Here is a 115,343-nt window from a genome sequence, read left to right as displayed (position 1 = left end):
AGTTCTTTGCTGCCAGATTCTTTAAAGGCAACACTTGAAGAATTTGCAGCGTTACCTGTTAGGCAATCTCAATTTGGCTACAGTCAAACAGTGGAAACTGTGCAAAGCACCTATGATATTTTTTGCACAAGATTCTATAACGATGCCGGCACTAGTTTAGGTAGTATCAGTATTATTCGTGATGTCTCTGAACAGTACCTTGTGCAGTCTGCCCTTAAACAAGCAAAAGAGCAGGCCGAATTTGCTAATGATGCTAAGAGTCAGTTTTTGGCTAATATGAGTCATGAAATCAGGACGCCCATTAACGCTATTAAAGGTATGATGACATTAATGGAGAAGACGAAACTATCTGCATTTCAATATCAATACCTTAGAAATGCGCAAGGCGCATCAGGAGCATTGCTTCATTTAATAGATGAACTCCTTGACTTATCACGCATTGAAGCAGGCAAATTAGAACTTAATATTCAAACAACAGAACTAGACTCTATCTTGGATAAAGTGTTGCAGCTTAATGCGGTCAATGCACATAGAAAAGGACTTTCGTTGAGCGTGGATATTGAAAGCGATGTGCCTTATCGCATTGACACAGATGAGATGCGTTTGGTTCAAGTGCTAGCCAATTTGCTCAATAATGCGGTTAAATTTACTCATGATGGCTCCATTACTATTAATATTATGGCCACCGCTCATGATAAAAATAATGCGCTTATTCGATTTAACGTTAAAGACACAGGTATCGGCATTGCAAAAGACAAACAAGATAAGCTCTTCGATGCCTTTAGCCAAGCCGATGACTCGATGACACGTGAGTACGGTGGATCAGGCTTAGGGCTCTCTATTTGCCAACAAATTGTAAGCGCATTAGGTGGGGAAATTAGTGTAAAGAGCGACTTGGGCCAAGGTAGTGAATTTAGCTTTGTATTGCCAGTTAAAGTGCACAATAATCAAGTGTTGTTAAAGCCACTTAATGTTGTGACTTTGTCATGTCCGTTTAATAGAACGCTCGCAGAATCGGTAGAAAAAATGGGCTGGTGTTATCAACCAATCGAACAGATTGAGCAATTATCGAAGCAAGTTGTTAACAAGGAAACAGTGCTGCTCATAGATGGTCAATATTTAGCTGACAACAAGCATATCTCATTGCTTAATATTGAAAAACAGTTTCCGAACATCAAGTTAATGGGGATATGCCAACCGTTGATGGCGAATGTCTGTGAGCATATTTTCAGTCAATTACCTGAATTAACGGCGCCTTACTTATTATTTGAAAAGCCCCTTTATCGATTCAGTTTAAGCCGCATAATACAACACATGGAACAGAGCCATGTCAGTCTTTTGAATATTGATGTTAATGCTAAACAAGCGATGGCAAATAATAAGGATTATGCTGAACATTCAAATGTTGAAGGACGTCTTAACAATGTCAATATTTTGTTGGTCGAAGATAATCTAGTTAACCAAATGGTGGCACAAGAGCTGCTTTTCTCAATGGGAGCTAAAGTCGAAATTGCAGAAAACGGTCAAGTGGCGCTAGACAAATTGCAAGCTAATACCTTTGATGTAGTGCTAATGGACATTCAAATGCCAGTGATGGATGGGTTGACAGCGACACGAAAAATTAAAAGGTCAAAAGCACACAGTCAAATACCTATCATAGCCATGACAGCTCATGCTCGTGTTGAAGATAAAGAGGCGAGTTTAGCCGCCGGTATGGAATTACATATTGCTAAACCCGTCAGCGCAATTCACTTGTGTGAGAGTATTTTACAAGTACTAGCAAAAGAAACAATTGATCACTAAGATTGCTTCTATTTAATCAGCCTACTGAACTAATTCCCAACTTTTTCGAAGATTTCTGTTGTGTATAAATTTCCATTGATGGCCTGTTCAGTGTCAAAACCAACGTCACCTAAATTCATCAATCGTGGTCCGGTTGGATCGGCCAGTACATATACGTTACCGTTGACACTGATGTATTTGTCGTTATTTTTAGGTTCAATACCAACCCCTAAAATTGCGTGTCCGTCTAAATAGATAAAAACTAAATCAATGCGCGGCATCACCGCGCGCATCATTGAAGCAGTAAGTGCCATCTTACTGTCGCAGTCCCCTTGATTCTCCCATAGTACTTTTGTGGGAACGCTAAACCCAGCGCCAGAGGAATCTACCCGTGATTCAAGGGTGGAATAGGGAATCGATTGAATAAACCCCAAGATGAAATTAGTTACCTTTCGAACATCTTTGATAGAAACTAATTCAATAATAGAGTTCTTAAATGGTTTGAAGATGTCGACTGAAGATAAGGCTATCCTTACATGATCGGGTTTAATTCCTGAAAAATATTCGTGTGTCAAAAATTTTTTGTAGTAATTTCGATGCAGATACTCCTCAAAATACTCATCTTCCCATAGCGTGATAGTTTGTTGGGCTTCGCTTAGCCTATCTGGGTCTGCGCTGGTTAATTTTACTTGTTGACCATTACGAGCAAATTGTGCCTGTACTCCTTCAATAGGCTCCGCTTTAATTTTTTTCCTAATATTGCGCTGAATAGCAACTTGCGCTATTTCAGGCTTAAATGCACGAAAACTTCTAAATCGCGAAAAAAGTGATTGATTGTCTATAAAGAAACTAAAAGAAAGTGGTTGCTCATTTATATCCAGCCATTGATAGCTGAAGGTATAGCCTCCTTGATTGGCTGATTTATCGAATTGAAGCTGCTTGGCTTGGGCAGGTAAAGGCAATGTGCAAAGCCAAATGATCATAAGCGGCATTACCAATTTTGATACATTCAATGTCATTAACTTGCTCTATCTGCATGATTTTTCTATTTCAAACACTTTACGCTACCTTAAAGTATGACCAATGGACAAGTTATTGCACGGATTTTTCTTTACTTTTTATCTATAATCTATATATTAAAACAACTGTTTTAATTGAGTGTTTTAATTTCTGGAGTGTCACATGGCCGATTACCAAGCGCCTTTAAAAGATATGAATTTCCTTTTGTTTGATGTCTTTCAAGCCGACAAACTATGGCAAAACCTGCCAAATATTGCTGAACATGTAGACAAAGAGACTTCTGAAGCTATTTTGCAAGAATGTGCAAAAATAGCAGAGCAGGAAGTAGCGCCATTAAATCGTATTGGTGATGAAACCGGAGTTAAATTTGAAGACGGTGTAGTGACAACCGTTCCTGGGTATAAGGAAGCATTCAATACCTATGTTGAAGGTGGTTGGGCAGGTTTAGGCGGTGATGTGGAATATGGCGGCATGGGGATGCCTAAAATGATAACTGCATTGCATGAGGAAATGCTCTGCTCTGCAGACATTTCGTTTAATCTCTACGCGAGTTTAACTGCTGGAGCAGGTTTATCACTTGCCAAACATGCAAGTGAAGAATTAAAAGAGACATATTTAACTCGAATGTACTCTGGTGAGTGGGCTGCGACGATGTGTCTTACAGAATCTCATGCCGGCTCTGATCTAGGTATTATTCGCACTAAAGCTATTCCACAAGATGACGGCAGTTACCGGGTTACCGGTAACAAAATATTCATTACTGCTGGCGAACATGATTTAACAGACAATATTATTCACCTGGTATTGGCTAAATTGCCGGACGCACCTAAAGGCCCCCGCGGTATTTCACTTTTCTTAGTGCCGAAATTTATGGTAAATGAAGACGGAAGCTTAGGTGAGCGTAATGGTGTTGCTTGTGGATCTATTGAACATAAAATGGGTATTCATGCCTCTGCTACTTGTGTGATGAACTTCGATGACGCCGAAGGTTATCTCGTTGGTGAATTGAATAAAGGCTTAGCCTGTATGTTCACGATGATGAATTTCGAACGGATTGGTGTTGGTATTCAAGGAACTGGTGCCGCAGTACGCTCATATCAAAATGCATTAGAATACGCTAAAGACCGTATTCAAGGCCGTTCGCCAACTGGAGTGAAACAAGCAGATAAGGAAGCAGATTCAATTATGGTCCACGGTGACGTACGACGTATGTTGTTGAATATGAAGGCTATGAATGAAGGTGCGCGTGCATTGACTTCTTATATTTCAATGCAGTTAGATAAAGCAACCTATGGCGAAGGGGAATTACAGGCTCATGGTGACGCGTTAACTTCACTGCTCACGCCTGTAGCAAAAGCATTTTTTACCGATCTTGGTTTTGAAGCGACAGTGGCAGGTCAGCAAGTTTTCGGTGGGCATGGATTTATTCGTGAGTGGGGTCAAGAGCAGTTGGTGCGTGATACCCGTATCACACAGATATATGAAGGCACCAATGGCATCCAAGCAATGGACTTACTGGCACGTAAAGTGGTTCCGTCAAAAGGTCAGTTAATGGATATTTTATTAGCTGAAATTAATGGTTATATTGATGAAACTACAGATGAAGCGATGCAAGAATTTATTCTGCCATTGGCTGAAGCAAGCCAGGACTTGAAGTTCTTAACCGATGACATTTTATCAAAGGCGAATGAAGACATTAATATGGTTGGCACATCAGCTAATGATTATCTTCACGTTGTTGGGTATACCGCAATGGCTTACGTTTGGGCTAAAATGGCGCAAGTGGCGATGACCAAGGTCGACACAAACGATGAGTTTTATGTAAGTAAAATCAAAACAGCAAGATATTTCTTCCAACGATTATTACCAAGAAGACTGTCATTGATTGCGACAGCGCGCCAATCAAGTGATGCCTTGTTTGATATTGAAGATGAGTTGTTTTAATCAATAACTAAAGGTTACAAAAAAGCTACATTTAGTAGCTTTTTTTATGTCTACAATAGTCGGTAAGTACAATGTTGCCTAAATGAGCCGATTTTATCGGAACAAAGGCGCTATCATATTCTTGTAAAATTCATCGACTACTAGTACGCAATTAATAAGTATCGACAACTTCGCAATTTATTAATTACCAATTACACTTCATCAGCAATGTTTACAACTAGTAGCAATTGATAACAAATCGTTTAACAAAGTTGTTTCATTTATTACAAAGAAATACAGAAACTTAGGAAGACCTTCTCTATAATCCCAGCTTTAATATCAGTAGCATAATATGGGTGGTTTGCTAATGCAGCATACGCATGAGAATAACTCTCTAATAGAGCAAGGTAGTACGGTTCTAATCATTGAAGATGATCGTATGGTGTCTACATTGCTTAAATCTTATTTTGAGAAAGCAAATTTCATCGTACATCAAATATATCAAGGTGAACTTGCTGAAATCTCCGTTCATAAGTTTCAGCCAGATCTGATCATTCTAGACATTGGCCTTCCTGATATCGATGGATTTCAAGTGTGCGGTATTTTACGTGAATCTTATCTTGGTCCAATCATGATGTTAACTTCACATCAGGAAGAGCAAGAGCAGATCAACGGCTTTTATTCCGGCGCAGATGATTATGTTATTAAACCTGTATCTCCTTCATTGTTAAAAGTACGCGCTGAAGCACTGATCAGAAGGTACAAAGAGAAAAATCATCTCCTTTATAATCGTAAGAAAGAAGTGGGCAATTTACGTTTAGATCCTAACGCTCATAAATGTTACGTGGGTGGACAGGATTTAAAACTAAGCACATTTGAATTCAAGCTCCTTAACTTACTGGTTGATAATACGGGTAAAGTGATGAGTCGTGATCGCATTTATAATGTGCTTTTACGTCGAGAATATAACGGTACAGAACGAACAGTTGATGTTCGTATGGCCAAGCTGCGTGAAAAATTAGACGAAATCGGATTGAAGCACGCTCACATAGAAACCGTTTGGGGTGAAGGCTATGTGCTTAATGAAGTTTCATCTTTGAATATAGCTTAATCTATTAAGTTGATTCCCATAAAGCTAAAGGTTGACTGATAGACCTTTAGCTTTTTTGTTTAAATATTTTCCCCTTATTAATTAATCTGATCATCAATCGCATAATTTGCAGCAAACCTCACTTATTTTTCTTGTTTTTTTAATGTAAATAATATTAATCCTACGTCCTAGCTTTTCGAGATCGAAATTTTATTACCAATAATAACGAATGATTTCTATGCCTTGCTTACATATTGATACACGCTAATTTCAGATCGTTACATAAAAGTCATGTTAAGATAAGATTGTAAAAAAATGTTTGCTGGCGCGAGTTGTTTATTGGCGCTGCACTAGCGGACGAAAGTTATGACTCAAAAATGAAACAACACTGTAAATATTTGCTTTTTAAAGTGAAATCATTGGTATTAAAGGGGATTTTAAGTGCGTAATTGTATTATTTTGATTGCCATCTTGTTACAGGCATGTAGCGCTACTGAGCAGGAAATTCAAACCGTAAAATCACCAACATGTGATCTTACATATACTCGTTACCAAGCAACCGTAACAGGGTTGTGCCAAGAGCCGAAAGCTGAGTTGCTGGCAAACGTTCCCATCGAAGAACGAAAAATAGAAATTAGACCTATTGAAGAAATACCGGAAATTTTTTGGTATTCGCAAAAAATGAGTTACACGCTGGTAAAACAACAAGGTGAAGCTCCGTTAGCCTTTGTTATAGCCGGCACAGGTGCAGCCCATAACAGTGCGAAGAACATTATTCTACAGAAAACACTTTTTGCGCAGGGATACCATGTGATTGGTCTATCTTCACCAACCTTCGCTAACTATATTATTAATTCAAATAATGATCAGATGATCGGTGATTTAACTAAAGATGCGGTTAGTCTTTACAAAACAATGCAGATTATCTTAAAAGATGTACAGAAAAATGAAGATATTAAAGCAAGTTCATTTGTTCTAACGGGGTACAGTTTGGGGGGAGCTCATGCGGCTTTCGTGGCCAAATTAGATGAATCTGAACAACAGTTCAATTTCGAAAAGGTGTTAATGATAAATCCTCCGGTCAGTTTATTGAACTCTGTTCGAATATTAGACAGTTATATCGATATTAAAAATAACCGTCCGGCAATCAGTGCCATGTTTGACCGTATTTTCGAACGCTTTGCTGATGTTTACGCCGATCAAGAATCTTCAAAATTTACGGAAGAATCTATTTATGAGCTATTCGAAGGTGCTGACATGGGTGATGAGGAGTTGAAACTACTGATTGGCTCATCGTTTAGGTTATCCTCGTCCGATATGCTCTACGCTATAGATTCTATTTATAATGTTGGTGCGATTAAGTACAAAAACCATCAAGTCAGTAAATTTGAAAGCTTGACTGACTCAATGCACAGAGCGAATACATTGACTTTTGAAAATTACTTCGACAAAGGCATGCTGCCATGGACACAAAACATAGAACCCGGCGTTAACCGTGATGAATTAATTGCGCGATTAAGCTTACGTTCCATTGAAGAGTACCTAGTTAATGCGAAAAAAATTAGTGTTGTACATAATGCCGATGACATTATTTTGGCTGATGGAGAAATTGAGTATCTTCAACAAGTATTTGGTGAGCGAGCAAAAGTCTTTGAGCGCGGTGGTCACATGGGCAATATCGACAGAGTAGATTTTATTAACTATATCTCAGGTCAATTTGCAGGAGCAGCATTATAATGAAAAAATTTCAGCCCACTTGCCAGTTACTATTAGTGACTGTATTTGCCTTACTTGTTTCTGCATGTTCGTCTAAACCAGAATTAGGTGATGACGCCATACCGCCAACAGTCGCTCTACCAAAAGACACGAATGAAGAAAACTTGAACAATGATATTTTAGATCCGTTTGAAGGTTTTAATCGCCGTATGTACTATTTCAATGCGAAAGCAGATGAGCATGTTATTTTGCCTGTAGTTAAGGGTTATCAAGCTGTAACACCTGATTTTGTCGAAAAAGGTGTAAGCAACTTTTTCAACAACCTAGGGGAGGTCCCCACTTTTATCAACTCTGTTCTACAATTAAAGATAGGTATTGCGGCAGAAACATTCGGTCGTTTTGCTGTGAATACAACGATTGGCCTTGCCGGTCTATTCGATGTAGCAACGCCTATTGGTCTTGAGGAGCAGCAAGAAGACTTTGGTCAGACATTAGGGTATTGGGGAGTAAGCTCCGGGCCGTATTTGGTATTACCGCTGATGGGGCCTTCGTCCTTGCGCGATGCCGTTGGTGCTAGTATTGATATGGTAGCATTCAGTGCCGCTGTCGATGAGTTAGGAATGAAAAGTGAAGAAGAGGCATTTTTAAGCCTACTAAGGGGAATAGATACTAGAGCCAGTATCCCTTTTAGATATTATGCATCCGGCTCTGCATTTGAATATGAGAAATTAAGACTTTTGTACTTAAAATACCGAGAGTTGCAGGTCGCTCGTTAACTGTAGATTCTTTTATTTTAGGTATCGCTGATGAGTTGCTTGGTAGACAAACAGGCAACTCCATTTTAAATATAAATGATGGAAAAAATAATGATTAAACGTCTAACTTTGGCAATAGGGCTTATAAGTACTTCAGTTTTTGCCACTTCAACTATTGGTGAATTATCGGAAATCCCTGACAGCGGAGCCAGCAAAAATAAAGGTTTTCACGGTCAAGTTGGGATCGCGGCGGCTAGTTTAGCTAAGTACGTGGGTTCAGGTGATAATGAAACTAGAGCGCTACCGCTAATAAATGTTAACTACAATGATATTATATACTTTAAATACAATCGCTTAGGTGCCTGGCTATTTAAATCTGAGAGTAATTTTCGTGTTGGCGCATTAATTAGTCCACACCGCGGTATTGATGAAGACGATCTCCCTAATCAATTAGAGGGTTATGGCGACAGAGATCCTTCAATTATGGCTGGTTTTAACATGGGCTTTAATCAAGGCAGGTTTAGAGCTGAAGTTGCTGCACTTAAGGATGTCTCAGATAATTCGGAAGGGACGAAACTGCAAGCACAAGTTGGTTATACTTTTCTTGCTAATAAGCATTATACCTTGTCTGCCAGCGCAAAAATAGAAAGCCTTGATGACGATATGGTTGGATATTATTATGAGAGTTATGACTCGGCCACTAACTACTCGGTGAGTCTAGTAGGAACTTACCGGTTATCCCCAAAGTGGACCCTGATGGGAGCTGTAACAACGACTTCACTTGATGATGAAATTAGTAACAGTGCCATAGTTGATGATGATACGCCTACAACAGCGTTGATTGGCGCAACCTACTCATTTTAAGATGTAAATGAATTAAGAAGCCAGCTATGCTGGCTTTTTTTATGCGCAGAGGCTAAGTAGCTAGGGGCAAAGAATTGAATCAGTAGGTATATTTATAGGGAAATTGTCTGTTTCATTGTATACTTGCGCGTCCTAAAATTAGAGGAATTCCTTTTGTTAGCTGTAATTAGAATTACCATCCTGACGTTAGCGTTGGGTTTAATATCAATTTATACCTGCTTATATAGCCTGCTAAGACCGTTTCATCCAAACAATGTTCGTCACGCTGCTGCCTTACTAGGGAAGTTATCAAAAGTTATAGGCTTAGAGGTAGAGGTGCGTTTGCCTCCAGAACTAAAGGGCGTAGGGCCCGTGGTATACATCTGTAACCACCAAAATTCTTATGATATTTTTACCATTAGCGGTGCAGTGCAAGCAATGACTGTCAGCATTGGTAAAAAGAGTTTAAAGTGGATCCCTTTCTTCGGCCAAATGTACTGGTTAACAGGTAATATATTGATTGATCGTGCCAATACCTCAAAAGCGTTAGGCACTATTGATTTAGCCGCAAAAAAAATTAAAGAGAAGGGCATTTCTGTTTGGCTATTTCCAGAAGGAACAAGAAGTTACGGCCGAGGTTTATTACCTTTTAAAACTGGTGCATTTAGAACGGCTATACAGGCGGAGGTACCTATCGTGCCAGTATGTGCCAGTAATACCCACAATGTCATTGATTTAAATCGGTGGAATAATGGTAAGATGATAATAGAGTTTCTACCACCGGTTAGGCTATCAGCAACGGATAAATCTGGTATCAGAGAATCAACAAATCAAGTGCGAGAAACGATGCTGGAAAAAATCATTGAGTTAAGTCATGAAGCGGGTACAGAGTTACCTCAAAACGTAAAAAAGGTAAAATAATGCAAGATGATCAATTACAAGAGTGGGTTGAATATTCCGAGTCATTAATTGAGGAATTGCTTGAAGATGGTACCAACGAAGAAGCGGTACATACGATCGAGCACCACTTTTCTAGTCCTGATTTCGAGGTGCTTGAAAAAGCTGCTATTGCAGCATTTAAAATGGGACTTGAAGTTGAAGAGCCTGAAGAAGCTGAATTAGAAACAGGTGAAAAGGTATTTGCCTTTGACATTATTTGTGAACACTATCTAGACGATGAAGTAATAATTGATGAAATCAAAATAATGTTACAACTAGCACAACAGAATAAAGTAGATTATGATGGCTGGGGAACCTACTTCGAAGAGTAGCTAAATAAAATTTAAATTAGGGATGATCCAATGGATTGGTTAGGTCAAATATTTCAGCCAGAAGTATTATCGTTGTTAATACCCATTATCGCGATAGTTGGCGCCTTTGCCGTAGCTGCTTTAAGCGCTCATCATAAGCATCAAGAGCGAATTGAAAAAATAAAGCAAGGCTTTAACCCGGACGAGTAAGAAAAAAGCGAGTTTAACTCGCTTTTTTTATGCCTTCAATATCCTATCGGCAACTATGGTTTGAGCGGTGCAGAAGCAGGCGCTCCCGTTATTTCGAATACTTTATGCTGACTAAATAGACTGAATACTGCGGGTACAAAGTAAAATGATAATAGTGTCGTCAACACAGTGCCGCCAGCAATTGCAATAGCAAACGGTGGCCAGAAGCCCCCTCCTGCCAAAATTAAGGGTAAGAAACCGCCAACGGTTGTGATTGTGGTTGACGCAATATGGCGCGTACAATTTTGTATACCTTTGACGATGGCATTAGCGTCACCTGCAATCGCTTGCTGATCCGCTTTTAACTCTGCAATGATGACAATGGCAGCATTGATAGCCAAACCCATTAACCCCATTAAGCCAACAATAACAACAAAGCCGAAAGGATAACCAAACGCATAAACACTGAGTAAGCCTAAGCCAATTGATTGAAAGGCAGATAGGAAAATAATAATACTGATGCGAAATGAGTTGAAAGAAAGTACGACCACGGTAATCAATAAAGTTAATATGATACCAACGCTTGCCAATAATTGACTAACGGCACTATTACGCTCTGCCGACTCTCCCCCTATTTCAATATGATAACCAGCAGGAAGCTGATAATTTTGCTGTTCCAAACGTGCTTGAATGTTTGCTAAAACAATGGAAGGTAAAATATCTGCACGGATGTAGGCTTCTATAACATTTACTCTAACCCCATCTCGATGAGGAATTGCACCTCGACTAGGTTTTAGCTTTAAGTCGGCGATTGCGGTCAATGGGATGACGCCATTAGCTTGATCAGGTTGTGTCGTTAACAAATTAATATTCGCTAAATCTGCAACTTCATTTCGGCTTTCATTTGCTAGGCGGACACGGACAGGTATTGACTCTGTTGCTTCTATTATAGAACCATTGACCTGACCGGATAGTGTGGTGTTCAGTTGAGTCGCTATTTCTACTAAAGTTAAACCCGAAAGTGCCGTTGCTTCTTCATCCGTATCTACCCATACTTTTGGAGTGCCAGGCTGCAGTGTGGCTCTAGTATGAGTCACATGTTCAATGTTGCTCATTACAAGTCGTATATCATCTCCTATGCTTTTCAAACGGTCTAAATTAGGCCCGAATATTCTAAATTCCACAGGAGCATTAAATGGAGGTCCTTGTTCTAGTTTACGAACTATTATTTGAGCTTCAGGGTAGTTGTCATCCAACTCAGTCTGCAGAGTTTTTATGAGTCGATTAGCCTGTTTAAAGTCGGTTGCTGTTACCATGCCCTGAGCATAGTTTTGTAAGCCATCTTGGTTTGGCACCAGATTGTAATAAAATGAAGGTGAGTTTGTACCGATAAACCATCTCACTTGTTCAATTCCCGTTTGAGCATCAAGATATTGACCTATGCTGTCAGTCACACGTTTAGTGTTTTCGATGCTTGATTGGGCGGGCATGAAAACTTCGATATGAAACATGTCTCTATCTGATGTAGGAAAAAACTGCTCCTTTAACTGTCCGGCTAAAATGAATCCAGCCAAAGGCAATAGCATAATAAACGCTATCGCAACTTTACGATGTTTTAATGTCCAATATAAGCTGCGTTCAAACGCTTGAGATAGCTTAGGTAAATCAATCCCGGACACATACCAACGTCGTTGGCTATTCGGCTGACCTTTGGCAATAAAGCGCCCAGCCAATCCGGCAACTATGGTGTGTGATATGAGATATGAGCCGATCAAGGCAAAAATAACACTGAGTGAAATCCCACCAATAAATTCGCCCGCTGGTCCAGGCATCAACACGATAGGCATAAACGCCAAGACAGTTGTAATGGTTGAACCGAGCAGTGGCATCCATAAGTGCTGTACGGCATATCCTACAGAGTCGAGCCTGCGCATACCTTCTTGGCGTTTTGTTTGAATGGTGTCTGTCATCACAATGGCATTATCCACCATGATCCCCAAGGCCACTACTAGGCCGGTCACTGACATTTGATGGATAGGTAACCCGTAAAAGCTCATGGCAGTGAGAGTAAATAATACGGTTAAAGGCAGTGAGATTGAGACAATAAGTGCTGAGCGCCAGCCTAAGGTAATGAAAAGCACGGTAGTGATTAAAGCAAACCCTACTGCAATATTGCTGAGCAAGTCACCTAGACGAGTTTCAGTATAGACATTTTGATCGAATAGTACTTCAAGTGTGATTGCCTGTGGTAACTGTTGAGAAAATCCCGCTAGTTTTTGTTGTACATCGATGCTCCATTGATCGATACGCAAATCAGGTAACATGCGTGTTGCAACGACAACTGCTGGTTTACCGTTTACTATGGCCATTTCACTCGCGGGCCAAGAGAGTGTTTTAGTCACAGTAGCAATGTCACCAAGCTTTAAAATACTGCCATTACTGTTACGTTTTATCGGTATGTTGTTGATACGTTCTGTACTACTTAATTCCCCTGTAAGCTCTACTTGCATTTGATTTTGCGGGTTAACTAATAGGCCAGCAGAGACTTTGGCATCAGACATGAGAATTTTTTGTGATAGCTGTTCGCTAGTTAACTGTAATTGACTGGTTTTATTTTTATCAATGGCGACACGAATTTCCTCTTGGCCATTGCCAAATATTGATACTAAATCAGTGCCAGGTACTTGTTTGAGTTGATTCTGCAGCTCATTGGCAAAGCGACCCAAACTGGCAATGTTAGGCTCACCATTGCCAGTCCAATTCAATGCTATCAATTGCGTAAACGCATAACCACGATCGTCGATCAAGTTGGGCGTAATGGTATTAGGCGGGAGCTCTGGCGTTACTTCACTGATTAAATCACGGACCCTTGACCAAATAGGTCGAGTGTTGGTGATTTCATCTTTCAATTTAATTTTAACAACAGAAATTCCAGGTCTAGATGTTGATGTGATTTCTAGGATCTCTGACAACTTTCTCAGTTTTTGTTCAATTTTTTCGGTGATAAGTACTTCAATGCGTTCGGCGCTTGCCCCTGGTAATTTGGTCAATACGCTGGCGACACGGTTCATGATGCGGGGATCTTCGGTGCGTGGTAACGTCGTGATAGCCGCTAAGCCTGAAACAATTAACAGGGCGATGACCAATGACATCAAACGGCCATTGCGAACAAATGAGCGGATCATTATCTCGTCCCTTCACTAACAGAGGCTGTTTCAGCTTTACGAACTACTTGCCCCGGTACATATCGATGTAACCCTGAGCCAATAATCTCCATTGATTCACTGTGGGCAGTGTCAACAAATGCATGCTCTTGCGTGGAATACAAAACGTCAACGATGACAGCCGAAACTTGATAATTACCTTCTGGAGTAAGGCTGGTCTGATACATGTTCCATTGTCCGCGTATACCATCAGTTAACGCGCTGATAGGCACCCAATAACCGGACTTAGATTGTTCGTCATCAATAAAAACTCGTGCTAGTTGCCCATTGTAACGCGCATCTATTATTTCAAGGGCCAGTCGTACTTGTACAGTACGATTGATGGTGTTAATTTCTTGTCCAATAGAAAGCACTTTTGCTGTTAATCGCAACTGATTAATTTCGACAGTTAAAGCACCGCCTTGATTAATATTTTTGGCTACTTGAAAAGGAATACCCACAGAGATTTCTTGATGGCTTTGTTTGATTAATTTAAACGCTGGAACGCCACTGGAAACAATGTCCCCTTCTGCAATAAAGCGCTCGCTCAAGACGCCATCATAAGGTGCGGTGAGTTTTCCTCTTGATATTTGATAATTCAATGAGGCCAGATTGGCCAACAAGCCTTCCCTGCTCGCTGCAAGTACACCTTGTTCGGCATGAAGTTCGTCGATGTTTTGTTCGGACGCGTAACCATCTTTAATTAATGCGTTGATACGCTTTAAATTAGCTTTATTTAATCTAATTTGTGCTTCTACTTGTTTGACTTGGGCTCTTAACTCATCAGCTTTTATAGATAACAATTCGGTGTCTTGTTCAGCCAAAACTTGGTCTTTAGTGACGTGCTCACCGCTATCAACTAACACAGTCTTAAGGCGACCTGCGTATTCAAAGCTTAAGTTTGTTTGTTGTTTGGAGACAACACGACCCACATATTCACGTTCAATAGAGAAATGCTGTTGTTTATCAATCTTGATAATTTCTGCTGCTTGATAATAGGGTATTGCATTTGTTTCAGAACTTACCTTTGAACAAGATGATAATGTGAAAGCACTAGTTAGCACGATCAAAAGCAACATGGCTTTTTTAGTGCGCTGATGAATGTAGGGATGAGATAAATTCATAATATTCCTTTGTGCGAAATTCACAATTAAACTAAAATGGACTGGGTAGTCTATTTTAGTTTAAAGTAACCAAAGTGGACTGTCTAGTCCATTTTAGATAAAGTAGTTACAAATATGGGGCGTTGTATTGGTATATGATTAAAAATCGTAGTAAAAATGAAGTAAAACGTCAGCAGATACTTAAATCTGCGACACAATTGTTTACAGAAAATGGTTACGCCTCTACCAGTATGGCATTGATTGCTAAATCTGCCGACGTATCAAAACAAACGGTTTATAGCCATTTTGGCAATAAAGAAGAGTTGTTCTCTGCATCCATTGCACAGTTTTGTCAGAATCAAGTATTGTTTGATTACAGTACGTTTGATTTCTCGAACCCCTATGCAACTTTACTTGAAATTGCTCAGCGGTTTTTTACCATGGTGACCTCAAAAGAAGCTTTAGCTGTGCATAAAATTTGTGCTTTTGAGTCGAAAACCTATCCACAGTTATCAGAATTATTTTTTCGGGCTGGCCCTGAGCGATTAGCTGATGAAATGACTAAAATCATGGAAACTTTTCATCGAGAAGAATTCTTGACCATTACTCATCCTCGACATGCAGCGATACAGTTTTTACACATGATGAAAGGTGAAGCGTGGATGCGGGTTGAATTTAATACTTCTTGTCAGTTATCACAGCAAGAAATTTATGATTACCTTGTTGATAGCGTCAACTTTTTTATTCGTGGTTATGCTAAGCGCTAGCATCCGTTGAATCACGAACAACCAGTTGTGGTGTATATTGCTGTATAAATGACGAGGTATTGAGTTTACGCGTATGGGCAATCAGTAAATTGGCGGCGTTTTCAGCAATCGATTTATTTGGTTGATCTGCGGTTGTCAGCTTAGGCCAGGTTTGGCGCGAAAACGGGCTGTTCTCAAATCCTGCAATCGACAGCTGTCCCGGAATATCAATATTCATTAATCGAGCGGCGAAAAGCGCTCCAGCAGCTATTTCATCATTACAAGAAAAAATCGCAGATGGCTTGTCGGTTTCATTCATTAAGTATTTGGCACCTTGAACGCCAGACTCAAATGAATACTCCCCTTCGACAATGTATTCTTTATTCACTGATATTTGATTATCAACCAGTGCTTGTTTATAACCATTTAGACGTTCAATACTTGATCTATGTTCTTTGCCGCCGGCGATAAAACCGATTTGCTGGTGACCTAAATCAATCAAGTGTTGCGTGATGGTATAAGCTGCTTGATGGTCATTGATCATGACACAAGGTGTAATATCATCTGGTGCGACGTCACCAGACATGATCCTAACCACGCTGACATCGAGCTGTTTAATTTTTTCAACAAATTCAGGCATCTCAGAAAAGGGTGGTGTTAGCACCAAGCCCGCAATTCGTGAGGTTTTGACCATATTGGTAATTTCGTCGATGGTATTTTCTTTGGTTGAATCACAGGGGTGAATTACCAATTCAAAACCTTGCTTTTTGCAAGCAGACAAAATCCCGTTTTGCATGTCAATGACATAGTAGGCATTAGGGTTGTCGTAAACAAAGCCAATGCTATATGCCTTTGAGCCGGCTAAATTACGTGCTGCCAGATTAGGTTGGTAATCGAGTGCTTCAACAGCTGCCATGACTTTTTCACGTGTTAGAGCGCGAACAGAAGGTTCATTGTTCATTACACGAGAGACCGTTTTTATTGAGACTCCAGCCTGCTTGGCAACGTCATTGATGGTAGCTTTCATTTAAATGTTTAACTCGTTTTTTGATTATTCAGATATTCATCGGCGCGGCATTAGAGTATTTGTTATTACTGACACTGGCAATAACAAAATGAGGATTCCTTATTATTGATCACAGAGTGAGTCGTTGTTTCATTCACACCAATCGAAATTGACAGCGCTGTCATTTGCGGTTAATGTGTCATCAAATTCGTTATTAATCTCGTTCTAGGAAAGTATAATGGCTTCAAGAAATACGCTAGCAAGTTGGCAAAAACTCAATGAATTGGCGCAACGTATGAAACATACGCATATGAATGACTTATTTTCTCATGACAATAATCGTTTTGATAAGTTCTCACTTGAACTGCCGTCACTACTGCTTGATTACTCAAAAAACATTATCGATCAAGAAACGTTAGATACCCTCATCTTGCTTGCAAAAGAGACGGGGGTCTCAACTTGGCGAGAAAAAATGTTCTCAGGCGAAAGAATTAATAAAACGGAAAACAGAGCTGTTCTGCATACCGCGTTGCGTAGCAGCAATAATGACAATCTAATTGTTGATGGTGAAAATGTTGGTGAGTGTGTTAAGGCGCAATTAGCAAAAATAAAAGCCTTTTCAGACACGGTGCGCTCTGGAAAATGGCTTGGTTATTCAGGGAAAAGAATTACTGACGTGGTTAATATCGGTGTGGGTGGCAGTAACTTAGGTCCTCAAATGGTGACTGAAGCACTAAAACACTACAGCGACAATAGTGTGAATGTGCACTATGTATCAAATGTTGATGGGGCCCAAATTGTAGAAATCTTAAGACCTTTAGATCCTCAAAAAGTATTGTTTATTGTTTCCAGTAAAACGTTTACCACCACAGAAACCATGATCAATGCCAAAACGGCAATGAATTGGTTAACTGCCGCATCATTTGATCAAAATGCTATTGGCAAACATTTTGTGGCGGTGACGGCAAACAAAGAAAATGCGATGTCATTAGGTATTAAACAAAGTAACATTTTTGATATGTGGGATTGGGTTGGGGGCCGCTTCTCATTGTGGTCTGCAATTGGCCTCCCGATTGCGTTAGATTTAGGTTACCAGCAGTTCGAATTATTGCTCCAAGGAGCAGAAGAGCTCGATAAACATTTTGTCGAGTCACCATTTGAACAAAATATGCCGGTGATTTTGGCCTTGCTCAGTGTATGGAATACCACTTTTTTAGGCGCTAAGTCTCAAGCCATACTGCCTTATGATCAAACATTGCACATGCTCTCGGCTTACTTGCAACAGGCAGAAATGGAAAGTAACGGAAAATCGGTTACTTGGGATGGTGAAGAAATAAGCTATACCACGGTACCTTCTATTTGGGGCGAGTTAGGGATTAATGGCCAACATGCATTTTATCAGTACCTTCATCAAAGCAATAACGTGGTCCCCGCTGACTTTATTGGCTCTATCGCCAGTGTTACGCCGGTTAAAGGCCACCATGAAACGTTAATGGCCAATTTTTTTGCTCAAACACAAGCCTTGATGACTGGGGTCAATGAACAACAAGTACGTGCCGACTTGAAAGCGAAAGGACGCACCGATGCCTATATCAATATGGTTGCGCCACATAAAGTTCATAAAGGCAATAGACCAACGAATACCTTGTTGCTTAAACAAATAGACGCCAAATCTTTGGGTACCTTAATTGCACTCTATGAGCAAAAAATATTTGTTCAAGGGATTATTCTTGGAATTTGCTCATTTGATCAATGGGGGGTTGAGTTGGGTAAAGGACTAGCCGCAACCATACAGCAGCAGTTAGAAAATGAACATCAAGAAAGAAATCATGATAGCTCAACAGAGCAGTTAATCCGTTATTATCATAGCAATAAGCTAAATTAATCGAAAACGAGATCAAGCTTAGCCACTATTAAAAAGCCGCTTTTTGCGGCTTTTTGTATAATTCCCTACGTCTATTGGCCCAAATTTTCAACAAACTCATTCCTGATTGATAATAAATTGTCATCCATTTCACAACGATAGTACAACTTTTTATTCAATAAAATTAGATAGTTAAAATATATGGAATAAAAAATGTGAACAAAGAGTAGCCAGATTGTTATTTTCTGTGTATGGTTATTATCAGTTAAATGACAACGCTGTCATAAAAGAAAAAGACAACGCTGTCATTTGGCGCAAGCTAACATAATGAAAATATTAAATAAAACGTGTGTAAGGGAAAGTCGATGTCAACTTTAACATTTAAAAAAGGCGCTTTAGCAACAAGCATTGCATTTGCGCTTGCTGGCGTGCCAGCTTCAGTAGCTTTTGCTGCTGACGATAATGCAGCGTCAAACCAAGACGATAAAATGGAAGTCATTGAAGTACGCGGGATTCGCGGAAGCTTGAAAGCCAACCTCAATGCAAAGCGCTTTTCAGATTCTATTGTCGATGTTATTAACTCAGAAGACATTGGTAAGTTCCCAGACAAAAACGTGGCTGAATCACTTCAACGTGTGCCAGGCATCACTATTCAACGTCAATTTGGTGAAGGTTCATCTGTATCAATTCGTGGTGCAGGTCAAAACTTAACGAAAACAACACTAAACGGTCAAAACGTTGCATCTACTGGTTGGTTCGTTCTAGAGCCTGCAAAACGTAGTTTTAATTACGAGCTACTACCATCTGAGTTAGTCGGTGGTCTTGAGGTTTATAAGTCTTCTCAAGCTGATATTTCTGAAGGTGGTATTGGTGGTACTGTTGTGGTTAATACACGTACCCCCCTAGAGCTTGATGCAAACACAGCGTATGTGTCGATTGAAGGTCAATACTCAGATGATTCAGAAGAAACAGATCCACAATTTTCTGGCATGTACAGTTGGAAAAACGAAGAAGAAAACTTCGGTATCTTAGTGTCTGCTGTTGCTCAAGAGCGTCATTTACAACGCCAAGGTAATGAAGCATTTTGGCAATGGGGTGCTGGCCCTGTAGGTTTTGAACAAAACCGTAAACGTAATGCCTTTACTGTAGCGCTTGAGTGGGCACCGACAGAAAACTTATCTTTTGTATTGAATGCAATGGATATGGAAATGGAAGCTGATAACACTAATTTCGCGTTATGGCTAACCCAAGCAGATACCACATGGGGTGGTGGTGTAACAGAAGAATTTATTGGTGGTGGCGCAGATGGTCCTGGTACGCCAGTGAAAGGTCCATTAAATGTAGCTTACTACCAAGCCCGTCCTCGTGAAGCGACAATGAACTCAGATCTTATCGATTTAAAAACAACGTACGAAGGTGAAAACTACACCCTAGAAGTACAGTTTGGTACGACAGAGTCTGATGGCGGTACTGATTTCGAAATGGTGGTTGATGACGGTACCGGTGGTACGCCAATCCCAGGTGGTACTTATGACTTTACTGGTAGCTCTCAAAAATGGGACACCAATGGTTTTGATATCGAAACTTACGATCCCGGCTCTTTAGCAATGGGAACAGGCGCTAACTTCAATGCCACACCTAAAACTGATGAAGAAACTTACTTTCAAGCGGATATCGAGTTCCAAGTGGAAGATTGGGGTATTATTAACTCAGTTAAGACAGGTTTCCGTTACGCGGATCATGAAACAACGAGTCGTAAGTTCGACTTCAACCAACCGGATGGCTTTAACAACGTTATTTCAACGGATGGCTTAGGTAAGGGCTCTTATGATGTTGGTCTAGACGACTTGCAAATCATGAAGTTTGATGTCGGTGCTTTGAAGGATTGGGCTAAGAATAGCATTACGGGTAAAACAGAAGACTTAGGCGCTTACTCAGAAATTCAAGAAGACAACACGGCTGCATACGTTATGGCTAGCTTTAGTAGTGATAACTACCGTGGTAACTTTGGTGTTCGCTACATCCAGACGGATGCTGAGTCTATCTACTATGTTGACGGCGTTAAGTCATCTACAAAGGCGGACTACAGTGAAGTGTTACCAAGTGTTAACTTTGCCTACAACCTTCAAGAAGACTTGATTTTACGTCTTAGTGCTGCACGTACGATTGCGCGTCCGCAGTACAATGATATGTATGTAAATCCAAGCCCATTAGGTGTTAACGATGACACGCCAAACAACCAAATTTGGGTGGCGGGTAATGTAGGCTTAGAGCCGTATACAGCTGACCAATTTGATATAGGACTGGAATGGTATTTCAACCAAGATTCACTCATTTCAGGTGCTTTCTTTGCTAAAAATGTTGATAACTTCGTTAAAGTGATTGAAACGACGGGTGTTCCTGCGTCTGAAGTGCCGATGCCGCTGCCTGCTGATGAAGCTGCTTTTGGCTGGACGACTCAAACCACTGAAAACGCCGAAGACGCTGATATCTTTGGCTTCGAACTCCAATACCAACAAGACTTTGGTAATGGTTTTGGTACTATGGTCAACTACACGTACACAGACACTGATACTGACGATTTGACCTTTAGCGATCAAAACCCATTCTTAACCGATGCCTCTGATCATACGTATAACGTGACCGGTTATTACGAAAACGATGATATGTACGTTCGTCTATCATATAACTGGCGTTCAGAGTACATGTTACGTGAAACAGGTGCTTACGGTAATCGCTTACACGACGACTTCGGTTCTTTGGATTTGAGCGCTGTTTATAACGTCAATGAAAATGTTACGTTGAAGCTTGACGTGGTGAATCTAACTGGCGAAGAGTCTAAGCAATTTGGTAACAACCAACAATACAGCCACTACACTGGTTTTGCTGATGGTTTCCCTGTATACCAATACGCAGTTGCGACAAGAATCAACGCTGGTGTCAGCCTTAAATTTTAAACCAACTTAGCGTTAATTAAACAAGGGGGAGTTTTACTCCCCCTTGTTATTTTTTACGTTCTTCTTAGATGTTAATTTGTTCGTTTTTTACACTGGCGCTAAACTAATCATTAAATTATTTGGTGATTGCTTACCACAAGCAATAATATTTGTTATAACGCTATTACAACTATCCAGTTAGAAATAAAACAATAATTATTAAGGAACTCCAATGAGCGCTCCAGCTAGACCACTTAACTTTATCGACCATGGTCAAATCAAAATCAAACCGACTCGACATTTTCCTCATGTTCAAGGCCAGCAAATTGTTCCATTGATCATTCACGAATTTTCAAGTGCCGCAGCAGAAATGCCGGTCGTTTTTGTTAAAAATGCAGAAACAGGTTCATTCCAGCCAGTGGCTATTATGGGCTTTGAAGAAGGTGAAAATTTATTCTACGGTGAGCCAAAATGGCGCGGTCATTATGTACCAGCAGCTATCATGCATCATCCATTTGCATTAATGCCATCAAAAGAAGATGCTAACAATTTACAAGTTATCTTAATCGAAACTGATACCGTAATGGCAGAAACAGACGGTGAAGCTTTATTTAAAGAAGACGGCACTGAAACAGAGTACATGGCTAAACGTAAAAATGCACTTGGTACTTATTATGAAAACATGCACATAACTACGGCATTTGTCGATTTTCTTAAAGAAAAAGAATTATTGGTTGAGCAAACGCTTAACATCGATATTAATGAACAGAAACGTCAACTCAGTGGCTTATATTTAGTTGATGAGAAAAAGCTAAATGCATTGTCTGATGAAGATTTTGGTGAAGTACGTAGACGAGGCTATTTACCTTCGATTTACGCCCATATGCTATCTGTACATCAGTTAAACAGATTAGCGACACTTAAAACCCAAAAATAAAGAGTTATCTATGAACGAATCAGCCGTCACTTCTATTACTATTGTTGGCGGCGGTTCATCCGGCTGGATGAGCGCGCTATACCTTAATCAGCTTTATAATCATCAAAAGCCGACAGTAAAGATAACCGTTATTGAAAGTAAAGATATCGGTATCATTGGTGTAGGCGAAGCAACCGTTCATAGCATCAGGCTTTTCTTCGCCGCCATGGGACTTGATGAAGCCGAATTATTAAAAGAAACCAATGCAACGTTGAAAACGGGCATTATGTTTAACAATTGGATGAAGCCCGTTGATGGTAAAATGCATCAATATTTTCATCCTTTTGAACACGTACAATTAGGCCCAGGTCTTGATCTAGCAAGTCGATGGCTACTCAGCGGCCGAGAGCAAATAGAGCGTTTTGATCAAGGCGCTTCACTTTCATCTTATCTGATCCAAAAAGGGCATTGCCCCAAAATGGAAAATGCACGCCCTTATGAAGGCGCGGTGCCTTACGGGTATCATCTCGACGCTACATTAATGTCGCGCTATTTACGCAACAAAGCGGTCGAAGCAGGCGTTATTCATATTGAAGGTACCGTCTCAGAAGTCGTCACTGATGGCGAAAATATTGACAAAATAATCACTGAGCACGGTGAGCACTGCGCCGATATCTATATTGACAGTACTGGCTTTAAAGGCTTGTTAATTAATCAGTTAAAAGAAGACAACTGGACTTCATTTGAAGAGGCATTGCCCTGCAACAAAGCCGTTGCCATGCAAATTGCCTACAATAACGAGCAAGTACCTAATCCTTATACAACCGCCACTGCTTTGACTAATGGTTGGGCATGGCAAATAGATCTGGTTAATCGTCGTGGTACCGGTTATGTCTACGATGGAAACCGATTAACCAAAGAACAAGCTGAGGCCGAGTTAATTGCGCATAACGGTCAAAATGCGAAAATCTTAAAAACCGTTCACTTGGACATGAAAGTCGGCTGTAGGCCTGAATTTTGGATTGGCAATTGCATTGCCATTGGCTTGTCCGGCGGGTTTATCGAGCCGCTTGAGTCGACTGGATTACACATCATTAATATTGGCGCACGCCTGCTAGCCACACACCTTTCGTCCAAAGAGGTCGCGCAGGATGTCAGAGACTCTTATAACCGACTAATGAATGGCGCGTATCAAGATTTAAAACAATTTATTGTGCTTCACTATTGTTTAACGGATCGCGACGACACTGAGTTTTGGCAACAAGCGCAAAAAAGCGTTGAACACTGCCCTGAGCTGAAACGCAATTTGGCCGTATGGCAGCACAAAGTGTGTGAATACTTTGATTTGGCTGGCGGCTATTCGACAACATTTACGGATGAAAATTATCGCTTCATCCTTTACGGTATGCAGCATTACCCCAAATTAAACATGAACATATGCCATCAGCAAAGTGACATGGTGTTTGAAAAACTTGCTAGAAAGGGGGTACACACCGTCAATCAAACTTTAAGCCATAAAGATTTTTTACAGAGTTTGCATGATATGTCGCTCGCTGAAATCGCAAAAATGTGGGCGGAGCAATAATGATGGCTGCACAACCTATCAAACAAGTGGTGATCGTTGGTGGCGGCACGGCAGGTTGGCTAGCTGCTAATCATCTGGCCAAAAATCTTTCTGCAAAGCACGCTGACGGAGTACAAATTACGCTAGTTGAGTCTCCTAATATTCCTACTATAGGAGTTGGTGAAGGTACAGTGCCATTAATGCGTCAATCATTACAGGCGCTTGGTATCAGTGAAACCGACTTTATTCAGCAGTGTGACGCAACGTTTAAACAAGGCATTAAGTTTGTTGATTGGGTCAATAATCCAGTGGTAGGTAAGCCAGACTATTATCATCACTTATTTGATTACCCTAATGTCAATGAGCTGGATTTAACCCCATATTGGTTGATGGAAAATCATGGATTATCTTTTGCTGACTCTGTTGCCATACAAGGTAAGGTGTGTGATTTAGGTTTAGCTCCCAAGCTTATCACTACCCCTGAATTTCAGGGCGCGTCGGCCTATGCCTATCATTTAGACGCAGGAAAGTTTTCTGCGTTATTGACTAAAAACGCGACCGAAAAGTTAGGCGTTAAGCATGTCTTAGCTGAAGTTAAGGAAGTTGTACTCAGTGACAACGGCGACATCAAGTCTGTGATCACCGACACACAAGGTGAAATAGCGGGCGATTTATTCATTGATTGTACGGGCTTTTCAGCGCTGTTAATTGGTCAGACAATGGGCGTTAACTTCATTGATAAAAGTGATGTGCTTTTTGCTGATCATGCTGTCGTTATGCAAGTACCGTATGAGCAAGAAAATACTCCCATCCCCTCATATACTATATCGACTGCTCAGCAAGCTGGCTGGATATGGGATATTGGTTTACAACGGCGCCGTGGGATAGGTCATGTATACTCTTCGTCGCATACCTCCCACCAAGCAGCGGAGCAGACTCTTAGGGATTATGTTGGTCAGCAAGGCGATAACATCAACACGCGCGTGATCTCGATGAACATCGGTTACCGAGAAAAATTCTGGCACAAAAACTGTGTTGCGCTTGGTTTATCCCAAGGCTTTGTTGAACCGCTGGAGGCAACTGGTTTATTGGTTTTTGATGCGACTGCAAAAATGCTCGCAGAGCAATTTCCTGCATCCATGGATGATATGCCAATGATTGCAAAACTCTTTAATCAACGGGTGTCATATAGTTGGGAAAAGGTGATTGATTTTATCAAGCTTCATTATTGTATTTCAAAGCGTGATGACAGCGAGTTTTGGCTAGATAATCGAGCGCTCAATTCTATTCCTGAATCGCTACAAGAGCGCTTAGCGCGATGGAAGTATCAACCGCCTAGCCAGTATGATTTTTTCAGCGGCTTTGAAATTTTCAATTTAGAAAACTATCTGTATGTACTCTATGGTATGGAGTTTCAAACCGACGTTGCCGCAATCTCTCATCGATATCGTCAACCAATTCAGGCGAGTGAGATGATCAAGCAGATGCAAAATCATGCTAAGCAGGCGTCAACTCGACTGCCAAAACACCGAGAGCTTATCGAGAAAATACAGCAATTTGGTTTACAGAAAATCTAATACGCTATCCCTGCATTCTTGATCTTGTCGATATAGGGCTGTAATTGAGCTTGATATGGTCGCCAAGCTCCATTGTTGGACGTTGACAGTGGTTGTCTTATTTGAACATTACTGATGGTGTGGACAATGCGCTTATTTTGGTGAAAATCAAGGCAGTCTTGTTGCCACTCTATGCCGATAAACTTAAGTAGCTGATCGGTAAGTTGTGTTTGGTTTGCTAACAATTTTTCATAATCAAACACATGAATATGCTCAGGGCATACCGTCAACCAATGCATCATCACCCGATGATGCGCGATGATCATGTCGCAAAGCTCGTCAAGGTTATAACAATAGGGGTTGCCGTCACCAAGCAATTGCTTAAAGCAGCCAAAAAGTACATCAATAGGATTTCGTCGACAGTAAATAATTTTGGCACTTGGCAACGCTAACCGAATGATACCAATGGCTTTATAGTTTAGTGGCATTTTATCAGTTAGCCATACCGCTTTTTCATCTGCATTGAGTATCGGCTGAGTCAAATGTTGGTACTTCTTGCCTATCTTCTGCCACTGTCCACCTTCAAGTGATGTTGACCAAGTAGGGAAGTTAGCTGTAATGGAATGTTCATGTAGCACATCTGCGCTGGCTTGCGCTAGTGCGAATAATTCGTCACCTGCACAAATTTTAGAATGCGCTGACAGTATTTGCTCTGTTAATGTGGTACCCGAACGCGGTAGCCCGCAGATAAATATTGATGGTGAGGTGGACGGGCACGTTTTATTCCTGTGCGAGTGCGCAATTAGATCTTGAGAAAAATACTTAGGGATTAAATGGTGTTCTTTTAGCTCATGCTCGATGGAGTAGGCTGATTGCTGTTTTAGCTGTTGATGTTTTAACTTGTTTGCTATTTCAAGGTAGTGCCATGCAGATTCAAAATCTTCTTGTTGCTCAAAATATTGATATAAACAAAATGCGGCATGTATTGCCGAATGATTGGGTGAAGACAGCTGCGTATGTAGCCTATCAACGAGTGTATCCACTTCTACTGCGCGCAGTTTTTTATCAATGTTATATCGCCAATACAAAGCTTCAGCCATTGTTTGTTCATGCAATGCGCATTGATTGAATAGAGATAAGGCCTTACTAAAGTCGCCGCGTTCTTTGTACTGAATAGCCAGTTGTAGTAGCCAGTGAATTTGTTCGGGCATTAATACCGTCGCCTTTTCCAAGGACGCCAAACTCTGCATTGGTTTTCGCGCGTGACGTTGCGCTGCGGCTAGAGCGAAATGGCTGACGCCATCATTTGGAAAATAGCTGATTGCCTGTAATGCTGATGACTCTAACAGCACATATTGGGTATGTTTGTTGAGCAGTGCAAATAGTAAGTGATACAGCGGCAATATCGCAGGCTGTTGATCTAATATAGCGTTAGCCAAATCGATAGCGGCCTGAGGATATCTTCGAGATTTTTGGCGAGTCAGCTGTATAGCTTGACTCAGTTCAATTGTTTTCCTTTCTCCATCAATGTTCACTTCAACTTGCATTGTTTTATCCATTATCGAGCGTTTTATCATCAATAAGAAAAATTAAGTGTGATAGTACTTTAACCATCACATAAAGAATATTGCTATCAATTATTTGCCATAAAACAAAAATTAACTTTTGACAGCGCTGTCATAACTGGTATGGTAATGTAAATTTTTGACAACAATAATTCAAGAGTGATTACATGCGTTTCTTTGCAGCGGGTCTTTTTTTAATCGTAAATACGGCTTTAATTGGCTGCCAACCAGCCGAAGAACATGAAGTAGCAACAGATAAAAATCCTGCCACAGCCTTGGCTAACGGCGAACATGCTAATCAATCTAATTTAAACGTCAAACTAGCCACACAACAAGATATTGATTTACTTGCTAATGCATTGGATGTTACCTACCGCTTGATCACTAACATCCCAGATGAAAAATGTGATAAAACCAAAGCTGATGGTGCGTGCTTTACAGTGGAGCTGAGTTTTACCGCCACAGAAGAGGTTATTGTGGACGATTGGTTTGTTTACTTTAGCCAAATCTCGCCTATTCAATCGAGCGAAAGTGATTGGTTTAATGTAAAGCATATTAATGGTGACTTACATCTGATCAGTCTAAAAGAAGGTTTCAATGGCTTTAAACAAGGTGAAACTAAGCATTTAACCTTTAGAGCAAACTATTGGTCACTATCTGAAACTGATGCGCTGCCAAATTACATTGTTGCCAGTGAGTCTACAGAAGCAAGAGTTATCGAAAGCACAAAAGCAAAAATAGATGTAGAAACGGGTCTTGAAATTCTCCCTTATGTTGCGCCATATACGGATGTCGCTAAACATTTCAAACGAAAGGCAACCGACAACACTCAATGGTTAACTCCCGAAGCCTTATTTGAACGGAATCTTGCTGTGCAAGCACCACAAGCAGATGCAGTAAACCAAATTATTCCAACCCCAAAGAGTATTACTTTTAACCCGGCAAGGGCTCGGCTAGATCTCGCCACAGGTATCAATATTACATCTGAAAACATAAAGCTTGAGCGTGTTAGTGTCGCAATTTCACGGCTTGAAAAACTCGGGATTTCTAGGAGTACACAAGGACGTGAACTCAACCTTAAAGTGAACAAAGATGACACTAAAAAAATGGGTAGCTATCAACTGAATGTGCTTAAAGATAAAATCACTATAACCGGTGTTGATGATAATGGCGTGTTTAACGGGCTGCAGTCACTAGCAAGTCTGATTTCTATTGGGCAAACCTCTGTTCCGTTAGTGACTATCAAAGATGAGCCGCATTATGAATTTCGAGGTATGTTGGTTGATGTTGCTCGAAATTTTCGTAGTAAAGAATTTATGCTCAGATTGCTGGATCAAATGGCAGCCTACAAGTTAAATAAACTCCATCTACATTTAGGCGATGATGAAGGGTGGAGATTAGAAATCCCTTCGTTGCCTGAACTAACAGAGCTGAGCAGCAAACGCTGTTTCGATCCCAGCGAAACTACTTGTTTGATGCCACAATTAGGCGCCGGTGTTGATCATGAAAGTCGTGTTAATGGCTATTTCAGCGTCGCGGAATATCAAGAGCTGCTCAAAGCTGCCAGTGCCAGGTTTATTCAGGTCATACCGTCGTTGGACATGCCAGGACATTCGCGTGCAGCCGTAAAAGCGATGAACGCTCGCTACGAAAAATACATGGCAAAAGAGCAAGAAGACAAGGCGGTAGAATTTTTGCTGCATGACATGCAAGATAAGACTGAGTATTCCTCTGTTCAATACTACAACGACAATACTATTAATGTTTGTATGGAATCGTCGTATGCGTTTGTTAAACAAGTGATGCTTGATGTAAAAGCGATTCATGAACAAGCAGGTCAACCATTAACCCGTTATCATATTGGCGCTGATGAAACAGCAGGGGCGTGGGTAAATTCACCAAAATGTCAGGAGTTTCTCGCCAAACACAACGCTGAAATTAGTAGTGCAAAAGAGCTAGGGGCGTACTTTGTCGAACGTACTGCGAATATTTTAGCTGAACTTGATATTGAAGCAGCGGCCTGGATAGATGGTTTAGAACATACCAATGTGAAAAACATGCCGGCTGTTATCCAAGCCAATGCATGGCACCCGTTGGCGTCTGGTGGCCATAAATCTAGCCATAAAATCGCAAATTATAACTGGCAAGTGGTGGTATCAAGTCCAGATGTAACCTATTTTGACTTTCCTTACGAGGCGGATCCTAAAGAGCACGGTTACTATTGGGCGGCTCGTCGCAGCAACACAGAGAAACTCTTTCAATTTATGCCTGATAATTTACCGGTCCATGCCGAATTTTGGTTAGACCGTGAAGATAACCCATATGTTGCTGATGATCGATTAACGAAGGACGATGAGGGAAAAATAACTTCTTCACCGCTACAACCGGGTGTAAGATTCTATGGTGTGCAGGGACAGTTATGGAGCGAAAATACCCGTACTGATGCCACAGCAGAGCACAAAATTTTTCCAAGATTATTTTCATTGGCTGAGCGCGGCTGGCATCAGGCTAATTGGGCCGTACCTTATAAATACCAAGGGTTTGAATATAGCCAACAAAGTAACACGTTTACAGATACGCTAAAGGCCACTCGGGATAATGCTTGGCAATTGTTTGCCCATACCATAGGTACAAAAGAGTTGGCAAAACTTGAACTCGATAATGTTCAATACCGCTTGCCAACAGTCGGTGCTAAAATCATTTCTGGGAAGCTTAATGCAAACATAGCCTTTCCTGGACTCCCTATCGAGTACAAAACTCAAGGCGCTCAATGGCAGAGTTACCGCCAGCCGGTTGATGTTAGTGGAGAGGTACTAGTGAGGAGCCGCAGTCTAGATGGCAAGCGGGCAGGTCGACCGACTCGTGTTTCTGCTCAATAATCAACAAACCATCAACAAATAAACATAGATATAACAAAACGATAAGTAATATCATACAAAACATTTTTAATAATGTTAAAAAACCAAATGACAACGCTGTCATTTATGGTAAGATGAAATCAATAACGAAGTGGTTACATCATTTTTAAATACAATGTTAATGACGTAAACAAAGGACGCGAGGTCAAAATGCTTACAAGCGATGACAAAAACCAAGAGCTTTTTTTAGGTATTGATGGCGGTGGCAGCAAATGCAAAGCCATTGTAGTTGATAGTAACAATACCATTTTGGGTACAGGCATCGCCGGACCAGGAAATCCGTTACATGGTTTTGAACAAGCAACCAACAACATTGCTGAATCAGCACGATTGGCCTTGGTTGATGCAAACCTTTCTGATGTGCCGCTTTCGAGCATTACGGCGGGCGTTGGTCTTGCTGGCGTTAACTTACCCGTCTTATTTGAGCAAATGAATGACTGGGCTCACCCGTTTAAAAAAATGCACTTAGCCACTGACTTACTAATTGCCTGTCTAGGTGCTCATGATGGTCAAGATGGCGCTGTCATGATAACAGGCACTGGTTCATGTGGCTTTGTACATGTAGATGGTGTTAGCCAAATCGTCGGTGCTCATGGTTTTCCACATGGTGACAAAGGGAGTGGCGCATGGATAGGCCTTCAAGCGGCTAAGCAAGTTTTGCTTGCCATTGATCAACTGGTAGAGCCAACGGCATTAACCGGCATGATATTGAACTTCTTAGGCGCTAAAGACGCGGTTCAAATGGTAGAAATTATTGCTGGAAAACCGGCGGCGTTTTACGCCAAAATGGCAGGGTTTGTCTTTGAAGCTGCCAATAATGGCGACGCAGTCGCAAAAGCTATTATTGAAGAAGGTGCTGATTATATCAGCCGAGTTGCAAGACAGTTACTGACAAAGCAGCCGCCACGCTTATCGCTTATTGGTGGGCTTACACCGTTACTTTCTCCTTGGTTAGATCACGATATTCAAGCCATTTTGGCTGAGCCGTTGTACCCCCCCGAAGTGGGCTCGGTGATTTTTGCTAAACAGCAATAAACAATTTTCAATTAGTCAGTAAACAGGTTTAACAACATGACGCAAACAATTATGGAACAAGAGGCGAAGCAGTCGCCATCAGTAATAGAACATCAATTAACATCAAACCAAGCTTTGATGACACGCGTTGGTGAGAAGCTTCGTCTGTTGGCGCCGAAACTGGTTATGATCATTGGCCGTGGATCGTCTGATCACGCCGGTGTATTTGGTAAATACTTGATTGAGATAGAAACCGGTGTACCTGTTAGCTCTGCCGCTCCCTCAGTCGCAAGTGTCTATGGTAAGCAACTTAATTTGAATGACGCCCTAGTGGTTGTAATCTCTCAGTCTGGCCGTTCTCCTGATATTCTGGCTCAGGCCAAAATGGCAAAAGATGCAGGCGCGTATTGTATTGCCTTGGTCAATGATGAATCTTCTCCTCTTGCCGGTATAGTTGACGACTTCGTACCACTTAAAGCCGGCGCTGAGGTGTCTGTTGCTGCAACGAAAAGTTATCTGGCGACCTTGTCAGCGTTATTGCAGTTAACGGCCTATTGGACGCAAAATCAGACGCTTATCTCTGCACTGGACACACTTCCTTCGGCGATGCAGGCGATGATTGACAGTGGTCATCAGTTAACACCAGAGTCACTGGCTGAAGTAAAAAATATGGTTGTGCTTGGTCGCGGCTTAGGCTTTGCTGTGAGTAAAGAAATGGCCTTAAAGCTGAAAGAAGTTAGTAGTATTCATGCCGAAGCTTTTAGCAGTGCAGAATTCTTACATGGCCCAGTTACTTTAGTTGAGCAGGGTTTAGCCATACTCAATTGTGCGGTGCATGATGAAAGTGCAAAACCCCATCAAGAGCAAATCGATGAAGTGGCTAGTCGCGGTGCGGATATGGTTCATCTGCGTCAAATCGATCTTGACGTTCATCCACGTTTGGCACCATTGGTGGTTCTACAACGTTTTTACCTTGACGTGGCAAAAGTTGCAGTGAGCAAGGGGTTTAATCCTGATGAGCCTAAAGGCTTAAAGAAAGTAACACGGACATTATAAAATGAACGGTACTTCGATATTTGCGCATCGGCTGTTTGATGGCCAAAATTATCATGACAATGCTCGATTGCTGATTGAAAACGGCAAGGTGTTGGCGATAGAAAGTCATGCTCAAGTGCAAGTAGGTGATCACGTACTAAGTGGTCTTGTTGTACCAGGCTTTATTGATTTACAGGTCAATGGTGGTGGCGGTTGCTTACTGAATGCCACTCCCTCGATTGAAGCAGTTAAAACCATCATGGCCGCTCATTCAAAGTACGGCACAACGGCAATGTTACCCACGCTGATCACTGATCGCGTTGAGGTCATGGAAAAAGCAGCTGATGCCGTTGCTCAAGCTATAGAAGAACACGTTCCTGGTATTGTCGGTATTCATTTTGAAGGGCCGCATTTATCTGTCGCCAAGAAAGGTGCACACAGCGCGGAATTTATTCGCCCGATCTCTGATGCAGAGTGGCGAGTATTAGCTAGGCAGGATATTGGTCAGATTCTAGTGACCGTAGCACCTGAAAACATCTCAACACAAGACATTGCTAAGATGGTAAGCATGGGCATTAAAGTATGTCTAGGTCACACCAATGCCGACTACCATGTTGCACAAAACGCGATTGATGCCGGCGCTGATGGTTTTACCCATTTGTATAATGCGATGTCGCCGCTTAATGCTCGAGAGCCTGGCGTTGTAGGATGTGCGTTGGTTAATGACCATGCGAGTTGTGGCATTATCATCGATGGACACCACGTTGATTTTGTTAGCTGCAAAGCAGCAATTAATGCTAAGCCGACAGGTAAAGTGTTCTTGGTGACAGATGCCATGCCACCTGTCGGTACAGCACAACAATCCTTTGATTTTTTCGACCGTAAAGTTTTGCTCAGTGAAGGCAAGTTAACTTCTACGACAGGTGAGCTTGCAGGCTCTGTTCTAGATATGGCCACGGCGGTAAAAAATACTCATCATGAATTAAAATTACCGCTGGATGAGTCAATTCGCATGGCAAGTTTATATCCTGCTGACTACATCAATTTGCAAAATGCTCACGGGCAACTGATCAACGGTGCGAATGCCAACTTTGTTGTACTTAATGGTGAATTATCTGTATCTCAAACCTGGATTGAAGGGCAAGTTGTTTATGATGACCTAGAGAACTAGAAGTATATAAAGTTTGAAGAATGGAAAATCAGCTATACAGGCGATAGCCCAAAGCAACCAATAATTAAAATTACAAATAAAACGATAACGAAAATGTGAGGAATTTATGGAGATGACAATGTCAAAAACAGCGCCCAAAACGAATATGGTGCCACTTGCCATCATCGGTGCATTATTTTTTATTTTCGGGTTCGTGACCTGGCAAAATGGTGCGCTTGTACCTTATTTACAAATGGTCTGCCAGCTTTCAGAAACCGAAGCACTACTAGTAGCTTCAGCGTTTTATTTTGCCTATACCGCTATGGCCCTTCCATCAGCGATGATATTGGAAAAGCTGGGTTACAAAAATGGTATGGCGATTGGTCTATTAGGCCTTGTAGTGGGCTTCTTAATCTATATTCCAGCAGCCATGTCACAGGAGTTTGTGATCTTTCTTATTGCACAATTTGTAATTGGTAGTGGTTTAACCTTGTTGCAAACAGCTGCAAACCCGTATGTGGTTAAAGTAGGGCCCGTTGAAAGCGCTGCTGTACGTATCATGTTTATGGGACTATTAAACAAAGGAGCAGGCTTTCTAGCGCCAATCGTATTTACTGCTGTAGTGCTAGGCGACTTCGCTGGCGTATCAGCTGTATCAATTGCAGCAATGGCAGAGCCAGAAAAGTCAGACACAATCACGGCGTTATCTAATGGGTTAATTAATCCGTACTTGGGCATGGCTATCGCGTTTATTGTGTTGGCACTGTTATTGAAATTATCGCCATTACCTGAATTATCATCAAATGATGATGAAGTGGAGGCGGTAGGTGATACAAGTGCTGCGGAAAAAAGAACATCCATTATGCAGTTCCCAAGCTTGATATTAGGCGCTGTTACGATTTTCGTTTATGTTGGTGCTGAAGTGATAGCAGGGGACACTATTGGTTTGTTTGCCTCTAACTTGGGGGTTGCTAATGCTACATCATTAACGTCATATACTATGGCCTTTATGTTGATTGGTTATGGTTTAGGTATTGTGTTAATTCCTCGTTTTGTTGGCCAAGAAACTGCGCTTAAAGCATCAGCAGTTTCAGGTTTGATTTTCTCATTACTGGTGGTTTTTGGCGATAGCACAAGTACAACGGTGTCGAGTATGTTATGGGGCTGGATGGGCGTACCATTACTACCTGATACCATCGCGTTCATTGCTTTGCTGGGCTTTGCTAATGCCTTAGTATGGCCAGCTGTGTGGCCGCTGGCGCTCGAAGGATTAGGTAAGTTTACCGCGAAAGGCTCAGCCTTGTTAATCATGGGCATTTCAGGTGGTGCGTTGTTGCCGCTAGTTTATGGGGTATTGTCTGAAACCATTGGCGGACAAGCCGCTTACGCTATGATGTTACCTCTTTATATCTATATTTTATTTTATGCGATTAAAGGTCATAAAATTAAGCAATGGTAGTTTAAACAATGCGGAGTGAGGTTTAGCTTATACTTATTGCTTCGTTAACCTTTCCGGGTGCGTTAAAAGATCAATATTTGGTCGGCCTAAGTATTTTGCTTAGGTTTTTTTTCGTCTGAATTGTCGTGATTTTCTTCCACTTTAGGCGAACATTCTCCCAGCTCTGTTAGCCAATACATAGTGTTGCCGACAACGGCAATTGACCCAGAAATAACTGCGCTTACGGGGAATATCAGAGCTGCACCAGCTACTTGCCCTAAGAAATCGGCCTTACATTCGTGGTTACTCGAACAATGAAGTTGGTCGAATGCATCAACTTGTTCGATAGAAAGCTCAATATTCTTTTTCACGATGTTACATTGCTTGTCATACTCTTTATTAACCGACGGTACAACAGCACAGCCAGTCAAGGATAATATGATAAGCGTCGTGGATAGAAATTGTGAAAATGGCATAATAGATTGTGCGCTTGTTTATTTTTGTTAAAAAACATCTAGTTGACTTACCCCGACAATAACTGAAATTCAGGTGTGACGCGATCTCGGCTAAAGATTATTTTTAACTATCTTTTGCATCATCTTGATCTTGTTGACTCACATTGCTCTGACTGTTGATTTGCCAGTCTATAAACTAGACTCTACCATTATGTCATGTTTCACGTGAGCATATGGGGTGGTTAGTTGAAAAATTGGTTAGTACTCATGACGTTTCTATTAACGGCTTTAGCATCCTATGGAATAGGTTTTACACAAGGTCTTTACTTGTTTATCGGGGCGGGCGTATTCTTTGAATTAGCTTTTTGGTTTGGTGTTTTGTCAGACTAATAAAAAAGCCATAACAATCATTGCTATGGCTCTAATGAATTACTGGTACATAAATCAGTTATTTTCTAACTGCTCTTTGGTATAGCTTGGCTTTTCATGTTTCTCGCCTGCGGCGTCAGCTAACTCTTTAGGCATATAGTTTTCATCATGCTTGGCGAGTACTTCACTGGCGTCAATAATAAATCCTTTTTCAAGTGTACCGTTGGCGACAATACCTTGGCCTTCACGGAATAAGTCAGGAAGAATGCCGTCATATTCAACTGTGATCATCGGATCATTAGCGTCAAATGCAATTGGCATTTTCATGTCGGCTAATTTAAAACGGACTTTTAAGCTATTCTCATCTCGAATCACCGTACCAGGAACAACTAAACCGCCGACGCGCATTCGTTGTCCAACAAATGCCTTAGTACCCGTGTCTTCTTTACCGTAGTGGATTTCACTTGGCTTATAGAATAAATCAATGTTTTGGCTTAATGCATATAACACCAAGGCTGCAACGACGCCTAGCCCAGCAAGAATGGATATAACAATGGTTAATCGTTTTTTACGTCTAGGATTCATTTGCTACCTCTTGAGATTGCTTGTGTATTTTCGCGGCTTGTTTCAATTTTTGCTCACGTTTAATTTGTTGAATAATATCTGCTTTGATTTTTTTATGATTGTATTTAGTCGTTAAGGTAAGTAGCACCAATAACGCACCAGAGACACCAAAGGCAAACCAAACATAAAAGGCATATCCGCCCATATTGATAAAATCGCTAAAGCTATCAAATTGCATTATTTACTCTCCTGTTCAACCAGCTGGCGCACCCACGGGCGCATCCGATTTCTTGCGAGTAGCTCGGTTTGAAAACGTGTACACATTAAAGCGCCGACAAGAAATGAAAAACCAAAGAAACAGAATAAAAATGGCCAAAACATTTCTAGGCTCATTGCTGGTTTACCTAGTTTAGAGACTGTGGCCCCTTGATGTAAGGTGTTCCACCATTCTACTGAATACTTAATGATGGGGATATTGATCACACCGACCAGTGATAAAATCCCTGCCGCTTTGCCTGCCAATTGTTTGTCGTCAAAAGCATTGTGCAGAGCAATGACGCCAAGATATAAAAACAATAAAATAAGTTCAGAGGTTAAACGTGCGTCCCAAATCCACCACGTCCCCCACATAGGCTTACCCCAAGCCGCTCCAGTGATGAGGGCGATAGCGGTAAATACAGCGCCGATTGGAGCGAGCGCTGCTGCTGAGGCATCTGCCATTTTTAGCTGCCATACCAAACTCGATAGCGCGGCAATTGCCATGCCTACATAAATGCCCATCGACAGCATTGCGGCGGGAACGTGAAGGTAAAATATTCTAAAGCTATCGCCTTGTTGGTAATCAGCTGGCGCGAACATCAGCGCCCAAACAAGGCCAATGGTTAAAAGAATAAAGCTTGCCCATGAAAACCATGGTTTAATTTTTCCTGTAAAACGATAGGTCGTTTCAGGATTTGCATATGGATGTAGCCATTTCCACATTTAGTTAGTACTCACTTTTAAAGCTGCACCTACTGCGAGGGGTGCAAGGGTTAAAGAGCCAAAGAATAGTGCGCCAATTATAGCAAGTTGGCCACTATAGGGTAAGCTCAGTGCTGCGGTATCCACGGCACTGGTCGCAAAAATCAATACCGGTATATATAAAGGTAAAACAATCAAACTCAGTAGTACGCCACCTTTCTTAATACCAACGGTTAGCCCGACACCTATCGCGCCGATGAAACTGAGTACAGGTGTGCCTAACAATAGCGTTAACATCAGGGCGCCATATGCCGGCTCCGGTAAGTGTAAAAGCACAGCAAGTAAAGGCGCTACTAGCAATACAGGTAACCCTGTCAGTAGCCAATGCGCTGTAATTTTCGCTAATGTAAGGATGAAAACAGGGTGTGGGCTCAATAACATTTGTTCTAGAGAGCCATCTTGGTAGTCAGATTTAAACAATCGATCGAGCGACAACAAGCACGATAATAGCGCCGCAACCCAGATAATGCCGGGAGCAATTCGGGCTAAAGTCGCAGACTCAGGGCCTATGCCTAGCGGAAACAGCGTTACTATGATAATAAAAAACAGCAGAGGATTAATAACATCATCTTTGTGTCGAAATGCGATGGTTAAGTCTCGCTTGAGAATCAACATAAAAGCACTGCGGTAAGAAAGTTGAGTCGGTGTATGCATCATCAGTCTCTAGTACAACCTGTAGTCCAAAGTGATCTTCCTTAGTAATGAACGTTCAAAAGATAAGTCTTGATGGGTGGTCAATATCACAGTGCCGCCTTCGTTGGTGTGCTTGATGAATAAATCTTCCAAATGTTTCACGCCTTGCTTATCAATGGCGGTAAACGGCTCATCGAGAATCCATACTTTTGCTTGGCTCTGCCATAATCGTGCTAGTGCGATACGACGATGCTGGCCAGCACTTAAGTGTGAGGCTAGGGCATCTTCAAAACCTAATAAATTAACTTTGCTTAACGTTTCTTCAGCCACGCTTGGATCATAACCGTGCAAAGAAAGGTTAAAGGCAAGGTTTTCTTGTGCTGTCATCTCACTTTTTACTCCAGGCGTATGCCCTAAATAGAGTAGGTTGCGATGAAATTCTTCGCGTTGTTCGCTAATGGACTCACCGCGAAACGCAATCGTGCCTTCATATGGTTCGGATAAACCAGCAAGAATACGCAATAAGCTGGTTTTACCTGCGCCATTAGGACCCTCAATTTGAACAATGTCGCCGGCATTGATACTAAAAGACAACTCCTCAAAAAGGATTCTGTCTTCTCGAATGCAAGTTAATTGATCAGCAGATATTAGCGGGATGGACTCAGACGACAACGGAACTCACTTACTTATAGCTTGTTAAACAATAGGATGACTTAAGTTGAACGTATCATACTACAAATTATTCGCTTGGGCAGTGTTTCACTTTTCCTTTTCCGAACATTATTTGATCTAAATACAAAAACCTACGCTTAATGCTGAAATCATCAATTAAATAGTGCTAGAATTGATGCAATTTTTTAGATCACCAAATTGTATCAATTCGTGTATTTTTACTACTTTTCAATACAATTGGCATGGAGAAATTAATGATCCCTGAGTTAGGCCATTTTGCCTTAATTATTGCGCTCGCATTTGCAGTTTGTTTAAGTGTTATTCCAATGGTTGGTGTCTATTCCAATAATGCTAAATTAGTCAGTTATGCTAAACCGCTTACGTTCGGCATGTTCATTTTTACTGCTATCAGTATTTCATTGTTGGGGTATAGTTTTGTACTTGATGATTTTTCAGTGAAATATATCGCCAGTCACTCCAACAGTCATTTACCTTATTATTATAAAATAAGTGCCGTCTGGGGGGGGCATGAAGGCTCGTTATTGCTTTGGGTATTTTCTTTAACCGCATGGACCATGGCGGTTGCGAAATACAGCAAAGACATCGAACAAGCTTTTATTGCCCGTGTATTAGCCATCATGGGCATGATTGCGGTTGGCTTTATGCTATTTACCCTATTAACCTCGAACCCATTTGAGCGATTATGGCCGAATGTGCCAATTGAAGGGCGCGATTTAAATCCCTTATTGCAAGATTTAGGTCTTATTTTCCATCCACCAATGCTGTACATGGGATATGTTGGCTTCTCTGTTGCCTTCGCTTTCGCGGTTGCAGCACTTATGTGTGGAAAAATGGATGCGGCATGGGCACGCTGGTCTCGTCCTTGGACGGTTGCTGCGTGGATATTCTTAACCTTGGGCATTGCTTTAGGCAGCTGGTGGGCCTACTACGAACTTGGCTGGGGTGGTTGGTGGTTCTGGGATCCAGTAGAGAACGCTTCGTTTATGCCATGGCTTGTCGGTACCGCATTAATTCACTCACTGTCAGTGACTGAAAAACGTGGCGCCTTTAGAAATTGGACCGTTTTATTGGCTATATTTGCCTTTAGTTTAAGTTTGTTAGGTACTTTCTTAGTGCGCTCAGGTGTAATTACTTCTGTGCATTCTTTTGCTGCAGATCCAAGCCGTGGTGCGTTTATTTTGCTATTGCTTGCTATCACCGTCGGTTGTTCATTGACCTTATACGCATTTAGAGCAAGTAATGTGCAAAGCTTTTCACGCTTTTCTTTATATTCTCGAGAAACGGCGTTGTTAATCGCTAATATTATTTTGGTTTCATCAGCCGTAACTGTAATGCTCGGTACGCTTTATCCGTTGTTCATTGATGCAATGGGTTTAGGTAAGATTTCTGTAGGTCCTCCTTACTTTAATGCCGTATTTGTTCCAATGATGGCAGTCTTATTTGTGGTGATGGGCATTGGTCCTTTGATCCGCTGGAAAAAAGCGAAAAAAGGCGAGTTAAGAAAACAGCTTAACCCATTAACAATCATCAGTGTCATTGTCGGTTTAGTCTTCCCAGTTGCCTATGCGGGTGAGTTTAATTGGTTAGTGAGTGTCGGTGTAGGTTTGGCTACATGGGTTGGATTAGTCGTATTAAAGGAACTGGCTAACCAGAAAAAACAAACCAGTAAATTGACCATGAGCCAATTGGGTATGACCTTTGCGCACTTTGGTATAGCAGTGACCATCGTTGGTGTTACGTTGGTATCAAGCTATGAGACTGAAACGAACGTAAGAATGGCTCCAGGTGAGAAAGCGACTATTGCTGGCTTTACCTTTGCCTTCAATGGCACTACACATGTTGAAGGGCCAAACTATTCGGCTGAACAAGGGCAAATAGAAGTATTTAAACAAGGTGACTTTGTTGCTTTGTTGCAACCTGAACGTCGAGAATACCGTGTACAAACCATGGGGATGACAGAGGCCGCGATTGACCCTGGGTTATTCCGTGATGTCTACGTTGCACTGGGCGATCCGTTAGGTGCCGGCGCGTGGGCGATACGTGTCCATATTAAGCCGTTTGTCCGTTGGATTTGGTTAGGGGCTATTTTCATGAGCATTGGTGGTTTACTGGCGATATTGGATAAACGCTATCGTCGTCGTAAAGTAGCTAAAAAACAAGTCGCGTCAGTAACAACTAAACCTGTTATCGACTCTGCAACAACAGCATAAGAATATTAAAAATATGGGCAAAATCATTCGTTTCTTACCACTCATTGTATTTATTGCATTAGGTGTTGTGCTTTATCGTGGTTTATTTTTAAACCCACAAGCACTTCCGTCGGCATTGGTCGGTAAGCCTGTGCCAGCGTTTACCTTGGCGCAACTTAAAGACCCTTCTACAACTTTAACCGCCGAATCACTAGATTCTGGTATTAAATTACTGAATGTCTGGGCAACTTGGTGTCCATCATGTCGTCATGAACATCCTGATTTGTTAGAGCTGGCCAAAAATAATCGTTTTACTATTTACGGCATCAATTATAAAGATGATCGTGAATTGGCATTGAAGTGGTTACGAGACCTAGGCGACCCCTATCGTTTTTCCATTTTTGATGAACAAGGAAAGTTGGGTTTAGATCTTGGCGTTTATGCGGCACCGGAAACTTTTGTTGTCGATCATCATAATATTATACGTAAACGTTTTGCTGGCCCGATTGTCGGCCAAGTGTGGGAAAAAGAGTTTGAGCCGCTGATAAAGCAAATCGAACAAGAACGAGCGCGAGGTGAATAATGCAATTGATTAAAGCCATACTCATATTAGTGGCTGTGTTTTTAACAACATTAGCTGTCAATGCGACGCCGAGCGATACCCACAGTTTTGATGACCCGGTGACAGAGAAGCGTTATCGTGAACTTATTAAAGAGTTGCGCTGCCCAAAATGTCAGAATCAAAATTTAGCTGATTCAAATTCACAGATTTCTATCGATTTAAGAAATGAAGTGTATCGCATGCTAAATGAAGGCAAGGCGGACATGGAGATTACCGATTATATGGTCGATCGTTACGGCGAGTTCGTTTTATATCGTCCACGGGTTAGTTCGTTGACCTATATTCTTTGGTTTGCTCCAGCGATTTTATTGCTGATTGGCGTCATAGTCGTGGTCAGCATTGCTCGACGAAAAACGGTTGATAAGGGTGATGTTGAACTTTCAGAACAACAGCAACAAGCATTAGACAAAGTACTCACGGATAAAGATAAATCATGATCGAAGTTTTAAGCCTTTTAGTAATTTTTATCCTGTTAATTTTAGGGATTATTTGGGGTCACTTTATTTTTGCAAATAAGAATAAAGATCAAGACGAAACATTCACCAGTCAACGCCGTGAAAATACGAACGTTGATTTGTATCACGAGCACAAGGCAGAAATTGAAAAAGATTTTGCTGATGGCGCTATTGATGATGAAAGTTACAAATACTTGCTTGCCGAGCTAGATAAAAGCTTACTGCAAGACATTGACCAGTCAAATACCAGTGCCGCTGATTTATCACAAGATCGCCCATTAGGGCTGATGTGGCCAGTCATGTTAAGTATTTTTGTGTTAGTTTTTTCTATTGTGTTTTATAACCAGCATGGTGCATTAGAGCAGTTATCTCAATCGCCACCTACCCCAGCGGATAGTGAACAAATGCAGGTTCATCAGCAAATGGAAGCTTTAATAAAGCAAACAACTGAAAACCCACAGAATGCAGAGGCATGGTACGCTTTAGGACAGGCTTATGTTGGGTTAGGTCGTTTTGATTCTGCTATTGAAGCCTTTGACACCGTAATATCTATTGAAGGTGAACATGCCGACTTGTACGGTGCTAAAGCACAAGCAATGTATTATCGTGCTGATCAACATATTACGCCAGAAGTACAAAGCTTTATTGATAAAGCCTTATCGATAGACCCGAACGACCCTTCAACCAATATCCTATTAGGTATGCATAATTTTATGGCTCAGGAATATCAGCAAGCCATTGATTATTGGACAGTGGTGATAAACTCAGGTCGTAGCACGGTCAACGTTGAAGCGCTTAGAGAAGCTATCTCTGAAGCGAAAAATCGATTAACGGCTTCCGGTGAGCAAGTTGCAAACAATACCGAAGTAGCAGGCCCACAATTATCGGTTGATGTCTCGCTAAGCGATAGCATTATAGAAAAACTGAGTCAAAGTGAAGACAAGGTCGTGTTCATCTACGCGGTGCCAGCACAAGGAGCAAGAATGCCGGTTGCTGCTGTTAAAATGATGGCTAGCGATTTGCCTGCAAAGGTTGTGCTAAGTGATGCAACCGCAATGAGCCCACAAGCAAAACTGAGTGATGTTAGCGTTGTTCATGTGTATGCGGTGGTTTCTAAACTCGGTGGTGCGGGCATTAAATCAGGAGACTTTAAGGCAGAGCAAACCAATATTAATGTGACAACTACACAAGACATTGAATTAGTTATAGATGAAGTCGTACCATAGTGGTTTGATAAAATAGTGAATAAAAACGCCAGTGCTCATCACACTGGCTTTGTCGATTTTAAATTAAGGGAATTAAAGGATTACGAGTGAATAAATTCAAGATATTGGGCTTTTTATTTTTTGGACTTTCGTTAAATGCCTATGCTCATTCAGGTGAAATAATCAGCCAAACTATCAACAAAGCAGAAGCTGCTTGTCCTGCGTTTTTGAACACCGAAATGCGCAAGTTACACTCGAAAGAGTCGGTAAACCTTTGTGAATTAACGCAAGGGAAAGCAATATTGGTGGTAAATACGGCTTCTAACTGTGGCTTTACACCGCAATTTAAATCTTTAGAGGCCATTCACAAAAAATATAAAGACAGTGGCTTGGTGGTTATCGGTTTTCCTTCGGATGATTTTTTCCAAGAAGAGGACGAAGAAAAAGAAACCGCCAAAGTGTGTTTTGTCAATTATGGTGTGACGTTTACTATGTTACAAACATCTGCTGTTCGTGGATCGGATGTTAACCCAGTATTTAAACATTTGGGTGACAAAACTACCTCCCCTAAGTGGAATTTCTATAAGTATGTTGTTAGTCGAGATAAGAAGACAGTGAAACACTTTAATAGCAAAATGAAACCCGAAGACAAAGAATTTATCCAGGCTATTGAAGCCGTTTTATAAAGAATAAGGACTGATCATTTAGTATGTCTCGCTTTAACGGTATTGACCAATCTGTTCATAATTCCAAGGCTAAAACTGGGGTATTGCTCACCAATTTAGGTACCCCATCTGAGCCAACCGCCGGCGCTTTACGGACCTATTTACGGGAGTTTTTATCTGATCCTCGTGTGGTCGAAATCCCTCGTTTTATTTGGATGATAATTCTTCATGGCATTATTTTGCGAATTAGACCAGCGAAGTCAGCGAAGTTGTATCAAAGCATATGGACGGATCAAGGCTCCCCTTTATTGGCCATCAGTGAGCAACAAACGGAAAAGGTACGAAAGAAAATTACAAGTAAGTATGGTGATACTGTGATCGTTGATTTAGCCATGCGTTATGGTGAGCCATCTATTGCGAAGGCATTGAAAAACTTTCAACAGCAAGGTGTCAACAATATTATCGTATTGCCACTCTATCCCCAATATGCAGGACCGACTACAGGCTCAACATTTGATGCGATAACTGATGAGTTAAAGACTTGGCGTTGGATACCTAGTTTACATTTCCTCAGTAGCTATCATGACGATGCTATGTATATCAAAGCTCTGGTTAATAGCATCAGCGAACACTTTGCTGAATTTGGTCAACCAAAAAAGTTAGTTTTTTCTTATCATGGCATGCCGAAATTATTTCACAGCCAAGGCGACCCGTATTATTGTTTTTGCGTTAAGACAACACGACTTGTAATAGAGCAATTAGGATTAGCTGACGAAGACTATGTCATGACTTTTCAATCGCGTTTTGGTAAGGCTGAATGGTTGAAGCCATATACAGACGCAACCTTAGCATCATTGCCCGAACAGGGCGTGAAGGACGTCGCAATTATTAGTCCTGCGTTTAGTGCTGACTGTTTAGAAACTTTGGAAGAACTAGAGTCCGAAAATCGTGAAATATTCATTGAGGCAGGTGGAGAGAGCTATCGTTATATTCCTGCACTTAACTCAAGAGATGACCATATAGAGGCTATCAGTGGGCTTGTTCAGCGCGTAATAGATTAGCGTGTAGTTATCTGGATGTACAACTTGATGGTTAACTAGGCTCACAGCCTAATTAGAATTTGCGGAGCGTACGCGTAAGGTTTACTTGAATTTCAGGCATAAAAAAAGCAGCTATTAGGCTGCTCTTTAGAATCTTTAAAGCGTTAAATTAAGAAGCGATTACGTTTTCAGCTTCTGGGCCTTTTTGACCTTGTTTAACGTTGAAAGTTACAGCTTGACCGTCAGTTAAAGTACGGAAACCTGAACCTGTGATAGCGCTGAAATGAACGAAAACGTCTGGGCCGTTTTCTTGCTCGATGAAACCAAAACCTTTGCTTTCGTTAAAAAATTTTACTTTACCAGTTACTTGCTCTGACATACCATTTCTCCGGAGTCATTAATAAAAAAAAGTGGCTATAATTAGCCGTTCACGGAGTAAATGCCCTCTACCCAAAAGTACAGACAGAGGAAGGTATCCAATAACACTAGCGCGTCAGGTGAACCAACTAAACTTCAGGTAGTCAATTTAAACCTTCATCCGAAACGCAAAAACTCAACGCGGACATAGTCTAACATAGTGATTTCTATTTTTCTCTAAAAAATTAGAAAGTTTTTATGATAAATATATGACAGGTAATTAAAAGCCCGTCATATAAAGGATGACGGGCTTTTAATGCGTTCAAAAAATAGACAAATTATAATGCTTCAATTTGTACTTTTTGCTCAACCATTTTTTCTAACCGTGATTCTGCGTCACTAAGCTTAGCTTTTTCTTTTTCAATAACTGCTGCTGGTGCTTTACTGACAAAACTTTCGTTACTTAGCTTGCCTTGCGTGCGCTTAACATCTTGCGTTAACTTATCAATGGCCTTACTCAGACGCGCAATCTCCGCATCCTTATCAATAAGACCCGCCATTGGGATTAAAACGGTCAAGTTGCCGATCACCGCAGATGCCGAAGCAGGACCTTCTTCCTGTTCACTAAGAACTTGAATGGACTCAAGCTTGGCAAGAGCACTAATGAACTGCGTATTCTCGTCTAAGCGGCGTTGATCTTCTAAATTGACGTTCTTAAGTAATACAGGGAGTGGTTTGCTCGGCGCAATGTCCATTTCTCCGCGGATATTGCGGATTGCAACAATAAACGCTTTCACCCACTCCAAATCGCTTTGTGCTTCTTTATCCACTTTACGCTCATCGTATTGTGGATAGCTTTGCAGCATAATGCTGTCACCTGCCGGCTTAAAACTCGTTAGCGGTACAACACGCTGCCATATAGTTTCGGTGATATACGGCATGATTGGATGCATCAAGCGCAATAAACCTTCTAACACATTAACCAAGGTATGACGGGTTCCGCGTTGCTCTGCCTCATTACCCTTAAACAATACTGGCTTAGTCAATTCCAAATACCAATCACAAAATTGATTCCAGGTAAATTCGTAAAGTGCCTGTGATGCTAGGTCAAAACGATAGCTGGCAAACGTTTCATGAACTGTCTTAACCGTTTCTTCAAATTGAGCGATGATCCAGCGATCAGCCAATGACAGTGTCATTTCGCTGCCGTTTTTTCCGCAATCAGCTTCTTCGGTGTTCATCAACACATAACGACTAGCGTTCCACAGCTTGTTACAGAAGTTACGATAGCCATCAAGACGCTTCATATCCCAATTAACGTCACGACCTGTAGAAGCAAGGGCACTTAAGGTGAATCTAAGGGCGTCAGTACCGTGGGCTTCAATGCCATCAGGAAACTCTTTCTTGGTTGCTTTGGCTATTTTGGCTGCAAGCTTTGGTTGCATCATGTTACCAGTACGCTTTTCAAGTAAGTCATCTAGCGATATGCCATCAATCATATCCAACGGATCAATAACATTTCCCTTAGATTTGGACATTTTATCGCCGCTTTCATCACGAATAAGACCGGTAACGTATACCTGTTTAAACGGTACTTGTGGTTTGCCGTTTTCATCTTTGACGAAGTGCATGGTCATCATGATCATGCGAGCAACCCAGAAGAAAATGATGTCGAAACCCGTCACCAAAACGTCTGTTGCATGGAAATCTTTCAGCTCAGGCGTCTTCTCTGGCCAACCTAAGGTAGAAAATGTCCATAATGCAGACGAGAACCAAGTATCAAGTACATCGTTGTCTTGACGTAATTCAATTGAATCAGACAATTTATTTTCGCTGCGTACTTCCGCTTCGTCACGACCAACATAGACGTTGCCTTCATTGTCATACCAAGCAGGGATGCGATGACCCCACCACAATTGACGAGAGATACACCAGTCTTGAATATCACGCATCCATGCAAAATACATGTTTTCGTACTGTTTAGGCACAAATTCAATATCACCGTTTTCAACAGCCTCAATAGCTGGTTGGGCAAGTTTTTCAACTCTAACGTACCATTGATCAGTTAATAAAGGCTCAATAATTACACCAGAGCGGTCACCGTAGGGCGCCACTAAATCGTGATCCTTTATGCTTTCAAGCAAACCAAGTTCGTCGAACTTAGCAACAATAGCTTTGCGTGCGGCAAAGCGATCTAGGCCAACAAACTCCTCCGGTAATGACGGATCGAACTCTTGAGATTCTTCACCTTTAGTGTCAAATACTTGTGCCTGTTTTAAAATCGCAGCATCTTTATCAAAGATGTTGATCATCGACAAACCGCAACGCTTACCGACTTCATTATCATTGAAATCATGTGCCGGTGTGATTTTTACACAACCCGTGCCTTTTTCCATGTCGGCATGTTCATCACCAACGATTGGAATAAGACGGTTTACTAAGGGCAATAACACGTGCTGACCGATAAGGTCTTTATAGCGCTCATCATTTGGATTAACGGCTACGCCTGTATCACCTAACATGGTTTCAGGTCGTGTTGTCGCTACAACTAAGTGATCTTGACCGTCAGCTGTTTTTGCACCGTTAGCCAGTGGGTAGCGTAATTGCCACATGTGGCCTTTTTTGTCTTTATTCTCAACTTCTAAATCTGAAATTGCGGTATGCAATTTCGGGTCCCAGTTAACTAGACGTTTACCGCGATAGATTAAATCTTCTTTAAACAGTCGAACGAATACTTCTTGAACGGCGTTACTTAAGCCATCATCCATGGTGAAGCGTTCACGAGACCAATCAATAGAATTACCCAAGCGTCGCATTTGCTGGCCAATATTGCCGCCTGACTCTGCTTTCCATTCCCAAATCTTGTCAATAAACGCATCACGTCCGTAATCATGGCGTGTTTTATCTTCTTCTGCTCCAATTTTACGCTCAACCACCATTTGTGTGGCGATACCTGCGTGATCGGTTCCTGATTGCCACAAGGTCTTTTTACCTTGCATGCGTTGGTAACGAATCAAGGTATCCATGATTGTTTGTTGGAAGGCATGTCCCATATGAAGACTGCCAGTGACATTAGGTGGCGGAATAGCAATACAGTAGCCGTCGCCATCGCCTGTTGGGCTAAAATAGCCTTTTTCTTCCCAGCTGTTATACAGCGTCTGTTCTATGTCAGAGGGGTTAAATGTTTTTTCCATCGGAGTGTTACTTAACTAGTGGTTGATAAAGTAGATAATTGAGTGCTGTCAATTTTTAGGCCAGTGGGATTAAACCCCCATTGCTTACAAGCTGTCCAGCGGGCGCGTGCCTGCATTTTTTCTGCTTCATTGTTTGGCACAAAGTCTACAAAATGTGAAAATTGTCCAACAAAATTAGGTACTGTGTTGGTTAAATTAATGAGAATGGGTCGACGGCCTTTCGGTGCTTGCCAACCAATCTCTACCATCGCGCCTTGCTTTGGGCCTTCACCTACTAAATTGTGAGGCACAAAGCTGTCAGCGTCAAAAGCCCATAACAATTCATCAATTTCATGAGCTTGTTCTTGGCTACTAACATAAATAAAGACGCGTTGGTTTTGTCGGTAATACTGCGCAGCTTGCATACAGGCGTAGTGTAGGTGTGAACTATCACTGCTGCCTTCTGGCATTATATGAAAAATTGCCTGTATGTTTGCCGCTGATTGCATCTTGCTTATTCGCCTTGCTCAGCGCCAGCGCGGTTCAGTAAAAACTGCGTTAGCATGCTTACCGGACGACCTGTAGAGCCTTTATCTTTGCCGCCACTGCGCCACGCTGTACCTGCAATATCTAAATGAGCCCAATGGTATTTTTTGGTAAATTTAGACAGGAACGCTGCTGCAGTAATAGTGCCCGCCGCACGGCCACCTAGGTTTGTAAAATCAGCAAACGGACTTTCAAGTTGTTCGTGGTACTCATCCCAAATAGGTAAACGCCACGCTCTATCACCACTTTGTTCTGAGGCATTAAGAAGTTCATGTGCTAGTGGGTTATGCGTACTTAATAAGCCCGAAGCGTGCTTACCTAATGCTACAACGCACGCACCTGTTAATGTTGCAACATCAATGACGGCTTCTGGATCAAAACGTTCAACGTAGGTAAGGGCGTCACAAAGTACCAAACGACCTTCTGCGTCAGTATTAAGGACTTCTACGGTTTGACCTGACATCGTGGTCAAGATATCGCCTGGGCGATATGCATTAGCATCAGGCATATTTTCACAGCCCGCTAATACACAGATGACATTGATTGGTAAGTTTAGCTCTGCCAATGAATGCATTGCACCCAAAACACTGGCGGCACCACCCATGTCATATTTCATTTCGTCCATCGCTTCACCGGGTTTAAGTGAAATACCACCTGAATCGAATGTAAGACCTTTACCAATAATCACTATAGGTGCTGAGTCATCTTTTACACCGTTGTACTTCATAACGCTCATCAAAGATTCATTAACTGAACCGCGGCCAACAGCTAGGTATGATCCCATACCCAACTCTTCCATTTCCTTCTCGCCAATGATTTCAGTGGTGATGGTTTCGTAATCATTTTCAAGAATTTTAGCTTGTTCAGCCAAGTAGGCAGGGTTACAAATATTTGGTGGCATATTCGCCACATTTTTACAGGTAGTGATACCTTCAGAAACTGCTAAACCGTGGGCAATAGCGCGTTCTCCAATAGGTAATTCACGACGAGTTGGGACATTAAATACAATTTTACGTAAAGGGCGGCGAGGCTCTTCTTTACGGGTTTTCAAACTATTGAAGCTGTATAGACAATCTTGAGTTGCTTCTACTGCTTGACGCACTTTCCAATATGTATCACGACCTTTTACATGTAACTCAGATAAGAAACACACGGCTTCCATTGAACCAGTTTCATTTAAGGTGTTAATTGTTTTGCTGATGATTTGACGGTATTGGCGCTCGTCTAATTCTCGCTCTTTGCCGCAACCAACAAGTAAAACGCGTTCACTGAGAATGTTTGGCACATGATGTAGCAATAACATCTGCCCCGACTTTCCTTCTAAATCACCACGGCGAAGTAAGTTACTGATGTAACCTTCGCTAATTTCATCCAGCTGCTCGGCAATTGACGATAAACGACGAGGTTCGAAAACACCTACAACGATACATGCACTGCGTTGCTTTTCTGGACTGCCACTTTTTACACTGAACTCCATGAGCTCTCCTACGGACTTTAATTGTGCATAAATGCAATTTAATAGTGCTCTGATCGGTGACCAACTGTTAATTAACTTGATAAAATCTATAATTAACAGATAAGGTTACTATGAATTTGATAGAGCTAAGGGCTATAATTATAGCCGCATTCATCAAGTTTACTATGCACAACTTGATTAATTACTATTATAGAAATAGCAAGTTTACTTAAAAATTGTGCAGATGTCAGAAAAAAACTAAGTTTTTACTGTTAAAAATAACCCTGGGGCTTAAGTGATTATATTTCGTTATTTATTAAAGGAAGTTGCCAAAACACAATTGGCTGTTTTCTTTGTATTAATGACCATTTTTATTAGTCAAAAATTTGTTCGTGTGCTGGATGATGCGTCCGAAGGCGGTATCCCAGGGCACTTAGTCATGATTTTCATTGGTTTGAAAATGCCTGATTTGGCTGGCATGTTATTACCATTGAGTTTGTTTCTTGGAGTCTTACTCGCTTATGGCAGAGTATATGCTGATAGTGAGATGACTGTACTTCACGCTTGTGGAGTCAGCGAATGGTATGTGGTTCGCGTTACCTTGATTTTAAGTTTTGTGACCGCGATTTTTACCGGAATTTTTACTTTGTATTTAGCTCCCATGGCGGCGGAATATGAATATCAAGTCAAAGAACAAATAGCGGCTGACTCAGGTATTAGTGCCATGATTGCAGGGCGCTTTCAAAAAACAGGTAACAAAAAAGCGGTCGTTTTTATCCACGATAAAAATCGAGATAATAATTCCTTAGAAAAGGTATTTGTAGCGCAGTTACCGGATGAAAATGGTACGGCAGAAAGCGTTATTAACTCAAGCCTAGTGTATGCGGAAGAAGGGCGTGTGGTCGAGGAAGAGTCAGGCTCTCAACGTCTAGTGCTGGAAAAAGGCACGCGTTATCAAAGTGATATTAAAAGTGGTGAGTTTCGCTCTGTGGCCTTTGATAAATATCATATCCAAATTCAAGATCAAAAAGTAGAACACAAGCGCAGAAAGATAAGCGCTGTTGCTACAGAAGATTTAATCGGGGATGCAAACGAAGATGCACAAGCGGCTATCCAATGGCGTTTGGCTTTTCCTCTTGCTTGTCTGATTTTAACCTTTGTTGCGGTGCCTTTAAGTGTTGTTAACCCAAGACAAGGGAAGTTTGCCAAGATGCTACCTGCATTATTACTATTCTTGGCCTATTTTTTATTATTGACTGCGATGCGCTCTGGCGTAGAAGGTAAGGCATTGCCGTTTTATGTCGGTTTGTGGCCAGTGCATATCGTTGCCTTGGTGTTAGGGATTAGCTTGTTGTTGAAAAACCGCAGCAGTGGTTTAAAAATTAAAGCGAAGCTACCTAAGCGCAGCCGTAAAGCAGGAGCAGCATAATGCGCATAATTGATGCATACATTGGTCGCATAATTGCTTCGACAACTTTTATCACCTTAGCTGTTTTTGTCAGTGTTTCTGGCATCATTAAATTTGTTGAGCAAATGGGGGATGTCGGTCGTGGTGACTATGATTTATCACACGCTGCACTTTACATTCTTTATTACATCCCACGAGATGTTGAAATATTTTTCCCGATGGCGGCGCTTATCGGTGGTCTTATTGGCATTGGCATGCTGGCCAGTAACTCTGAACTGGTCGTGATGCAAGCAGCGGGGCTGTCTAAGCTTGATATTATTCGCTCGGTAATGAAAACCGCAGTGATTTTGATTCTGATCAGTATGGCTGTTGGCGAGTGGCTGGGTCCTGTTGGAGAAGCCAAGGCGCGAGAAGTTAGGGCACAAGCCATCTCAGGTGGTAGTTTAATTTCTTCTAAAAATGGGGTTTGGGCCAAAGACGGAGATTACTTTGTTCATATCACCGAAGTGGAAGATCAAGGCACGCTGAATAAGGTGCAAATTTATCGTTTTGATGAACAGTTGAAGTTAGAGAGTTGGCTCTTTGCGGAAAGTGCAACATACAATAATAATGCCTGGCAACTCCAAAATGTTAAAGATACATTTATTTTTAATAACCAAATTCAAGAACGTAAGCATGAACAGATGGCCTGGACGTCCAGCCTTACCCCCGAAAAACTTGGTGTAGTGACGGTTAAACCTGAGTCCTTATCGGTTACGGGTTTGGTTAGTTATTTGGATTACCTAGAAACCAATCAACAGGACAATAGCCGTTATTTGTTGGCTTTTTGGCGAAAAATTGCGCAGCCTTTTACCGTTGCTGTGATGTTATTGATGGCACTTTCATTTATCTTTGGTCCGTTACGCTCTGTTTCTATGGGCGCACGTATTATGATGGGCGTTTTGACAGGGTTGTTATTTCATATCTCTAACCAAGTGTTTGGCTCGTTGAGTTTGGTTTACCAGCTACCACCGATATTTGGTGCAATCATGCCCAGTGTGATATTTATCGCTATTGCGATGTATTTCATCAATAAAAGGGCGACTTGACGCCCTCTACTGTGTGATAAATTAATTAACCCAATGTTTGCCTTTGTTGGCTTCAAGCGATAACACAACCACTTCAGTGCTTGTTAGCCTGTCCTGAAGACTGAGTTTGTTTTTGCGATCAAAAATCACTAATAAATTGCCTAAACCGAATGCGGTAGGTAACAGCCTTTTAAGGCCTGTTGTTTTACTAATTAAACTGCCGTCTTGGTTTTGCAAGCGTAAACGCCATGCCTTCATGCCCAATGTTTGCCCACTTCGTGCCCAAAAATAAACAAAGAAATAAGCCACCCAGGCTAGGTTCCAAGTGTAAATAAGTGCGCTGTAAAGCAACGAGTTTTGTTGCACGTCGATAAGATGTTGCTGATCGTTCACGATGACAAGCCCTGTATTAGCGGCTAAAGCAAATAAGCCAAAGCCAAAGGCACCTGCCACCATATACACTGCAATGGCTAACAGCAAATCGTAAACCCAAGACGCAAAACGTCGCACAAAACCTGACCGTGGAAATTGGCTATATTCAGTTGAAGACATCAAACAATACTCGAAAAAATTTGCGCTAGTCTATCAAAGCCGATATAAAACGTTAAGCAGTAGCCCTTTTCTTTTTCTTGCTGTTTTCAAGGAAAGTACAATATTGGATAACTTATTTCCCATACATGGTGGCTGTGATATTCACATAGAAGGTAATATCATGATCATAGATGCGTCAGGTCCATGGAATATGGAGTATTTCACACAGTTGCATCTGTCTTTAAACGAAGCCGCTAAGAATATTAATATTAAGCACTACGGTGTATTGCTCAGGCTATCAGGGCAAGCCATTGCCGTAGAAGGCGGTTTAGAAATACATAGCAAGTTCGTTAGTAAATCAAATGTCAAAGCAATGGCATTGGATTTTTCTTGCTGTGAATCGTCGCCAATATCTAAAAAGCTGTTTACGAAAGCCTATAATTTAGCGAACATTCATTTTGAAATATTCGATAATGGTGATGATGCAAAAGAGTGGTTGGTCGATGCATTATCACCTTAGGCAATTATATAGCATAAAAATTAAGCAAACACTCTTCATTCGCTAAACTATACAGATAAAACTGTTGATTGACGTTTCAATTCTCGTATAATGCCAATCACTTCAAGCAAGCTTGCTTTTAGTCATGTGTCGCCGGAGTGGTGGAATTGGTAGACACGACGGATTCAAAATCCGTTGCTTTCGAGCGTGACGGTTCAAGTCCGTCCTCCGGTACCATATAAAGACCTTGTTTATACAAGGTTTTTTTATGTCTAAAATTTAGTACCAATATTTCTCAATTACTTTACAAAGTCATGTAGACCCTACACAAAATACCATTCACAGTATATTTTCCGTTTATATCTTATTAGTTGTTTTTGCTTCTGCCAAGGTAGCCATTCTCCTCTTTAATCAGTTGTTCAATGTTGTTAGGTGTATTAATAATGTCGTTAGTGACAGAGCCGTATATCCTCTCTATTAATCGATATATCAAATAGATAATGAGCAGACCTAAAAGTATATAGGGTATGAAATAGCACAATAGGGCTATATGTTCTGGAGCACTGTTTTCATGGAGCTGTTGAGCATACTTATTATATTAACGGAAAACATACCTGCCTTGTTCAGGGAAAATAAAAAGTTTCTACCGGTATCATAAACTGTAATTCAGGGCTATGAAGTGTTCAGCTTATGTCATCATTTCTACGGCAATAAAATACGAATTACCTTTATTTTAGCGTCACAGAAAGGAAGGCATAGCCACTCCTCAACACCAATCTCGATACATTTTTAATTCGCCAAATGCTGCTCAACTGAATTCTTTAATATTAAACCCTTCGTAAGTTTCTGTAATTATTATGCTTTTTATTTATCAAATAAACACGTTGTGAGCAGTATGATGGTGTGATAGGTTAACTGTGTGACACGGGAGGTTGGTGTCCATACTCAAAAATAAAAACGTGTATATAAGAAGGGAAGTCATGAAAACCAATAAAAAAATATTCCATAAAAAGGCATTATCTATTTGTATTGCTGCGTTGCTTAGTCCAACAGTAATGGCTGCGGAAGACATAAAAGAAATTGAACGCATTCAAGTTACGGGATCAAATATATTCAAAGGTAGTGCAAACTTTACGTCATCATCACCTATCACAGAAATCGGCAAAGAAGCCATAGAAGGTATTGGTGCTATCTCTGTTGGCGATGCATTGAGCAATGTACCATCGGTTACCTCGCAGATGAATGGTTCATCTGGCAACGTATCTGTTGGCGGTGGCGCGGGCGATGTTGGTGTTGCAACAGCAGCTTTACGTAATTTAGGGCAAGAGCGTACGTTAGTATTAGTTAATGGTCGTCGTTATGTTTCAGGAGTATCGGCTAACAATGGCTACGGCGTTGATTTAAACTCAATCCCTACAGCAATTATAGAACGAGTTGATGTATTAACCGGTGGTCAATCTGCTATTTATGGCTCGGATGCAGTTGCTGGTGTTATTAATATTATTACTAAAAAAGAATTTGAAGGCTTTGAAGTCAATGCTATGGGATCAAGTGCCGATAAAGGTGCTGAGAAAACTAACATTGACTTTACCTACGGTAAAAACTTTGATGCTGGAAATGCTTGGATTTCTGCTGGTTTTTCAAAACAAGACTCGCTTATGTCAAGGGACAGAGACTTCGCGGCTAATGAATTGAGATTCCTTGATACTACGGGTGATGGTTTAAGAGACTCACTTGCTGTGCGCAATGGCCCTAACCATGTAGACGGTGCATTTCTTGGTTATGGAGACGTGAATATTTTCGGTAATGGTGACGCGTTTAATACAAATCAACCATTACTTGATAGTAATTATAATCGTATCGGTACTACTGATTTTGATAACCAACATGCTGGCCGTACTATAGTTACACCATATGAACGCTTTACTATTGCAACAGGTATTAGTTTTGATATTTCTGATAACTCTAGTGCTGAGTTTGAAGTTAACTATGCATCAACAACGGCATCAACAGCGATAGAAGAAGCGCCAATTGATGTGAATGGTAACCTCTTTAGAACAGGAGCTGGTGGTACTAACCCCATAGATGTCGCGACAAGTCCATACTTTGTCGGAAGTAGTGCAGGTGCACAGCTTGTTGCTGCAATGAATGCTAATGATGGTGATACTAGCCTTTCTAATGTAAGAACTAACCGACGTTTATGGGAATTTGGTGAACGTGGAGTTAATAACAGTCGCGATACTTTCCGTGTTGCTGGTAGTTATAGCTACATTTTAGATAACGATATGGAATGGAAGACTAGCGGAACTTACGGTGTTACTAATTCATCATACGTTATGACAGGTGAAACATTTTTGCCTCATATGCGTGAAGCGGTAACTATTGAGCCTGATGGTAATGGTGGTTATCAGTGTGCTAATGAACTTGCTAGAATTGAAGGCTGTATACCAGTAAACCCATTTAGCACGGAAGATAGCTTAGCTGGCCAAGCCGGTATTGTAGGCTTCTCTGAAGAAGCAATGGAATATATTCAAATTGATGCAAGCCAAATTGCAAAAGTTGAGCAAACAGTTATCACTAGCGTTCTTTCTGGTGAGTTAGACTTCGCTGATATGGGCTTTGCTGTTGGTATTGAATACAGAAAAGAAGAAGCTATAGAAACGCCGGATAGTTTCCGTCAAATGGGTCTAGCGCGGGGGCCTGCAGTTCAGGCTATCAAAGGTGATTTTGATGTTGCAGAAGCCTTTGGTGAGCTATATATACCAGTAGCAGACTGGTTAAACGTAAGTTTGGCGGGTCGTGTTGCTGATTACTCTACTGTTGGTACAACCTTTACTTACCGTTTAGGTCTTGATGCACCAGTTAATGATTGGTTGTTTTTACGTACCGAAGTATCAAGTTCAGTGCGTGCGCCTAATATTAGTAACTTATTCGCATCTGGCGCAACCTCTGTAGGGCCTACAACGACTGATGCTTGTAATGGCGCAACAGATACAGGCTCTAGCAATATCGATGTAAACTGTGCTTCTATTGACGCAATTGCTAAGCGTATGGCTGCAAATGGTGGTGTGTATGAGCTAGGGGGCTCTGAGCTTAATAATACTCAGGTTAAAAAGACCGGCTCTGTAGAGTTACAAGAAGAAACAGCTAACTCATTTACACTAGGAGCAGTATTTACGCCATTAGATAACGTGTCTATTTCAATTGATTATTATGATATTGAAATAGAAGATGGTATCGCTACAGTAAGTGCCCCTATTTTTGTTGAGCGATGTCATGAAGTTGCTCCTAGTAGCTTTGATGCAACATGTGGTGGAAACTTGACCAGAGATGTTAATCAAGGTCCAATTTTATTTTTAACTACCACACCAATTAACGCCGACACAATCTCTACAAACGGTATTGATCTTAAAGTAGCTTATTCACCAATAGATGAATTATCGTTAAACTTGAATGCTAACTTTTTAGGTGATTACACCCAAGAAACTGTTGGCGGGGTTGAAGAGTTTGCAGGTCGTCCACAGTTCCCTGAAATAAACCTTACGGCGAATGCTTCGTATGATATTACTGAAGACTTTAATCTTTTTGCTCAGTTAACCTATCGCAGCGAAACAGAAGCATATCTTGATGCTGATAACGGTGGTTACACAGAAGACTTAAATACCATGGATGCTGTAATGTATTTAGATATGACTGCTAGTTATCAAATGATGGATTCGTTAAATGTTTATGTTGGTGCAAACAACTTATTTGACGAGCAACCTGATATCTTAGTACGTGGTGCTTCTATAGGTACTAATACTGAGCCAAGAGCTTATGACGTGGTAGGTCGTACAATATTCGCTGGATTAAAATTAACTTTTTAATCCTAGAATTTAAACTATGCCTTACCTCTGTTAATGAGTAGGATGCATTTAAAACGATAAAAAAGCCTAGTCTGTATTTGATTAGGCTTTTTTATATGTTTCGTCTTTCATTATATTCCATATTTCATAAATTATTTTTTTTGCTAAACCTTTGATTTAAGAGGTTCCCAAAATACCTTTTAATAATCCAATAACCATTTTTATCGTGCTCATGCGCTTTATAACGTGACTTCTATTGTTACTCGTTTCTTTTGTATTGAGCACTGTAACAATATTACTCATTGCACTACCCACCGAAAATTTTTACAAATTAACTAACTATAATTAGCTGTTAAGTCATTACGTAGTGACGCTGTTATACCGAAATATCTTGTATGTTTTTTGTTCACATGTTCTTATGTTGGTGTAATAGGTTGATATGTAATAGCTTGTATATATGTTATTTCAACGTATTGATACTGCTTATTTAAACGCCAGTTACATTAGCACTAGCTAACTAAGTGCTTTCAAAACAAATGGAATAAAAAGGATAATTTTATTATGAGAAGAATAGTTAAAGCATGTGGTGTTTTACTCACATCATGCAGTTTTATATGGAGTACAGCTTATGCTGATATTGTTATCGTCAGTTATGACGCTAGTGCATCAACAGCGCCAACAGTACAAGGCTGGACTGATTTTAGTAATCAACAAGCCCAAGGAACGTTAGTGCAAGACTTAGGCTCAGAAAGTTGGAAGGCCGATGGAACGTCTGGACGTGCGCAATGGAGTTATGTGCCCAGCAGCCAAAATAACATAGAAGCCACCACAAGTGGTTGGAAAATGACTTGGACAAGTAGAATAGCTTCTGGTGCTTACATTACTGATTATTATTCAAATGGTTCATTACGCTTCCTCCCCATATTAAGCGTCAATGCTGCTGGCGATTTGATGGTATCACTTGAGGGCGGCGGTAATCATACATTAGTTAGTGGCACAGGTAGTGATGCTTATCATGATTATGCGGTTGAATTTGACGCGAGTACTAATTTAGCTACTTTTAGCTTTGATGGTGTTGTCATCGATTCAGCATGGAGTGGGTCGTCAAGTGGACAGAACATCATTGCATGGGGAAATGGCTCTACAGGCATTGATGGTATTGCGCACTACAAGAATATCTCCTTTGAAATTCTTACCCCAGCTGCACTTTCCCCCTTAGCACAATGGGATACTTCAAGTTTAACATTTGATGGAAACGGCCAGTATTCAGCGGTAGATGGCGATTTACCTTTAGTGGAAAATCTAGCACAAGGTAGTATTTACACTCATTTTAAAGCAAGTGGTACAACTGCTACATTATTTAGTGTCTCGGATTCATCTAACGACTCAAGTGAATTTGCGTTAGTAATTAATGGTGACGGAACATTACGTGTTCATGCTCGTAATAATGGCTCTTTTGTAAATGACTCAAAAACCATCACCACCTACAATGATAATCAAGAACATAAAGCCCTGATAATGGTAAATAGTGAAGGTACAAAAATATATGTTGATGGTAGCCTTGCGTTTACTAGTGCAGATACCAGCTTTATTAATACAGTATCCTCGTTAAATTCTATGAATATTGGCCGTAACTATGACTTGAATGGGGGGCAGTGGTATTTCAATGGCAATATTTATGATACTCGCGTTTATGCTAATGTGATGACTAATGATCAGGCTGAAGATTTAACAACACTATCTACAATTGTAGCAAGTTTTGATAGCGCTATAGATACCGATCCGGTAAATGTGGGTTGGATCAATGATTCTGCCGACTCAGGAAGTGGCAGTATCGTTACTGATCAAGGTCAACCTGCATGGCAAGCCAATGGAACTGGCGGGCGAGCAGAATGGGAAGTTACTCCTTCGTTGCAAGTAAATACTGATGCAGCCAATTTAGGCTGGAAAATGACAACAACGAGCCGAGTAGTATCGGGGAGTTCAATCACTGATTATTACGCAAATGGTTTGCAACGCTTTTTAATCTCATTAAGCATTAACGGTAATGGTGATTTAGTTGCAAACTTAGAAGGTGGATCTTCACATACCTTAGTTAGTACTACAGGTGCCGACCAATACCATACATATGAAACATCTTTTGATGTAGCAACAGGGCTTGCTACTTTCAGCTTTGATGGAACAGATATTGAAACATGGTCGGGCTCCGCTAGCAGTCAAAATGTTATTGTTTGGGGGAATGGTTCGTCAGGTACGAATGGTATTGCTAATTATCGAGAAGTAAGCTTCGAAACCTTTGGTACAGGGCCTGCTATTTTTGAAAGTATTGTTTTTCAAGGCGGTCAAGAAGGTGTTGACGGTACAAGTAATTATCGTATTCCAGCAATGGTTCAATCAGGAGATGGTACTTTACTTGCCTTCATTGAAGGTCGACCTAGCGGTGCCGATCCAGGGCAAGCAGGTCAAATTAACATTTCGTTAAAGCGTTCAATTGATAATGGGAGAAACTGGTTACCAGTACAGGTGCTTCATGAAGACTCTGCTTATGATTATTCAGATCCTCGTCCTTTTGTTGATAAAGCAACGAATACGGTTTATGTATTCTATGTTCAATGGCCTGATTTGTGTGCGCAAAATGGTAATTGTGTTGGACCAGAAGACGACAACTTTTTGTTCTATCGTGCAAGTACCGACAATGGTGTTACTTGGGGCGCTCCTGTAGATGTTACTTCGCAAGTCAAAGATCCAACTTGGCGCTCTATTAATCCAGGCCCTGGACAAGGTATTCAATTACAATGGCAAACAACCGGACAAGGTAATAATAATGGCCGTATGATTTTCCCTGCTATTATCCGCGCCGGTAATTCGAACTTTTATGTTGCTACTATATTTAGTGATGATGGTGGCATAACATGGGAAAAAGGTAGTTTTACACCTGTATCCGGTCCAACTGAAGCTGATATGGTTGAATTAACTGATGGCTCATTACTGTTATCAGCTCGAAATGACGGTGGCGCTTCGGGTACGCGTTATCACTTCTTAAGTACTGATGGTGGTGAAACATGGGTACAAACTACCCATGATCTTGCAGTATCTAAAGTAGATCTAGGTATGACGCGCTATTCAGCCGTTCGTTCAGGAGATAGTGAAAATCGCATTCTTGTATCTGGCCCTATGGGAACATCGTCAGGCCCTAACCGTAGTAACTTAGCTATTTGGTCAAGTTTTGATGAAGGTGTGAGTTTTGGTACGCCGCATCAGCTTGTTTATGGTTTTACAGCATATTCAGATATTATTAAATTAGATGATGGTTCAATAGGTATTATCTATGAAGCGACGGGCAATACATTGCTTAAATTCATGAACTTTGAATTGAGTGAGATTCAATAATAGTTAATAAGTAGTAATTATTTTAATGAGTTATCAATGTTACTTAGTTGATAACTCATGTTGAATTGACCAGACTAACCAAGAAAACGTCTAGGATATTTTGAACCGTTCAAAGAGCCGATTAAAGGTGTACTTTACAATTATTTTTATTGCCCATTTAAAATGTAGTTTCTATGTTCTTCGTTCGCTTTTTTAATGAAGCCATTACTTTCAAAGTTTGCTAATTTTTCACTAATTAATGGAATTAAATTAACGTGTTTTTTATGTAAATAATTATAGCCGTAATAAATCGGAAATGGGTACTCTACTCTGATAATATTTTTTGTTGATTCGGTGTGTTTTATATTGCGTATTGCGTTTGTAAAAGCGGCTTCACTCATTGCAATCGCATCTAAACGTTTAGTTATTAGCATATTGATTAATTGTTGATAAGAGGTTGCTTTAAAAAGTGAAAAATTTTTAAAAATATTTTCAAGGGGGGTATTGCCTTTTTTTATGCCTAGGGATTTAGTATTAATTTCTTGAGGGGACTTCAAAGTACTACCTGAGAGCATATAAAGAGCATAGGTATTAATGCAAATTGGGGTAGGTATACGGACCAAGCTTGAATAATACTCGTCAAGCCCAGCAATTCTATTCATTACGCCGTCAAGATGCCCCCTATTTGCCTCCACTAACGCTCTTTGTGCTGGTATTTCATGAAATATGAGTTGGTAGCCTATCTCACTGTATGCTTTTGTTAGGATAGTGGCTGCACATGAGCCTTCAATATTGGAAGTTGAGATGGAAATCGACAGAGCATCTCCTGCTGCATATGCCGTAGGTAAAAAGAATAATATTAAGCAAATAGTGCTTTTAGTGAGTTTTTTTTTATCAAAGCATACATTATATTTTTAAGTCTCTTTGTGAAATACGATTGACACTATAGTTTGAGTAATTTGTAAAACTGACTATCACTTATTAACAATCACTCGCTTCAATATTAACTATCGGCTTCTCTGGATTATCAGATTCCGGATTTTCATAGAGCACATGACATTTAAAATTGACACTTTTTTGGTCATAATCTGCAGTAAAGAAAATATAAATTTGATTGTTCGCTGATGATTTATCTGTGAAAAATATAGCTGCATTTCTGTTATTATTAGCAGTATTTCGATCAACAACATCGATATCCAACCAAGCTTTTACCTGTGTATTAATCTCTACAAAGCTATCACTGCCATGCACAGATGGATACCCATTATAAAGTGATATGTCTGTCCCATTAAATTGGATCACACCCGAGTCATTATTTTGACCATCAATTACGGCTTGAGAGTGTATTAATTGAAGACCACTTCTCATTGCCCCTGCTATAGCTTCGAGGTTAGCCGCTTTAGCATCTTTGGTTAGGTCCATAAATTTGGGGGCCGCTGTGGCAGCCAATATACCCAGTATAACAATAACTACAACTAACTCTATTAGAGTAAAACCGCTATTTTTTGAATTTGCTGGCATCATATGATATTTAATTTAAGGACAAGCTCTTTAGTATAGATACTATTAAATATCGCTCACGATTTCACTATATTGAATAATAGTTTATGACACATGAAGCTTACAATCGGTTAATTTCAACGTCTTCAATAATCAAGCCTATAGTTCCATGGACTCCCCATCTTAACTGGATATTGCCAGTTTGATTAATCGGTACAGTTATTTCAATATAACCACTTGGTATGCTACTCCTTTAGTAAGCCTGAGGCCATGCATTTACCCATCCACTGCCATTGTTATAATCTAATGTAGCGGCAATCGATATCATCACTGTATAGGTGATTCTATGGATCTAATAAATACCCTCTAAATCATACCAACCTATCACGCCATCACCTAGTTGTACAACATGTTTTGCTGAATATATTTATATGATGCAATTAATAAGCGCTGTTTTCTTTATTCGTTTTTGTAATTTTCAAGTGGCTATCATATACGCACATGCATCATGGTTACTGTTAGTGCGACTGTTCTTTGTATTATTGTGTGATTATTTATCTTTATGCTTGAATGAATAATTGCGCAATCGTGTGATTGCATGATTGTGTGACTGTATGATAGGTTGGTGATGTATAAAAAAGCAACAATAATGTCTTGTTGAAATTATAACTAGAGGGGGAATTATGACTTATCGCAATCTTTCTTGCGTATTAGCTGGTTTGCTAATCAGTAATGCTGCATTGGCTAATGTATATGATTTAGATTACTCTGCAAATTCTGGCAATGGTGATCCGACCTCCCAAGGTTGGACTAGTAATACAAGCTCCAATGGCAGCGGTAATCTTGTTACTGATTATGGAACGCAAGCATGGCAAGCGAATGGTAATAATGGTAGAGCTTCGTGGCGAAAAGCTAATTTAAGTGCAGCGTTTAACGCTGAGGCTGCGGCGAATGGTTGGCAGTTGTCTTATACTGCTCGTGTTGTTTCGGGTGATTATTTAACCAACTATTATAGTAATGGCAGTGTTCGTTTTTTGCCTGTTGTTTCTCTTGATACTAATAATAACTTACAAGTTAAAATTGATGGTGTGATATATCCTTTAACAAATACTGGTAAAGGTGATGTTGGGTATAATAATTATCAAATTTTTTATGATCCTGATAGCCAACAAGCAATCTTTTATTTTAATAACAAGCCTATTGCGACGTGGTCTGGTGATGTATCAAATCAAAACCAAATTCAATGGGGTAATGGCAGCTCGTCAATAGCAGGCTTGGCAAATTATCGTAGCGTTCATTTTAGTATTTATGATCCTATAAGTATTATTGAGACCGATAATTACAGTCAGGTATCTGAAAAAGATATTAGTACTAGCGATAGTTATCAAGTAGTTTTAAGAAAACAACCTACTGATACAGTGACTGTTGTCGTTGACCCTGCAGCGGGTACTGCTCCTGCAGACAAGCTCAACATTGGAGCAGGAAATGGTGTAAGTAGCGCTTTAATCTTTACCACATCAAATTGGGATCAGCCTCAAACGGTTGCTATAAATGCGGTACAGGATACACGTACGCCGAATGTTACTGAAGGTGTAGTTATTTCTAATATAGTTTCAAGTACTGATACTGCATACGATGGTTTAAGTAAGAATATCCGTGTGAATGTTGTTGAGAATGACTATAGAGATCCAACGCCAAACCTTCCTATTTTTGATATGGATAGTCAGCTTCTCAATTCTTTAGTTTATATTGACTTGCTTGACGGTGAATATTTAGGCCAACCTGATAGCGCGTTAATGTTAGATAATACAACAATGATTGTTGGATACCCTGAAGGTCATGGCAAGCCAAATACAATAGTGCAACGAAGCACTGATGCCGGCTATACATGGAATGGTCGATTAGCGGGTACACCCAGTAATTTTATTGATTCGACAGTCACAGCCCCCACTATACATGCATTAACCGATCATTTAGGTGTTGAACGAGTTATGTTGCTGAGAACTGAGCGTTCACCATGGAATATGGAGGTCGCATATTCAGATGATAAAGGGTTAACGTGGAGTGCATTTGATAGTCAATACCCTCAATTTTCTGATAGAACTCCTGGGGGAACAACGGGTTTTTCACCACCTAAGTCATTGGTTGAAAAGCGTGATGTAAATGGTTTACCTATTCCGGGTAAATACCTTCTAGGTTGGTCTGCGCATTTAAATGGCTATTCAGGTGTTCGGGGTATGTATACCGGTATTACGCATGATGGTGGATTACATTGGGATATACCTAAGCAAATTGATACTTACAACCCGTACCCTGATGCTAATTATGATGAATCGGCGACCATTGATTCACCAGATCATAGTAAAATGGTACGTATTATAAGAACCAATGTGTCACAACCAAGTTCGTTAATTATGTACAGTGAAGATGCAGGAGAAACTTGGTCATCCCCTGCCGAAGCACACCCGTCTCTTTCTGGAGATAGGCACGCTTTTCATTATGCTCCTGATGGACGTTTATTAGTTTTTTTCCGTGATGAAAACGATCAACAACCCACAGTCGCTCACGGTGACCCTGTATTATGGGTCGGTACATTTGATGACATAATTAATCATAGGCCGGGGCAATACAAAATTCGCTTGATTGATAATAAAGCATCAGGTAATGAAACAGGTTACGGTACGATTCATTCACTACCTGACAATACTATAGTTGTAAATACTTATGTTGATGTGCGTGCAAATGGGGTAAAAGATCCCGATGTAGTGAGTATGCACTTTACCATGGCAGATTTAGACTTAGCAGCACAGGGGACTGCTTTAAATGGTGTTGTTACGAGTTATGATTATGATGCAAGTATAGGTACTTCACCGGTTACTGAAACGTGGATTGATAATACAAGTGGCTCAGCTACTGGTAGTATTATCACTGACTTAAATGCTAATAGTTGGCAGGCTAACGGTACTAATGGCCGAGCAGCATGGCGACAATTACCATCTCAAGAAACCGTTGATGAAGCTAATATTCAAGGTTGGACGTTAACCAGTAATATGCGAGTAACATCAGGCGATCAACACACTACTTTTTATAGTGATGGCGTTAAAAGATTTTTACCTATTATTTCATTAAATGGAAATAATGATTTGATTGCCTCTTTAGAAGGGGGGGGAACATATACACTTGTGAGCGCTACAGGAAATAGTGCATATCATGACTATAAAATAGACTATACGCCTGGTAGCGGTGCAACATTTAGTGTTGACGGTGTTGTTATTGAAGCAAATTGGAATGGCTCGCCTAATAGTAGTAGGTTGCTACAGTTTGGAAATTCATCTTCAAACACTGATGGTGTGTCAAACTTCAGAACGGTAGAATTTAATATCAAATAAGACCGTGTAACAAAATCTGCCTAACACTAATATCTATGTAAGGTTTAGGATAGGCAGATTTTACTTATTTTAGTAAAATATCCCAAGGTCATTATTGCAGCAGCGCTTAATGCTGAACTTGACGAGCAGCTTGGTTATTTCCGTCATGAACAACCCCATAAAGATAATTATCATAACGGTTATTCATCTAAAGCTTTTAGCACGGAAGTTGGCGAAATTGACATGGACACCCGCGAGATAGACGTTCAACTTTGAACTGTAGCTCGAAAAGATAAACCAAACGATTTTTACCTCGTTTCAGTCTTTTTAGGATGATTTTCTCTGTGCCACACTGGTAAGAAAATGGCCCCGTTATAGCAATTAACTAATTTATAATCTTAGGTCTTTTTCCTAAGGATACAAATAGCCTACCGTATTATTGAATTCATTGTTTTTATCTCTAATTGAAACGTTAAAACAAATATCCATATCAGTATACCACTGAATTTAAAAGACTTTGTGCTTCTTTTTCTAAATTTATTCTGTTCTTAAATAGGGGGGCGGTATTTTTTGTTTTTCCTTGGAGTGCTAAATCTCAATGTGTTAGTGTGATGGTGTGATGGGTTGACTGTATGATATATTTTTGTATGATAAATGTTCGGTTCTACATGAGTGGAATACTTAAATTAAATAGAGATTATTTAACAGTGATTAAAATCATAAAAATGATTGATCGAATATTTATATAGCCAACTGAACGGATTAAATATTACTAGATAGTTCGTGTTCAAAAAAAGATAACAATAAATGCACATTTATAGGGATTATTATGAAAAACATATTAAAAATAGGTCTGCTGTTTATAAGCACCTCTACTTTTTTAGTCGGCAATGTCAATGCAACAGTATTAGAAGATTATCATGCTAGCCAGGGTACTAGTCCCTTGTTGCAGGGATGGTCTGATTATTCAAGTAATCAAGGGAATGGTGTGTTAGTGCAAGATTTAGGGGGATCTTCATGGAAAGCGAATGGCATTTCAGGGCGAGCACAATGGAGAATTATTCCCACGACTCAACATAACGCTGATGCCACAAATTTAGGCTGGAAAATGAGTTGGACTAGCCGTGTTGAGTCAGGTTTACAAATTACAAATTACTACTCAAATGGTTCATTACGTTTTCTACCCACATTAAGTATTAACGCTAATGGTGATTTAGTTGCTGCTCTTCGCGGTGGCGGTACTCACACATTAATAGCAAACACTGGGGCAAATGCTTACCACGAATATGAGGTTGAATTTGATCCAAATACAGATCTAGCAACATTTACTTTTGATGGCACTATTATTGAGTCTGATTGGGCAGGTGAACCAAGTGCGCAAAACATGATTGTTTGGGGCAATGGTTCATCAAGCAATGACAGTGTTGCTTTATATCAAAATGTTTCTTTTGAAATACTCGATTCAAATACGCCAAATGAGCCTGCAATTGCTGCACAGTGGGATACTTCAAATATTACTTTTAATGGCAGTTCAGAATTTGTCGCTGTTGATACCGATTTACCCTTGGTTGAAGAACTTAGTGAAGGTAGTATTTATGCAGAGTTTAGAACCTCAGGTACTACGGATGCTATCTTTAGTGCCTCAAACTCTTCAAATGCATCAAGTGAATTTTTATTGATTGTTAATGGTGATGGTACTTTACGTGTGCATGCACGTGAAAATGGAACCTTTGTAAACAATTTACAAACGGCCAATATATATAATGATAATCTCGTTCACAAAGTTGCAGTCATAGTTAGCAGTATAGGCACAAAAATATTTGTAGATGGAGAATTACAAGCTGAAGGCACCAGTACTAACTTTATTAATACCGTGACAGGACTTGATACTATGGGTATTGGTCGTAATTACGATAGTGGTGGTGGGCAATGGTATTTTGAAGGTAATATTAATCAAACCACTATATACAGCTCAGTATTATCTGATAGTCAAGCTGTGGCATTAACCACTCACACAAATGTTGTTGCCAGCTTTGATGCCAGTTTAAATATAGATCCTATTAACTTAGATTGGATTAATGATTCTGCAGATTCAGGTAACGGAGGTTTTATAACTGAGTTAGGTGAGCCGGCTTGGCAGGCCAATGGTACGAATGGCCGTGCAGAGTGGGAAGTTATTCCTACCAATGAAGATAATAGTGAGGCGTCGGCATTAGGTTGGAAATTAACTGTAGACAGCCGTGTTGTTTCAGGCAATAAAATAACTAATTATTATGCTAATGGTAATAAACGTTTTTTAGCCTTTTTGAGTATTAATAGTAATGGCGATCTAATCGCAGAAATTGAAGGTGCCGGAACTTATACTTTAGTTTCTGAAACTGGTGCTGATTCATATCATACGTATGAAACACTTTATAACCCAACAACCAGCTTAGCGACCTTTAGTTTTGATGGTACTGTGATTGAAACGTGGCCAGGTGCTAATAGTAGTCAAAATGTCGTGGTATGGGGTAATGGTTCATCGAGTACAGACGGTATTGCAAACTACAGAGAAGTAAGTTTTGAGACTTTTGGTAGTGCTGATAGGCAAGGTTACTTTCAAAGTATTGTTTTTCAGGGTAATAACGAAGGTGTTGATGGTACGAGTAATTATAGAATTCCCTCTATAATAGAAGCGCCAAATGGCTCTCTATTAGCTTTTATTGAAGGGAGGCCTAGTGGCGCTGATCCTGGTGCTGCAGGTTTGATCAATGTGTCATTAAAGCGTTCACTTGATAAAGGACGTACTTGGCTACCTATTCAAATTATTGATGAAAATCCATTGTATGACTTCTCTGATCCACGTCCTTTAGTTGATACAACGACGAACACCATTTATGTTTTTTATACTCAATGGCTAGATCGTTGTGCACAAAACGGCGATTGTACTGGTCCAGGAGATCCTAACTACTTACTATATCGCACCAGTAACGATAATGGAGTTACGTGGTCTGATATGGTCAATATTAGTTCCGCAGTTAAGGATCCTACTTGGCGATCAATCAATGCAGGTCCAGGACATGGAATTCAATTAAAGTGGCAAACTTTAGCACAAGGCGGTCACAACGAACGATTGATATTCCCCGCGGTTATACGGGAAGGCGATAGCAATATGTCAGTACACACTATTTACAGCGATGATAATGGTGCTACATGGCAAGTAGGTGCGAGAACACCAATAATTGGTTCAACAGAAGCAGATATTGTTGAATTAGTTGACGGACAACTACTATTATCTGCGCGTAATAATGGGCAGGGCATATCTGGCAATAGGATTCATTTTCTAAGTGCTGATGGCGGTGCTACTTGGGTTCATACAAGTAATGATATTGTGATATCAAAAGTAGACACAGGAATCACTCGTTTCTCTGCCATTCGCTCTGGTGATGATGAAAATAGAATTATTTTATCCGGTCCTATTGGTGATCCTGTAGGTAGCAATAGACGAAATTTAGGCTTGTGGTCAAGTACTGATGAAGGTGTTACTTTTGGTACACCTTTCCAATTAGTTGAAGGAGTAAGTGCCTATTCAGACGTTATTACCCTTAGTGACGGTTCAATTGGTATTATTTATGAGGCAACCGGTAACACGCTAATTAAGTTTATGAATATTGAATTGAGTGAAATAGAGTAACAACCATTGGCTAAGTCGCTTATGCCGACTTAGCCAAGCTTATTATTCTTGCTATGCTTGTTTGGTGATTTATTGACTCTGTTGATGATATTTATAGTTTCAACTTAATTTTACTGCTAGTAATGCTCTTGATATCTTTAGGTAATTCGTGAAGATTGTTTATTGGTAGAATAAATGGAAAATGAGAGTTTTTTTGCAGTTACTGAGGGCGATTATAAGGCGTAAATAAAAAAGAACAGCCACTTATTTGTCAAACATAGAGGAGTTGTAGTTACGTTATCGGACTGTTGTATTACTTCATCTAAATTATCGTGGTTTAATTTATATGTGAGTGTGTAATGGTCAAGTTAAATTGGCTACAATTTTATAGTTTAGCCAGTACACTTTCTCTGACTCGTTTGGTGTCAAACCGCCATTATGTAGATGCGGTCTAACTTGGCTGTAATAGCTAATAATATATTTCGTAATATCTATCTTAGCTTCGTTAAAACTGCGATAGGCTATCAATGGTACCCATTCTGTCTTTAAATTTCTGAAAAATCGCTCCATTGGTGCATTATCCCAGCAATTACGTCGTCGGCCCGTAATGAAGTATCACCTAAGTGCCAACATTTATAACTGCTATGGTGAACATCAAACACATCGCACAATAGTTTGGTTGAATATTTTGCTTTATGGCTCGGATTGAGTTTTTCGATTAATTCGAATTGCTCAATGAGTCCGACATCAACAGAGCCGTAGCCTTTGATACAAGGCAGACATTTGTTTTGCAGTTTTTTACTTTTAAATGCGCCTTGCACGTCGATGCGAAGATTAAGCATAGAACAACCATGCAACATGCCTTATATCTGGCACAAAACATATTTAATTCGAATAAAATTCAAACTCGAAAGATTAACCAGCCCTAATGAACATACTTAGAATAAGCAGAGCTATTTAATCGCCTTATCAAGTAAAGTGAGTAAGCTTTGAATGTAAGACACTCGTTCTGAAACTGTTGCAGTGTTAGGGCTTAAAGATATTTTTCCGCCGATAAAGTCTAGATTGTCGCAGTCGCAATGTTGAAGTGATTTCTCTATTTGCTCAATAGTAAGCAATGAGTTTTTGGCATAATGTGGAATATTAAATGCTTTTGCTGGAGGCATATGACTGTCTTTCCATTGTCCATAAGGGGTATCTTCACCTGATGCGCCAGAGAAAATAATTCCTCTTAATAGCTTGCTTTGATAAGCCATTTTTATGTGCTTAATAGGCCCTTGGACAGATCGAGTTTCAATTGCCGAACGCCCCCAGTTAACACTAACACCCATGTTACAGCTAAGTTTTTTGTTAATGGTGGTTACTGTATCTATTTCATCCTCTAAGCTCAGAAACCCCTTTTCTGGAGATTGTTCAGGTATAAAAGCATCACAATGCTCAATGAGCAATTTTGCGCCATACCAATCCCAAGACAGTATGGTTTCCAATGAAGTATGTAGGGCCTGTTTTGAGGAAGATGTTTTAGCCGAAATTGTTGGAGCGGTATGAATTTTCATATGACTTACCGCATGCTTACCTAAATGTTTGTTAAGTTTGAAAATGGCTAATCGAGCTTGTTGATAAAACTCAATAGCGGCTTGTCTACCGTCTTCATTTATTGAGGCAATACCAAAATGTGGGTTATGGGCTAAATTTGCCATAACGCCCGGTATTGAAGTAAATACAAATTGCCAACGGGAATCTATATTGGCCAGAAACCAGTCATCATCAAAAGGATGTAGTTTGCCAACAAAGGGATGTTCAATACCTTGAATATTATCCATTGATTTTAGCTGCTCATAATATTCGCTCTCTAAATTTTCATCCCAAGCAAAAGTTGATGGGGCTGTTGCGTATGCGCCAACGATATAACTCATTTTTACTTCCTTGTTTCATTTTTTATTATTGAAATGGGCCACTTTTACAGTATTTGTGCGTACTCCTGGTTTTATTTCACCATTAATTAGTACGATGTTGTTTTGCCAATGCTCAATCGCTGCACCGCAATTAGGCAAAAATGGTGTTTCACCTAGATTTGTCCAACTTTGATTACTACTATCGAATAACAAAGCATCTCTATTCCATTTAAAACTAGATGGCGCTTGTGAAAAAAAGCGGAGCTTTTCAGCTTTTTCTTGTTTTGTTCCTTTAACTTTTTGATATGTTGATAGCCAATTATCCCACGTCGATTTGTTATAACCGCCTAAAAACAAAGTTTGTTGCGCGCTGACCTTAATTGCAGCTGCGCCAATTAAAGAAAGTTGTTTATCAAGCAGTGTTTGAATTGGTGCGATTGTTTGCCATTTTGCCGATTTATCTGAAATGTTTAGTGACAAACCATCGTTAAGAGCAATGTTCTCGTCGCTGTTTATGCTAAATCCTGAAAAAACATAAAGTTGGCTGGTAGAAGTACTCTTATTGCCATGAATAGTTACCACTGGAGAAATACGGTTTTTACCAAGTAATGGAAGCTCTTTTTGCCAAGTGGAGCTGTTAACGTCATAGCTATAAACATTGTTAGATGCTGCACCATTTTGTATACCGCCAATAATGTAAACTTTTCCCTGAAAATAAGCGCCGCCGCCTTTGGCAAAAGTGACTGGCATTTCACCTATTTTTTTATAACTTAATGAGCCTTCTTGATACGATATTAAAGCAATGTCAGATGATGCAGTAACAGACCCATCATATTGCTTTATTTCGCCGCCAAAGAGCAATATACCTTGTTCTGTAGTAAAACTTTCTCCGTAGGCTGCGCCTAAGGGTAAGCTTAATTGAGATTGTTGCCATTGGTCATTAGCGCTTTGCGTTAAGAAAAATATATCTTGGTGATAAACCTTTTCGGCGGCAACATCTTCCTGTATTGCGGTAAGTAAACTTTTTTTGGGAAAATTAGAGCCGCCGGCAACAAGTAGTGCTTTTTCTTCAGCTCCATTTTTGTTTGTTATAGTTAACGTGCCAGAATAAGCTCCTGCAACTCCATGTTGAGTGTGATCTCCAGCAGGGGCAGGTAAATTAGGTAAATTACTCTGCCAAGTTAATGTTTTACCATTAACTGAGAATATAAAAGTAGTAAGCACTAAAGTAACAAAACATAAGTGCTTTGATGTGAATTTTAAACTCATTAATTTACTCAATAGTATATGCATCAAGAGAATCTACTGTGGTTTTTTTGCCAACCATAAAACTTAGCTCTATCTGGCTAACAATAATAGAGTGTCTACTCACATTGTTTTCTTACCTTGTTGATTTTTAAGCGAACTAATCTAATACCTGTTAAGGTATGAATGGTATACCTATTGCACCTGTTATACCAGTAGTTGTATGCAATTGCAATTGTGTTAGTTAACCTGACTTCAGGATAAAAATTATAAGAAGGCAACTCGTTTCTCGTTTGTTGATCCGTTCATGATCTGGTTTATTGGCATAGGAAATTTTGACAAAAAATAATATCCTAGTTAATCGAGGTGATTATGAATTAAATATGACAATACAAAATTTACACAAAAGCTTTCAAAGAAGAAGCCGTAGCTTTAGTCATCGAACAAGTTTTTTCAGTGCCAGAGGTCGCAATGTCTGTAGGTGGCAGAGCTTTCTTATTTTATTGTTGGAAGTTTAATAAACAGGGTCTGTTTTATCATTCAATACATCATGGAATGAAAAAAGGTATTGAAGCTTATATCAGATATCACAATCAAATCAGGCTGGATACATCAAACAAAAATTGTCCTCCAATTGAGTTTGAGTAGTCCATATTAAATATGTTTTATGCTGCTTGATCTGAACACTCTGTTCTACGCTCCGAACTTTCTATTTAAAAAACAGAAAGTTAAAAAGGAACAGATGATCAATAAAATCTTATTAATAATTATGTATGACTCTATTGACAGGTTAAATAATCACAAGGTATAGTGGTATGACAGCATGCCGGCATGATGGCTGTGGTTATACTTCACAACAGGTCTTTCGAATAAGCGAAATAAAAGCGAGATAGAAGCTAAAGTAGCATGTTGCATAATTACAATTAACTGAAAAGGTAAAATAATATGAGTTTAACTAGCACATCAGGAAGTCAATTTCTTAAACGAGGTTTTACTAAAACCTTACTAGCCATTTGTATTGCTAGTGCCTCAAGTCAAGTTTGGTCAGATGAAGCTAAACCAGATGAAGAAGTGGAACGAATTAATATAACTGGCTCCTATATTAAATCGGCCAACTTTCATTCTTCTTCACCAATTTTATCTATTGATGCTATAGAAATATCCAAGTTAGGTGAAACCAATGTTGGTCAATTTCTTGCCAGCGTTCCTTCAATTACTGGACAAGATACAGCCTCAAGTAATAACACCAACGCACCTCAAGTTGCGGGTATAAATACCGTGGCACTAAGAAATTTAGGGCGCTCTCGAACCTTAGTACTAGTTAACGGTCGTCGTCATGTTTCAGGAACGTCAGCAGGTGCTGGTTATGGTGTAGATTTAAACTCTATCCCAACGTCTATCGTCAAGCGTATTGATGTACTAACAGGAAATCAATCAGCAACTTATGGTTCAGATGCTATTGCCGGGGTAATAAATATTATTACCAAAAACGATTTTGAAGGTGTAAAAGTCTTGGCTCAAGTTGGTCAAGGGATGGAAAATGGCGATAACGAGAAAAAAGATTTTGAACTCACATTAGGCAAAAATTTTGCTGAAGGTGGTAACATTTGGGGATCTTACACTTATTCTAAGCACGATGGCTTGCTTGCCAGCGAACGTGATTTCTCAGCCGAGCATATAAACGCATTTAAAAATGATGGCTCTGAACTACTTAACGCATTGGGCTATGGCGGTTCGTCTCACATCCCTAGTGCACGGGTGGGGGGATATAAAGGAGATGGTTCAAAATATGTATCTGGCCAAGTAAAAGCTACTTCAGACCAATTTGATTTTCAGGAGCATCGTTATCTTGTTACGCCAATTGAGCGTAATTTATTTGCCGCGGGTGCCACGCTCGAGCTTAATGATCAATCAACGCTAAATTTAGAAGCAACATATTCGCGAGTAGAAAGTACTACTAAGCTTGAACCATTACCGTTACATACTTTAAAAGATATTTTCAAAACAGGCCTAGGCGGGGTATCTGGCATAAATTTAGATCCCAGTTTAGGAGCAGTTCATCCTTTATTTGATGGTACAGCTTTGCAAGCAAGTTTATTAAGTGATGGTAAAACATCTCTCGATTCTGTTGGTGCTACTTTTAGACGAACGGTTGAACTGGGTGAGCGCGTAAAAGAAAATGTGCGTACGACTTTTAGAGTGGCAGGCTCTATCGATTATAGTTTTGATAATGGTCTATATTTGATCGGTTCATTTACCCATGGTCGTACTCATCAAGATGAAGTTTCACAAGGTGACATGAATTTAGAACGAGCGCGTTACGCCTTAGATATTGAAGCAGACATTGACAACGGCGGTTACCGATGTGTTGATGATATTGCACGACTGGCAGGTTGTGTGCCTTTTAATCCGTTTAATGCAGGTGATGAAACAGAAGTGGGTGTTGGTTGGACTGAAGCCGCATCGGATTATTTAGGTGTTGAAACAACTCTTACAGGTGAAGTTGAACAAACTGTGGTAAATCTGGTTTTAACAGGAGAAATTGAATTGGATTCTCTTGAAAGCTACCCGGAATTCGCTGTTGGTATTGAATACCGTGATGAAACCGGACTAGAAACACCTGATAGTTTAAGCCAAGCAGGGGTGGTACGTGGTCTACAAATGAAACCAACTGAAGGAGGTTTTGATGTAGCTGAAGTGTTTGGAGAACTTAAAGTACCTGTTACGGAATGGTTATCCATGGATGCTGCTATTCGTTACGGTGATTACTCATCAATTGGTGGTGCATTAACGTGGAAATTAGGCGCTGATATTTCGCCAACTGATTCATTACGCTTGCGTGGTGCGCTGTCTACGGCGGTACGTGCGCCAAATGTAAGTGATTTGTATGCAGGTGGTGCGGCAAATGCAAGCTTAGTATTTGATCCATGTGATGGTGTAACCGCAACAACAAGCGGTACGGTGGCAGATAATTGTCGTTCATTTACTCGTATTCAAGAGCGAATTACCGACACTGACGCGTTTACATTAAGCCAAACTGAAAAACAAGGAACAAGTGGTTTTACTAGTGGTAACGAAGAGATGCAAGAAGAAACCGCTGAATCATTAACTGTTGGTGTCGTTTACGCCCCAGAGTTTATAGAGGGCCTTTCTCTTTCACTTGATTATTATGATATTGGTATTGAAGATGCGATAGGTTTTGACAGTAAAACTACGGTTGTTGATCGATGCTACGCACAAGCGAGCTTTGATCAAACCTGTGGTGGTAATGCTATTCGTTCAGTTGCTAGCGGTGCATTGTTAACGGTTAATTCAATTGCCAATAACCTAAACAATATCGATACTTCTGGCCTAGATGTTGAGTTAGATTATAGAAAAGAGATAGGTGATGGAACGTTAAGTCTTGCTCTTGTAGCTAATTTTTTAGATGAATACACTATTACGGGTATTGAAAATGGTGATGTTGATGAAAGAGCCGGTGAGGTTTTATACCCTGAGTTAAGGTTTAACACTACTATTGGTTATACCTACAATAACTTTAATGTTAGCTGGCGCCTGCGTTATTGGGATGATGTTGTTGATGATAACAATAAAGAAACTCAAAAATTCACCGATGAATTAAATGAATTTGATGCTGTTTATTATCATGACCTTTCGGCTAAATATGCACTAAATGAAAATTATACCTTTGCTTTTGGTATTAGAAATTTAACCGATAAATCTCCTTATAAAATGAGTGTTAAACATGAATATCAGCAGCAAGGTGCAATGACTAACGGCACGGCTTGGGATACAGAGGGTCGCAGATTCTTTGCTAGTGTAACAGCTGAGTTTTAATTAATAGTTTAGTACAGTGGCGTATCATTTAGGTGATGCGCCACATTTTTATGTAGGGAAAATATGATTAATCTCAGAGACTACTCATTAAAGTATATAGTTCTAATACTCGTAAATATTGTGGCGTGTTCATCAGTTGCAAAAGAGATAGAAAAAGAGGATGTAGTATCTATTGGAAATGTACGACCCAATGTTATCTTGGTTATGTCTGATGATCAGGGTTGGGGGGATGTAAGCTACAATGGCAATAAGATATTAAAAACACCACATTTAGACGCTATGGCTGAAGCAGGGGTCCAAATGGATCGTTTTTATGCCGCAGCCCCCGTATGCTCACCGACTCGAGGCAGTGTCTTAACCGGGCGTCATCCCTTTCGTTTAGGTATCCCATGGGCTGGTAAAGGGCATATGCCATCACGAGAAAGTACTCTTGCAGAAGTGCTCAAAGATTCAGGTTATCGCACGGGGCATTTTGGCAAGTGGCATTTAGGACAATTAAGTAAAGCCGTTAAACAAGGCTATTTCCCTGGTGATTTAGCAGATCCTAAGCGTTATTCACCACCATGGGAAAATGGCTTTGAGGTAAGTTTTTCAACAGAATCCATGATGCCAACGTACAACCCCTATTACCATATTGGCGGGAATTTTGGCTCACCTGATTATCGTAAGTTACAATCTGAGCCCGTAGCAAAGGGACAGAAAACCGGCGGCTTTCGTTGGCGTGATTTTTTCTGGACCGGTCCTGGTAAAATAGTAGATCAATGGCTTGAAGGAGATATTGCTGAAATTGTAATGGACCAAGCCCTGACATTTATTGAAGAAAAATCAAAAAGCAGTGAGCCTTTTTTAGCTGTAATTTGGCTACATACCCCACACTCTCCTTTAGTTGCTGGTAATGAAGATAGGTTTCCATATGCTGAACACCCTATCCAAGCACAGCATTTTTACGGCGCTGTAAGCGCAATGGATCGACAAATAGGGCGTATGCGTGACAATTTGCAGGAATTAGGGATTTCCGATAATACCATTGTGATGTTCAATTCTGATAATGGCCCTTCTTATATTCAAAATTATAATTCGGCTGGTCATTTTTCAGGTAAGAAAGGTACCCTAAAAGAAGGCGGTATTAGAGTCCCCGGTATTATTGAATGGCCTAGCACCTTAGCTGGGGGACGGAAAATTCTTGCCCCAATATCAACCAGTGATATTTACCCGACTATATTGGCCGCGACTCAAACTGCTTTACCGAAAAATCAATTACCTTTAGATGGTATTAATGTACTTCCACTACTTACAGGAAAAATAATGGAGCGTCCTTCTCCCATAGCATTTCAATCCCCAATTAGAAGTGCTGGTGCGGATGCAGTTGCAGGTAGTTTGTCATATGCGTTGTCAGATAATCGCTATAAATTAGCGAGTTATGACAACGGTACTACCTGGGAATTATATGACATTATAATGGACCCAACAGAATCAAAAAATGTTGTAGAGCAGTTTCCCTCAATTTTCAGTAGTATGAAATCTCAATTATTATTATGGGTCAAAGACTCAACACGGGATGGGAAGAGCACTGCAGAGTTCCTCAAAACAGAACAGTCAAAGTTAAACTCAGATCAGTTGTAGAAAATTAAGGTCCAATATGTTGCTAAGAATAAATGTGATTATTTTTACCATTTTGTTTCTTCACGCCATGGTGATGCCACCGGTATTGGCAAGTGTGACTTGGCATGAAACAAGTTTTAAAGATTTTTCTGACGGTAAATTAGAAGCTAGTGGACATAATCTTTATGTATCGCACAAAGGAGACATTCGCACTATTCATCGTTTTGATATTAATCAAGATGGCTATTTGGATATTATGTTCAATAATACCCATGATTCAATTCGTTACATCGCACCAACGTTAACTTCATTTGATAACGAAGGTAGGATAAATAATATAAGTCTTGCCGTACAAGGTAGCATTAGAACAGAAGTCAGTGACTTAAATAAAGATGGTTATCAAGACTTAGTGTTTTTACCTAATGAGTCAGGCGTACAAGCCAGTAGACGCTTCATTACTATTATTTATGGGGGCGAAGATGGTTGGTCACAACGTCGCAGCAATGGCGTTTTACCAGTAAATAAAGGTAAAGATGTTGTTATTGCCGATCTCAATGGCGATAGCTGGCCTGATATCGTAACGCTTAACACCCCTGGTTGGTCGTATGGTCAACCGAGCGGAGGCAATATTATTCGCACTTATTGGGGAAGTGAGCAAGGTTTCATATTAACTCGCTATCAAGACACCGCGGTAAAAGGCGCTAAATCATTAGCCAGTTATGATTTTGATGAAGACGATAAAGCAGAATTGTTAGTCACTACGTCTGACAATAAGCTGCTGTTATATCAACAAAAAAATGAACAAAAGTTAGTGCTAGTTAGCGAATATGAATTTGAATTACCTAATGCGCACCTCACTAAAGCTTATGTTCATGACCTTAATCAAGATGAAAAATTGGACATCATTATTGGTACCGATAATAACGTATTGATATTTATGGCAGGCAGCAATAAATTAACATTTAAAACGGCAAAAAAATATGACGCTTTTCCTGCTTCTCACATCAGTATTGATGATTTAGACGCCGATGGCACGATGGATATTGTGCTAACCAACTTCATTCAAAACCATGCGGCAGGTGGTGAAGCCACTGGCGCTGTTGGTCAAAAGGGCGCACCTATCCATATCTTATGGGGGGGAGAAAAATGGGCTGACAACACCGCACTTTCGTTAAATGTGGATAATGCTGTTGCTACTGCTATTGCTGATGTTAATCAAGATAATCATAAAGATTTAGCCATCGCAGTACACCAAGGAACCATCAAATATAAAACAACATCCCCTTTCTATTATGGTCGGTCAAATAGAACTTTTGTGAAGAGTAAGAAAGGTGCTCCCACTGAAGGTGTGACCGATATTAAACAAGTAAGATTAACTGAAAATAGTGATACAAGCTTTGTGTACGCCAATAGCCTAGGAGGCTCTGTTGGAGAGTTAGTACCATTACAGCTTTTTTGGGGGGCAGAAAAAGGCTTCGATGAAAATAATCAGTGGGTCATTCCGATGCGCAGTGGTTATGAATCAAGTGCTGCTGATTTTAATGCCGATGGGTATGTTGATTTACTCGCCTTAAATACAGGGCATGCAGGTGAAATATCTAAAGTAGACCCTACCGTTGGTGCCAATATTTTTTGGGGCTCAAAGCAAGGATTTGATACAAAAGAGCAGCGAAGCGTTATCCATGAGAAAAAACGCGCTACATCAAACGTAGCGGATTTCAATCGTGATGGCTATCTTGATATTGTTTTGGGCGTTTTTGATAAAAAATTGCCCATGAGCGTGCATTATGGCAGCGCGGAAGGCTTCCCTTATGATGGCGGTATTGATATCAAAGGGTCAACAGGGCGCTCGGCTGAGCCGATGATTGCCGACTTTAACCGTGATGATTGGTTAGATATTGTTGTCCCAGTTTATCATGAAAATATTGTTCGTTTTTATCATGGAAGTGAGCAAGGTTTTCAGCAAGACTCATTTAAATTGGATGTTCCTGTTCCTGTAGGAATTGATGTTGCAGACTTAAATGATGACGGCTACTTAGATTTAGTTGTAACCAGTTATAAAGACCCCATTACGAGTAATCGTGATACTGGCTTATTCGTCTTTTGGGGAGCAAAGTATGGATTTAAGCAATGGAATTCACAATGGTTGCCAAGCACTGCACCTATATCGCCAGCCATTGCTGATTTTGATAATGACGGTTACCTTGATATTTTTGCACCTAATTATCATGCTGAACTTAATAGAGAAAATTTACCTAACTTTATTTATTGGGGTAGTAAAGATGGTTTTTTGGCCACGGAACGTACGTCTTTAGCTTGCGATTCTGGCCATGATGCGCAAGCCGGCGATTTTGATCTCGATGGTTTATTAGATATTGCAGTTTCATGCCATGCAAGTAATGGTGATCATACAACTAACTCAGTTGTTTTTTACAATGACGGTCAACGTTTTGCAGCGCCAAAAATGAAGAAACTGCTCACACATGGTGCACATTGGATGTGGTCACAAGATATGGGACATATTTATAATCGTGGTTTTCAACAAAGTTATCAATCTTCTGTTTTTACTTGGCATGAATCTAAATCAAAAGGATATTTGAAGTATCAAGCTTCGATATTAAATGGCGCCAAGCTTGAGTTTGATATTCGTTCAGCTAATGAATTGTCACAGCTTGAATCAAGCCCTTGGTTAGCTTTAAAAGGTGATACTTTTTTGGTTGACGAAACCAATCGAGTATTACAGTATCGAGCTCGTTTTATTTCTAACAACGGTGATAATTTCCCAATATTAGATTCGATAAAAATATCACTTGATTAGCCTGTGATAAGAATTAAAAGCATAGTTAAAATGCAAAACTACTTCTTTAAAAGGAGAGAGGTTAAGAAAAATGGGGGAGCTTAGATTTGGCAAGACACATACCTTAATTTGAATTAGTATCGACTGCATTCATCAGCAATATGGCTATACCAGTGAAGCCTCTATTTTCAAGTTCATTTTAGTGTAGCCACTGCCAAACTTACTCTATTGGATTCAACTCTGGCGAAAAAGGTTAAAACTTAATGATAGTTAAGCTGTTAATCCATCTGTTAATTAACAGTGGTGCCAAGTTGCACCGTATAGAACGTTCACTACACGTGGTACTTCAGGCCTTTTTAAAAGCTAACGCTAGATTTTCTCCACTACACCCACGTTCATGCAGGGCGCTATTAAATGCTTCGATATCCCCTGCTGCCGAGCAAACGGTAATCAAGGGAGTGTAATTGATTAATTGAGCAGGCAGGGCTTTATCTAAACTGCAATGACGAGGGGAGCAAGGTTTTGATTCCAATCTCTCAAGTCCATGAGCATAAAAACTTCTAAGTCAATCGTTAACAATACCAAGGTTAATATTGAGGTTTCTCACTGTGTATGGATTATTCGTGTAACCCTTCCTTTATATGGAAAAGTACCATCAGACTTACATACGTTCGTTTCCTTAGACATAAGGGATTTATAACTCATAACATCCATTCATCACAAACCCTACAGAAGGTGTAATTTTATACTGGTATGTATATGTGATGGTATGATAGGGTAATAGAGATTAAATTTTGAACAGACATGGACCGTGTGCGTATTTGATCACTTAGATATGCTACTTAAATGATTGGCTGTTCTGCGAATCATCTATTAGGTTTATCTTATTTTTATACATTAATTTAGAACAAATTATTAAAAGAATAAGGTTGATTATGAAAATTAATATATTATTACGAAGAGCTTATGGCGCAATGTACCTTTTTGGTATAGCGGCTATGTCAGTCAGTGTCGCCGAGGCGGATGAAATCATCGCCTCATATTACGCAGATACTGGTGATGGCGATCCAACGAATCAAAGTTGGACTGTTGATGTCAGCGGCAGTGGCAATGGTAATTTAACCAATGATAATGGCAATGCTTGGCAAGTCAATGGTGTAAACGGGCGTTACGGTTTTAAGCAAGTTCTTTCTTCAACACTAAAAACACGAGCTATGGCAGAGGGGTGGATTTTATCAACCGATATGCGCATGGTGTCTGGCGGAGCTAGTAACACTTATTTTGGTGATGGCTTAGTGCGTTTCATCCCAACTATTTCTCTGAATGCCAATGGTGACTTAGTTGCTTCTTTAGCTGGTGATACAAGCTACACATTAGCAACAGGCTCATCGGCGACCGATTATCATCAATTTGATCTCAGCTATGATCCTGATACGCAACAAGCTACATTCTCTTTTGATGGTAATAATATTGCTACATGGGCTGGACAATCCTCAAGTAATGATTATGTTCGTTGGGGGAATGGCTCGTCGGGTATCGATGGTGTTATTCATGTAAAAGAAGTTACCTTTTCAATTATAGACGATACTCCGCCAGGTGAAATAGCAGCGTCTTATGATGCCAATACGGGCAATGGTGACCCAACTAATCAAAGTTGGAATGTCGATTTTAGCGGAAGCGGCAATGGTAACTTAATTAATGATGGCGGTAATGCTTGGCAAGTCAATGGTGTAAACGGCCGATACGGTTTCAAAAAAATATTGTCTGCAACCTCAAAAGCAAAAGCAATGGCCAATGGTTGGACGCTAATCTCTGACATGCGCGTGGTGTCAGGCGACTCAATGAATATTTATTTTGGTGATGGGGCAACACGTTATATTCCTGTAATCTCTTTAAACACCAATGGTGATCTAGTCGCTGATCTATTAGGTGATACAACTTATACATTAGCAAGTGGCTCATCAGCAACGGATTATCATCAATATGGCTTATACTATGATCCTAGCACTCAACAAGCTACGTTTAGCTTTGATGGCGATCCTATTGCAACATGGGCTGGACAAAATTCAAGTCACAATTTTATTTCTTGGGGGAACGGCTCAACAGGAACAGATGGAGTAGCAAACTTTAAAAATGTTACCTTTATTATTGCTGAAGGTGATGGTGAACCGGTTCCGCAAGCTGATTACACTTTGCCAGTTGCCGTAGCAGATGTCTGGTCCCCCATTAAAATGTATGAGCATGATAGTGACTTTGGTCATGTCGTGGTTGACGGTGACACCCTTACTTATTATCACACCAATGTTGATGTCAGTGGTAATCCACCAATAGCCTTAGCGGATATATCAACAGATGGAGGCTATAGCTGGATAAAGAATCAACAAGTAAATGGCAGCGATGCAGTTTTCTTAAATCCTTACACTAAGGAACTTGTGACTAGCTACGATAATAATGGTGATAGAGAATTAGTATTTACTTCAAATAATAAACAAAATTGGAGTCAGGTAGTTGATACTGATTTCTTAATGGAACATGGGACCAGCATGTTATGGCTTAACAATGGCGACATTTTCGCGTCACATCGAGCCTCAGGTAGTAAGTTTACCTCTAGCTTATCGACAGATAATGGCTTAACTTGGACTCGATCTAATAATAAATTTTCAACTGGTGATTACGAAAAAAGGTGGCACAACGATGGTACATCAGCACAAACCGTCAATTTAGGTAGTGATCTTTTGCAAACCTTAACTCGTAATGATCAAGATACTATATTTGAGAACTTTTCGACGGATGGTGGCATCAACTGGTCGCCTGGTAACCCCTCTCGTTTTTATGGTGCACTAACCTTATTAGAGCATGAAAGAATGCCTGACGGTAGATTATTACTGATCTGGTTAAATACGCAAATGCTTCCAACTGAAGCACAACCACCTGAATATACTAGTGGCTCTACTTACACCTTTAATTCCAACCGAGATGTTTTGCATGCCGCCATTTCAGACGATGATGGCGCAAGTTATCATGGTTTTAGAGAAATTGGTTGGGACCCACGTCGTCATGAATACAATTACCGAAATCATTCAGCTTCTGATCATGGCATGCAACATACCCGCTCTGGAACTAATAGTGATGGAAAAGTATTTGTTTTCACGGGGCAAACCGAATCACATCGCCATGCAATTACCTTTGATCCAGATTGGTTATTTGAAACAAGTGATAGTATCGATTTTTCAAATGACTACGAAAATTTAAATGTTTGGAAGTTATTAAAAGTTAAACAAAATAAAACTTTTAGACGTACCATTGGCGCTGAAGTTATTGATCATCCAAGCATCGCTAACGAAAAAGTTTTACAGATAAGAAGAGAAACTGATTCAACGGTTTTAAATGAACAGGATGGCGCTTCATGGAACTTCCCTACAGGTCACCAGGGTGAAGTAACTTTTAAAGTATTGCTTAATAATGGTTTTGATGGCGGTAAAGTTTCGTTAATTGATAGGTTTTATAACCCGTCAGATAATACCGCTGAAAAAAATGCTATGTATGTACTTAATATCCCAAGTAACGGAGCGATTACTGCTAGTAAAACCTTGAATAAAAACCAGTGGTATGACGTTAAACTTAGCTGGAACGGCTCTAGCCGTACCGGTAAAGATATTGCTGAAATTTACGTTGATAATGTTTTACAAAGTGAAACCTTACCATTATTAAATGCAGCACCTAATGGCATTAATACCATACGTTTACGCAGTACTGCTCAAGCAGAAGATTTGAATGGTTATCTTATTGACAATATCAGTGCCAATGTAATCGCTGTCGATCACCCTGTAGTGGTAACAGATGAGCCTATAGTTACTTATAACCTAGATCAAAATTTTAATGGCACTAATACTTCAGTTAACGTTAGTTCAGATTTATCAAGCTTAAGGCAACTTGAGCGTGGTTCTATCTATGCTCGTTTTAAAGCGAATGTGGGTAGCGGTACGATTATTAGTGCTTCAGATAAAAACGATGACAATAGTTATCTATCTTTTGAACTGGATGCTTCAGGTAAAGGACATTTTATTGTTACTGAAGCTGGCGAAATAGTATCTGATTATGCTACTGGGGTATTGGCTGATGGTAATTGGCATGAAGTTATTATTGCTGTGGAGGGAAGTAGTACGCAGTATTATGTTGATGGTGTATTAATCAAAACAATGACAGCTCAAGCGTTATTTTCTTCGGTAAGTAACCTAGATGCGTTACATATAGGTAAATTAGTACGCAGTGGCGCTAATGAACGTTATTTTAGTGGTGAAATTGATACCATTAAGCTTTACGACTATCCAATCGTGCCTAATGTTGCCTCTAAAATGGCTCGTAATGAAGCACCAACGGAAATGCTTGATTATTACCTTTACGGTAAATTTGATGCCGCTAAAGCCGAAAAAATTTCGTTAACCGACGATTTAAATAAGGTTGAGAATTTAGCTCAAGGGTCGCTTTATGTACGTTTTAAAACATCGTCAAATGCTGATCAACAATTATTTTCTGCGACCGATGTAGGTGATAGTTCTAGTCAATTACTGATGAACATAAACGACGGCAATTTGCGTTACTTGGTACAAGAAGCCGGTGCAACGGTGTCTGATTTTTCTACCAGCGGCGTAAATTATGCTGATAATAATTGGCATGAAATGCTCGTAACGGTGAGCAATACAGGCTATAAAGTGTACATTGATGGTCAATTGGAAAAAAGCGGCACAACTAGCGGCTTTTTTACTGACATTAACAACCTAAGTGCTATGTGGGTCGGTGTTAAAGAAACCAATTCGCTAAATGGGTATTTTGATGGTGTTATTGACCAAGTTAAAGTTTTCGATACGGTGTTATCGCAAAATGAAGCAGAAGCGCTCAGCAGTGCTCCCCGCATTGCAAACTAAAAATTTGAAGTAAAGTAGTAAAATAAGCATGCCGCGAGTGAAGGGCATGCTTTTTTTGTGCATCAAGTTTAGTTAATAGCATCTAGGTGTTACCTCCGATTGCCAGCCAACTTTAATTTTGAAATAAAGGGCATTGGAGCCATATATTTGTATTTTGTCTAAAGTGTTTTTGACGATTTTAGCCCTGATGGATACCGAACCCAATTTCCTCATCAATTTGATGTCTTATAACAGCCCTTGCCATTAGTAACAATGCCTACTTCAAGTGAACATTGTTTCAAAAGGTACGCTACTTTACGTTGTATTAATACTGATAATTCGCTTAACGCTTATTATCTTTAGCATCTCAAATTAAATAGTTTTCAACCTCGCTTTATTGACCATAAATCCAATTATTAGGTTATTTCCCCACAAAGCCAAAAGTTGATGTTTTAATTTTGACAAATTAACATTTCAAGTGGTATATTGGTGTAACAGGTATGCTATTTCCCTGTCTTGCTGTGTGAATGAGTGCCTTTCCACGCTGTGCATAATAGTCAGTGGTGAGCGTTTTATTGTGATATCAGCACAATTTTAAAAACTATTGGTGGCGTTAGAGCACTAGATATATAGGCAAGATATGGATGTAGAGAAGTTTTCACAAGGATTCAGTCCATCATTGGTGAAATTAAGCAACATACGGTGATGAACTAGTGTGTCCTCATTCTTATAGCGATTTACTTAATGGCAAGTTGCTAAGAAGTTAGCAACTGATTGTGACTTAAAAATATCGTTTAGTTGGCGGCACATTCTCATTCTACTTACTGTACCCATGAAGGTGAATTTACTGGAAGGTATTGTTAAAGCAGATGAAGCCATGATTGCAGACACTAAAGAAAACAGGGTGCCAGCGTTAACAGGACGATACGAGATAAGCATACTTGTGAAGCTACTAATCCTTCTGTCTTTGCATAGCAGCTCAGTAACAAACTACAAAATAAAATAATAAAAGATTGCCGGTGACTGCTGGTGTAAAGGTGATTGAAAGGTATTTTACATTCAAATAATGATGCATGTCACAGCCGATTAAGGGCTTGGATGGGGAGGCTTCATTGTGTGGCGACTAAGTATTTTAAAATTATTTAGGTTGATTTTGATGTGTAGATGTCAATAAAAAGCCTAATTCACACAACCTATTCAAAGGTTAACAACACATAGCGGGAACATAGCTGTAAAGACAATGACGAGATGTGAGGATATTAAATTGAAATCAAATTTTGCCGAAAGTAAAGCTTTTGAAAACTTAAGCTCATTATTTCGTAATTTAAGCACAACTTTATTAAATTTATCATGATTACCACGCTAATACCCGAGCAACTCTTTGATGGTAAAGAAGTTCATCGCCATCGTCCAATCAGCATTGAGGATGGAAAAATTATCACTTTCGACACAGTTGAAGGTGCAAAAGAAACTAAAGTTTCAGGCTTGCTGGTACCTGGCTTTATCGATGTACAAGTGAATGGCGGTGGTGGCTATTTGTTTAACCATGAGACTAATGTGCAAACATTAAAAGCAATGATTAAAGCTCATAGCCAATTTGGAACAACAGCTTTATTACCCACGTTAATTACCAGTGATTTGTCAACGTTAAATTGTGCAGCAGATGTTATCAGTGAGGCTAGATCAAAACAGATTCCAGGGATTATTGGCGTACACTTTGAAGGGCCACACATTTGCGTGCCAAAAAAAGGTATACATAGTACTGACCACATTAGAGAGCTAAGCCAACAAGAACTAGATGTTTATTGCCGTGATGATTTAGGGATCAAAATTGTTACTGTGGCTCCTGAAAATGTATCTGTTGCTATGATTAAAACGTTAGTTGCTAATCACGTGATTGTTTGCCTAGGCCATTCCAATGCAAGTTATGAGCAAACCCAAGCAGCACTTGATGCTGGGGCTACTGGCTTTACTCATTTATTTAATGCTATGTCAGCACTGACGTCACGTGAACCAAACATGATTGGTGCAGCGCTACTTGATGAAAATAGTTGGTGCGGTTTAATACTTGATGGCCATCATGTTCACCCTGCTACGGCAAAGTTAGCCACACAAGCAAAAGTTGGACGCAAGATGATGCTAGTAACAGATTCTATGTCAACTATAGGCAGTGACCAAGCTCAGTTTAAATTTGATGGTCATAATATCCAGTTATTAGGGGATAAACTCACGAGTCAAACAGGGCAACTTGCTGGGTCAGCCTTAGATATGATCACTGCCGTTAATAATGCTCAAACAATGCTGAATGTATCTCTAGAAGAATCATTAAGGATGGCTAGCTATTATCCTGCACAATTTTTGGGAACTAGCCAACAGCAGGGACATTTATCAATCGGCGCTAATGCTGATTTCACCTTACTTTCAACAACTGACTCGCCACTTCATGTGAAAAACACATGGATTAATGGCAATGCAATATTCTAATTTATAGAGGTTTACCATGCAAAAACTTACCGGACTGATCGCGGCTCCCCATACGCCATTTGGCAAGAATGGTGAAGTTAATCTTCCTGTTATCGATCAAATAGCTAATCACCTAATCGCTCAAGGTGTCAACGGTGTATATATTTGTGGCACTACAGGTGAAGGTTTGAACTGTTCAGTTGTCGAACGTAAAGCTGTAGCTGAGCGCTGGGTTGCTGCTGGCAAAGGTAAGCTTAGTATCACAATCCACACTGGTGCTTTATCGATTGTTGATACCCTAGAATTAACCAAGCACGCAGAAACATTGGATATCTTTGCGACTTCAGTTATCGCCCCTTGCTTCTTTAAGCCAGGCTCCGTTGATGAGCTTGTTGATTACTGCGTCACCGTTGCAGCAGCAGCTCCAACAAAGGGGTTCTATTATTACCACTCAGGTATGTCTGGTGTCATGTTTGATATGGAAGAGTTTCTTATCAAAGCTGACAAAGTTATTCCTAATCTTTCGGGTATAAAATTCAACCATAGCGACCTTTATGAGTATCAACGCTGTAAGCGTGTTTGCGATGAAAAATTCGATATTCCATTTGGTGTTGATGAATTTCTTCCTGGTGGCCTTGCTGTTGGCGCCATTGGCGCAGTGGGTAGTACTTATAATTATGCAGCACCGCTGTACTTAGAAGTTATCGAAGCATTCAACGATGGCGACCAAGAAACAGTAGCGGCTCTTATGGATAAAGTTATTGGTCTTATTCGTCCATTGGTAGAGTATGGTGGTGTTGCTGCAGGCAAAGCTGCAATGCTTCTTCATGGTATAGATGTAGGTGATCCACGTCGTCCAATTCGCGCTCTTTCGGCTGAAGATAAAGAAAGTGTTGTGGCTAAAATGAAAGCCGCTGGTTTTATGGAACATGTGCCTGCTAAACACAGTTAATGGTGAGAAATGTCAGGCTAATCATCGGATAAGTCTTGTGTGTAAGCATTTTAAATATATTAGCCGCAAAAATGCGGCTTTTATTGATTAGAACAACAAAATCAGAAACTGCGTGCAACGGGTATTAGAAAAAATTTAATTTTTTTATAGGTATAAAACAATGCAAATTAAATTACTCTTACTCATATTATTGGTGTTGAGCTTAGCTATTACTCATTGCGGTACTGTTACAGAATTTAAAAAACCTAAAATTTTTGTGATTATGGTGGATGATTTAGGTTTTTCAGGATTAAAAAGCTATGGTGGCGAACTGGGCAAAAGCTCAGTGACTATTGCTCAAGTTTTAGCTTCACACAGGTTAAGTACCCAACAACCTTTAATGATGAATCAATTCAAGCCTTCTTAGGGCTAGATATAAGCCAAGTGTTAATTAAGTAAAAACCAATATGTGTACGTACTCTTTGTCGGCAACATTAAGGTAACAAAACGATTAGAAAAGGTAATTGGAAATTAGTTGCAGAATATGCAGGTTCTTGGAGTAGTGTGCGAGCGTATCCGAATAAAGGTAAATAGGAGCTATATAACATAGCTAAAGATCATACTGAATTAAAAAACTTAGCAAAAATTCATCCTGATAAAGTCGCGGCATTTGCTGCTAAGTGGCAACACTAGGTCGGTGATACTTGCGCAAGACCATGGCATAATTTTATTAAAATGATGAAAGCGGAATAAAAATTTTCTAATTGCCCGATTATTTACATTTCTTTTCGGGAATTTAATAGCCGTATATTCAAATTCAAACAGAGGTAAGAATGTTTAAGCTCCTAAGTATTATATTGTTAACTATTTTTATATTTTCACCAAAGCAGGTTATGGCTAAAGATATCAATACAGGTCAGAAAAAACCTAACGTCTTATTTATTGCGATTGATGATCTCAATGATTGGGTAGGGTTTCTAGGGGGGCACCCTAATGCTAAAACACCTAATTTAGATAGAATTGCTGAGCGAGGTGTATATTTTACTAAGGCCTATACGGTTTCACCTATTTGTGGGCCTTCTAGAGCCAGTGTATTAACGGGGATGCGACCAGAAACGACTGGGGTTTATCATAATAAGGGAATGTATAAAGACTATGTACCTGACGCAGTAGCATTACCCAAATTCTTAATGAACAATGGCTACCATGTGATGGGGGCGGGTAAAATCAATCACGCTATGGGTATGATTGTACCTGAAAACTATAATGAATACGGACCAGATTCTGGCGCTATTGGCGGCCCTTTTACACGAGAAGAGTTAAATATAACACCAGGTAAAAAAATAGTGAGAAAGGATATACTTGGTTTTACGATTAAAGAGCAAAGCGGCATAGTAAAAAATGTTTACCCAGGTAAAGTGATTAAGCGGGGCACGTTAGAAGCAACGTTACCATTAAATGGTATTGACAATACCTTAGACAGACCTTTAAATGGTTATAATACTTTTGATTGGGGCCCTGTCAACGTAACTGACGCTGAAATGCCCGATGGAAAAGTGGCTAATTGGGCGACTGAAAAACTTGCAGAAGACCACACAAAACCATTCTTTTTAGGTCTTGGTTTTTATCGTCCACACCAACCTTTTTATGCACCTAAAAAGTACTTCGATGCTTTTGCAAATGAAACCATTGCCTTACCTAAAGTACAACGAAATGATTTATCAGATCTTTCCTCAACGGCCCGTCAGTACGCTCATTATCCTTGGTCAGGCAGTTTTGACCGCGTACAAAAGCATAATGTATGGCAAGCAGGTGTCTTGGGGTATTTAGCCTCAATTAACTTTACAGATGCACAAGTAGGAAAAGTATTAGATGCTTTAGATAACAGTCAATACAAAGATAACACCTTAATTGTTTTATGGAGCGATCACGGTTGGGAATTAGGCGAAAAAGAACATTGGGGTAAACATTCACCTTGGGAAGGCTCTACTCGTGTCCCTTTTATTATCGTACCGCCCAAATCAGCAAAATTAAAACAAGGCGCACAAACAAGTTTTACCAGCTTACTTGATATCTACCCAACAATTGCAGATTACGCCAATCTACCTATCCCGGCTAATTTAGAAGGTAAGTCACTTAAAAGCCTTGTCGCGGGTACACAAGATAAAGTAAGAAACTATAATATTACGACACTAGGGCGTGCAAGTTATGCACTCCGTATAGACGACTGGAAATTTATTCGTTATTACGACGGTAGTGAAGAATTATACGATTTGTCTGTAGATCCGAACGAGTGGAAAAATTTAGCTAGTGAAGAACAATATCGCCAGAAATTGGTGAATTACAGAAAGCTGTTACCTGTTGATGCACGCTTTAAACAATTAATTCATTATAACGAATATAAAGCCATTATGACCGCACAAGACGAATTTCATCTTTACAGCATGATGCATGATAAAAATGGCATTGGCGAGCAAGAAGAAATGTCCAGAGAGTACCCAGAAATTGTGGCAACCATTAAGCGCATGTTGAAAGAGCAAAAGATTACTAAACGTCATGTAAATCTATCTATGTGATGATTTTACATCTTATAAGGGGCGTAAATGTTAATTAAAACAGCTAAAAATTTATAATTCTGCTAGAAAACAATTATAAATTGAGCATTACTAGCTCAGACGTAATCTGACAGTGACCTGTATTTCTATGGGTGACTGTCAGTTTAGATTTGAGCTAAATTCTTATCAGCCCAAATCGACTTTCCATCAAGGAATGTTTCAAATGGTGCTTTGCAACCGCACACTATTCTCGGATATGTTCGCGCATTAATGTAATAAACCATCCTACCCTCCAGATCTTTTTGAAGTTCTTTAAGCGTGCCGTAGAGCTTTTTTGCGGAACATAACCTGATAGCACTCGTTAAGTATCGTTTTGTGAAACCGTTCGCAGATTACGTTGGTTTGAGATGACATTACCTTAGTTTTTTGTGTGGTCGATTCAGATATATTAATTGGTGATAGAAGAAGAGATGTTACTTGAATTCGATAATTTCGCTAACCGCCGTGATGGTAAAAGCACTAAAAAGTCAGTCGGTTATAGCGTGTGCGCTGGGGTTACTTATATATACTGTTCAAATTCCCTCGAGAACTCCCTATAGCGACATACCACGAATACCATCAAATCGCTGAATAGTGTTATCAGGAAGAAATTCAAAAAGCGTAAGCTGTTTCCTTCTGACGAATCAGCGAAGAAAGTGGTTTATCTTGCGATAGAAGTGATATCAAAAAAAATTTACAATACCAATAAGAAATTGGAAAACGGCCTTAAATCGACTTATGATTGAATTTGAAGACCGTTTAAAGAGCTTTACTAAAATTGGGCTGCTACACAAAAGGTCTTACAGACTCTTTAAAAGTTGTGATAAAAACCAAACTCGTCATTGAGCTTTCTATTTTGTTTATCTGCCCATTGATAATAACTTTGATCGTTAAGCATCGATGCGGCTTCTTTGTCTATTAATATCACTGCATTTTCATGCATTTGTAATATTGACGCCGGGCAGTTAGCACTAACCGCGCCTGTAATCATATCTTTAACTGCTTGAGCTTTATTTTTACCTGTTGCCATTAGTAGCACATAGCGAGCATCCATTATTGTAGCAATACCCATAGTCATCGCCATGGCGGGTTGTAATTCATTTTCAGAAAATAAACGACTGTTATCCGTTAAGGTTTGCTGAGTTAGTGTTTTAATTCGTGTTCTAGAGGTTAGGCTAGATGTTGGTTCATTAAAACCAATATGACCATTAGCACCTATGCCAAGTATTTGTAAATCAATGCCACCGGCTTGCTTGATTTTTTTTTCATATGATAGGCCTTGTTCACGTGGGTTTTGATCTTGGTTACACGTAGGTAAGAAAGTATTATCCTGGTTTATATCAACGTGATCAAAAAGATTAGCTTTCATAAAACTGCGGTAACTTTGGGGGTCACTTTCATTTATTGAGTGATACTCATCAAGGTTAAAACTAGTCACATTGGTAAAGCTGCAGTTTCCTGCTTTATGCATCGTAACTAGCTCTTGATATAAGCGAATGGGGGTGCTTCCTGTTGCCAAACCTAATACCGGATTTTCTTTTTCTTTGATAAGGCTTTGTACCCAAGTCGCCGCGGCAATAGCAACTTCTTGGCTATCATCATAAATAATAATTTGCATAAAAATCCTACTATTTTCTTTGTATACTGTGATTGTTGATATGCTTTGCATAATAATAAGCGCCAATTAAGTCGGCATCAGCGCCACATTGTGGTGCTCTCACGGTTAATTGATAGATTTCTGGCAGTTGTGCAACTTTCTTAGTAACTTGTTCGAAAAATAGCGGAGCACTACCAACACTCCCACCTAAAATAATGTTATTTGTACCTGTTGTTGCTTTTATATTGGCAATCAAATCTGTAATAGCACTTGTACATTGATTAATTAATTCTGCTATTTCGGGTAAATCGGCATATTGTTGAAAAACTTCTTTGCAATTCACCGTCTTATTTATTAGTACTGAAGCTTGTTTTGCTATTGCTGTACCTGATGCTATTGCTTCTGCACAGTTTACTCTACCGCAATGACAAGGGATTGAATGCTGAGCTATATGTTGAACTGATGTATGACCTAGATGAGCACAGAACCCGTCGCCGGATGTCACGAGTTGGCCATTTTGAATTATGCCGCCGCCAATGCCAGTTGATACAGTAATGTAGACTAAGGTTTCACCAGCTTTATCCGTATATTCAGTCATGCTATTGGTTTTATTATTTTTAATAAAACAGTATTCAGCCCATGCTGCTGAGGCTGCGTCATTGAGTAAAAATACCGGCATATTAAAGCCAGCTTCAAGCTGCGACTTTAATGGCAGCTTTTTTTTAGCAGAAAGAAAATTAACGTGCTCACTACCTACTTGACCGGTACAAGCAATAGCAGCATATTCTGATTTTTCTATCCAACCTTGACAAAGTTTTACTAAATGTTCAGGCAGGTTGACTAGGTCACTATGAATAATAGATTCAACTTTACGCTGCTCAATTATTTGGCCATTGTCCATGAGAGCGGCAGATATCTTAGTGCCGCCAACATCTATTGCTATAATCATCGAGTTGTTTACCTTATTTCTTCGCGCTGTCAATACTATTAACAAACCATTGCGCAATATGCTCTACGCGTGTAATTGCTGAACCAACGGTTACTGAAAAAGCACCGAGCTCAATGGCTTTTGCTGCGCGCGCTGGAGAGTTATACCTTCCTTCAGCAATAACATTTAATCCTTGTTCTACCCAACGGGTTACTAATGCATAATCGGGCTCACTGGGAGTGTTATCTAAATCTGTATAACCGGACATAGTACTGCCAATAAAAGTGCAACCATGTTTTGCTAACATCATGCCTGTATCAAAATCTGCGCAATCGGCCATAGCTACACAACCAGCAGTGTGAATAGCCTCAAGCAGATCCAACATTGCTGTCGGGCGCTCACGATCTGTACCATCAAAAGCAATAATACTTGCACCAGCTTCTGCTAAGGCTTTTACATCTTCAATGAAGGGGGTAATGCGTACTGGGCTATCATCTAAGTCCCTTTTAACAATGCCTACAATAGGTATTGAGGTTGATTTCGCAACCGCACGAACATTTTCAACCCCTTCTATTCTAATCCCTTTTGCACCGCCATCAATAGCGGCCAATGCCATGGCAACAACGTGTTCAACTTTGTCCATTGGTCCATTATCAACGGGCTGACAGGAAGCAATTAAAGACTGCTTTAATGAAGATAACAGTTGTTTTTCTAATGTTTTATTGACTACAGACATTCGTGTTTCCTATAAGAATTTTAAGATGATTCATTAGCAGGGGATTGCATTGTGTATAAAGTCAACCCTGTTAAATCTTTTTTCAAACTGGGTGCTAAAAAACTGCCCAAATAGCCAAATATTAAACAGGAGACTATACCTATTGTGCCGAATATATAACCATTAGCCCAACCCATTAGCCAAGCAGATACCATGGTGGCGACACCAGAGAAAATACCTACCAGAGCACCAAATGCATTAGCTTTTTTGGTTAAAGCGCCGAGAATAAATAAGCCCCCTAAAGCGCCCATGAACATACCAATAACTTTAAAATAAGCGGACATTAATGAGCGAATCTCTGGGTTGATAAATATAAGCCCAGCGAGCGTTCCCAGTACCCCCATAATAAAGGTTAACCAACGTGCAGCATTCATATACCCTTTTTCAGTTTTTACTAAATTAAATGGGCGAACGAAATCCGTCACAACGGTAGTTGCGATTGAGTTCATACTGGTTGATACTGTTGATTGCGCGGCGGCAAAAATACCGGCCACAATAAGACCAGCAAGACCAATAGGTAACTCTGTAGCTATAAAGGTTGGAAATATTTGATCTATTTGAATGGTAGGGTCTAATTTACCTGGGTTTAATTGGTAAAATACATAAAGCCCAGTGCCGAGACAGAAAAACAGTAGGGCGCCGGGGGCTGCAAGTCCCGCATTTGCCCAGATAGACTTACTCGCTGCGGCAGGATCTTTAGTGACCATATAGCGCTGAACAACCGATTGATCCGATGTATAGCTTGAAAGGTTTTGACCAATACCGCCAAGAATTATAACCCAAATAGATAAAGACGTTATACTGCTAGCACTAAAGTCAACATTGACCATAGTGAACTTATCATCTTGAAAGCCTATAGTAATAAAGTCATTTAATCCGTTATCTAAACCTAAAATAATGACAACAAAACAAACGATTGCACCAACAAGTAGTACTACGGTTTGTATGGTGTCAGTCCAGATTACTGCTTCAATACCTCCCATGGTGCAATAGAGTAAACACAACACACCCATAATTAAGACACTTTCACTGGCCGATAATGGTGTAACTGCAGACAACGCTAGGGCCGTTACTGCCATTACAATGCCCATACGACTAATATGGAACAGAGTAAATAAACCACTCGCAAATAATCTTACGCCCATGTTAAAGCGTTTTGAAAGATATTCGTAAGCACTGGTTGCATCAATTTGGCGAAAAAATGGCATAACAACATAAATCGCTATTGGTGCCACAGCAATGATCATCCAGATACCGATAAGCAGTAGCCAGTTAGTTTGGTAAACCACAGCAGGCAATGCAACATATGTTAATGAACTTAGCATGGTGGCATAAATTGAACAGGCAGCTGCCCACCAAGGGATTGTTTGACCACCACGGAAGTAATCATCAGTATTCTTATTTTTAAAGACAAAAAACAGCCCGACCAAAACCATCGACAGTAAGTAGACGATTAATACAGTCATATTCACCCAACCAAAGTCTTTTGCCGGAAGTACAGCCTTCATTTGATAGAGCTTTAATGAGCCTTGGTCATCAACAGTGCGATTTAATGAAAAAATATCGCCGTTAGTACTGCTGACACTTTCACTAATAAGGTAATTCTTGGTGTCAACGCTATTTTTAGGTTGCGTGGCTGAATATTCTGTCCAACTCTTCGTAATAGCATTGTACGACAAAGTATTACCTTGATCTGTAAAGGCTAAAATATGTGACTGGCCTAAGGTACTTACGCTATTAATTTTTGCTATATTGTTTTCTTTGGCATTAATAATGCCACTGAAAGGTTGCCACTTTTGAAGAGAACTTTCGAGTGCAGGATCGAACTTCCAATAGCCATCAATGGCTATTAAATCATCTTGATAAGAGTTAGCAGCATTCGGCAGTAGGTAACCACCTATTGCAAAAATTTTATTACCGCTACCATCATTCTGAACTGCTAACTTAACACCGTTTTGATAAGGGAATGTATTGCTGGCTAAAGGCAATGAAGGAAGTGTATTCCATGAAACGTTTATATTAAATTGTTCTACTAGATTATTATCGTGAATAAGTTCATTTTTGCTATCAACCAATGAACTTAAATCAATCGAATAAAAGTTATTTTTTGCGTCAGAGCCCGTTAACACATAGAGCGTATCTTTGATGATAACTGACGAGGGAGACATTGCTGCACGTGGTAATGAAGGTAAAGCATAACTGTTCAATGTTTGGGATTCGGCTTGCCAAGTAACAATATTCACTAAGTTCGAAGCTGTATTATTGGCAATCCCTCCAATAACGACAGTCGAACCATAAAAACTCGTAGTGGCTGCAAAAGCTCGATTGCCGAGAGTTTCTGCCAAATCATGCTCAAAAAGTTGTTGACCATGAACTACTAGCATGCTTTTTGCCGGAGCTGTTGTGCCTATTAACTGCTCAGCAACGTAAGGCGGAGTATTCGATTTTAGCCCTGAAGAAATAAGTAAATTATTATTTTGCTCATTAATATAAGCCCCGTGACCTACCTTTATTTCATTAACGACGTTTGGCGTTATTTCTTGCCAATTGATAAGGACTTCTGCAACTGAAATCAACGGCATCATTAAAAGTAAAACAATTGTGGATTTATATAATTTTCTTATCATAAGGGCTCAAGTAATATTGTTTTGTGCTGTATACCTGTTATACCACCAGAGAGAGATTAAAGCTAGAAAATAATATCAAAAGCTTTGCTGGAATAGTGCCTTATAAAACAGAAGGGGAGTTATTGAATGGGAATATGTGAAACTGGCAGACTACCTTTATTGGTAGCCTCCATAAAACTTAAATTATTGGCTCTGAGTTAAGTGATTAAGGCTGTATCTATTTAGGTGATCGCTATTGTTCACTATAATACTTATCAAATACATACTCTACATGCCTTGTTAAGCATTTATCTGCGCCTTCAACATCATGATTTTTAATACAATTAAATATTTCCACATGACCTTGATAGCTTTTAGCATTTAACTCTTCGGAAATACTTTTTTCTGGTCTTGCATCGATCACCCAGTCAACTAATGCTTGATGAATCGCTAAGAATATTGGATTACCTGGCATTGAAGCTATAACTCTGTGAAAGTAAATGTCGGTTTTCTTAAATTGATTGTTATTATTTACTGACTTTCCGTTAAGTTCTAACGCTTTTTCTAATTCTTGAATTTGTTCTTCAGTGGCGAATTCTGCAGCATATCTGACTAAACTAGACTCAAAAAACTTTCTCAATTGGTCAAAGTATTGGAGGCCATTAGGCTGTGCTAGAAAGTCCTTAGACATACCTGATAGTTCAGATATTATAGTATCCGCCGAAGGTCTCGTTACTCGTGTTCTTTCACCACTGCTAATTTTTACTAACCCTTTACGAGCTAATGCTGAAAGTGCATCTCTAATTGAAGGTCTTCCTACGCCAAATGCTACCATCAACTCTCTCTCTGAGGGTAATGCATCTCCCTCAGCTATTTCGCCTTGACGAATCATCAGCTCTAATTCTTCTTCCACCGTTTCCGATAGTTTTTTTCGTTCTACGGGACGTTTGATGGTAATCGGCATAATTTAATCCTTACATAATAACAAATTCACCTATTTTACTATTATACCAAGTGAAACTTGAATGTATATATCAAAAATTTCAATTTATTAAATTCGTTTACTTTATGCTCGATATTTTGTTGTTTACTTGTTTGGTGTACCTATTATACCATTGCGTAGTGTGTTATGTTGAGAGTGCATATTGATGATTGAGCACATTAGTAGAATTATTCATTACGGTAGTGATAAGCAACAGTATGGCCGGTTGATTAAGGCGAACTTCGAGAAAAAAATTCCTGTTGTCGTTGTTATACATGGTGGTTATTGGAAAGATAATCATGATTTAGACACATATCCTACTACAGCGATTGTTGAATATTTAAAGTCTTTTGATGTTGCTATTTGGAATTTGGAATATAGGCGAATGGAGGCCATTGGTGAAAATACAAAAGCGCCATGGCCAGCTTTACATATGGATATAGCTGACGGAATAGACTTTTTAACAGACATTTCAATCGAAGAGAACTTAGATTTATCGCGTATTTTAATTATCGGTCATTCTGCTGGTGGACATCTAGCGACTTGGGCAGGGTGTAGAGACAAAATTCCTTGTACTAGTGTTTTGTTTAAAACGTCAGCTTTAAAAATTAAATGCGTCTTATCTATTGCTGGAATTTTGAATTTATCTAACAGCGAAGATGTTGACCAACCTGAGCAAGTTTGTCGTCTAATGGGGGGAGGATATGAACAGTTTCCTGAGCGTTATAAAGCCTGTGACCCTAACCTGTTAGATGTTTCTGGCGTAAATCTTAGTATCGTGCATGGTAATAAAGATAAATGCGTAGAAATTAGCCAAGCATTAAGTTACTGCGAAAATGCCTCATCGGATGTGGAAAAAACATTTTTATCACAAGCCGACCATTTTTCTATGCTACCTCATGAAGGCGTGTGGCATCAAGAATATTGGCTTCAGTTAAAAAACATCATAAACAAAAAAATAGTAGCCCTAGGCTAATTATTGGAATATTAGTATTAAGGAAATAAAGTGAATAGCAGAGAATCTTTAACTAGTTGGCAAAAACTGGTCAATCATAGTGCCGAAATGAAAAATCAACACATGAATGATTTGTTCAAAGAAAATAAGCACCGCTTTGATGACTTTTCAATTAAATTACCCTCAATGTTGCTTGATTACTCTAAAAACTTACTGACTGAAGAAACGATTACGCTACTACTTGATTTTGCAAAAGAGTGTCAGCTTGAGCTGTGGCGAGAAAAAATGTTTAGCGGTGACAAAATAAATAGTACCGAAGAGCGTTCTGTTTTACACACATTATTACGAGATAGAAGTGAAGAGCCTTTTATCCTTGATAAACAAAACATCAAGCAAGATATCACGAATGCTCTGAATAAAATGAAAGCATTTACTGACTGTGTTCGTCAAGGGAAATGGCAAGGCTATAGTGGTAAGCGCATAACTGATGTGGTAAACATTGGCGTTGGGGGGTCCAATTTAGGGCCGCAAATGGTAACTGAAGCATTAAAGCAATACAGTGATAATAGCGTTAATGTTCATTATGTTTCGAATGTTGATGGTACTCAGATTGCCAATGTTTTACGGCCCCTTAACCCTGAGAAAGTTCTTTTTATTGTCTCTAGTAAAACCTTTACGACCACAGAAACCATGACTAATGCTCAAACAGCAATGAAATGGCTAGTTGCGGCATCATTTGATTCTTCTGCTATTAGCAAGCACTTTGTCGCAGTATCAGCCAACAAAACTAATGCGCTTGAATTTGGTATTGCAGCTGAAAATATATTTGATATGTGGGATTGGGTTGGTGGACGTTTCTCTCTTTGGTCTGCAATTGGTCTGCCTATTGCTCTAGATTTAGGTTTCGATAAATTTATCGAACTGCTTGAGGGAGCTTATGAGATTGACCAACATTTCCAAAAAGCTGAATTAAATGAAAATGCACCTGTCATTTTAGCACTAATAAGTGTTTGGAATTGTACTTTTCTAGGAGCCAAGTCACAGGCTATTTTACCATACGATCAATCTTTACATATGCTATCAGCTTATTTACAACAAGCTGAAATGGAAAGTAATGGTAAATCTGTTAGTTGGGATGGCGACGATATTTCTTATCCTACAGTTCCGTCTATATGGGGAGAGTTAGGAATAAATGGTCAGCATGCATTCTATCAATACTTACATCAAAGCAATAACGTTATTCCAGCTGACTTTATTGGTTCTATTCAAAGTGCGACACCGGTACAAGGGCATCATGAAACACTTATGGCTAATTTTTTCGCGCAAACTCAAGCGTTAATGCAAGGAGTGGATGAAGAGCAAGTAAGAGCTGATCTATGCGCTAAAGGCCGCAGCGAGGAATACATTGATAATGTAGCACCACATAAAGTTCACCAAGGTAATCGACCTAGCAATAGTATTTTGATGAAGCGAATTTCCCCTAAAAGCCTCGGTAGTTTAATTGCGCTGTATGAGCATAAAATTTTCGTTCAGGGCATATTATTAAAAATTTGTTCTTTTGATCAATGGGGAGTTGAGCTTGGTAAAGGATTAGCTAACAAAATTCAGCAAGAACTAGTTAATAGCGAAATTAATGTTGAGCATGATAGTTCAACTCAAGGGCTCATTGGCTACTATATGAAATCACTATTTTAGTATCTCGACATTGGTTCAATATAAGTTGTTTTATATAAAAAGTGTCGGATTTAGATTTTTCATAAATATGGCTATCTTTATATATGTTATTAATAGAGATTGCTTCAAGTTAATGATTTCTAGATCCTCTTTATAATTAGACAGCTGAACAGGTTCACTTTAGGAAGCGTAAAACTTTTCATTCTCATCTTTGAATGATGTCTTATCTGAAAAGTTTTCTGTCCCTGATAATAGGAACTCCAAAAATAATTCTGATGAGTAGTTAATTTGATCTTATATGAAGATCATAAGGTTTTACTGTAGCATTGGCTTCTCGGATTAATTCACACAAGAAAAATATCATTCAATGCAGTGGTACTATTTATAAAAATATGTCTACCGTTGTGATCAATCACTACCTACGATTTTGGTATTTAGTTCTAAAACATATATTAAATTCGTTGTCATATTCGATAATATTGCAAAGCACCTTTATTCAGGTAGCTTTCTTGTCCCCTATTTGTTAAAGGTTAATATATGAGCCATTCGGTAGCTAATGGGTATTATATTAAGCAAAGGAAAGTCTACTTTTAAAAAGTTTGGGATTGCATGTACTAGCAACTAGGGGAGAAAGTATGAGCCAAGACGAGTTAGCAATTAAAGTTGCTGATAGCCGCTCAACAAAAAAAACTTGAATCAGCAAGCTTGTTCGTGCACTTAGCCAGCTTGATTTGCTTGAATTCATATTCGCCGGTGCTTGTTTAGGGGGGCTCACTGGTCTTTTTCGGGATGATACCCTTAACCGTCTGTACTTATGAGTAAGTGTTTTGCTATTAAAAATAAACCCGATAGAAGGATACTTCTATCGGGTTTAGCATTCTTGATAACTAGTGATAATAATTAAGGGTTATATGTCACATCTAAGCTAACACCATTTGCTGCTGAATAACCGTAAATGCCGATATGCCACGTATCTGCTGTTGGGTTAGTGAATGAACAAGTTTCATTGTTACCACCCTTGTATGGACGACAATCATAGGTTGATGAGGTCGGCTGTGCACCTCTTCTAATGTACATGTCTGCATCACCAGTTCCACCACTCATGGTAAAATCTAATGTTGCCATACCGGCTGGAATGTCAATAGTGTAATAAGTCCATGCACGACGACCAACACTGATGTCTGTTACTGAAGCACTACCGCCAGTCGCGCCGCCACCTGTGCTAGGCTCGGTAAAGCTGCCGGTTAAGCTAACACCACTGAATGTCGAATAAGCAACTACCTTAACGTAGTAAGTGCCTGCTTGAACGTTAGATATTGGGCAGCTTTCGCTGTTACCACTAGCGTATGGACGACAATCATAACTGCTGCTTGTTGGCGCTGAACCAAATTTCACGTATAAATCAGCATCGCCTGTACCGCCTGTCATATCGAATGATAGGTTCGTAGCGCCTGCAGGTACTTCCATGGTAAAGCTAAGTTCAGAGCTAGAGCCTAAATTGGCTTTAGCCACACTGTTTTCAAGTGTATTACCTGTTGTTGGTGGTGGAGTCGTACCACCACAACTATTAGCTAATGCATCAGAAGCCGCTTTTGCCTGTACTAATCCATAACCTGTTTTGTCATCTCTACCCGCAACATCTAAATCAACAGCTGTTGATTTTAATGTGCTTCGTACATCATCTGCACTACAGTTCGGGTTGTTACTCCATACCAAAGCAGCTACGCCAGCGACATGTGGTGTGGCCATTGAAGTGCCGTTGTAATATGCATAATCTTGTGAACCATTTACGGTAACACTTGCGTTCGAGCCTAACTGAGTCATTAGTTGTTGGCCTAAAGCGCGATCAACAGAAACGGTAGGTACTGTAACATCAGTATTAGCGTCAACGAGGAATGGGTTTTGTAAACCAGGGCGATCTGTGTTGCTGTAAACAATGACTGCTGATGCACCTGCGTCGGCACATGCTTTGGCAGGGTTGACTTCAGGGTAGTTACTGCCTTTTTGGTTGTCATTACGCTCAGCTAAACAAACATTACCACTGACATCATTACAGCTGTAGCTACTGCCTGAAATGGTACAACTGGCTAGCACGCCATTAGCACTGCCATTGGTATTGCTAACCACATAGTTACCGCCACTTTGAATGTAATGAGTTTGTGGCACAACATCATCATTTCCATAAGTTGTTGAACCAACCGTGATATAGCCTAGTCGGCCGTCACCAGCAACCGTTGATAATATGGCTTCACCTGGAGCTGATATTTCAACTTGGCTTGTATATTGAGAAAATTCTGCATGTTGATTGTTACTGTCTAAGGCACCTACTGCCATAACTGAATCATAAGATGCTGGGTATGACATGGTGCTATTACCATCATTACCAGATGCCGCTATGAGCAATACGCCGGTGTCAGCAGCTGCTTGTAATGCATTTTTCTCTGTATTTGAAGAGCCTGAGCCACCTAAGCTCATGTTAACCACTTTTGCGCCATTATTAACACAAGTATCAACGGCATCTGATAAATCGCCCGAGTAACCCCAACCACTTTCGTTGAATACTTTTACAATGTGCAAGTTTACGTTGGTGTTAGGCATAATACCGACAACACCTTCGGCATTATTAACAGCAGCAATAGTACCTGCCACGTGAGTACCATGTGAGCCACCCGCTTGGTACCAGTTGCCAGTGCCAGAGTTGTTGGTGCCAGCAGCGTTGTTAGCATTTAAGTCTGGGTTTGATTGCTCATAACCTGAATCAATGATACAGACAGTCATGTTAGACGCGTCGGTATCAGCTAATTGGTCTGATTGGGTTTGGCTTATCCCCCATGGTTGGTTCTGTGAGAATAAGTAACGCTGATAATCAGGCTCTATTGACTCAACAGATGGATGCTTACGTAATTTTTCAATAAACTTCTCAACATCTTTTATCGAATGCATTTCATCTAATGCAATGACATGGCTGTTGTTTTTTAAAATTTTTACATGCTTTAAGTTCAAACCAATTTTCTTGGCTAAACCAGGCGGAATAGCTTTACCTTGGTTCTTATCCTTAAAAGTAACAATCAATCGATCGGTGTAGTCGTTGCGGTTGATTTGTTGTTGAGCTCGCCATTCGGCAAAGCTAATCGATGACGATGTTGAGGTAGTGGCGGCTTTAGCGGCTTTGTTTAGTTTTGCCTGTGGTGCAGCATTACTTGCTGTGCTGGTCATGGCTAAAACTGATAAAGCAATCGCATTTAGCGCAAGCTTCTTATTATTTCTCATCTGATATTAACTCCATCATTTGTAATTGACGCTCCTAAATAACAATTTCTTGTAGCAGAGCGTTTTTGAATGTTGATTTGTATTGTTAACAAAAATGCAACAGTAGAAAGATTGAGCTTAAATTGCTTTTTTAACTAGCAATTAATCGACAAGTTTTAATAAAAAAACGACCTGTAATTTGTTTTGTGTTTCTATATCCGATTGAATTTAAAGTGATTTGTGTTCACTTGTCGTTTTTGTTTGAAAACCTGTCGTGTTTTTACTAGGGGGTAAATTAGCAACTGTTACTATCGAAGTATGCGAGAGGCAAGATGCCAATCAGATCGGGTGTATATATCTGTATCAAATGCATAGGAATGGATAGTTCATCTAAAAAAAATTAGCGTCACCCTGTCAAATAATAAAAAGACGCAACAATAAACATAAAGAGATAGTGGAGTACATATGAAGATTTCTAAGTTTGCGACCTCAGTTCTTGCTTTAGCAGTAACAACAGCGTTTTCAGCTCAAGCAGCAGATGACAGATACATTGTTAAAGTTGATGAAAGTAAAAAAGGTGTAGTTAAAGCATTGGCTAAAAAGTTTGGTGCTGATTTCAAGGTAGACGGAAATGGCTTCTTCGCGGCATCGTTTGCGGGTAAAAGCTTGTCAGAAGTTAAAGGTCTATTAAATAATCCGCATGTTCAGTTAGTTGAAGAAGATCTGCGTCGTGTACCATTTTCTCTATATAGTGATGATGCTGGTAATGCGATGACAGAACAGTTGACACCATATGCTGTCTACCAATCTCAAGCTAATCAAGTGTCATTTAATGGCAATGCAGGCATGAAAGTGTGTGTAATCGATTCAGGTTTAGACCGTTCAAACCAAGATTTTGTTTGGGGAAATATCACAGGTGATAACGATTCTGGTACTGGTAACTGGGATGAGCACGGTGGTCCACATGGTACACACGTAGCAGGAACTATTGGTGCGGCTGACAACAATGTTGGTGTTGTAGGTATGGCTCCAGGTGTTGATATGCATATCATCAAAGTATTTAACGCTGATGGTTGGGGCTACTCTTCTGATTTAGCGCATGCTGCTGATAAATGTGCACAAGCGGGTGCAAACATCATCAGCATGAGCTTAGGTGGCGGTGGTGCGAATAGTACTGAAGAGAATGCTTTTAAAGCATTTACAGAAGCTGGCGGTTTAGTTCTAGCGGCAGCAGGTAATGACGGAAACGATGTTCGTTCATACCCTGCAGGTTATTCGTCAGTAATGATGGTCGGTGCAAATGACAACAATGACAATATTGCTGATTTTTCACAGTACCCAAGCTGTACAGTAACGACAGGTCGTGGCAAGAACAGAACGACGACAACAGACGATACGGTTTGTGTTGAAATTACTGCAGGCGGTGTAGACACGTTATCGACTTACCCAGCAGGTATGGCAACAAGTGCATCTATGTCAGCTGATGGTCAAGCTTTTGCTTCATCATCAATGGAAAACTCAGGTAGCGCCGCTGGCAATACTTACTACATGGGTACAGCTGAAGCTGTTGACTCAGGCGCTAATGGTAGCATTTGTATGATTGACCGTGGTGCTATTTCATTCCATGACAAGGTTCAAAACTGTGAGAACTCAGGCGGTATTGGTGCTGTTATTATCAACAATGAAGCAGGTATGCTTTTCGGTACATTAGGCGATACGAATGCGACTTCTATTCCGGCTGTTGGTGCTGCGTTTGAAGACCGCACTGCGTTGTTAGCTGCAAATACAGTGGATATCACAATTGGTACAAGTGACTACGGATTTATGAGTGGTACATCAATGGCAACACCAGCTGTATCTGGTATTGCTGCACTAGTTTGGTCAAACCATAACGGATGTACAGGTACTGAAATTCGTGATGCACTAAAAGCTACTGCACAAGACAGTGGCGCCACTGGGCATGACGTTAACTTTGGTCACGGTATTGCAAAAGCCGCAGCAGCAGATGCTTACTTAACGGCGAACGGTTGTGGTGGTGGTGTTACTCCTCCTCCAACTGGTGATATCTCATTAGACACAAGTACAGGTCGCTCTAAAGGTAAAAACTATGTCAACCTATCTTGGAGCGGTGCAGCAACTTCAAGTGTAGATATTTACCGTAACGGCTCTTTGTTAACAACTACTTCAAATGATGGTTCATACCAAGATCGCTTTAAGTCTTATGGCTCATTCACTTACAAAGTGTGTGACCAAGGTAGCGACAATTGTTCAAGTGAAGTAACAGTAAACTTCTAACTTTTTGAATGAATTAAGTACTTGATGTAGTTCCCTTCAAGTACTTGGTATCCAGCCCATTGATTGGGCTGGATATTTTTCGTTTAGGCCGGTTTAGTTTTTAAAAGACAGTCGTCATAGCGAAATAAAATTATTGAGACTGAGGTGTGTTTAGTTTATGTTTCGTAGTGAAATAGTTTTGTAACAATTTTTTAACAAAGACGACGTTCAAAAAATGTTCGCTACTCAGTGTAAATAGAAAACACCCTAATGTTTTTAAAAATACCTAAGTATTTTAAAAAAGATGTAATGGGCATAGGGGAATTAAAATGTTGAATAATTCAGTAAAAAGAAAAATCAAACAGCTTAGTTTGTTAAGCTTTGCTGGTTTATCAGCTTGGTTAATTAGCCAATCACTATTTAATCAAAGCGAAGTTAAGCAGGGGACACAGTCCTATATTGTTAGCTCTGACAATTACCAACAATTAAAATCAAAAATTAGCGAACTTAACTTAAAACCATCTCATGAGCTCGCAATAATCAATGCCGTTGCCATTGAACTAACGTCGACACAGCTAGAGCTGATAGAGCAAAACCTTAACGTCAATGTCAGCAAGAACTATCAAGTAGAGCTTACTGGTGGTAATGCTTGGGGAAAAAGAAAGTGGCAGCCAAAATCAATTGTTCCCGATTATATTGATGCTAACTTTGCCCATGAAATGCGTAATTTCGGTGATGGTGTCACTATAGGGTTCTTAGATACTGGCCTCGATCAGTTACAAGGAACATCAACAGGCTTAGGTCTATCAACTGATCTATATGGACGAGATAAATTTTGGGGCACATACGACGCCATCAATAATACCGTGAGCAACTACAGCAACGAAGAAAGCGGGCATGGTACTCATGTTGCCAGTATCGCCGGCAATGCTGACTACGATGTTTACGGAAATGTATATGGTGTAGCGCCGAACGCTGCTTTAGTGGGTATTAAAGCGTTTGATGCAGAAGGTAAGGCTACATATGCCGATGTTATTCGTGGCATAGATTGGGCGCTTCAGGTAAAAGATCAAATTAACTTACGTGTATTGAACATGTCTTTTGGTGGTCAACAGCGTTCTTATTATTGGGAAGATCCATTAAACCAAGCGGTAATGAAAGCATGGCAAGCAGGTGTTGTAGTTGTTGCTTCTGCGGGCAACAATGGCCCTGAACCGATGACTATCGGTGTTCCAGGTAACGTGCCGTATATTATTACTGTTGGTGCGATGACAGACAACTTTACCGAATCTGATCAAAGCGATGATAAAGTAGCGACATTCAGCGCTGCTGGACCAACTCCAGCAGGCTTTGTTAAGCCGGAAATTGTTGCACCTGGAGGACATATTCCAGGGCTAATGGCGTTTGATACTGAGATTGTCGGTGCGCATCCTGAATATCACGACGGTGGTAAATATTTTGAAATGTCGGGTACATCACAAGCCGCGGCTGTTGTTTCAGGTGTAGCAGCACTTATGTTGATGCAAGATCCAGCGTTAACGCCAGATCAAGTAAAATGTCGCTTGATGGACAGTGCTCACACTGCCATGACCGAAGACGGTAAATTAGCGTACAGTGTCTTTCAGCAAGGCTCTGGTTTAGTTAATGCAAAAGGAGCGTTACAAAATACAGCGTCCGATTGCGCCAACCAAGCCTTGAATATCGAGCAAGACCTATCTGGTGAACAACATTTTTATGGCCCCGCAAATATTGATGATGATGGCAATTTTTATGTCGAAGGCCTAGGTGAGGAATATGTATGGCGCTTAGGTGACAAGTCTCTTGACGACAATGCAGTTATTTGGCGCTTGAACTACGACAGCAATGCAATTGATTGGAAAAATACTGCTTCTACCGACGCGGTAATATGGCGACTAGATTTTGAAACGAATGCAGTTATTTGGCGCTTGAACTTTGAAACTGACGCGGTTATATGGCGATTGAACTTGGATAGTCCAGAGTCAACAGGTATCAATATTAATACTTGGGTGGACCCTCAATAACGCAACCAAAGCCACTGTGTAAAGCAGTGGCTTTTTTATATATCAATTTCCTAGTTATACTTGTCTAGTACTTCAAATTTTAAAAAGAATTACCTCTGTGAAACATAACCTATTATTTTGGCTACTTATTTTAGCCAGTTCTTCAGGCCTTGCCCAAGACGTCAAGCGATTCAAAAATTTTGGCATTGATAATCCTATGTCATATAACTTCGTCAGAGCCATTGCGCAAGATAGGGATGGATTTATGTGGTTTGGTTCATCAGAAGGACTCGATCGCTTTGATGGTCACCAATTTTTAAGCTTTCATCACGATGCAACAAAACCTAATTCATTGAGTTCCAATGTTATTAGTCGAATAATCATCAATAGTAAGCAGCAACTCTGGGTGGGCACTTTTGGTGGAGGGCTCAACTTGTACCGAGAAAATAGTCAAGACTTTCTCCGTATTACTACCCAAACACCAGCGCATATTTTAACCAATGACACGGTTAACGCTTTGTTTGAGGACAGCGAGGGGAAAATATGGGTTGGCACTGCTAATGGCCTTAATGTTTTGTCTTTTGTTGACGGTCAGTGGCTTATTAAACAGATCTTTCAAGAGCTAGGTAATCCCAATAGCTTATCTCACAATACCATACATGCCATCACTGAAACCCGTGATAATCAAATATGGGTTGGCACAAATGGTGGTGGTGTATCTGTATTTGATTTAAGTGGAAATTTTATTAAAACCGTAAAATACGGCGACAGTAGTAAAAGTCATTACGTTAATAAATTTGTTAATGCTTTACATGCAGATAAGCAAGGAAACGTTTGGATAGGCACAGAAGACAGTGGGCTGCTTAAATATAATGTTGATTCTGAGACAGTTAATCATTATCAATTCTCAGCTCAAGATCATAACGTCATTAGTAGCAATACGATAAATGACATTTATCAAGATTCTAGCAAAGGGATTTGGATTGCTACCGACAATGGTTTGTCTATTTATAGCGATGACAGCAATAGTTTTAGCCTCTATAGCCACTCTCCAGAAAACCCCTACAGTTTAAGCAGCGACTACATTTTAAGCTTTTTTGAAGATGATAAAAAAATGATGTGGATTGGGACTTTTACAGGGGTGAACCGTTGGGATCCCAACATGGCTACTTTTCGTCAATACAGCTCTCATACTAGTCCAGAGTTAGAGAATAATAACATCACGGGCTTTACTCAATTCGACGATAAGTCTGTGATATTTAGCACCTATGTCGGTGGCATTTATCAGTTATCTACTTCTAACGGCACTATTAGGCAACTAGAATTGGGCCAATCTTTTAGTGAACACCGGATCATGAGTTTGCTGGCCGATGAGAATACGCTGTGGGTAGGGACGCGGGCGTCGGGACTGTATGCGGTTGATATGACAACACATCAAATAACGCCTTATCAGCATGATGCTAGTGATGAACAGTCGCTCTCGGCTAATAGTGTTACCGATATTATTAAAGATAGTAACGGTAACATTTGGGTTTCTACCTTTCATCAAGGACTTAATTTACTGAGCAGCAATGGCACGTTTAAACGCTTTGTGCAAAACGAATCGGAGCCTGCGAAAGGGCCTTCAAGTAATCATATATTACAAATATTGGAAGACGATCAAGGCTTTATTTGGGCAGCAACATTTGGTGGTGGGCTAAGCCGATACGACTCCAAATTAGAAGCTTTTGTGCATTTGCGTCATGAGCAGGACAATCCAACCAGCTTGCCTGACGACTTCACATGGATAATGCTCCTTGATGAGGAAAAAAACCTTTGGGTGGGTACTCAAGCGGCTGGACTAAGCATACTCAGTCGTGAGAATCGCTATGACAATAACTTTTCGTTTAATCATTTGGACTCAAAAGATGGCATGAAAAGTATGACAGTGTATGGCATTGTACAGGATTTATATGGTGATATCTGGTACAGCACCAGTAAAGGGATTTCTCGTTACTCTGCTGATGACAAAAGTTTCAAACACTTTAATCTTACCCATGGCTTGGTAGATTTAGAATACACCCATTCATCAGTTTTTCATGGTTTGGATAACACCCTATATTTTGGTGCGGGCAAGGGCATGAATAGTATTAATCCTAAGCGTATTAATACCAATATTTCAGCTCCAGCTATTCGCTTAACTAATATTTTAAAATTAAACGAACCGATGAATTTAGGCACTAGGTTGTCAAAATTGACCGAGCTAACCTTGGAATATACTGATCAGCTAATTTCATTTGAGTATGTTGGTTTAAACTATGCTGATCCTGAATCGACTCAGTACAAATATCGTTTAAGTGGCTTCGATGATGAGTGGATTGATGCAGGAAAATCTCGTAGAGCTACCTATACCAACCTGCCATCAGGTCATTATCAGCTGCAAATAGTTGCCGGAAATAATGACAATGTCTGGAGTGAACCAGGACTATCATTAGATATTATCGTCAAGCCAGCACCTTGGAATACATGGTGGGCCTATTTGCTTTATGCTGTATTAATTGCCTTATTGTTATTGGCCTATTCTCGGTTCTTGAATCGTAAATTGCTTATTGAACAGCAACAAAAAGAATACCTAAAACAACAAGTTCAAGAAAAGACACAAGAATTCAAGTTGAAGAATGTCGAACTTGAACATGCCAATCAGCAACTAGAAGATGCGGCGACTATAGACAAAGTGACGGGGGTTAAAAGTCGTCGTTATTTAGATATCTATATTGAACAAGCTACGCAACTTATGTCTCAAATTCACGAGAATATTCTGCCAGTTCAACGCAGTATTTTACCTCGACTGTACCTTGTGATGGTTAAACTCGACAATATTAAACAGGTGTCTAATAGCCAATTAGTCAACCTGACGGATTTACTACTCTATAGCCGAAACAATGAAGATTTAGTGATTCGCTGGGCTGATGATAGTTTTGTGATCATTGGTTATGAAAAAGACGATAATGTGCGTGAGCTTGTCACTCGTTTAGTGGATCGCTTTGAGCAAGTGTTAGGACAGGATATTAACACTGGGGTTGCCTATTCTTTTTACCCGTTCAACTTTGAACAACCCATGGCATTGTCTTGGGATCAAGTCAGTGTACTGACCGAGCATGCACTGCAAGTGTCTAAAAGTAATAGGTTGAACTGGTTGGGTTTTTATGCACCGAAAGTACAACCGTTTAACTACCTTGATGTCATTCAGCAACACGACGTTGAAGAGTTGGGTAAATTGATCAAAATGAAAAAAGGTTAAGGGGCGTTGTTATCCGAACGCCTTAGGAAGGATCATCTTGCTGGGCGATACGTTGTTGATATTGTTTTGGCGTGCAATCAAAGCTTTCTTTAAAACAACGACCAAAATATGTTTGCGACGAGAAGCCAACATCGAGTGCGATGCGACCAATTTGAGTACCTTTGATTAGTAATTCTTGCGCCTTTTTCAGTCGAAACTCTTTAATAAAGTTGTTGGGCGTGGTGCCTAGAATCACTTTAATTTTTCGCTGCAATTGCCTTTCACTCATTGCCAGTTCTTTGGCAAGTAATGATATATCTAATTCTGGCTCGGTATAGTATTTGGCAATTAAAGCTTCAAGCTTATGCAAAAACTTATCATCTAGGCTACTTTGCTCTGTTGTATCTTGCGCGAGTTTAGATACATTTTCTTGGCTATTAGTTTTCCGCTCTGCCTTTTGTTCGTCTGAAAATTGTTGCAAGTAGCGCTGTTGAAGCTGTTGCCTGTTGGCAATTAAACTCTGAATTCTTGAGAGTAATTCGTGTTGATTAAATGGCTTACTTAAGTATTCGTCTGCCTTTAAATTAAGGCCATGTAGTCTACTTTCAAGATCAGACCTTGCCGTAAGTAAAATTACGGGGATATGCGCCGTTAACTCGTCTTGTTTTAATTGACTGAGTACTTCAAAGCCATCAATGCCGGTTAGCATTAAGTCACAAACAATTAAATCGGGGATATACTCTTGCGCCAATTTAAGGCCTAATTCGCCACTGCCAGCAAGAATACAGTGATGCTGTTGTTCAATTACTTGTTTGATGTGGCTTTGCATATCTAAATTATCTTCAATCACCAACACCACTTGTTGTGAATGATCGGCCTGTGTGCTGGTTGCGGAACGTTGTTCAGTCAGCAAGGAAGCAACTTCATTTTCTGAAACGCTGATTGCGACTTCAGCTTCTGAATGATTAGCGGACGCCCTTGGTATTGAAAGGCTGAATTTACTGCCATGGCCTTGCTCGCTGACTAAGCTGATGCGCCAGCCATGTGCTTTAACAAGCTCGTTGACCAGCGACAATCCAATACCTACGCCAAAAGTAGCTTGATTTTTTACATCATCAGCCCGTTGAAATCGCTCAAAAATTTTATCTTGAGAGCTTTTGTTTATACCAATACCTGAATCTATAATATCGAGAATAATGGTGTCTTGCTCGGTATAGGCATTGACCTGTACTGAGCCCCCTTTTGGAGTGTATTTGACAGCGTTAGCCAGTAGGTTGAAAATGATTTTCTCAAAGGCTTGCCCGTCACAATCTAGCCATAAGTCGTCAGGTATATGACTTGAAAAGGTTAAATCGCTTTGCAGCGCTAAACGCGAAAATGAATCAATAGGCATTGTCATTAAATTGTTCAATCGGTACGTGCTAAGTGACAGCTGCGGATTATCGCTCAGTCGTGAAAGCTCAAGTAGTTGTTCCACCATACGTACCAATCGTAATCCATTGCGTTTCGCTGTAGTGAAATCTTCATTTTCCGTATCGTTTGGAACCTTGGCCAAATACCTATCAATGATGCCATTAATAATCGTAAGCGGTGTTCTAAATTCATGAGAAATATTGGCAATGAACTTATCTTTCAATTCCAAAGCTTGTTTTTCTGCATGCTTTCGTGCGGATAGATTAATAAAGGTAATAACGATTAACGGCTGCTCCGCTCGGTCTGCCCATTGCAATTCAGCTTGCGCTGGAAACTCAGTGCTGTCGGAGCGCAGCGATGTACATTCAACTGAAATGCCTAACTCTTTACGTTGTAATGAGTAAACATTGCTTTGGAAGTCAAAAAAGTAATGCATTTCATCTTTTACAGCGAACAAAGTACTTGCCGACAAGCCTTTTAACTCCTGCTCTAAGCTTTGAAACATTTGTACAGCCGCAGGATTCGCTGACAATATTTCGCCAGCGACGGAAGTAGTTAATATGGCATTGTTTGACGCATTGACAATTGCTTTGTATTCGCTGTTTGTTAGCGCATCAGTTAATTGATGGTTTAAGCTCTTCAATTGTAGGTGCTGACTTTGTGTCGAGCGTAAATTATGCTTAAGTTTTCTCAAGTCGTTGCGACGACTGTACGCGTTGCTGTAAAGCAAGACCGAGCCAGCAAATAGCCAAAACAGTATAACAATGGACTGTAAGTTGGATGAAGTACTGTAAAAAAGTGACTGTTCATACCCGTATAAATGAAGAGCGATCGGTATGATCATCAACAGCAGCAAAAATAGTTCGGGGTTATTGGCCTTTCTGATAGCCTTTGGAAATTGAGTTATTTTTAACGTGACATTTGCGCAAATTACAAGGAAGAAAAAGGGCAATAAAATAGTGAGTTGAAGGTAATAACTCATGGCTACTGAGTTAACACTACTGTCCATAAATGCATTAATATGACCAAAAAACAATGCAATTGAACTACTCATTAACAAGCCATAAAAATAACGCCAAAAATTGTCTTTACTGGCGAACAAGCATAAGCCTAGCCGCGTAATAATGAGGCTGGTGATCAATAACTCAAAAAATAGTGACGGCTTGCCTTGTTGATAAATTTGACCGGAAAACTCAGCCGGCAGCAAAACAAAATAACAAAAACAAATGAGTGTAAAAAAGATAATAGGTACACGACCATTGATATATTTGTTAACTGGCACATCACTTAAGTGGGGGTTGGTCTCAATTGCCAATAAGATAAAAAAATACACGAAAAGTGAAGTGAAGTCTTGATATAGCTGTTCGCTGATACCAGTAGGTGACCCGTTTAAAAATTTACTGGTGATGATGGCTAATATTGCCAATAGTATATATTGCCAAAACAACTTAAATGAACGGGTTGTGTTTTTTCTGAAACAATTAAACACTATGACTAGGCTGCACAGATGTATTGTCGATAATGCAACAGATGAAATTACAACAGGCGAAATAGACAGCGTGTTAGCAACAAAAACATGAGGAATAAAAGTCGCCATACCTGCAAGGGCTATGAGAAATTGTCTAATACGTATGGGCAATTTTTTTTCCTAGTGGTTATCAAATCCTGTCGATAATATTCAGCTATCAATCCCGTATAACTAATGCTTTGCGTAATTTATAATAACAATCCGTTAACATCAAGTTGCTACCTCAAGTTAACGAAAATCTATCACGACAACCAGTACATAGAACAATCGTAAAGTTAATGAATTGAAATGCACGGTGTAATTGCTTGCTTTATGTTAAAAAACTAAGTCGCAAACGACTTGATAAACTTGAGGTTATTATAGTATTACCAGTATAGCAGCCGAAGAAAACTCATGTGTGCTACAAATGAATACTTAGATAGGAAACCCGCAACCTCATCATAGAAAAGGTGTATTAAATTTATGCCTTTTGTTATTTTATATTTTTACATTCAAGCCGCTGAATTCATGAGCCAGTCGACCTTAAACCTTTCAAATTACATCAGCACAGA

General features: G+C 40.0%; 78 protein-coding genes, 1 tRNA gene and 3 pseudogenes (2 of these 82 cut by a window edge). 52 read left to right on the top strand and 30 right to left on the bottom strand.

Annotation, left to right across the window (positions count from 1 at the left end; translation table 11 throughout):
- Positions 1-1,803, top strand: the 3' portion of a protein-coding gene (locus QUE03_RS17415; RefSeq protein WP_286263229.1) for an ATP-binding protein. Its footprint begins 1,488 nt before the window's first position; 1,803 of the gene's 3,291 nt are visible here — the last part of the coding sequence; the start codon falls outside the window, past its left edge; the stop codon is at positions 1,801-1,803.
- A gap of 29 nt (positions 1,804-1,832) precedes the next feature.
- Here the strand turns inward: QUE03_RS17415 and QUE03_RS17410 are convergent, their stop codons facing one another.
- Positions 1,833-2,801 carry a hypothetical protein gene (locus tag QUE03_RS17410; protein ID WP_286263228.1) on the bottom strand — a complete coding sequence of 323 codons (969 nt, stop codon included), beginning with the start codon at positions 2,799-2,801 and terminating at the stop codon, positions 1,833-1,835.
- 163 nt (positions 2,802-2,964) lie between these two features.
- On the opposite strand from QUE03_RS17410, the gene QUE03_RS17405 reads away from it, so the two are divergent.
- From QUE03_RS17405 to QUE03_RS17370, 8 genes are all read left to right on the top strand, one after another.
- The gene (locus QUE03_RS17405) at positions 2,965-4,746 is read left to right on the top strand and encodes an acyl-CoA dehydrogenase C-terminal domain-containing protein (protein ID WP_286263227.1); all 1,782 of its coding nucleotides are present in this window, start codon (positions 2,965-2,967) and stop codon (positions 4,744-4,746) included.
- Between the two features lie 346 nt (positions 4,747-5,092).
- Positions 5,093-5,836 carry a response regulator transcription factor gene (locus QUE03_RS17400; RefSeq protein ID WP_286263226.1) on the top strand — a complete coding sequence of 248 codons (744 nt, stop codon included), beginning with the start codon at positions 5,093-5,095 and terminating at the stop codon, positions 5,834-5,836.
- Positions 5,837-6,256: 420 nt separating this feature from the next.
- Entirely contained in the window at positions 6,257-7,552 is a 1,296-nt protein-coding gene (locus QUE03_RS17395; protein WP_286263225.1) for a hypothetical protein, read from the top strand.
- The gene (locus QUE03_RS17390) at positions 7,552-8,307 is read left to right on the top strand and encodes an MlaA family lipoprotein (RefSeq protein WP_286263224.1); all 756 of its coding nucleotides are present in this window, start codon (positions 7,552-7,554) and stop codon (positions 8,305-8,307) included. The genes QUE03_RS17395 and QUE03_RS17390 overlap by 1 nt, the downstream gene beginning before the upstream one ends.
- Positions 8,308-8,397: 90 nt before the next feature.
- Positions 8,398-9,150, top strand: a complete 753-nt coding sequence (locus tag QUE03_RS17385; protein WP_286263223.1) for a MipA/OmpV family protein — start codon at positions 8,398-8,400, stop codon at positions 9,148-9,150.
- A gap of 153 nt (positions 9,151-9,303) precedes the next feature.
- Positions 9,304-10,050 carry a 1-acylglycerol-3-phosphate O-acyltransferase gene (locus QUE03_RS17380; protein ID WP_286263222.1) on the top strand — a complete coding sequence of 249 codons (747 nt, stop codon included), beginning with the start codon at positions 9,304-9,306 and terminating at the stop codon, positions 10,048-10,050.
- Complete coding sequence (rraB, locus tag QUE03_RS17375) at positions 10,050-10,400, top strand: ribonuclease E inhibitor RraB (protein ID WP_286263221.1); 351 nt, start codon at positions 10,050-10,052, stop codon at positions 10,398-10,400. Before QUE03_RS17380 ends, rraB begins: the two co-directional genes overlap by 1 nt.
- 30 nt (positions 10,401-10,430) lie before the next feature.
- Complete coding sequence (locus tag QUE03_RS17370) at positions 10,431-10,589, top strand: hypothetical protein (protein WP_286263220.1); 159 nt, start codon at positions 10,431-10,433, stop codon at positions 10,587-10,589.
- A gap of 53 nt (positions 10,590-10,642) precedes the next feature.
- Here QUE03_RS17370 and QUE03_RS17365 read toward each other — a convergent pair whose 3' ends face one another.
- Positions 10,643-13,753, bottom strand: a complete 3,111-nt coding sequence (locus tag QUE03_RS17365; RefSeq protein ID WP_286263219.1) for an efflux RND transporter permease subunit — start codon at positions 13,751-13,753, stop codon at positions 10,643-10,645.
- A complete protein-coding gene (locus QUE03_RS17360) occupies positions 13,753-14,895 on the bottom strand; it encodes an efflux RND transporter periplasmic adaptor subunit (RefSeq protein ID WP_286263218.1) in 1,143 nt (380 codons plus the stop codon). The genes QUE03_RS17365 and QUE03_RS17360 overlap by 1 nt, the downstream gene beginning before the upstream one ends.
- Before the next feature lie 134 nt (positions 14,896-15,029).
- Here QUE03_RS17360 and QUE03_RS17355 point away from each other — a divergent pair, with 134 nt between their 5' ends.
- On the top strand, positions 15,030-15,641 hold the full coding sequence (locus QUE03_RS17355; RefSeq protein ID WP_286263217.1) for a TetR/AcrR family transcriptional regulator: 612 nt from the start codon (positions 15,030-15,032) through the stop codon (positions 15,639-15,641).
- Here QUE03_RS17355 and QUE03_RS17350 read toward each other — a convergent pair.
- Positions 15,631-16,647 (bottom strand): LacI family DNA-binding transcriptional regulator, encoded by a 1,017-nt coding sequence (locus tag QUE03_RS17350; protein ID WP_286263216.1) that lies wholly within the window; start codon positions 16,645-16,647, stop codon positions 15,631-15,633. The two genes, QUE03_RS17355 and QUE03_RS17350, sit on opposite strands and share 11 nt — an antisense overlap.
- Before the next feature lie 217 nt (positions 16,648-16,864).
- On the opposite strand from QUE03_RS17350, the gene pgi (QUE03_RS17345) reads away from it, so the two are divergent.
- The 5 genes from pgi (QUE03_RS17345) (at position 16,865) to QUE03_RS17325 (ending at position 25,483) form a co-directional block, all read left to right on the top strand.
- Positions 16,865-18,511: a glucose-6-phosphate isomerase gene (pgi, locus tag QUE03_RS17345; protein WP_286263215.1), complete on the top strand. Its 1,647-nt coding sequence runs from the start codon at positions 16,865-16,867 to the stop codon at positions 18,509-18,511.
- Positions 18,512-18,855: 344 nt separating this feature from the next.
- Positions 18,856-21,447 (top strand): TonB-dependent receptor, encoded by a 2,592-nt coding sequence (locus QUE03_RS17340; protein ID WP_286263214.1) that lies wholly within the window; start codon positions 18,856-18,858, stop codon positions 21,445-21,447.
- Between the two features lie 211 nt (positions 21,448-21,658).
- The gene (locus QUE03_RS17335; protein WP_286263213.1) at positions 21,659-22,363 is read left to right on the top strand and encodes a SapC family protein; all 705 of its coding nucleotides are present in this window, start codon (positions 21,659-21,661) and stop codon (positions 22,361-22,363) included.
- A gap of 10 nt (positions 22,364-22,373) precedes the next feature.
- Positions 22,374-23,927 (top strand): tryptophan halogenase family protein, encoded by a 1,554-nt coding sequence (locus QUE03_RS17330; RefSeq protein WP_286263212.1) that lies wholly within the window; start codon positions 22,374-22,376, stop codon positions 23,925-23,927.
- Positions 23,927-25,483, top strand: coding sequence for a tryptophan halogenase family protein (locus QUE03_RS17325; protein ID WP_286263211.1), 1,557 nt, complete (start codon positions 23,927-23,929; stop codon positions 25,481-25,483). Before QUE03_RS17330 ends, QUE03_RS17325 begins: the two co-directional genes overlap by 1 nt.
- On the opposite strand, the gene QUE03_RS17320 is transcribed toward QUE03_RS17325, so the two are convergent.
- Positions 25,480-27,021, bottom strand: coding sequence for a tetratricopeptide repeat-containing sulfotransferase family protein (locus tag QUE03_RS17320; protein WP_286263210.1), 1,542 nt, complete (start codon positions 27,019-27,021; stop codon positions 25,480-25,482). The two genes, QUE03_RS17325 and QUE03_RS17320, sit on opposite strands and share 4 nt — an antisense overlap.
- Positions 27,022-27,194: 173 nt before the next feature.
- Here QUE03_RS17320 and QUE03_RS17315 point away from each other — a divergent pair, with 173 nt between their 5' ends.
- The 5 genes from QUE03_RS17315 (at position 27,195) to gluP (ending at position 34,603) form a co-directional block, all read left to right on the top strand.
- Entirely contained in the window at positions 27,195-29,906 is a 2,712-nt protein-coding gene (locus QUE03_RS17315; RefSeq protein WP_286263209.1) for a beta-N-acetylhexosaminidase, read from the top strand.
- A 189-nt stretch (positions 29,907-30,095) separates the two neighbouring features.
- Positions 30,096-30,980 carry an N-acetylglucosamine kinase gene (nagK, locus tag QUE03_RS17310; RefSeq protein ID WP_286263208.1) on the top strand — a complete coding sequence of 295 codons (885 nt, stop codon included), beginning with the start codon at positions 30,096-30,098 and terminating at the stop codon, positions 30,978-30,980.
- Positions 30,981-31,016: 36 nt separating this feature from the next.
- Positions 31,017-32,015: a glucosamine-6-phosphate deaminase NagB-II gene (gene nagB-II / locus QUE03_RS17305; protein WP_286263207.1), complete on the top strand. Its 999-nt coding sequence runs from the start codon at positions 31,017-31,019 to the stop codon at positions 32,013-32,015.
- A 1-nt stretch (position 32,016) separates the two neighbouring features.
- The gene (gene nagA / locus QUE03_RS17300) at positions 32,017-33,165 is read left to right on the top strand and encodes an N-acetylglucosamine-6-phosphate deacetylase (protein WP_286263206.1); all 1,149 of its coding nucleotides are present in this window, start codon (positions 32,017-32,019) and stop codon (positions 33,163-33,165) included.
- A gap of 112 nt (positions 33,166-33,277) precedes the next feature.
- Positions 33,278-34,603 (top strand): glucose/galactose MFS transporter, encoded by a 1,326-nt coding sequence (gene gluP, locus QUE03_RS17295; protein ID WP_286263205.1) that lies wholly within the window; start codon positions 33,278-33,280, stop codon positions 34,601-34,603.
- Between the two features lie 86 nt (positions 34,604-34,689).
- Here the strand turns inward: gluP and QUE03_RS17290 are convergent, their stop codons facing one another.
- Positions 34,690-35,058, bottom strand: a complete 369-nt coding sequence (locus QUE03_RS17290; protein WP_286263204.1) for a hypothetical protein — start codon at positions 35,056-35,058, stop codon at positions 34,690-34,692.
- Between the two features lie 246 nt (positions 35,059-35,304).
- Here QUE03_RS17290 and QUE03_RS17285 point away from each other — a divergent pair, with 246 nt between their 5' ends.
- Complete coding sequence (locus QUE03_RS17285) at positions 35,305-35,427, top strand: hypothetical protein (RefSeq protein WP_286263203.1); 123 nt, start codon at positions 35,305-35,307, stop codon at positions 35,425-35,427.
- 54 nt (positions 35,428-35,481) lie between these two features.
- Here QUE03_RS17285 and ccmE read toward each other — a convergent pair whose 3' ends face one another.
- From ccmE to ccmA, 5 genes are read right to left on the bottom strand one after another with little or no spacing between them, the layout of a single operon-like run.
- Positions 35,482-35,991 carry a cytochrome c maturation protein CcmE gene (gene ccmE / locus QUE03_RS17280; RefSeq protein WP_286263202.1) on the bottom strand — a complete coding sequence of 170 codons (510 nt, stop codon included), beginning with the start codon at positions 35,989-35,991 and terminating at the stop codon, positions 35,482-35,484.
- Complete coding sequence (ccmD, locus tag QUE03_RS17275; RefSeq protein ID WP_286263201.1) at positions 35,981-36,208, bottom strand: heme exporter protein CcmD; 228 nt, start codon at positions 36,206-36,208, stop codon at positions 35,981-35,983. Before ccmD ends, ccmE begins: the two co-directional genes overlap by 11 nt.
- Positions 36,208-36,951, bottom strand: coding sequence for a heme ABC transporter permease (locus QUE03_RS17270; RefSeq protein ID WP_286263200.1), 744 nt, complete (start codon positions 36,949-36,951; stop codon positions 36,208-36,210). The genes ccmD and QUE03_RS17270 overlap by 1 nt, the downstream gene beginning before the upstream one ends.
- A complete protein-coding gene (ccmB, locus tag QUE03_RS17265) occupies positions 36,952-37,644 on the bottom strand; it encodes a heme exporter protein CcmB (protein WP_286267904.1) in 693 nt (230 codons plus the stop codon).
- Between the two features lie 9 nt (positions 37,645-37,653).
- Positions 37,654-38,295, bottom strand: coding sequence for a cytochrome c biogenesis heme-transporting ATPase CcmA (gene ccmA / locus QUE03_RS17260; protein WP_286263199.1), 642 nt, complete (start codon positions 38,293-38,295; stop codon positions 37,654-37,656).
- A 254-nt stretch (positions 38,296-38,549) separates the two neighbouring features.
- Between ccmA and QUE03_RS17255 the strand changes: the two genes are divergently transcribed.
- The 6 genes from QUE03_RS17255 to hemH all read left to right on the top strand — a co-directional run bounded on the left by QUE03_RS17255 (position 38,550) and on the right by hemH (position 44,513).
- Complete coding sequence (locus tag QUE03_RS17255; protein ID WP_286263198.1) at positions 38,550-40,526, top strand: heme lyase CcmF/NrfE family subunit; 1,977 nt, start codon at positions 38,550-38,552, stop codon at positions 40,524-40,526.
- Between the two features lie 13 nt (positions 40,527-40,539).
- Entirely contained in the window at positions 40,540-41,088 is a 549-nt protein-coding gene (locus QUE03_RS17250; protein ID WP_286263197.1) for a DsbE family thiol:disulfide interchange protein, read from the top strand.
- Entirely contained in the window at positions 41,088-41,564 is a 477-nt protein-coding gene (locus QUE03_RS17245) for a cytochrome c-type biogenesis protein (RefSeq protein ID WP_286263196.1), read from the top strand. Before QUE03_RS17250 ends, QUE03_RS17245 begins: the two co-directional genes overlap by 1 nt.
- A complete protein-coding gene (gene ccmI / locus QUE03_RS17240; protein WP_286263195.1) occupies positions 41,561-42,808 on the top strand; it encodes a c-type cytochrome biogenesis protein CcmI in 1,248 nt (415 codons plus the stop codon). The genes QUE03_RS17245 and ccmI overlap by 4 nt, the downstream gene beginning before the upstream one ends.
- 158 nt (positions 42,809-42,966) lie before the next feature.
- Positions 42,967-43,473, top strand: a complete 507-nt coding sequence (locus QUE03_RS17235) for a glutathione peroxidase (RefSeq protein WP_286267902.1) — start codon at positions 42,967-42,969, stop codon at positions 43,471-43,473.
- A gap of 23 nt (positions 43,474-43,496) precedes the next feature.
- Entirely contained in the window at positions 43,497-44,513 is a 1,017-nt protein-coding gene (hemH, locus tag QUE03_RS17230; protein ID WP_286263193.1) for a ferrochelatase, read from the top strand.
- Between the two features lie 148 nt (positions 44,514-44,661).
- Here hemH and QUE03_RS17225 read toward each other — a convergent pair whose 3' ends face one another.
- From QUE03_RS17225 to pepA, 4 genes are all read right to left on the bottom strand, one after another.
- A complete protein-coding gene (locus QUE03_RS17225) occupies positions 44,662-44,871 on the bottom strand; it encodes a cold-shock protein (RefSeq protein ID WP_286263192.1) in 210 nt (69 codons plus the stop codon).
- Positions 44,872-45,187: 316 nt separating this feature from the next.
- Positions 45,188-48,043 carry a valine--tRNA ligase gene (locus tag QUE03_RS17220; RefSeq protein WP_286263191.1) on the bottom strand — a complete coding sequence of 952 codons (2,856 nt, stop codon included), beginning with the start codon at positions 48,041-48,043 and terminating at the stop codon, positions 45,188-45,190.
- 11 nt (positions 48,044-48,054) lie between these two features.
- Positions 48,055-48,531 (bottom strand): DNA polymerase III subunit chi, encoded by a 477-nt coding sequence (locus tag QUE03_RS17215; protein WP_286263190.1) that lies wholly within the window; start codon positions 48,529-48,531, stop codon positions 48,055-48,057.
- A gap of 5 nt (positions 48,532-48,536) precedes the next feature.
- Positions 48,537-50,045: a leucyl aminopeptidase gene (gene pepA, locus QUE03_RS17210; RefSeq protein ID WP_286263189.1), complete on the bottom strand. Its 1,509-nt coding sequence runs from the start codon at positions 50,043-50,045 to the stop codon at positions 48,537-48,539.
- A gap of 274 nt (positions 50,046-50,319) precedes the next feature.
- Between pepA and lptF the strand changes: the two genes are divergently transcribed.
- Entirely contained in the window at positions 50,320-51,453 is a 1,134-nt protein-coding gene (gene lptF / locus QUE03_RS17205; RefSeq protein ID WP_286263188.1) for an LPS export ABC transporter permease LptF, read from the top strand.
- Positions 51,450-52,520: an LPS export ABC transporter permease LptG gene (lptG, locus tag QUE03_RS17200; protein WP_286267900.1), complete on the top strand. Its 1,071-nt coding sequence runs from the start codon at positions 51,450-51,452 to the stop codon at positions 52,518-52,520. Before lptF ends, lptG begins: the two co-directional genes overlap by 4 nt.
- Positions 52,521-52,541: 21 nt before the next feature.
- Here the strand turns inward: lptG and QUE03_RS17195 are convergent, their stop codons facing one another.
- Positions 52,542-53,051, bottom strand: coding sequence for an RDD family protein (locus QUE03_RS17195; RefSeq protein WP_286263187.1), 510 nt, complete (start codon positions 53,049-53,051; stop codon positions 52,542-52,544).
- Between the two features lie 103 nt (positions 53,052-53,154).
- Between QUE03_RS17195 and QUE03_RS17190 the strand changes: the two genes are divergently transcribed.
- The 4 genes from QUE03_RS17190 to QUE03_RS17175 all read left to right on the top strand — a co-directional run bounded on the left by QUE03_RS17190 (position 53,155) and on the right by QUE03_RS17175 (position 60,764).
- Positions 53,155-53,550 carry a hypothetical protein gene (locus tag QUE03_RS17190; protein ID WP_286263186.1) on the top strand — a complete coding sequence of 132 codons (396 nt, stop codon included), beginning with the start codon at positions 53,155-53,157 and terminating at the stop codon, positions 53,548-53,550.
- Positions 53,551-53,681: 131 nt separating this feature from the next.
- A tRNA-Leu gene (locus QUE03_RS17185) sits at positions 53,682-53,766 on the top strand.
- 743 nt (positions 53,767-54,509) lie between these two features.
- Positions 54,510-57,395 carry a TonB-dependent receptor domain-containing protein gene (locus QUE03_RS17180; RefSeq protein WP_286263185.1) on the top strand — a complete coding sequence of 962 codons (2,886 nt, stop codon included), beginning with the start codon at positions 54,510-54,512 and terminating at the stop codon, positions 57,393-57,395.
- Positions 57,396-57,935: 540 nt separating this feature from the next.
- Positions 57,936-60,764 carry an exo-alpha-sialidase gene (locus QUE03_RS17175; protein ID WP_286263184.1) on the top strand — a complete coding sequence of 943 codons (2,829 nt, stop codon included), beginning with the start codon at positions 57,936-57,938 and terminating at the stop codon, positions 60,762-60,764.
- 146 nt (positions 60,765-60,910) lie between these two features.
- Here the strand turns inward: QUE03_RS17175 and QUE03_RS17170 are convergent, their stop codons facing one another.
- Both QUE03_RS17170 and QUE03_RS17165 read right to left on the bottom strand, forming a co-directional pair.
- Positions 60,911-61,405 carry a hypothetical protein gene (locus QUE03_RS17170; RefSeq protein WP_434019794.1) on the bottom strand — a complete coding sequence of 165 codons (495 nt, stop codon included), beginning with the start codon at positions 61,403-61,405 and terminating at the stop codon, positions 60,911-60,913.
- Between the two features lie 319 nt (positions 61,406-61,724).
- Complete coding sequence (locus QUE03_RS17165) at positions 61,725-62,267, bottom strand: pilus assembly FimT family protein (protein WP_286263183.1); 543 nt, start codon at positions 62,265-62,267, stop codon at positions 61,725-61,727.
- 659 nt (positions 62,268-62,926) lie between these two features.
- Here QUE03_RS17165 and QUE03_RS17160 point away from each other — a divergent pair.
- The 3 genes from QUE03_RS17160 to QUE03_RS17155 all read left to right on the top strand — a co-directional run bounded on the left by QUE03_RS17160 (position 62,927) and on the right by QUE03_RS17155 (position 69,284).
- Entirely contained in the window at positions 62,927-65,632 is a 2,706-nt protein-coding gene (locus QUE03_RS17160) for a hypothetical protein (RefSeq protein ID WP_286263182.1), read from the top strand.
- A gap of 57 nt (positions 65,633-65,689) precedes the next feature.
- The gene (locus QUE03_RS19650; protein ID WP_350227417.1) at positions 65,690-65,887 is read left to right on the top strand and encodes a transposase; all 198 of its coding nucleotides are present in this window, start codon (positions 65,690-65,692) and stop codon (positions 65,885-65,887) included.
- Between the two features lie 553 nt (positions 65,888-66,440).
- Complete coding sequence (locus QUE03_RS17155) at positions 66,441-69,284, top strand: exo-alpha-sialidase (RefSeq protein ID WP_286263181.1); 2,844 nt, start codon at positions 66,441-66,443, stop codon at positions 69,282-69,284.
- Positions 69,285-69,626: 342 nt separating this feature from the next.
- Here QUE03_RS17155 and QUE03_RS17150 read toward each other — a convergent pair.
- The 4 genes and pseudogenes from QUE03_RS17150 to QUE03_RS17135 all read right to left on the bottom strand — a co-directional run.
- Positions 69,627-69,863: pseudogene (locus tag QUE03_RS17150) on the bottom strand (integrase core domain-containing protein); the annotation flags it as partial.
- Positions 69,809-70,105 (bottom strand): hypothetical protein, encoded by a 297-nt coding sequence (locus tag QUE03_RS17145; RefSeq protein WP_286263180.1) that lies wholly within the window; start codon positions 70,103-70,105, stop codon positions 69,809-69,811. The gene QUE03_RS17145 and the pseudogene QUE03_RS17150, both read right to left, overlap by 55 nt.
- Positions 70,106-70,216: 111 nt before the next feature.
- The gene (locus tag QUE03_RS17140; protein ID WP_286263179.1) at positions 70,217-71,179 is read right to left on the bottom strand and encodes a DUF4862 family protein; all 963 of its coding nucleotides are present in this window, start codon (positions 71,177-71,179) and stop codon (positions 70,217-70,219) included.
- A 15-nt stretch (positions 71,180-71,194) separates the two neighbouring features.
- Complete coding sequence (locus QUE03_RS17135) at positions 71,195-72,427, bottom strand: FBX42 beta-propeller domain-containing protein (RefSeq protein ID WP_286263178.1); 1,233 nt, start codon at positions 72,425-72,427, stop codon at positions 71,195-71,197.
- 372 nt (positions 72,428-72,799) lie between these two features.
- Between QUE03_RS17135 and QUE03_RS19645 the strand changes: the two genes are divergently transcribed.
- The 9 genes from QUE03_RS19645 (at position 72,800) to QUE03_RS17095 (ending at position 91,513) form a co-directional block, all read left to right on the top strand.
- The gene (locus tag QUE03_RS19645; RefSeq protein WP_350227416.1) at positions 72,800-73,051 is read left to right on the top strand and encodes a transposase; all 252 of its coding nucleotides are present in this window, start codon (positions 72,800-72,802) and stop codon (positions 73,049-73,051) included.
- A 297-nt stretch (positions 73,052-73,348) separates the two neighbouring features.
- On the top strand, positions 73,349-76,240 hold the full coding sequence (locus QUE03_RS17130) for a TonB-dependent receptor domain-containing protein (RefSeq protein ID WP_286263177.1): 2,892 nt from the start codon (positions 73,349-73,351) through the stop codon (positions 76,238-76,240).
- 63 nt (positions 76,241-76,303) lie between these two features.
- Positions 76,304-77,863 (top strand): sulfatase-like hydrolase/transferase, encoded by a 1,560-nt coding sequence (locus QUE03_RS17125; RefSeq protein ID WP_286263176.1) that lies wholly within the window; start codon positions 76,304-76,306, stop codon positions 77,861-77,863.
- 34 nt (positions 77,864-77,897) lie between these two features.
- Complete coding sequence (locus QUE03_RS17120) at positions 77,898-80,660, top strand: FG-GAP-like repeat-containing protein (RefSeq protein WP_286263175.1); 2,763 nt, start codon at positions 77,898-77,900, stop codon at positions 80,658-80,660.
- 914 nt (positions 80,661-81,574) lie between these two features.
- Positions 81,575-85,564 carry a LamG-like jellyroll fold domain-containing protein gene (locus QUE03_RS17115; RefSeq protein WP_286263174.1) on the top strand — a complete coding sequence of 1,330 codons (3,990 nt, stop codon included), beginning with the start codon at positions 81,575-81,577 and terminating at the stop codon, positions 85,562-85,564.
- A 1,329-nt stretch (positions 85,565-86,893) separates the two neighbouring features.
- On the top strand, positions 86,894-88,027 hold the full coding sequence (nagA, locus tag QUE03_RS17110; protein WP_286263173.1) for an N-acetylglucosamine-6-phosphate deacetylase: 1,134 nt from the start codon (positions 86,894-86,896) through the stop codon (positions 88,025-88,027).
- A 16-nt stretch (positions 88,028-88,043) separates the two neighbouring features.
- Positions 88,044-88,958, top strand: coding sequence for a dihydrodipicolinate synthase family protein (locus tag QUE03_RS17105; protein ID WP_286263172.1), 915 nt, complete (start codon positions 88,044-88,046; stop codon positions 88,956-88,958).
- 160 nt (positions 88,959-89,118) lie between these two features.
- A complete protein-coding gene (locus QUE03_RS17100; protein ID WP_286263171.1) occupies positions 89,119-89,364 on the top strand; it encodes a hypothetical protein in 246 nt (81 codons plus the stop codon).
- 466 nt (positions 89,365-89,830) lie between these two features.
- Positions 89,831-91,513 carry a sulfatase gene (locus tag QUE03_RS17095; protein ID WP_286263170.1) on the top strand — a complete coding sequence of 561 codons (1,683 nt, stop codon included), beginning with the start codon at positions 89,831-89,833 and terminating at the stop codon, positions 91,511-91,513.
- A gap of 143 nt (positions 91,514-91,656) precedes the next feature.
- Here the strand turns inward: QUE03_RS17095 and QUE03_RS17090 are convergent.
- Positions 91,657-91,921: pseudogene (locus QUE03_RS17090) on the bottom strand (IS481 family transposase); the annotation flags it as partial.
- A 173-nt stretch (positions 91,922-92,094) separates the two neighbouring features.
- Here QUE03_RS17090 and QUE03_RS17085 point away from each other — a divergent pair.
- A pseudogene (locus QUE03_RS17085) lies at positions 92,095-92,293 on the top strand (transposase); the annotation flags it as partial.
- A 49-nt stretch (positions 92,294-92,342) separates the two neighbouring features.
- Here QUE03_RS17085 and nagB read toward each other — a convergent pair.
- From nagB to QUE03_RS17060, 5 genes are all read right to left on the bottom strand, one after another.
- Positions 92,343-93,149: a glucosamine-6-phosphate deaminase gene (gene nagB / locus QUE03_RS17080; protein ID WP_286263169.1), complete on the bottom strand. Its 807-nt coding sequence runs from the start codon at positions 93,147-93,149 to the stop codon at positions 92,343-92,345.
- Positions 93,150-93,159: 10 nt separating this feature from the next.
- The gene (locus QUE03_RS17075) at positions 93,160-94,077 is read right to left on the bottom strand and encodes an ROK family protein (protein WP_286263168.1); all 918 of its coding nucleotides are present in this window, start codon (positions 94,075-94,077) and stop codon (positions 93,160-93,162) included.
- A 13-nt stretch (positions 94,078-94,090) separates the two neighbouring features.
- Positions 94,091-94,792 (bottom strand): N-acetylmannosamine-6-phosphate 2-epimerase, encoded by a 702-nt coding sequence (locus tag QUE03_RS17070; protein ID WP_286263167.1) that lies wholly within the window; start codon positions 94,790-94,792, stop codon positions 94,091-94,093.
- Between the two features lie 20 nt (positions 94,793-94,812).
- A complete protein-coding gene (locus QUE03_RS17065; RefSeq protein WP_286263166.1) occupies positions 94,813-97,458 on the bottom strand; it encodes a sodium:solute symporter in 2,646 nt (881 codons plus the stop codon).
- 232 nt (positions 97,459-97,690) lie between these two features.
- Positions 97,691-98,401, bottom strand: coding sequence for a transcriptional regulator NanR (locus QUE03_RS17060; RefSeq protein WP_286263164.1), 711 nt, complete (start codon positions 98,399-98,401; stop codon positions 97,691-97,693).
- 184 nt (positions 98,402-98,585) lie between these two features.
- Here QUE03_RS17060 and QUE03_RS17055 point away from each other — a divergent pair, with 184 nt between their 5' ends.
- Positions 98,586-99,395 carry an alpha/beta hydrolase gene (locus QUE03_RS17055; RefSeq protein WP_286263163.1) on the top strand — a complete coding sequence of 270 codons (810 nt, stop codon included), beginning with the start codon at positions 98,586-98,588 and terminating at the stop codon, positions 99,393-99,395.
- Positions 99,396-99,425: 30 nt separating this feature from the next.
- Positions 99,426-101,069, top strand: coding sequence for a glucose-6-phosphate isomerase (gene pgi / locus QUE03_RS17050; protein ID WP_286263162.1), 1,644 nt, complete (start codon positions 99,426-99,428; stop codon positions 101,067-101,069).
- Positions 101,070-101,948: 879 nt separating this feature from the next.
- Here pgi (QUE03_RS17050) and QUE03_RS17045 read toward each other — a convergent pair.
- Positions 101,949-104,318, bottom strand: a complete 2,370-nt coding sequence (locus tag QUE03_RS17045) for a S8 family serine peptidase (protein WP_286263161.1) — start codon at positions 104,316-104,318, stop codon at positions 101,949-101,951.
- 444 nt (positions 104,319-104,762) lie between these two features.
- Here QUE03_RS17045 and QUE03_RS17040 point away from each other — a divergent pair, with 444 nt between their 5' ends.
- The 3 genes from QUE03_RS17040 (at position 104,763) to QUE03_RS17030 (ending at position 111,872) form a co-directional block, all read left to right on the top strand.
- Entirely contained in the window at positions 104,763-106,592 is a 1,830-nt protein-coding gene (locus tag QUE03_RS17040; protein ID WP_286263160.1) for a S8 family serine peptidase, read from the top strand.
- A gap of 308 nt (positions 106,593-106,900) precedes the next feature.
- On the top strand, positions 106,901-108,613 hold the full coding sequence (locus QUE03_RS17035; protein WP_286263159.1) for a S8 family peptidase: 1,713 nt from the start codon (positions 106,901-106,903) through the stop codon (positions 108,611-108,613).
- Between the two features lie 97 nt (positions 108,614-108,710).
- A complete protein-coding gene (locus QUE03_RS17030; RefSeq protein WP_286263157.1) occupies positions 108,711-111,872 on the top strand; it encodes a ligand-binding sensor domain-containing protein in 3,162 nt (1,053 codons plus the stop codon).
- Positions 111,873-111,894: 22 nt separating this feature from the next.
- Here QUE03_RS17030 and QUE03_RS17025 read toward each other — a convergent pair whose 3' ends face one another.
- A complete protein-coding gene (locus tag QUE03_RS17025) occupies positions 111,895-114,903 on the bottom strand; it encodes an ATP-binding protein (protein ID WP_286263156.1) in 3,009 nt (1,002 codons plus the stop codon).
- A gap of 351 nt (positions 114,904-115,254) precedes the next feature.
- Between QUE03_RS17025 and pxpB the strand changes: the two genes are divergently transcribed.
- Positions 115,255-115,343, top strand: partial view of a 5-oxoprolinase subunit PxpB gene (pxpB, locus tag QUE03_RS17020; RefSeq protein ID WP_286263154.1) — the 5' portion only. It continues 697 nt past the right edge of the window; the window shows 89 of its 786 coding nt (coding positions 1-89); its start codon is at positions 115,255-115,257; the stop codon falls past the right edge of the window.

The sequence above is a fragment of the Thalassotalea atypica genome (assembly GCF_030295975.1).
GTDB classification, from domain to species: Bacteria; Pseudomonadota; Gammaproteobacteria; order Enterobacterales; family Alteromonadaceae; genus Thalassotalea_F; species Thalassotalea_F atypica.
The sequence above is the reverse complement of the archived record's forward strand: the minus strand, read 5'-3'. Positions and strand labels throughout refer to the sequence as shown.

Excerpts from the sequence above, each read along its gene's own strand:
- ccmB (WP_286267904.1), bottom strand. The coding sequence starts at position 37,644 with ATGCATACACCGACTCAACTTTCTTACCGCAGTGCTTTTATGTTGATT.
- QUE03_RS17330 (WP_286263212.1), top strand. The coding sequence starts at position 22,374 with ATGAACGAATCAGCCGTCACTTCTATTACTATTGTTGGCGGCGGTTCA.
- QUE03_RS17070 (WP_286263167.1), bottom strand. The coding sequence starts at position 94,792 with ATGTCTGTAGTCAATAAAACATTAGAAAAACAACTGTTATCTTCATTA.
- QUE03_RS17370 (WP_286263220.1), top strand. The coding sequence starts at position 10,431 with ATGGATTGGTTAGGTCAAATATTTCAGCCAGAAGTATTATCGTTGTTA.
- QUE03_RS17035 (WP_286263159.1), top strand. The coding sequence starts at position 106,901 with ATGTTGAATAATTCAGTAAAAAGAAAAATCAAACAGCTTAGTTTGTTA.
- QUE03_RS17255 (WP_286263198.1), top strand. The coding sequence starts at position 38,550 with ATGATCCCTGAGTTAGGCCATTTTGCCTTAATTATTGCGCTCGCATTT.
- nagK (WP_286263208.1), top strand. The coding sequence starts at position 30,096 with ATGCTTACAAGCGATGACAAAAACCAAGAGCTTTTTTTAGGTATTGAT.
- QUE03_RS17335 (WP_286263213.1), top strand. The coding sequence starts at position 21,659 with ATGAGCGCTCCAGCTAGACCACTTAACTTTATCGACCATGGTCAAATC.
- ccmE (WP_286263202.1), bottom strand. The coding sequence starts at position 35,991 with ATGAATCCTAGACGTAAAAAACGATTAACCATTGTTATATCCATTCTT.
- QUE03_RS17405 (WP_286263227.1), top strand. The coding sequence starts at position 2,965 with ATGGCCGATTACCAAGCGCCTTTAAAAGATATGAATTTCCTTTTGTTT.
- QUE03_RS17250 (WP_286263197.1), top strand. The coding sequence starts at position 40,540 with ATGGGCAAAATCATTCGTTTCTTACCACTCATTGTATTTATTGCATTA.
- QUE03_RS17180 (WP_286263185.1), top strand. The coding sequence starts at position 54,510 with ATGAAAACCAATAAAAAAATATTCCATAAAAAGGCATTATCTATTTGT.
- QUE03_RS17060 (WP_286263164.1), bottom strand. The coding sequence starts at position 98,401 with ATGCCGATTACCATCAAACGTCCCGTAGAACGAAAAAAACTATCGGAA.
- QUE03_RS17225 (WP_286263192.1), bottom strand. The coding sequence starts at position 44,871 with ATGTCAGAGCAAGTAACTGGTAAAGTAAAATTTTTTAACGAAAGCAAA.
- ccmD (WP_286263201.1), bottom strand. The coding sequence starts at position 36,208 with ATGCAATTTGATAGCTTTAGCGATTTTATCAATATGGGCGGATATGCC.
- QUE03_RS17400 (WP_286263226.1), top strand. The coding sequence starts at position 5,093 with ATGCAGCATACGCATGAGAATAACTCTCTAATAGAGCAAGGTAGTACG.
- QUE03_RS17215 (WP_286263190.1), bottom strand. The coding sequence starts at position 48,531 with ATGCAATCAGCGGCAAACATACAGGCAATTTTTCATATAATGCCAGAA.
- QUE03_RS17360 (WP_286263218.1), bottom strand. The coding sequence starts at position 14,895 with ATGAATTTATCTCATCCCTACATTCATCAGCGCACTAAAAAAGCCATG.
- QUE03_RS17115 (WP_286263174.1), top strand. The coding sequence starts at position 81,575 with ATGAAAATTAATATATTATTACGAAGAGCTTATGGCGCAATGTACCTT.
- QUE03_RS17140 (WP_286263179.1), bottom strand. The coding sequence starts at position 71,179 with ATGAGTTATATCGTTGGCGCATACGCAACAGCCCCATCAACTTTTGCT.
- nagB-II (WP_286263207.1), top strand. The coding sequence starts at position 31,017 with ATGACGCAAACAATTATGGAACAAGAGGCGAAGCAGTCGCCATCAGTA.
- nagA (WP_286263206.1), top strand. The coding sequence starts at position 32,017 with ATGAACGGTACTTCGATATTTGCGCATCGGCTGTTTGATGGCCAAAAT.
- QUE03_RS17340 (WP_286263214.1), top strand. The coding sequence starts at position 18,856 with ATGTCAACTTTAACATTTAAAAAAGGCGCTTTAGCAACAAGCATTGCA.
- QUE03_RS17040 (WP_286263160.1), top strand. The coding sequence starts at position 104,763 with ATGAAGATTTCTAAGTTTGCGACCTCAGTTCTTGCTTTAGCAGTAACA.
- QUE03_RS17155 (WP_286263181.1), top strand. The coding sequence starts at position 66,441 with ATGAAAAACATATTAAAAATAGGTCTGCTGTTTATAAGCACCTCTACT.
- QUE03_RS17135 (WP_286263178.1), bottom strand. The coding sequence starts at position 72,427 with ATGAGTTTAAAATTCACATCAAAGCACTTATGTTTTGTTACTTTAGTG.
- QUE03_RS17290 (WP_286263204.1), bottom strand. The coding sequence starts at position 35,058 with ATGCCATTTTCACAATTTCTATCCACGACGCTTATCATATTATCCTTG.
- QUE03_RS17350 (WP_286263216.1), bottom strand. The coding sequence starts at position 16,647 with ATGAAAGCTACCATCAATGACGTTGCCAAGCAGGCTGGAGTCTCAATA.
- QUE03_RS17315 (WP_286263209.1), top strand. The coding sequence starts at position 27,195 with ATGCGTTTCTTTGCAGCGGGTCTTTTTTTAATCGTAAATACGGCTTTA.
- QUE03_RS17320 (WP_286263210.1), bottom strand. The coding sequence starts at position 27,021 with ATGGATAAAACAATGCAAGTTGAAGTGAACATTGATGGAGAAAGGAAA.
- QUE03_RS17385 (WP_286263223.1), top strand. The coding sequence starts at position 8,398 with ATGATTAAACGTCTAACTTTGGCAATAGGGCTTATAAGTACTTCAGTT.
- nagA (WP_286263173.1), top strand. The coding sequence starts at position 86,894 with ATGATTACCACGCTAATACCCGAGCAACTCTTTGATGGTAAAGAAGTT.
- QUE03_RS17125 (WP_286263176.1), top strand. The coding sequence starts at position 76,304 with ATGATTAATCTCAGAGACTACTCATTAAAGTATATAGTTCTAATACTC.
- QUE03_RS17170 (WP_434019794.1), bottom strand. The coding sequence starts at position 61,405 with ATGAATAGAATTGCTGGGCTTGACGAGTATTATTCAAGCTTGGTCCGT.
- QUE03_RS17100 (WP_286263171.1), top strand. The coding sequence starts at position 89,119 with ATGCAAATTAAATTACTCTTACTCATATTATTGGTGTTGAGCTTAGCT.
- QUE03_RS17075 (WP_286263168.1), bottom strand. The coding sequence starts at position 94,077 with ATGATTATAGCAATAGATGTTGGCGGCACTAAGATATCTGCCGCTCTC.
- QUE03_RS17220 (WP_286263191.1), bottom strand. The coding sequence starts at position 48,043 with ATGGAAAAAACATTTAACCCCTCTGACATAGAACAGACGCTGTATAAC.
- pepA (WP_286263189.1), bottom strand. The coding sequence starts at position 50,045 with ATGGAGTTCAGTGTAAAAAGTGGCAGTCCAGAAAAGCAACGCAGTGCA.
- QUE03_RS17165 (WP_286263183.1), bottom strand. The coding sequence starts at position 62,267 with ATGATGCCAGCAAATTCAAAAAATAGCGGTTTTACTCTAATAGAGTTA.
- QUE03_RS17325 (WP_286263211.1), top strand. The coding sequence starts at position 23,927 with ATGATGGCTGCACAACCTATCAAACAAGTGGTGATCGTTGGTGGCGGC.
- QUE03_RS17365 (WP_286263219.1), bottom strand. The coding sequence starts at position 13,753 with ATGATCCGCTCATTTGTTCGCAATGGCCGTTTGATGTCATTGGTCATC.
- QUE03_RS17410 (WP_286263228.1), bottom strand. The coding sequence starts at position 2,801 with ATGACATTGAATGTATCAAAATTGGTAATGCCGCTTATGATCATTTGG.
- ccmI (WP_286263195.1), top strand. The coding sequence starts at position 41,561 with ATGATCGAAGTTTTAAGCCTTTTAGTAATTTTTATCCTGTTAATTTTA.
- hemH (WP_286263193.1), top strand. The coding sequence starts at position 43,497 with ATGTCTCGCTTTAACGGTATTGACCAATCTGTTCATAATTCCAAGGCT.
- QUE03_RS17055 (WP_286263163.1), top strand. The coding sequence starts at position 98,586 with ATGATTGAGCACATTAGTAGAATTATTCATTACGGTAGTGATAAGCAA.
- QUE03_RS17095 (WP_286263170.1), top strand. The coding sequence starts at position 89,831 with ATGGCTAAAGATATCAATACAGGTCAGAAAAAACCTAACGTCTTATTT.
- QUE03_RS17145 (WP_286263180.1), bottom strand. The coding sequence starts at position 70,105 with ATGCTTAATCTTCGCATCGACGTGCAAGGCGCATTTAAAAGTAAAAAA.
- QUE03_RS17175 (WP_286263184.1), top strand. The coding sequence starts at position 57,936 with ATGAGAAGAATAGTTAAAGCATGTGGTGTTTTACTCACATCATGCAGT.
- gluP (WP_286263205.1), top strand. The coding sequence starts at position 33,278 with ATGACAATGTCAAAAACAGCGCCCAAAACGAATATGGTGCCACTTGCC.
- QUE03_RS17285 (WP_286263203.1), top strand. The coding sequence starts at position 35,305 with ATGACGTTTCTATTAACGGCTTTAGCATCCTATGGAATAGGTTTTACA.
- QUE03_RS17245 (WP_286263196.1), top strand. The coding sequence starts at position 41,088 with ATGCAATTGATTAAAGCCATACTCATATTAGTGGCTGTGTTTTTAACA.
- QUE03_RS17160 (WP_286263182.1), top strand. The coding sequence starts at position 62,927 with ATGACTTATCGCAATCTTTCTTGCGTATTAGCTGGTTTGCTAATCAGT.
- QUE03_RS17270 (WP_286263200.1), bottom strand. The coding sequence starts at position 36,951 with ATGTGGAAATGGCTACATCCATATGCAAATCCTGAAACGACCTATCGT.
- QUE03_RS17390 (WP_286263224.1), top strand. The coding sequence starts at position 7,552 with ATGAAAAAATTTCAGCCCACTTGCCAGTTACTATTAGTGACTGTATTT.
- nagB (WP_286263169.1), bottom strand. The coding sequence starts at position 93,149 with ATGCAAATTATTATTTATGATGATAGCCAAGAAGTTGCTATTGCCGCG.
- QUE03_RS17195 (WP_286263187.1), bottom strand. The coding sequence starts at position 53,051 with ATGTCTTCAACTGAATATAGCCAATTTCCACGGTCAGGTTTTGTGCGA.
- QUE03_RS17355 (WP_286263217.1), top strand. The coding sequence starts at position 15,030 with ATGATTAAAAATCGTAGTAAAAATGAAGTAAAACGTCAGCAGATACTT.
- QUE03_RS17065 (WP_286263166.1), bottom strand. The coding sequence starts at position 97,458 with ATGATAAGAAAATTATATAAATCCACAATTGTTTTACTTTTAATGATG.
- QUE03_RS17105 (WP_286263172.1), top strand. The coding sequence starts at position 88,044 with ATGCAAAAACTTACCGGACTGATCGCGGCTCCCCATACGCCATTTGGC.
- pgi (WP_286263215.1), top strand. The coding sequence starts at position 16,865 with ATGGCTTCAAGAAATACGCTAGCAAGTTGGCAAAAACTCAATGAATTG.
- QUE03_RS17045 (WP_286263161.1), bottom strand. The coding sequence starts at position 104,318 with ATGAGAAATAATAAGAAGCTTGCGCTAAATGCGATTGCTTTATCAGTT.
- rraB (WP_286263221.1), top strand. The coding sequence starts at position 10,050 with ATGCAAGATGATCAATTACAAGAGTGGGTTGAATATTCCGAGTCATTA.
- QUE03_RS17130 (WP_286263177.1), top strand. The coding sequence starts at position 73,349 with ATGAGTTTAACTAGCACATCAGGAAGTCAATTTCTTAAACGAGGTTTT.